A 108,858-nucleotide genomic window follows, 5' to 3' on the forward strand; every position below is an offset into this window, starting at 1 on the left:
CGAAGGGCTTATCCGGTATTAGTCCAAGTTTCCCTGAATTATTCCGAACCGAAAGGTACGTTCCCACGTGTTACTCACCCGTCTGCCACTAGCACCGAAGTGCCCGTTCGACTTGCATGTGTTAAGCCTGCCGCCAGCGTTCGCTCTGAGCCAGGATCAAACTCTCAGATTGTATCCTGAGTTTGTTCCGGCATCGCTGCGTATTGACGGAGTCATTGCTTGATTGCCGAAGCAATCAGCGATGGCTCTTGTAAACGCAGCACACCGAAGTCTCGTCTGACTTGCCCTTAGGCAAATCCGCAAGAACTTCGCCGTCCACGTTTCTCTTTCTGTCTTCAGTTTTCAAACAGCGTGGCCTCGACCAGAGACAGCAGTTTGAGCCGATTGTCTCGGCTACAAGGCCTGGCGTTTCTAGTGAAGCGCGATGGAGAGGGCGGCGCCAGCGGCGTCGCCGTCTCGATGGGCGGGTTATAGGCGGACGCCCCTTTCGGTGTCAACGCGTTTTTTGAAGTTTTTTCGACAAGGCCGCATTTTTCGCCGACGAACGGCATTTCGTGGCGATCCGGCTCTGTAAGTCGCGCGCGCATGTGATAGCGCCCGCAAACAGCCGCATTCGCCGGTCAAAGCGAGCCCGCCGGCGGAAGCCGCCTGATTGATTCCGGGCGGCGACGCGGGCATGGTCCCGTAGCCAAAGGGGGCTGCGCGGCATGGAGCGTCGGGAACGGCGCGCGCGTCGGCGCTTTGAGGACTGGCATACGGCGGACCCAAGACACACCAACGATGAACGCCCATCCCGAATTCGACATGCCGGCAGAACCGCTCGCCCCCGAGGCCGCGGCGCTGCTCGTCGACCTGGGCATCGAACCGCCTATCCAGCCCGAGGGCGCCTCGCCCCAGGCGCTCGACCGGCGCGGCGTCTCCCTGCGCTGGCTCGCCGCCTGCGCGCTGGTCGGCTCCTGCGGCGCGGCGCTTCTGGGCGCGGCGATCCTGGTCGCGATGCGCGGCGACACCAGCTTTCCCGAGCGGCCCGAAATGGCGACCGCGCGCTCCTCGGGCTCGGCCGGTGGCGGCGGGGCCCGCAAGGCCGACAAGCTCGTCGCCGACCAGCCCGTCTTTGCCGCCCGCCACGCGCTGCGCGCGCCGATGTCCCAGCGCGTCGGCGAGCGCGAGGTCATCCGCGTGCGCCCCTTCGTGCGGCTGGCCTCGAACCTGTCGCAGACGACCGGCGTCTATGCGACCGACATCCCGCCCTTCAATCCGCTGCGTCTGTTCGCCGAGGGCGGCCAGCCGAACGAGCGCTACGCCGAGCCGGTGCTCGACGTCCCCGATGCCGACGTCACCATCGTCAAGCGCGATCTGAGCGAGACCGCGATCCCCGTCGGCAGGGCGCAGCTCGGCGACGCCGAGGTGATCGCCCAGATCGAGGAGGAGCGCGCCAACGCCGCCGCCGCCGGCCGCCAGCGCCCCCTGCCGATCCCGCCGCAGCTGATGCTGAGCCGCACGCTGGGCGGCGCGGCCTCGACCGAGACGAGCATCCTCGCCTACGCCCCTCCGACCGGAACGCCGCGCTTCTCGGGCATCGAGGTCCGCGTCGTTCCCGAGAACGTCACCAACGCGCTGAAGACGCCGATCGCGGCCTCGCGCGAGCCATTGGTCGAGGACAAGCTGCTGATCGCGCGCCGCGGCGAGAATTTCGAGCAGGTGATGCGCGGCGCCGGCGCCGGCCCCGACATGATCCGCGCCATGATGCAGGCCTTCGGCGGCAAGGTCCGCACCGGCCCGCTGCCGGACGGGCAGGTTCTGCAGGCGCTCTATGCGCCGGGGCCGAGGCCGGGCGATCCGCGCCAGATCGTGCGCGTCTCGCTGCTGGCCGCCGGCCAGCCCGACGGCACCATCGCGATCAACGACAAGGGCGTCTTTGTCCCCGTGACGTTGCCGAAACAGGAGATCGTCGGCCCGCAGCGGCCGCAGCGCAAGAACGCCGACGACGAGGAGGAGCAGGCCGACGAAGGCGCGGGCGGCGCGCGTCTCTACGAGAGTCTTTACGAGACCGGCCTGCGCCACGAAATGCCGCGCCCGATGATAGACGAGCTCGTCCGGATCTTCTCCTACGATCTGGATTTCCAGCAGCGTGTCCGCCCCGGCGACAATCTCGAGGTGATCTTCACCGAGGATGACGAGGGCGAGCGCGGCGAGATCCTGTCCGCCTCGCTGACGATCGGCGGCGAGACGCGGCGCGTGTTCCGCTATCAGGCGCCCGAGGACGGGCTGATCGAGTATTTGGACGAAGACGGCAAGTCGCTGAAGAAGTTCCTGCTGCGCAAACCGATCGCCGATGGCGAGATGCGCTCGGGTTTCGGCATGCGAATCCACCCGATCATGCGCTATGCCAAGATGCATACGGGCATCGACTGGGCCAACCGCAGCGGAACGCCGATCTTCGCGGCAGGCAACGGCACGGTGATCAAGGCGAGATGGGATTCGGGCTACGGCAAGCGCACCGAGATCCAGCACGCCAACGGCTATGTCAGCGCCTATTCGCACCAGTCCGCCTTCGGCAATGGCATCGAGCCCGGCGCCAAGGTCCGGCAGGGCCAGGTCATCGGCTATGTCGGCAATACCGGCCTCTCGACCGGCGCCCATCTGCATTACGAGGTCCTGGTCAACGGCAATTTCGTCAATCCGATGAAGATCCGCGTGCCGCGCGGCCGCGAACTCGACGGCGCCGCGCTGGCCGAGTTCAGGCGTCAGCGCGATGAGATCCAGAGCCTGATCCAGCGCGCCGGCGGGACGGTTGCGCAGCTGCGTTGAGCGCATGGCCGATCTCGATCGGCCCATCGGCGCCGCGCCGGACGCTTGACTCGCGCACCGCTTGGGCAGGGGACAGGCCTGTCTCCGGCTCCGGCGTCCCCGCCCTGCTCTCCTCGCTTATCGTCGTGCTGCCCGTCTTCGGCCTGATCGCGCTCGGCTATGGCGCGCGCTGTCTTAAGGTGGCGCGCGAGACCAGCGGCGAAGGCCTGTCCGACTTCGTCTTCCGGATCGCGCCGGCATCGACAGGCCCGGCCGGAACGGCGAGCTCGATGTCGCGGCACTCGCCCTTGGCGCGGTGGCCATAGGCCATCGGTCCGAGCCGGTCGGCCGGCTTCCAGCGGGCGAGGATGGTGTCGACGGCCTTGCGGGCGCAGACGATCTTGGCCTCGCCTTCGACCTGCCCCCACATCGAGCCCGAGGCGTCGAGGATCAGGATGGCGTCGGCCGCGCGCGGTTGCGCGAGGGCGGGGGCGGCGAGCAATCCAACGGCGCAGGCGGCCGCGATCTCATCGATGCAGTCCCCACGGGTCGTCGCAAGGCAGCTGTGATGGAGGGGAAGTCCCGGCTCAAGCCGTTTCTACATGGATCAGAATGGCTCCGGCCATTGCCGGGATGTGTGGATGAGCGCGATGATCTCGATCGCGTCGTCATGGACGCGATAAGGCAGGATGTAGGAAGTGCCGGACACCGCCAGTTCCCCGGCGCCTTCAATCCGCCCTGGACGTCCGCACGCGGGATGCCGCAGGAGTTGCCTTGGCTCGCTCCGGATGTTTCTGACCGTCGAGGGCGCGGCCAGCGGATCGAATTGCGTCAGATAGCGTGCGGCGTCGCGCAAGTTGCGCCGGGCTCGCGGCGTCCAGACAATCTTCATTGACGATCGATCCTGGCCTGGATTTCGCCTCGATCTCATCGAGTTCGGCCTCGGCAACAAACTCGCCACGATCGGCTTCAGCAAGGCCAGCCTTGATCTGCTCGATCTGCCAATGCATTCAGCGCGACATAGTCTTCCATCGCCCGCGCCGCGATCCAGCTCCGCGAGCGATCGGTGTCGGCGGCCAGCGCGCGGCCGTCATGACGGTTCGCTCCGGTTCGGCGTGAACCTGGCAGAACCGCGCTGCGTTGTCGCCGCTAGCGATGCACGCCCATCTGCGCCGTCAGCCCGCCGTCGATCGGCAGCACGGCGCCGCTGATATAGGCCGCGGGCTCGCTCATCAGGAAGGCGGCGAGCCCCGCGACCTCCTCGGGCCTGGCGAAGCGCCCGGCCGGGATCTGCGCCTGCATCTTGTCGCGATGGGCGGCGTAGGGCGCCATCATGTCGGTGTCGACGAAGCCCGGCGCGATCACGTTGACGGTGACGCCGCGCTTGCCCGTCTCGACCGCGAGCGTCCTGGCATAGGAGATCAGCGCGCCCTTGGATGCGGCATAAGCGGCGTTGCCCGGGTTGCCGCGCAGCGCCGCGACCGAGCCGATCGCGACGATGCGGCCGGCGCGGCCGCGGATCATGGCGCGCATCAGGCTCTTGGCGAGGCGGGTGAAGGCCCAGAAATTGACCTGCATCGCGGCCTCGGCCTTGTCCTGCGCCATCATGGCGGCGAGCGAATCATAGGGCTGGCCGGCGTTGTGGACGAAGCCGAAATAGCTCTCGCTCTCGCGCTCCTCGCAGAAGGCTTCGAGCGCGGCCCTGTCGGAGAGATCGAGCGGCAGGGCCTTAACCTCCCGGCCGGGATGTGCCTTGGAGATCTCGGCCGCCAGCGCCAGCGCCTGCCCGGACGAGGAGCGATAGGTGAAATCGACGTCGTGGCCCGCCGCGACCAGCGCCCGGACGATCGCCGCGCCGACGCCCTTGGCGCCGCCGGTGACGAGAATGCGGGTCACGCGCCGACGCCCGGTGCTCGCGGCGCCGCCGTCAGGACGAGGCTGGTGTTCTGGCCGCCGAAGCCAAACGAGTTCGAGAGAACGGTGCGCACTTTTGCATCGCGGGCCGCATTCGGGACGACGTCGAGCGCGATCGCCGGATCGGGATTGGCGTGGTTGATCGTCGGCGGAATGCGGCCGTTCGCGATCGTCAGGAAGGAGATCACCGCCTCGACCGCGCCGGCCGCCGTCAGCGTATGGCCGATCATCGACTTGTTGGAGGAGATCGGCAGGCGGGCCATGCGCTCGCCGAAGACGGCGGCGCAGCTCATCGCCTCCATCTTGTCGTTCTCCGGCGTCGAGGTGCCGTGCGCGTTGATGTAGTCGACGTCGTCGGGCGTCAGGCCGGCATCTTCGAGCGCGTCCTGCATGGCGAGGATCGCCGGCTTGCCGTCCGGGCTGGAGCGGGTGCGGTGGAATCCGTCGCCGCGCTCGCCGCAGCCGGCGACGACGCCGAGGATGGCCGCGCCGCGCGCCAGAGCGTGGTCGTAGTCCTCGAGCACCAGCGCGCCCGCGCCCTCGCCCATGACGAAGCCGTCGCGGTCCTTCGAGAACGGCTTCGCGGCGGCTTCCGGCAGATCGTTGCGGGTCGACAGCGCCGAGAGCAGCGAGAAGCGGATCAGCGCCTCGGCATGGACCGAGCCGTCGGTGCCGATGCAGAGCGCAGCCTCGGTCTCGCCGCGCCGGATCGCCTCGACGCCCATCTGGATCGCGGTCGCGCCCGAGGAACAGGCGGTCGAGAGCGAGATCGGCGAGCCCTGCGTGCCGAACCTGTCGGCGATGCGGTCGGCGACCGCGCCGAACAGGAACATCTCGTGCATGGCCTTGTGCTTGAGCGTCGCGGCCTCGCGCAGCAGGCCGTCATAGTCGACTTCGCCGGCGATGGACTGAGCCAGTTTTTGCTTCTGCGGCCATTCCATCTCGACCGGCGGCACCGCCATGAAGAGTTCGCCGGGGAAGTCGCCCGCTTCACCAAGCCCGCTCTGACTGACGGCCTCCGTGGCTGCGAGCGTCGCCAGTTTCTCGGACAGCTCGGGCGCGCTGAAGGCGTCGTCGAACAGGAAATCGACCGTGCCGCCGATCGTGGTGCGCAGGCCTTCGGTCGGGAAGCGCTCGATCCGGTGGATGCCGGACTTGCCGGCCGTCAGCGCCTCCCAGTTCGCCTGCTTGCCCTGGCCGAGCGAGGTGACGATGCCGAGCCCCGTCACGGCGACGATCGGGCGGCCCTTGGAATCGCGGTGCTGCGTGCTCACGATTACGTCCCTCACGCCTTGACCAGTCTTGCCGCGCCTTCGCCACGCCAATGGCCTGCGCCGGTGACGACGGCCTCGCGCGCCTGCCCGGTCGAGAGAGCGGCGGCGGCGAGCGCGACCGAGACCGGGAAGGCGGCTTCAAGCGCATGGCCGACGAGATCGCCGGCGGCGACGCGTTTCGCGCCCGGCAGGGCAGCGATGGCGGCGGCCTCCTCACCCGTGACGCCTGCCGCGCCGGTCGCGGCCGAGATCGCCAATGCTCCGGGCCCGATCGGGCCGAGCCCGGCGATCAGCGTCCGCAGCGCGGCCGCGACCGAGCCGCCGGCGCGCCTGCTCCGGGCGGCGGCGACAAGGCCCAGCCGCGCATGGGCCTTCGCGCCGCGCGCGGCGGCGCGCTCGGCCGATTCGAGCACGAGGAAGGCGCCGGCGCTGCCGGTGATGACGCCGGGCGCGCCGTCGCGCGCGAAGACCGGGGCGAAATCGCCCTTGCGCAGATAGCCGCCGAGTTCGAGCAGCAGCAGCATGTCGCGGCGCTCGGCGTTGTAGGCGCCGCCGACCAGCATCACCTCGGCCTGACCTGCGGCGATGCGGGCCTGCGCGGTGCGGACGGCGTCGACGCCGGCCTGTTCCTCGCCCATGAAAGTCCGCGACGCGCCGGTGACGCCATGGACGATGGCGATGTTGCCGGCGAGCAGATTGGAGAGCTGGGCAAGAAACAAGGTCGGGCGCAGATCGCCCATCAGGCGCTCGTTCAGCATCGAACCCGGCGCGACGGCTCCGCGCAGATCGGTCAGGATGGCGGAATCGACGCCGTGGTCGCGCTCGCCGCCGCCGGCCGCGACGATGACCTGAAGCACGGCCTTGGCCTCGGCGTCCTGCTTCAGGCCGGCATCGTCGAGCGCCAGACCCGCCGCGTAGACTCCGATCCGTTGCCAGGGCTCCATCTGGCGCTGGTCGGATTTCTTCGGAATCTGGAGGTCGAGTTCGAGCGGTTTCAGCGGGTGGACCGGATAGGGCGCGAAGGCCGCCGCATCGACCACGGGAGGGCCTCCCGCCGCGAGCGCCCGCGCATGGGTCTCGATGCCCTCTCCGAGGCTGGAGACGATGCCGATGCCGGTGATGACGACGTCGCGCTTCATGCCGGAACCTGCAGGGGAACGAGGCCGATCGCGGCGAGGCGCGTCTCCATCAGCGTGCGCATGTCGGCGGGGAAGGGCATCAGCCGGAAGCGCAGCTCGGCGTCGCAGATCGGCTTGCCGGCGATCGTGATCCTGGCCTTGGTCGCGGCATAGCCCGAGCCCTCGATCGCCAGTTCGGCCGTGACGTCGAGCACCGCGTCGGGCTCGACGAAGGTGCGGAAGCGGGCCTTGTCGACCGTCATCAGGAACGGCATCTGGGCCAGGCCGTTGAGGCCGAGCAGCAGATAGCCGGAGGCCTGCGCCATCGTTTCGGTCAGGAGCACGCCCGGCACCAGCGGATGGCCGGGGAAATGCCCCTCGAAGACCGGGCTCGCGGTCGCGGCCGGCACCGTCGAGCGCGTCGCGATGCGCTTCCCGCCCGGCTCGAACGCGACGACCTCGTCGATCATGTCGAAATATTCGAGGCGCATGCGGATCCGATCGTCGATGAAGCGCGCCGCCGGGACAAACCCGTCGAAACGCCGGCTATGCTCTAGCGGCTGAGCCGGCCCGGCTCAAGTCGCGGCCGCCGAAACGAAGACAGCCCCCATGCCGGCTTCCGGCACGGGGGCTGTCGACGGATAAGACGATGTCAGGCCTTCTTGGCGGCGACCAGGTCGTCGATGCGCTTGCACAGGTTCTCGAGCACGAAATACTGCTCGGCCGGCGCCTTGCCCTCGTTCACTTCCTGCGTCCACTGCTCCAGCGGCAGCTTGATGCCGAAGGCCTTGTCGATGGCGAAGGCGATGTCGAGAAAGGCGAGCGAGTCGATGCCGAGATCGTCGATGGCGTGGCTCTGGGGCGTGATCTTCTCGCGCGGAATGTCGCAGGTTTCCGAAATGATGCCGGCGACCGTCTCGAACGTGGCGGACATGCGGGTGCTCCCGTCTTCATGATCAGGTGGAGGCGGATGGCATCCGGGCGCGGGATGATCCCTCGCGCCTGCCCCAAGCCCCCCGCCGAGGATGACCGAACCGCCCCCTTACACCGGGGGGCGGAGGAGGACAACCTCGTGCCGTCCCCGTCATGCCCGGGACAAGCCCGGCCATGACGGGGAGCGTTCCGCGCGGCGCCCGTCCTTACGCCGCGATGCCGCGCAGGACGTAGTGCAGGATTCCGGCGTTCCTGAAGTAGTCGATCTCGTCCAGCGTATCGATGCGGCACAGGATCGGCGCCTTCTTGACCGTGCCGTCGGCCGAGGTGATCTCGGCTTCCAGCATCTGGCGCGGCTTGACCGAGGCGAGGCCCCTGATCGTCACGGTCTCGTCGCCCTTCAGGTCGAGCGTGGCCCAGCTCGTGCCCTCGGCCAGCGTGAACGGCACCACGCCCATGCCGACAAGATTGGCGCGGTGGATGCGCTCGAAGCTCTGGGCGATCACGGCCTTGACGCCCAAGAGGTTGGTGCCCTTCGCGGCCCAGTCGCGCGAGGAGCCGTTGCCGTATTCGACGCCGGCGAAGATGACCAGCGGCACCTTCTCCTGCTGATAGCGCATCGAGGCGTCGTATATCGGCAGCTCTTCCTTGCTCGGATAGTGGATCGTGAAGCCGCCCTCGCGGCCGTTCGGACCCATCATGTGGTTGCGGATGCGGATATTGGCGAAGGTGCCGCGCATCATCACCTCATGGTTGCCGCGCCGCGTGCCGTACTGGTTGAAGTCGGCGACGGCGACGCCGTGATCCATCAGGTACTTGCCCGCGGGCGAGGCGGCCTTGATCGAGCCGGCCGGCGAGATGTGGTCGGTGGTGATCTTGTCTCCGAAGAGGCCGAGGATGCGCGCGCCGACGATCTCGGCGACCGGGGTCGGCGTCTTGCTGATGCCCTGGAAATAGGGGGGGTTCTGCACATAGGTCGAGGCGTCCTCCCAGGCATAGGTCTGCCCGGTCGGCGCCTTGACCTTGCGCCAGTTGGCGTCGCCCTTGAAGACGTCGGCGTATTTCGCCCTGAAGATCGCCTTGGTGACGTTCTTGGCGATGAAGGCCTGGATCTCCTTGTTGGAGGGCCAGATCTCCTTGAGGAAGACCGGCTTGCCGGCCTTGTCGACGCCGAGCGGCTGCGTCGTCAGATCGAGCTGCACCGAGCCCGCCAGCGCATAGGCCACGACCAGCGGCGGCGAGGCGAGGTAGTTGGCCTGAACGTCGGGCGAGACGCGGCCCTCGAAGTTGCGGTTGCCGGAGATCACGGCGGCCGCGATCAGGCCCTGCTCGTTGATCGCCTTCGAGATCTCGGCCGGCAGCGGCCCGGAGTTGCCGATGCAGGTGGTGCAGCCGAAGCCGACCAGGTTGAAGCCGAGCTTGTCGAGATCCTTCTGCAGGCCCGCCTTGGCGAGATACTCCGCCACGACCTGCGAGCCGGGCGCGAGCGAGGTCTTAACCCAGGGCTTGACCTTCAGGCCCCTGGCCACCGCGTTGCGGGCGAGCAGGCCCGCCGCCATCAGCACAGAGGGGTTGGAGGTGTTGGTGCAGGAGGTGATCGCGGCGATCACCACGTCGCCATGGCCAAGATCGAAGGGCCTGCCCTCGACCTTGACCCGGCGCGAGAGCTCGACGCCCTTCTTGTATTCGGCGTCCATCGCGGCGGCGAAGCCGGTCCTGATGGTCGACAGGTCTGCGCGGCCCTCGGGGCGCTTGGGACCGGCCATCGAGGCCTTCACGGTCGAGAGGTCCAGTTCGAGCGTGTCGGTGAAGACCGGATCGGGCGTGGCGCGGGTCGCGAACAGGCCCTGCGCCTTGGAATACTTCTCGACCAGCGCGACTCGGGCGGGCTTCCGGCTCGTCGTCTCGAGATAGTTCAGCGTCTCGGCATCGACCGGGAAGAAGCCGCAGGTCGCGCCGTATTCCGGGCCCATATTGGCGATGGTGGCGCGGTCGGCCAGCGTCAGCGCGAACAGGCCGGAACCGTGGAACTCGACGAACTTGCCGACGACGCCCTTCTTGCGCAGCATCTGCGTGACCGTCAGCACGAGGTCGGTCGCGGTGATGCCTTCCTTGAGCTTGCCGGTGAGCTTGAAGCCGATCACCTCCGGCAGCAGCATCGACTGCGGCTGGCCGAGCATGGCGGCCTCGGCCTCGATGCCGCCGACGCCCCAGCCGAGCACGCCGAGGCCGTTGACCATGGTGGTGTGCGAATCGGTGCCGACGACGGTGTCGGGATAGGCGACCTCGACGGTCGTCGTGGTCTTGCCCTTCTTGACCTTTTCCTTGGCGGTCCAGACGGTCTGGGCGAGATATTCGAGATTGACCTGATGGCAGATGCCGGTGCCGGGCGGGACGACGCGGAAATTGTCGAAGGCGAGCTGGCCCCATTTCAGGAAGCGGTAGCGCTCGCCGTTGCGCTGGTATTCGAGATCGACGTTCTGCTTCAGTGACTTGGACGAGCCGAACTCGTCGACGATGACGGAGTGGTCGATGACGAGATCGACCGGAACCAGCGGGTTGATCTTCTTGGGGTCGCCGCCGAGCGCCTTGACGCCGTCACGCATCGCCGCGAGGTCGACGACGGCGGGAACGCCGGTGAAGTCCTGCATCAGCACGCGCGCGGGGCGAAAGCCGATCTCCTTGCCGGCCTTGCCCTTGTCGGTCAGCCAGCCGACGAAGGCCTCGATATCGGCCTTCACCACCGAGCGGCCGTCCTCGAAGCGCAGCAGGTTCTCCAGCAGCACCTTCATCGAGAAGGGCAGGCGGGAAATGCCCGGCAGGCCGTTCTTCTCGGCCGCCTTGAGCGAGTAATAGACGTATTTTTTCGTGCCGACGGCGAGCGTCTTGCGGCACTTGAACGAGTCGAGCGAAGCCATGCGGGCGATCCTGATCAAGGGGTTGCGGTCGCGAGCCGGTAAACCCTTGCAAGGAGCCCCGGATCGAAGGCCTAATGCGCATGACGCGCGCGCCGCCCCGGGAGTGCCCGAGCCCCGCGCCGGATCGGCGTGCGGCGTAGCCAAGGGCTCTATAGATCAATTCCAAGAAGCCCGCTACAGGATCGACACGCTTGCTTGACGGAAGAATTGACGTTCGGGAAGACGCCGCGGCCGTGAGGCGGGATTCGTTCCCGGACCGCGCCCTGATCGCCGAGCGCCTGGCTTGCCGCCGGGGCGAGCGGCTGATCTTCGAGAACCTGAGCTTCACGCTGCGCAACGGCGAGGCGATCGCGCTGAGCGGGCGCAACGGCGCCGGCAAGTCGAGCCTGATCGCGATGCTGTGCGGGCGCCTGCGGCTCGCCGGCGGAACCCTGGCGATCACAGGCGGCGGCGATGCGGCGCTCGCCGAGCTCTGTCATCTCGTCGGGCATCGCGACGGGCTGAAGACGGCGCTGACGGCGGCCGAAAACCTCTTCTTCGCGCAGGCCTTGCTCGGCGACGACGCGCTCTCGCCGCAGGATGCCCTGGCGCTGATAGGCCTGCCGCATGTCGCGGCGCTACCGGTCGGCTATCTCTCGGCCGGACAGCGCCGCCGCGTCGCGCTGGCGCGGCTTCTGGTCTCGCGCCGGCCGTTCTGGCTGCTCGACGAGCCGATGGCCGCGCTCGACGTCGCGGCGCAGGCGATGCTCTCCGGGCTGATGCGCGAGCACCTGGCGCTGGGCGGCGCGATCCTGGCCGCGACGCACGGGCCGCTCGGGCTCGACGGCGCGCGCGAACTCAGGATCGGACCGTGACTCAAGACAGCTCCTGGAGTCGCGCCTTCCTCGCCATCGTCCGGCGCGACCTCGCGCTGGCGGCGCGGGCCGGCGGCGGCGGCGAGCTCGCGCTCGTCTTCTTCCTGACCATCGTCGTGCTGGTGCCGTTCGCGCTCGGCCCCGATCTCAACCTGCTCTCGAAGATCGGCCCGGCCATTCTCTGGCTCGGGGCGCTGCTCGCCATGCTGATCGGGCTCGACCGGCTGTTCCACTCCGACGAGGAGGACGGCTCGCTCGACCTGATCCGGGCTTCGACGCTGCCGCTGGAATTGGCGGTGCTGGCGAAGGGGCTGGCGCATTGGCTGACCACGGGGCTGCCGCTGGCGTTGGCCGCGCCGCTGCTCGGACTGCTGGTGGCTCTGCCGGGCCAGGCGATGCTGCCGCTGGCGGGAACGCTTCTGGTCGGGACGCCGGCGCTGAGCTTCATCGGCGCGGCGGGGGCCGCGCTGGCGGCGGGGCTGAGGCGCGGCGGGCTGATCGTGTCCGTGCTGGTCGCGCCGCTGACGGTTCCGGTGCTGATCTTCGGCGTCTCGGCCGCCAACAGCGCGATCGGCGGCACGATCCCGTTCCTGACGCCGTTCCTGATCCTGTGCGCGATCTCACTTGCCGCGATCGTGATCGGCACGGTCGCGGCGGCGGGGAGCCTGCGGCAGGCTGACTAGCGTTCGGCGAGGCCGCTGAGCTCGACCGCGATGCCGCATTGGCCGGCGAACAGGATCGCGGTCGCGGCGATGTCGGGGATGGCGACGTCCTCGGTCGGGAACCGCGCGCGGATCTCCGCCGCCATGGCGCGGATATCGACGACACACAGGGTTCCGCCGCTCGTTCTGACGCTGAGTTCGACCTGACGGCGGACGGATTCGGGCAGGATGGTAGGCATCGGCTCCTCCTCCTGATGACGACACGATCTTATGCGATCAACTCCGGATCGCCATATCAAAAGACATGAAATTAAATTTCTTCAAATACTTAGCCAGTTTCGACACAATTCTCCAAGGCAAGCGCTCGCCCGCAGCCTGCGGTATTGCCGTCGGGCCGCGCGGCTACGTCATGATCAGTTGGTCTCCGCCCGGCCTGAGAACTGCAGCGGGTAGCCGCAGGTCACGGCGAAGCGCGCCACGGAGGCGGCAATGTCCTCATGAGCCACGTTGTGATCGGCGAAGGCTCGGCGGATTTCCTCAGCCGTCTGGGCGATGTCGATGACGACGGTCTCGCTCATGCGCATCCGGACCTTGGCTTCCAGGGCCCGCTGCATGTCGTCGGACAGCTTGATCAGCATGGTGATTCTCCTTGCTGCGAGATGTAGTGCAAGCATCGCGTCTGCGCAAGAGAAAAGATAATAAAATCAATATATTAGCTAGTGATGCCAGAGCCTCATTGGGCGTTTCCGGCGATATTGGAGGCGCTGACGCCGCCGCTACCCCTTACACTGGAAGCGCATTTGCCGCCGAAGGGGGCCCTTGCGCAAACGGTTCCAGTGGGGCTCCCGCTTGAATTGGCGGAAAAACCCCCTATAACGTTACTTACTCATAAATCGGTTGGGTGGGAGAGATGGGTGAGGACGAGCGCGTCGAGCGCCTTCAGATCATGCTCAGCCAGGACGAGCTGCGGGCCGTAGAGAACTGGCGCTTCGAGAAGCGCATGCCGAGCCGCGCCGCCGCGGTTCGCGAGTTGCTGCGCCGCGGTCTGATGGCGGAAGGCTTTATCGAGGCCGGCGACGGCGTGCGCTCGAAGCAGTTCGGCGTCATCGATACGCGAGGCGCCAATGCATCGGGCGACGATCGCCAGTAAAGCCGCGATCTCGGGACGCATTGTGCAGGACAGGTTGCGGGTTTAGATCGAAAGCTGCGCGCTCCGCGCCGCCATTCGACCCCGAGCCATGCCGAGCCTGACCGACCTCGCCAATCCGACCCGCTTCATGCGGCTGTCGATGCTGCTCTTGCCCTGGATGGCCGGCGCGTCGGCGCTGCTGCTGGCGACCGGTCTCTATCTCGCGTGGTTCGTCGCCCCGGCCGACTACCAGCAGGGCGAGACCATCCGGATCATGTTCGTGCATGTCCCGGCGGCCTGGCTCGCGCTGATGTTCTACACGATGATGGCGCTGTCGGCGCTGGGCACGCTGGTCTGGCGGCATCCGCTGGCGGACGTGGCCCAGAAGGCGGCCGCGCCGATCGGGGCCTGCTTCGCGCTGCTCTGCCTGCTCACCGGCGCGTTCTGGGGCAAGCCGATGTGGGGCGCCTATTGGGTCTGGGACGCCAGGCTGACCTCGATGCTGGTCCTGCTCCTGATCTATCTCGGCATCATCGCGCTCTGGCGCACGCTGGACGATCCCGGCCGCGCCGGGCGCGCGGTCGCGATCCTGACGCTGGTCGGCTTCGTCAACGTGCCGATCATCAAGTTTTCGGTCGACTGGTGGAACACGCTTCACCAGCCGGCCTCGGTTTTCCGCGCCGGCGGCCCGACGATCCACCCCTCGATGCTGTGGCCCCTGCTGATCCTCGCCATCGGCTTCACGCTGCTGGCGCTCGGCTTGCATCTCGTGGCGATGCGGGCCGAGATCATGCGTCGGCGCGTCCGCACGCTGACGATCCTCGAAGCCGAGCGGCTCGACAGGCTGGCGCTGGCGGGCGTTGCCGCATGAACGCGCTCGGGCCGCATGCCGGCTTCATCCTGGCGTCCTATGGCGCGGTCGCGCTCATCCTCGGCGGGCTCGTGCTGGCGATCCTGCGCGACCATGCCGCGCAGAAGCGGGCGCTGGCGGCGCTGGAAGAGCGCGGCGCCGGCCGGCGTTCCATGAAGGAAGTCGCGCCATGAACCAGACCGACACCGCGCCGCGCCGGCGTGTTCCGTGGCTGTTCGCGATCCCGCTGCTGCTGTTCGGCGCGCTGGCGCTGGTCTTTCTGGCCGGACTGCTCAGCGGCGATGCCAGCAAGGTGCCGTCCGCGCTGATCGGCAAGCCCGCGCCCGCGATAGCGCTCGATGCGCTGGAGGGGCTGCAGCAGGGCGGCAAGCCCGTGCCGGCCTTCGCGATGGCGGATCTCGCCAAGGGCCGCGCCACCATCGTCAACGTCTTCGCGAGCTGGTGCCCGCCCTGCCGGATCGAGCATCCCTTCCTCCTCGCCATGTCCGAATCGCCGGCGGTGAAGCAGGGCCGGGTCGCGCTCGTCGGCATCAACTACAAGGACGAGGCCGAGAACGCCCGGCGCTTCCTCGGCGCGCTCGGCAACCCGTACTCGGCGGTCGGCGTCGACAGGGCCGGGCGCGCCGCGATCGAATGGGGCGTCTACGGCGTGCCCGAGACCTTCCTGATCGGCCCGGACGGGCGCATCCTCGCCAAGCATGTCGGGCCGCTCGACGCCGACAGCGCCGGAAGGATGCTGGCCAGGGCGATGGCGGGGAAGTGAGCGGCGACGGCGCGTTTTGGTAACCGGTGGCGTTGCTAGGCCGCCTTGCCCATCAGGCTCGCGAACATGCCGCGCCCGTCGGCGCCGCCGGTCAGCCCGTCGATCAGGTTCTCCGGATGCGGCATCAGCCCGAGCACGTTGAAGCCGGGCGAATAGATGCCCGCGATGCCGTTCTGCGAGCCGTTGGGGTTGGCGGCGGCCGTGACCTTTCCGTCCGCGTCGGCATAACGGAAGGCGACCAGCCCCTCGCCTTCGAGGCGGGCCAGCGTCTCGCTATCGGCGATGTAGTTGCCTTCGCCATGAGCGATGCACACGTCGATGACCTGGCCCCTGGCATAGCAGCGCGCATAGGGCGTGTCGTTGCGCTCGACAACGAGGCGCTGGCGGCGGCAGACGAATTTCAGGTCGGCGTTGCGCATCAGGATGCCGGGCAGGAGCCCGGCCTCGCAGGCGATCTGGAAGCCGTTGCAGATGCCGAGCACGAAGCCGCCGCGCGCCGCATGGGCCCGCGTCGCGTCCATGATGTTGGCCCTGCCGGCGATCGCGCCGGTGCGCAGATAATCGCCATAGGAGAAGCCGCCCGGCAGCACGACGAGGTCGGCGCCGGCCGGCAGCTCCGTGTCGGCGTGCCAGACCGGCGTCACGCTCGCGCCGGCCTGGCGCAGCGCCCTGGCGACGTCGCCCTCGCGATTGGAGCCGGGAAAGGTGATGACGGCGGCTTTCATGGCGTCAGCCCTCGATCTCGACCCGATAGTTCTCGATCACGGTGTTGGCGAGCAGCTTCTCGCAGGCCGTCTCGAGCGCGTTTTCGGCGGCCGCCTTGTCGGAGCCAGACAGCGCGATGTCGAAGACCTTCCCCTGACGCACCGAATCGACGCCGGCGATGCCGAGCGACTTCAGCGCGCCCTCGATCGCCTTGCCCTGCGGATCGAGCACGCCTGTCTTCAGGGTCACGGTGACGCGGGCTTTCATCGAGGCTCTCCGGGGGCTGTCGCGGCGTGGCTTAGCGAGGAATCGGCCTCGGCTCAACCTGTTGTCGCACCGGACTTGCCCGAATCAGCGGCCGCGCCAGGCCGCGGCCGCCTCGCCGCGCGCCCGGTTCGCTCCGGAACTCACGGCGAGCGCCAGCTTCAGGCGTCCGTCCTGGCGCGCGAACAGGATCGCGGCCGCGGCGCGCTTGCCGGTGTCGTCGGCGCTGATCTCGACCAGAAGGCCGCTGGCGCCGTCTTCCGTGAAACGCTCGATGGTCGTGGTGGTCTTCGGCCGCGGCGCGGGCTTCGTCTTCGCTTTCGCCGGCGCCGCGCGCTTGGCGAAATCCCGGGCGAGCCTGGCCGGGTTGCCGCCGAGCTGGCGCTCCAGCGCATCGGCCTCGCCGCCTTCCAGCGTCAGCAGGGCCGCGAAACCCTGCTGGGCGCAAGCCGCGCGCGGGCAGAACGACATCGCCTCGACGTTGAGCCCGTCGTTCAGCACCCACGAGCCGACGGGCAGGGGTTGCCAGCCATCGGCGAGGGCGAGCCCGGCGATGCTCGGGCCATAATGATTGATGCAGCCGGAGAGCAGGACGAGACCGCAGGCGAGCAGGCCGACGCGAAAACGGGAACGCAAGCGCTCCCGCATCGTCTCGCCTGGTCGCCGTGTCGTCCGGCTCATGGGACGAGGCCCGGGGCCTACTGCACCAGCCGGGGGCCGGTCGGGCCTGCCTTCTCGTTCTCGCCGAGGATGCCGAGGCGGCGCGCCACCTCGGTATAGGCCTCGATCAGGCCGCCCATGTCGCGGCGGAAGCGGTCCTTGTCCATCTTGTCCTTCGACTTGATGTCCCAGAGCCGGCAGGAATCGGGGCTGATCTCGTCGGCGACGACGATGCGCATCATCTCGCCTTCCCAGAGCCGGCCGCATTCGATCTTGAAATCGACCAGTCGGATGCCGGCGCCCAAGAACAGCCCGGAGAGGAAGTCGTTGACGCGGATCGCCAGCGCCATGATGTCGTCGATCTCCTGCGGCGTCGCCCAGCCGAAGGCGGTGATGTGCTCTTCCGAGACCATCGGGTCGTTGAGCGCGTCGTTCTTGTAGTAGAACTCGATGATCGAGCGCGGCAGCTGCGTGCCCTCCTCGAGCCCGAGGCGGGTCGCGAGCGAGCCGGCCGCGACGTTGCGGACCACGATCTCGAGCGGGATGATCTCGACCTCGCGGATGAGCTGCTCGCGCATGTTCAGCCGGCGGATGAAATGCGTCGGCACGCCGATGTCGTTCAAATTCGAGAAGATGTGCTCGGAGATGCGGTTGTTGAGAACGCCCTTGCCGTCGATCACCTCATGCTTCTTGGCGTTGAAGGCGGTGGCGTCGTCCTTGAAGTGCTGGATCAAAGTTCCGGGCTCGGGTCCTTCATAGAGGACCTTCGCCTTGCCTTCGTAGATGCGACGGCGGCGATTCATGGGGATGTACCGTGGCTTGAGGAAATCCAAGAGGTCGGCCTTTCTCTGGTCGCGGTCGCCCGCGGCGGGATCGGGGCCCCTGATCAGCCGGGTTGGTGCGGTTTTCTGGGCTCTAGTCCGGCGTCAACCGAATCAGCCTAGACCGCAGAGCCGGCCGGCTCAATGCGACGGCGGCCGGGAGGCCGCTTTCGCGCCCGCTATATGGCGCTTCTGCACTGCAAAGGCAACAAATCCGGATTTTCGGAGTGGGTATGGCGGGCGGTTGGGTAAATTGTTACAGGCCGGCAGGATGGCGTCGGCTCGCACAGCATCCTATATCGCGGATGCTGACGCCATTTTTGACGAGGAACCAGAATCGCATGTCGACCTTCGATCAGCGCAAGGATGCCTTCGAGAACAGGTTCGCCCATGACGAGGAGCTGCGCTTCAAGGCGACGGCGCGTCGCAACAAGCTGCTCGGGCTCTGGGCGGCGGAGAAGCTCGGCAAGACCGGGCCGGACGCCGAGGCCTATGCCAAGGCCGTGGTGATCGCCGATTTCGAGGAGGCCGGCGACGACGACGTGCTGCGCAAGGTCAGGGGTGATTTCGCCGGAGCGAATATCGCGATCGGTGACGACGAGATCCGCCGCGTGATGGGCGAGCTCCTGATCAAGACGGCCGAGGAAATCCAGGCCGGGCGCTGAGCGCATCGGCCTGACGCCACAACCCCCGTCGTCAGACGCAGGGCCTCTTTGTAACGGGCGCATGGGCGCCCGTTTGCATTTCCGGGCCGGCGCGGTCCAAGTTCGGAGCCACCAAGCCGAGAGAGCGGGCGGGCATGGCGCGGAAAAGTGGGAACCGATTTTTCGTCGAAGCCTCGCCCGACACAAGACCAACCGGAAGAACGCGCCATGGCCAAGCCGACGACCCTGTCCTCCCTCGCCGACCGTCTCGCCAAGGGTGACACGATCCTCTCCGCCTGGCTCGGCCTCGACGATCCGAGCATCGCCGGGCTCATCGCGCAGGAGGGGTTCGACGCCGTCACGCTCGACATGCAGCACGGGCCGATCACGCTCGGCTCGGCGATCCGGGCGATCCCGCTGATCAACGCCGCCGGCAAGCCGGCGCTGGCGCGCATCCCGGTCGGCGAATTCCAGAACGTCTCGCGGCTGTTCGACGCCGGCGCATCCGGCGTGATCGCGCCGATGATCAATACCATGGCCGACGCGAAAGCCTTCGCCGCCTATTCCAAATACCCGCCGATGGGCGAGCGCAGCTGGGGGTCCTATGGCGGCCTGGGCGCCTCGGGGCTCGATCCGAACGCCTATCTCAAGGAGGCCAACCGCTTCTCGATGAGCTTCGCGATGATCGAGACTCGCGAGGCGATGGCGATTCTCGACGACATCCTGGCGCTGGACGGCATCGACGCCGTTTTCGTCGGGCCGTCGGATCTCTCGATCGCGCTTTCGGGCGGCGCGCGGGTGGACGCGGCCTCGACAGAGGTCGACGAGGCGATCGCGCACATCATCGCGCGCGCCTCGGCCGCCAGGAAGCCGGTCGCGATCTATGCGCAATCGGCCGAGCGGGCCAAGGCGTTCGTGACGATGGGCGCGAAGCTCGTCACGGTGATGAGCGATACCGCCTTCCTGCGCACCGCCTCGCAGGCGGCGCTGAAGATCGTCAGGGGCTGACGCCCTCGCGCGCCTTGAGCTTCGCGTAATAGGCCCAGAGCAATCGTGCCGCGACGCCGCGCCAGGGCCGCCAGGATTCGGCCATCGCCGTGAGCTCGGCCGCCTTCGGCCGGGCCGTCAGCCCGAAGGCGACGCGGGCCGCCTCCTGGATGGCGAGGTCGCCGGCGGCGAAGCCGTCGCGATGGCCGAGGCAGAACAGCAGATAGATGTCGGCCGTCCAGGGGCCGATGCCGCTTACGGCGGTCATGCGCTCGTGCACGAATTCGGGCGGCGCCGCCTCCAGCGCGGCGAGGTCGAGCCGGCCGGCGGCGATCGCTGCCGCCACGGCCCGAAGCGTCCGCTGCTTGGGTCGCGACAGGCCGGACAGCCTCATCTCCTCGTCGGTCGCGGCGAGAACGCGCCCGGGCGTCAATGGCGCGAGCACGCTCTCGACGCGGGCCAGAACGGCGCGAGCGCTCGCGACGGAAAGCTGCTGCCCGACGACGATGCCGGCCAGCGCCGCGAAGCCCGAGGCGCGGCGGCGCAGCGGCGGCATGCCGGTCCGTTCGATGATGGCGCGCCATTCCGGCCGCAGGACGGCAAGCGCCGCCATGCCCTCCTCCAGATCGGCGTCGCAAGTGATGGTCTGGCGAATGGTCATGGCCATGATGTCGTGTCTATGGTCCGTCGTCGTGCCGGGGCATGGCAGGAAGACGGGCGCCCTCTTGCCACCGGCGGCGCAGACCATAGACAGGCGCGATGGCGAAATCCTCCCCCGCACAGGCGATGCCCGTGTTCCGCTTCGCGCCGAGCCCGAACGGCCGGCTGCATCTCGGCCACGCGCTTTCCGCGCTGACGAACGAGCATCTCGCGAAGCGGCTCGACGGCAGGCTGCTGCTGCGGATCGAGGACATCGACCAGACGCGCTGCCGGCCGGAGTTCGAGCAGGCGATCCATGGCGACCTCGCCTGGCTCGGCATCGCCTTCGACGGCGCGGCGCGGCGGCAATCCGAACATTTTTCGGACTATGCCTCGGCGCTCGGGCGACTGCAGGCGGGGGGGCTTGTCTATCCCTGCTTCTGCTCGCGCAGCGAGGCGAAGCGGGCCGTGGCGGCAAAGCGTGCGGAGGCCGGCGGGAGCTGGCCGGTCGATCCCGACAATGCGCCGCTCTACCCCGGCGCCTGCCGGGCGCTCGAGCCTGGCGAGGCGGAACGGCGCGCGGCGTCGGGCGCGCCGCATGTGCTGCGGCTGGCGATGGACCGGGCGATCGCTGCGGTCGGGGAGGCCTTGGGCTATCCGGCTTTCGATGCGGACGGGCGAGCCTCCCGCGTCATGGCCGATCCGGCCCGCTGGGGCGATGTCGTGCTGGCGCGCAGGGACACGCCGACGAGCTATCACCTCTCCGTCGTGGCCGACGACGCCCTGCAGGGCGTGACGCATGTCGTGCGCGGCCGCGACCTTGAAGCCGCGACCGACATCCATGTCGTGCTGCAGAAGCTGTTGGGCCTGCCGACGCCGCTCTATCATTTCCATCCGCTGCTGCTGGGCGACGGCGGCGACAAGCTCGCCAAGAGCCGGGGTTCCGAGAGCCTGGCCGATCTGCGCGCGAGCGGCGTGGCGGCCGGCGAGATCAGGGCGCGGTTCGGCTTCGGCTAGAGCCGGATGATCCACACGGAACCACCCCGTCATCCCGGCTTCCGCCGGGATCCGTCATGGAGCCTGTCGCGCCCAGGGATGGACCCCTGTGTGTTTGATTTGTGCGAGGTTGGTTGCGGGCGGGAAGCCGTTGGATCCGTGGTGGTGAACACCGTGCTCCGGCTCGGCTCCCGCCCGCTCTTGAGACCCATCCTGAACAGTTGGCCGAGTCCGCGCCAGCGGACCTCGTCGCACAGGGACAGGCAGCATGACCTTACATCCTTGCTTCATCGGTTGCGACATCTCCAAGCATCATCGACCTGTTCGAGGAGGCGGGCGGGCGGCATCTGCGCATCGCCAACACGGAAGACGCGATCACGGCCTTTGAGGCCGGCGACAGCATCGACCTCGCCGTCTCGCTCGCCGTCGGCCGGCTTGCGGTCGATGCGCTCTATGCCGCCGCCGGACCCAAGGTCGAGGAGGGGCTCTCGGTCGAGTTCCGTCATCCGCCAAAGGCGTTCGGCGAGGACGGCGAATGGGTCGCGACGGTCTACGACCCGCTCTCGATCGTCCATCTCGCGGCCGGCCCCTACGACATGATCGTCGGCGCGGGCAACGCCAGAAAGACGATCCGTGCCGAGATCGCCTCCGGTCGGGACAAACGCATGACGGTCGACCTGAACGCCGGCGTCGCCGCGCTGACCGCCGTCTCCGGCCAGCGCATCGAGATCGGCGAGACCCGCAAGTCGATCACGGGAACGCGAAAGATCTCGTCACCAACGATGACGGCGCCTTCCAGACGGCGCTGCCGGCGGGCGACTATCTCGCGATCCTGTCGCAGGACGGCAGGATCGTGAGCGAAACGCCGCTCAGGGTCGTGGCCGGCGGGCGCATAGAGCTGACGCCGAAACAGCGCGCGGCTTGTTTTCCGCGCCCCGTCTCGCTAGTCACGGCCCGCCCCACCCCACAACGACGCGTCGGCCGATCTCGACGCCGGAGAGACGATGCGCGCCCTGATGCTCCATGCCGACCGCGATCTTCGCCTGGAGGAGATCGAGCCGCCGCCGCCGCCGGCCGCCGGCGAGGTCCAGATCCGCATCCGCGCCGTCGCGCTGAACTATCTCGACCTCTGGGGCTTTCGCGGCATGGCTTTCGCCAGGCGCAAGATGCCGCAGGCGGCCGGCGTCGAGGCCTCGGGCGAGATCGTCCGCGTCGGCGAGGGCGTGACCGATCTTAAGGTCGGCGACACCGTCACGGCCTATGGCGCCGAGACCTGCGGCCGCTGCAAGGCCTGCCGGGAAGGCCGCGACAATCTCTGCGAGAACGTCGCCGGCATCATGGGCTTCCATATCGACGGCTTCGCCCGCGAGCTGATCAACAAGTCGGCGAGGCTCGTGATCAAGGCTCCGGCGGGCGTCTCCTTCGAGCACGCGGCCTGCGCGCCGATCGGCTTCGGCACCGTGCAGCACATGCTGTTCGACAATGCCGGGCTCGAACCCGGCGAATCGATCCTGATCCATGCCGGCGGCTCCGGCATCGGCACGGCCGCGATCCTGATGGCCAAGGCGATCGGCTGCACCGTCTACACCACCGTCGGCGACGACGAGAAGGGTCGCAAGGCCAAGGAGCTGGGGGCCGATTTCGTCGTCAACTACAAGACCGAGCGCTTCGAGGGCGAAGTCCGCCAGATGACCAAGCGCAAGGGCGTCGACGTCGTCTTCGAGCATGTCGGGGCCGATACCTGGAACGGCTCGCTGCTCTGCCTGAAGCGCGGCGGCCGTCTCGTCACCTGCGGCGCGACCTCGGGCGCCTCGACAACGATGAACCTGATGCAGCTTTTCCAGCAGCAATACCGCATCACCGGCTCGTTCGGCTGCCGGCTGGAGAACATCGCGCAGTCGCTGGAAAAGATGGCCGGCGGCATGACGCCGGTGATCGATTCGGTGTTTCCCCTGCGGGATTTCGAGAAGGGCCTCGGTCGGCTCGAAGGCCGGCAGGTCTTCGGCAAGGTCATCGTCGCCTTCTGAACCGACCGAGACGCTTGACGGGGCGGCTTTCCTGCCGCAAGTCGCCTTTTCTGCCCGATAAGGCTCAAGACAGCACGGGCGCGATGGGGCCGGGCCGACCTTGGGACGACTGACGACATTCGCCGCGCGCGCCGGCGCGGCGGTGATGATCGGGCTGATCCGCGCGCTGTTCGCGTTCCTGCGGCTGCTCGGACCCGAGCGTTCGAGCGATCTCGGCGGCTGGCTTCTGCGCAGCGTCAGCCCGCTGATTCCGGTGAACCGCGTCGCGCTCGCCAATATCCGCGCGGCCTTTCCCGACATGGCCGAAACCGAGGTCCGGCGCATCGCGCGCCGCGCCTGGGAGAATCTCGGCCGCACGGCGGCCGAATACGCCCATCTCAAGACCCTGTTCGACTATGATTACCTCAACCCCGATGCGCCTTCCCGCGTCGAGGTCTCGGGCATCGAGCATTTCATCGCGCTCAAGGACGACGACAGGCCCGGCCTGATTTTTTCCGCTCACCTCGCGAACTGGGAGCTGCCGGCCATCTGCGCCGCCGCCTATGATCTCGAAACCACCGCCGTCTTCCGCGCGCCCAACGATCCGGCGATCGCCGCGATCATCCACGAGATCCGCTCCGGCGCGATGGACGGGCTCGCCGCCGCGAAACAGGGCGCGGCCTTCGCCATGCAGGGCGTGCTGGAGCGCGGCGGCCATCTCGGCATGCTGATCGACCAGCATTTTACCCGCGGCGTGGTCGTGCCGTTCATGGGGCGGCCGGCGCTGACCAATCCGATTCTTGGGAAGTTCGCCCGCCGCTTCGACTGCCCCGTGCACGGCGTCCGCGTCATCCGACTGCCCAACCGTCGTTTCCGGCTCGAGCTGACGCCGCCGCTCGACCTGCCGCGCGACGAAGGCGGCGAGATCGACGTTGCGGGCGCGACGGCGATGATGACGGCCGTGGTCGAGGGCTGGGTCCGCGAGCATCCCGAGCAGTGGCTCTGGATGCACCGGCGCTGGCGTCCCGCCATGATCGCCGCCAGGGGCATGGCCGACGCGGCGCGAACGCCGGCCCCGAAGCCGGCTTTCAAGGCAACGTGATTTCCAAGTGAGGTATATTGGGCGCTTTGGTAGAGCCCGCATGCTCCAAGACTGTCAGAGTACGAGACATGACCCTCCGCCTGCGCCTTGTCCTGAGTTCGTTCGCTGCCCTGATGCTGGGCGGCGCGCATGCGCAGACGCCAGCGACAACGCCGACCATCCAGCCGCGCGCCGTGGTCGAGCTCTTCACCAGCCAGGGCTGCTCCTCCAGCCCGCCGGCGAACGCGCTCTTCGTCGAGCTCGCCAAGGATCCGGCTGTGATCACGCTGACAATGCCGGTGACCTATTGGGATTATCTCGGCTGGAAGGACACGCTCGGCCACGACGCCTTCACCAAGCGCCAGAAATTCTACGCCAAGGCGCGCGGCGACGGTCAGGTCTACACGCCCCAGGCCGTGATCAATGGCGGCCCGCACCTCGTCGGCTCCGACAAGGTCGAGCTTGAGCGGACGATCCGCCAGCAGGGGGGCTTTGCGGCGCGCGTTGCGCTCGGCGAGGATGGCGACGCGATCAGGATCGCGCTGTCGCCGGCCGATCCGGCAGGCGCACGCGCCTCCGGCGTCTGGCTTTTGCCGACGACGCGCATCGTCACCGTGACGATCACCCGTGGCGAGAATCAGGGCAAGACCATTTCCTACGCCAACGTCGTGCGTGGCCTGGTCAGGGTCGGCGACTGGGACGGCAAGGAGACGACGCTGACGACTCCGCTCGCCAGCGCCAGGATCGGCGATGCCGACGGCTATGTCGTGCTGGTGCAGGCCGAGCAGCCGGGCCGCTGGGGCATGATGCCCGGCGCCATCATCGGCGCGGCCAGATCCGTCGCCGCGGCGGGTCGATAGCGGCGAAGGCGGGGGACATCGCGCGAAAGCGGGTTTCCCCACTTGACCCCGCAGCGTAGCGTCTCGCCAGGGTCACAATGACTTGGCACTGAGTCGGATATGCCGAGGCTGTTCACCGCGCTTGAGATTCCCGCCGAGGTCGCGTCGGCGCTGACCCTGCACCGGGGCGGACTGGTCGGCGCGCGCTGGATCGAGCCGGCCGACTACCACGTCACCTTGCGCTTTCTCGGCGATGTCGACCGCCGCATGGCCCATGACGTGCACGAGTTCCTCGGCGACATCCGCGGCTATCCTTTCGAGATCGCGCTCGACCAGCTCGGCAGCTTCGGCGGCGACAAGCCGCGCGCCGTCTTCGCCCGGGTCCAGCCGAGCCAGAAGCTGACCGAGCTGCAGGCCGATATCGAGCGGCTGATGCGCCGGCTCGGCTTGCCGCGTGAGGCGCGCAAATTCGCGCCGCATGTCACGCTGGCGCGGCTGCGCGACGTCTCGCCGGTCGATGTCGCGCATTATCTCGGCCAGCATCCGATCGTCCGGCCGATCGTTTTCACGGCGCGCAGGATCGCGCTGATGTCGTCGCGCGATTCGATCGGCGGCGGGCCCTATGTGCTGGAGGCGGCCTATCCGCTCGGCCCCTCCCATCCAAACCGGATGGCGCGGAGCGAGGTGCAGAGGCGATGACGAGACCCAAACGCCTGAGCCCCGACGCACGCAACGAAGCGCTGACGACGCTGACCGGCTGGAAGCTCGCGGAGGGTCGCGAAGCCATCGCCAAGCGCTTCGTCTTTCGCGATTTCAGCGAGGCCTTCGGCTGGATGACGCGGGTTGCCTTGCTGGCCGAGACGATGGGTCATCACCCCGAATGGTCGAACGTCTACAAGACCGTCGAGGTGACGCTCGCGACCCATGACGCCGACGGCCTGACCGAACTCGACGTCAAGCTGGCGCGCGCGATGGACGCGATGGCCGGCTGAGCGTCAGCTTTTGCCGCTGTTGGACCATGCCGCGAGGCGGCGCGTCAGCGGCGGCGGCAGGCGACGCAGGGCTCGCTTCAGCAGCGGCCGCCAGTTCGCCAGGCCGGATTTCACGATGAGCCGGCCCTTCCAGGACAGCGGCAGCACCGAATCGGTCACGGCCGTCACGCCATCGGCATGCTCGTACTTATAGGCATCGGCCGGCGCGAGCAGGTCGAAGATCGCATTGCCGCGCGCTTTTGCGCAGGAGAAGCTGTGATGCACGAGCAGGCCGCCGACGCCGCCGCGCTCATGCTCCGGGTGGGTCGCGATGACGTGGCCGAAGCTCGCGCCCTTGCAATCGAGCGCAAGGTCGAGGCCGATCGGCGCGCCATCGCAGGAGATGATCGCGATCCGCAGCGGCGAATCTCCCTCGGCATCGCCCGCGAGATCGCGGAAGAACGCCGAGAAGCGCGGATCGGAAATCGTCGGCGCGAGCACGCCATGGCGCAGCAGCGCCGCCTGCTTCATCGCGATCGCGGCGACAGCGAGATCGGCGGCCTCCTGCCCCGGCCCGGCCATCGCGAAGCCGATCGTCCCGCGCTCGGAGAGCCGCCGCAAGCGCCTGCGATGATTCGAGCGCTCGCGCGCGGCATAGGCCTGGCTTGGGCCGCCGGCGCCGACGCGCGCATCGAGATCGGCGAAGGGCGCGTCAAGCCGCTCCCGCAATACGGCTCCGGCGACGAGACCCGATCTCGACAACACCGAATCGGCGCGCAGCTTGCGCAGTTCGAAGAGATCCGCGCCGAGTTGATGAAGCGCGGCCCAGCCTGCATGAAGCAGCGCGGCCTCATCGCCCGCTCGCTCGACCAGCACATCCCCGAACTGCGCCACCGGAACGCCCATGAAGCGCAGGCTGACCACGCCGAGGTGACGCCGGCGCGCCAGCGGCCAGACCATGACGAGACGCCCGCTCTGCCTTGCCGTGACGATGCACAGGCGCGTTCCGGCATCGAGATAATGCCGCGCCCAATGTCGCAACACGGCATGGCGCTGGAACACCTGATGCGGCAGGCCCGCACGGGCGAAAAGCGCATCCCATTCGTCCTGCAGGGCGAGGAACGCGTCTGGCGTGTCGACGACGGCGATCGCGATCTCGTCCTTGCGCGTCGTCGCCTGCGGCAGGTCGCCAGGCCTCGCCTCGACCAGGTCGCCGCGGAAGGAGGCGGTCAGCGTCATGGCTCAGACGCCGGCGCGGACATGGGCGAGGAGCCGCCTGGCGCCGGCCAGCGGAAACCGCGCCAGATAGGGCACGAGCAGCAGCGGATGACGCGCCGCGAACGGCGCGTCATGCTCGACCATATGGCGGATGGCGAGCACCGGCAGCGGCGCGCGCAGGGGCCGGAAATCGGGGTTCCACAGACCAGGCGCATCGGAATCGGCATGCATCAGGCCGATCATCCGGTTGCGCGACAGCGAATAGAATTTGTGGCGGTTCTGGATGCGCTTGAGCATTGCGACGCCGTCCTCGCCGCCGCAGTTCGGGAAGCCGACGATCACCGTGCGGAAATGCGCCATGGCGGGCTTGGCCGGGATCGCCTCCAGCGCCTGGAAGCTTTTGCGGATCAGCTTAAACGCCGCCTCTTCGTCGGCCGGCCCGGCCTCGCTGATGCCGAGCCGGACGGCGTCGATCCTGGCGGCCTGGCGCGTGAAGGGGCAGACCGCGCCGGTCCGGCCGAGATCGGCGTGGGAGGCCATCAGGTAGCCCTCGACCCAGCCGACGAGGCTCGACAAGGCGGCGGGAGCGGCGTCCGCGCAACGCGCCTTCGCATCGGCGAAGCTCGACAAAGCGCCGCTGGCCTCCAGCCCGGCCAGTGGTCCGACGCGATCCATCTCGATCTGGCTCATCGTGCCCGCCCCGCATCCGAAGCGCGAGCCATAGCAGCCCAAGATTAGGGAAACGTTTCGACCGCCGGGCCCGGCTCTTCTGGCGCGTTAGGATTCTGGTAAGCCTCCGACCAGCCGCAAAGCCTGAGCGCCGCGAGCATATGCGGCGGCGGGGCTGCGACGACTGCGACGGGCGGGCGCTTGCGGTAGAGCGGGATCGCGATGCCGCGCGCGTGCAGCTGCAGTCCGGGCCCGCCTTCGCGCGGGGCCGCGCCGTAGATCTCGTCGCCCAGCATCGGCCAGCCCGAGGCCGCGCAATGGACGCGCAGTTGATGCGTGCGCCCGGTCAGCGGCGACAGTTCGAGCCAGGCCAGCGGACCGCTGTCGCCCTCGCCGCGTCCGAGCACGCGAAACGCCGTCCGCGACGGCAATCCCTCGGGATCGACCTTCATCCACCAGCCGCGATCGGGCGCGCGCTTGCCCAGGGGCAAGTCGATCAGCCCTTCGTCCTGTGCCGGATGTCCCTCGACGACCGCCCAATAGGTCTTTCCGATCAGCCCGTCGCGGAACAGCCGGTTAAGATCGGCCATGGCGCGCGGATGGCGGCCGAGCACGAGGCAGCCGGAGGTGTCCTTGTCGAGCCGGTGCGCGGCCTCGGGCCGCCGCGGCAGGCCGAAGCGCAGGGCGTCGAGATGGTCGGTCAGCACGGGTATGATCCTGCGCTTCGCCTGCGGCCCGCGATGCGAGGGCAGGCCGGCCGGCTTGTCGATCACCAGCATCATCGCGTCGCGATAGAGCAGCGAAAACGGCGGCGCGGGATCGGCCCCGCCGCGCGAAATCTCTGGTCGGTCCGGCGCTGTCATGGCATTGCGCTAGCGAAGTGAGGCCACCGACGCAATATCGCGTGCGGCGTGGCTCGCCGACGGGACGCATGATGAGCGAACAGGATCCGAGCAAGCGCGGCTTCTTCTCCAGGATTTTCGGCATCGGGGAGGAGCCGGCGAAACCGGCCGCGCCGGAGACGCAGGCTGTTCCTCAGCCTGCGGCCGCGCCGCCGCCTGAACCCGAGCCCGACGCCATGATCGCGCCCGACGCGCTGCTGGGCGAAACCGCGCCTCTGCCCATCGCGATGCCGGAGCCGGCGCCGGTGCAGGCTCCGCCGGTGACGCCGCCGCCGGTAGTCGCGCCCGAGCCGAAACGCAGCTGGTGGCGCAGGCTGACCGAAGGCCTGTCGCGGACCTCCTCTGCCCTGACCACCGGCATCACCGAGCTTTTCACCAGGCGCAAGCTCGACGCCGGCACGCTGGAGGACCTCGAGGACATCCTGATCCAGGCCGATCTCGGCCTGCCGACCGCCGCCCGCGTCGCGAAGGCCGTCGGCGAGGGCCGCTACGACCGCCAGATCGAGCCGGCCGAGGTCAAGGCGATCCTGGCCCGCGAGGTCGAGGCGATCCTGACCCCGGTGGCGCTGCCGCTGGTCATCGACGCCACGAAAAAGCCGTTCGTGATCCTGATGGTCGGCGTCAATGGCTCGGGCAAGACCACCACGATCGGCAAGCTGGCGCAGAAATTCCGCAACGAGGGCAGGAGCGTGATGCTCGCCGCCGGCGACACCTTTCGCGCCGCCGCGATCGAACAGCTCAAGGTCTGGGGCGAGCGCACCAAAGCCGAGGTCGTCTCGGGCCGGCAGGGCGCCGACGCCTCGGGGCTGGCCTATGAGGCGCTCCAGAAGGCCAGGGCGGCAGGCGCCGACGTGCTGCTCGTCGACACCGCGGGCCGCCTCCAGAACAAGACCGGATTGATGGATGAACTCGCCAAGGTCGTCCGCGTTATCCGCAGGATCGACCCCGAAGCTCCCCATGCGGCGCTGCTGGTGCTCGACGCCACGGTCGGCCAGAACGCGCTCGGTCAGGTCGAGGCCTTCCGGCATACGGCCGGCATCACCGGGCTCGTCATGACCAAGCTCGACGGCACGGCGCGCGGCGGCATTCTGGTGGCGCTGGCGGCGAAGTTCGGCCTGCCGGTGCATTTCATTGGCGTCGGCGAGAGCGTCGAGGATCTGGAGCCGTTCTCGGCCCAGGAATTCGCCCGCGCCGTCGCGGGACTGGGAGAAGCCGCGTGACCAGCGACAACGGAGCCGAGACCGCCGAGGCGGTGACGGAACAGGCGACGAACCACCGCACCGTCAACCCGCTGCTCAAGCTCGCGCTCGAATTCGGGCCTCTCGCCCTGTTCTTCTTCGCCAACTCCTATGGCGACAGGCTGTTCGGCGTGGCGCAGGACCGGCGCATCTTCGTCGCCACCGGCGTGTTCATGGCCGCCTCGCTCGTGGCGCTCGCCCTGTCGCGCGCCCTGATCGGCTATCTGCCGCGCATGGCGATCGTCAACGCGGTCGTCGTCAGCGTCTTCGGCGGCCTCACCATCGCGCTCGACGACGCCTTCTTCATCAAGGTCAAGCCGACCATCGTGAACACGCTGTTCGGCTGCGTTCTGCTGGGAGGCCTGTATTTCGGCCGCTCGCTGCTGGCGCTGGTGCTGGAGACGGTGCTGCAACTCGACGAGGCGGGCTGGCGCAAGCTGACCCTGCGCTGGGGCCTGTTCTTCTTCGTGCTGGCGGGCCTGAACGAGCTCGTCTGGCGCACCCAGACCCAGGATTTCTGGGTCGCCTTCAAGGTCTGGGGCGTGATGCCGCTGACAATGGCCTTCGCGCTGGCCCAGACGCCGCTGATCCTGAAGCACGAGATCAAGCGGGCCGAGGCGGCGGAGTAGCGGCACTCACTGATATTGCCATTTGGCATTCTTTGCTTTGGGCAAATGGAGAGCGCCATGACGGCCTCGCTGCGCATCGAAACCGGCCAGCCCGACTTCCTTCCCGATCCGATCTCGGACGAGGAGGCGGCCGCCATGTTCCGCGCGGCGATCAATCTGTTCCGGCTCTGGCGCGTCACCGACGAGCAGGCGGCGACGCTGCTCGACCTGCCCGTGCGCAGCTACCGGCGCTGGAAGGCCGGCGAGATCGGCCGGATCTCGCGCGACGGCAGGGCGAGGCTGTCCAACCTGATGGGCATCCACAAGGCGCTGCTCCTGATCTTTCGCGAGCCGCAGCGCGGCTATGACTGGATCAGGGCCGGCAACGCCGTCTTCGACGGCCGCACGGCGCTGGAAGTCATGCTCGGCGACAGGCGAGCGCCCCGGCTGGACCTCGCAGTTCCGCGAGATCAGGCTCGATATCTCAGGCAGGCTGCATGATCTGCGCGGAGGCAGCCCAGCCTTCGCCCCAGTGCCGGCGGCTGACGATTCTGGTCCGTGTCAGGCGCTCGGCGCGCGTCTCCGCAGCACGGGCTCGGACGGCGTGGTCTATCCCGGCATCCGCCGGCCGGGCGGGCAATGCGTCGGGCTGTTCTATCCCGATCTGGCGAAAAGCCCCGTTCAGGGCCGGCGCCTCGACCATCACCGGGACGGCAAACGGGTCGATCTCTACCGCGACCTCAGCGCCGGCGCGGTTTATCGCATCCTGTGACTACTTCGCCGCCAGTCTGATCGCGCCGTCGAGCCGGATGCTCGTGCCGTTGAGCATGTCGTTCTCGACGATGCCTTGCACCAGCGCGGCGTATTCGCTCGCCTTGCCCAGCCGCGACGGGAACGGGATCGAGGCGCCGAGCGAGGCGCGCGATTCCTCCGGCAACCCGTCGAACATCGGCGTCTCGAACAGGCCGGGCAGGATCGTCATCACCCGGATGCCGTAGGCGGCGAGCTCGCGCGCGATCGGCAGCGTCATGCCGACGACGCCGGCTTTCGAGGCCGAATAGGAGGCCTGCCCGATCTGCCCGTCCTCGGCCGCGACCGAGGCCGTGTTGACGATGACGCCGCGCCCGCCGTCGGCGGTGACCGGCTCCAGCGCCGCGAGAGCGGCGGCCGATTTGGCGATGATCCGGAAGGTGCCGGTCAGGTTGATCGCGACGCCCTTCTCGAAGGTCGCCATGTCGTGCGCCATCAGCTCGCCGGTGTCGCGCTTCTTCGAGACGACGCGGCGGCCGGGCGCGACGCCGGCGCAGTTGACGACGATCCGCGCCACGCCATGAGCGGCGCGCGCCTTCGCCAGCGCCGCGTCGACCGAGGCGTCGCTGGTCACGTCGCAGGCGCAGAAGACGCCGCCGGTCTCGGCCGCGACGGCCTCGCCGCGCGCGGCGTTGAGATCGAGCAGCGCGACCTTGACGCCATGCGAGGCGAGCATCCGGGCCGTCGCCTCGCCGAGGCCCGACGCAGCCCCGGTGACGATGGCGGAGAGGGAGGAATCGAGCTTCATCGGCATGCCCCGTCGATCATCATGAGGTCGCGTTTCGTTTAGAGCCTTGGCCGGTGCGCTCCAAGCGGCATGTTTGGCCAGGCTCTTGTGCGGCTTCTCGGTAGGGGCCACATCTTTCGACATTGCGGACACGCCTGCGCGCCAGGATGATGCCGCCGAGATGGGAGACGGGAGAGACGGCATGAGCGAAGGGTTCACCTCGCGCTTCACGCAGGAAGAGATGGCGGCGATCCGCCGGAGTCTGCGCGACGAGGCGCGCTTCGGCGAGACGTTTCTCGCCCGCCTGAAGCGAGTGGCGAAGCGCATTCCCTTCACCGAGGACATGCTCGCCGCCTGGATCTGCACGCGCGATCCGGCGACGCCGCGCCGCGTCCGCCTGACGCTGCTGGCGGCGCTCGGCTATTTCGTGCTGCCGCTCGACGCGATCCCCGACATCATGCCAATCCTCGGCTTCACCGACGACGCGGCGGTGATCGCGGCGGCGCTGGCGGCCGTGGCGAGTTCAATCACGCCCGAGCATCGCGAGAAGGCGAAGCAGGCGATGGCAGAGCTTTAGGCGGTCACAGCGTCAGCACGATCTTGCCCTTGGCCTTGCGGTCGCCGATCAGCGCGTAGCCTTCGGTCCAGCGCTCCAGCGGGAAGGTCGCATGGACATGGGCGCGGATGTGTCCCGCCGCCGCCCATTCCAGCAGCCGCTCCATGTTGCGGCGGTGGCCGGCCTTGTCGCGCGTGACGAACTCGCCCCAGAACACGCCGCGCAAATCGCAGCTCTTGAGCAGCAGCAGGTTGAGCGGGATCTCCGGGATCGCGCCGCCGGCGAAGCCGACCACGAGATAGCGCCCCTCCCAGGCCATGGCGCGCAGGGCCGGCTCGGCGAGATCGCCGCCGACCGTGTCGTAGAGCACGTCGACGCCGCGCCCCTCGGTCAGCCGGCGCAGCCCGGCCTTCACATCCTCGCTGGTGTAGTCGAGTTCCTCCTGCGCGCCATGCTCACGTGCGAGCGCCAGCTTGTCGGCCGAGGAGGCGCAGGCGATGACATGGGCGCCGAGCAGCGCGCCGATCTCGACCGCGGCGAGTCCGGCCCCCCCGGCCGCGCCGAGGATGGCGAGGCTCTCGCCGGCTTTCAGTCCGGCGCGCTGGATCAGCCCGTGCATCGCCGTGCCATAGGTCACGAACAGGCCCGCCGCCTGCGCCTCGTCGAGCGCATCGGGCACCCTGACGATGGCGTCGGTCGGCACCACGACCTTCTCGCGCGCGGCGCCGTATCCGAGCCAGGCCGCGACGCGCTCGCCGATGCGCCAGCCGGTGACGCCCTCGCCCAGCGCCGCGATCGTGCCGGCGCATTCCGCCGAGGGCGAGAAGGGCAGCGCCGGCTTGGTCTGGTAGCGGTTCTGGATGATCAGCGTGTCGAAGAAATTCAGCGCCGCCGCCTTGACCGTGACGACGACCTCGCCCGGGGCGGGCCTCGGCTCGGGCACATCGCGGATGACGAGGTCCTCCGCCGGTCCATGCCGTTCGCAAAGCAGCGCCCTCATCGCATCCTCACCCCGCTTCGACCACGCCGTCGGCCTCCAGCACGCGCCGGAGCCGCGTGAAGGCGAGCCTGATCCGCGACTTCACCGTGCCGAGCGGCAGCCCGGTGCGCGCGGCGAGCTCGGCATGCGACAATCCCTCGAAGAAGGCGAGCCTGACCAGTCGCGACTGCTCCTCGGGTAGGCTCTGCAGGGCCTGCCTGAGCGCCTCCTCGCGCCGCTGGGCGTCGATCAGCCGGTCGGGCTCGACTTGGGGCACGGGATGCAGGATCGGGTCCTCGGGGTCGATCCGGCCCGAGCGGTCGCGCCGGGCGAGATCGATGCGGCGGTTGCGCGCGATTCGGTAGAGCCAGGTCGCGACCGAGGACTTCGCGGGGTCGAACAGATCGGCCTTGCGCCACAGCGTCGACAGCGTGTCCTGCACGACCTCCTCGGCCAGCGCGGCATCGCAGCCCTGCCGCAGCAGGAACCCGTTCAGGCGCGGCGCGAAATGGTCGAACAGCGCCGTGAAGGCGGCGCGGTCGCGCTGGTCCGCAACCGCGCGCAGAAGCGCGGCGAAGTCGGGCGGCGTCACGCCGTCCCTCCGGACGTGACCGGCCGGCGATCGCAAGCCGTGATCTCTTTCGCCCGCACCTGGTTTGCCATCCGTTCCGAAGCGCCGCGACGACCAGGTCCACGCCGGCCGGCCGCAGAGGCGCCGTTGTCGCATGCGGCGGCGGCGAACGGAACCGGCCCCGCGCGAGCCTATTCGCATTTTCGCCAGGATCGTGACATTCTATCCGACGTGTTAAGGTTCCTGTCGTTGTTCCGCGTGGCCAGATCGCCCCTCGGTCAAGGCGGCGTTAAGATTTCTGCTGATTGATGGCGGTCGATGATTCCACGTTTTGCCCCCACCGCCATCCGGCTCACCTCTCTCGCGTTCGCGCTCGCCGCCGGCCTCGCGGCCGGAAGCGCCAGCGCGCAGGCCCGGCGTGGAGCGCCTGCCGCCCCCGCGACGGCCGGCGCCACCCAGGCCCAGGCCCAGGCGATGCTGCTGGAGACCGCCGGCAAATGGCAGGCCTTCTCCTCGCAGCAGGGCCGCAACAAGATCTGCTATGCGCTCTCCAAGGCCGAGACGCGCTCGCCCGCGAACCTCAAGGATGTCGAGGGGCTGCTCTTCGTCTCCAGTCGACCCGGCGAGGGCGTGCGCAACGAGATCAGCCTGGTGATGAATTTCGACGTCAAGGAAGACGTCGAGCATCAGGCGGTGATCGGCGAAGAGCGCTTCGCGATGGTCGCCAAGGGCAAGTACATGTTCCTGAAGAATCCGGCCGAGGAGCCGCGCATGCTCGACACGCTGCGCAAGGGCGCCGCCCTCGAGGTGAAAGCCACCTCCAAGCGCGGCAACGCGACCAGTGACAGATACTCGCTCGCCGGTCTGACCCAGGTCGTCAAGCGGGCCGAGGACGCCTGCAAGTAGGGCTCGCCTTCAGGCCGGTTTCGCGGGCGGCGTCTCTCGTGCTATGAGCCGCGCCTGACCAGGGCGGCGCGACACGCCCGAGCCCAGCCAGAGTTCCGATGACCACGACCCTTCTCGCTCCCGCCGCACCGGCGGCCGAACCCGTTTTCCCGCGGCGGCTCTCGCTGGTCGGGCGCACGCGCGCCGGCCTGTCCGGAGCGCTGGCCGAGATCGGCGTGCCCGAGAAGGAGCGGCGCATGCGCGTCGGCCAGCTCTGGAACTGGATCTACCATTACGGCGTGCGCGACTTCGCCGCGATGACCACGATCGGCAAGGGCCTGCGCGGGGCGCTGGCCGAACGCTTCACGCTCGACCTGCCGGAGGTCACCGCCGAGCAGGTCTCGACCGACGGCACCCGCAAATGGCTGATCCGCATGGCCCCGACCGGCCCGCGCGACCGCGGCGCCGAGATCGAATGCGTCTACATCCCCGAGGTCGACCGCGGCACGCTGTGCGTCTCCAGCCAGGTCGGCTGCACGCTGACCTGCACCTTCTGCCATACCGGCACGCAGCGTCTCGTGCGCAACCTGACCGCCGAGGAGATCGTCGCGCAATTGATGGTGGCGCGCGACCGGCTCGGCGATTTCCCGAACCGCGGCGCGCCGGGCGGCGCCTTCGTGCCGAACGACGGCGGACGCTTCGTCTCCAACATCGTCTTCATGGGCATGGGCGAGCCGCTCTACAATTTCGACGGCGTGCGCGAAGCCATCGACGTGGTCTCCGACAATGAGGGCCTCTCGCTCGGCCGCCGCCGAATCACGGTCTCGACCTCCGGCGTCGTGCCGCGGATCGGCCCGCTCGGCGACGAGATGGGGACGATGCTGGCGATCTCGCTGCACGCCGTGCGCGACGATCTGCGCGACGAGCTCGTGCCGCTGAACAGGAAATATCCGATCCGGGACCTGCTCGAGGCCTGCCGGACCTATCCCGGCGTCTCGAACGCCAAGCGCATCACTTTCGAATACGTGATGCTCAAGGGCGTGAACGACTCCGACGCCGAGGCGCGCGACCTGGTGCGGCTGCTCAAGGGCATTCCCGCGAAGATCAACCTGATCCCGTTCAATCCCTGGCCCGGCACGAAATACGAATGCTCGGACTGGGACCGGATCGAGCGTTTCTCCGAGATCGTCTTCCGCGCCGGCTACGCCTCGCCGGTGCGCACGCCGCGCGGCCGCGACATCCTCGCCGCCTGCGGCCAGCTCAAGAGCGAGACCGAGAAGCTCTCGGCCCGCGCCCGGCTGATGCTGGACGAGGCCGACGCCGCGGCACAGGCCGGCTGACCGCGATGCTGCGCTGGCTTCTGCTGATCCCCTTCGCCCTGCTCGTCGCCATGGGCGCCGGCCTCTTCGCCATGATGGCCGCGAGCATCGCCTCGAGCGAGATCGCGCTCCTGATCGGCGGCGGCTTCGAGCGGCTGATGGACGCGCTGTTCGGCCTCGCCGAGAGCGGCGTCGATCCCGGTCCCGCGGCGGCGGCCGCCTTCAGCCTGATCGGCCGGCTCGGCCTCGCCATCATCGTCGCGCCGGTGGTGCTGGTCGCTATCTTCAGCGAGCTGTTCCGGCTGCGCGGGGGCCTGATCCAGAGCGGGCTGACCGGCCTCCTCGCCACGCTCCTGCCGCTCGCCATGCTGCGGCTCTCGCGCGCGCCGACCGAGGCCGAGACGCGAGTGATCGGCGCGCTGTTCCTGGTCGGAGCCGCTACGGGTTTTGTCTACTGGATCATCGCGGGGCGTGGGGCTGGCGGAGAACGGCGCAGCGAGATTTGAGTCAGCTCAATCCCCCACCGCCACGCCCTCGCGCCGCCCATCCGCCCCGCCCAAAAACCCTTCCGGCGTCTTGACGATCGCCTGGATGCCCGAGGTCATCTCGAGCAGGCGGACCTCGTGGCCCTTCGCTTCCAGCGCCGCCTTCCAGGCTTCGGCCTCGGTGCCATTCTCAAGTTCGGTCGGGCCGTTGCGGCTGCCGAAATTGCCGAGGTCGACCGCCTGTTGCGGGTCCATTTTCCAGTCCAGCAGCGCGACCAGCGTCTTGGCGACATAGCCGATGATCTGGCTGCCGCCGGGCGAGCCGACGACGGCATGGAGCCGTCCGAAGGCGTCGAAGACCAGCGTCGGCGCCATCGACGAGCGCGGCCGCTTGCCGCCCTCGACCCGGTTGGCGACGGGCTTTCCGTCCTCCTCCGGCGCGAAGGAGAAATCGGTCAGTTCGTTGTTGAGCAGGAAGCCCCCGGCGGTCATCAGCCGCGCGCCGAAGCCGTCCTCGATCGTGGTGGTCATCGAGACCGCGTTGCCGGCCTCGTCGATCACCGAGATATGGCTGGTGCCGTTCTCGACGCCGTCGGACGGCGCGAGAAGCTGGGCGCGCTTGTTGGGCGGTTCGCCGGCCCTGGCCCGGCCGATCGATGTCTCCGGGCCGACCAGCGAGGCCCGTCCGCGGACATAGTCGCGGTCGATCAGGCCTGCCAGCGGGATGCCGATGAAAGTCGGGTCGGCGAGGTAGAGCGCCCGGTCGGCGAAGGCGAGCCGCCCGGCCTCGCTGAACCAGTGGGCGGCTTCGGCGCCCGCGCCGAGACGCGCCATGTCGCGCGTCTCCAGGATGCCGAGCATCTGCTGGACCGCGACCGCGCCCGAACTCGGCGGGCCCATGCCGCAAATGCGCCAGACACGATAGGCGCCGCAGACCGGCTCGCGCTCGACGACGCGGTAGCCGGCGAGATCGGCCAGCGTCATGTCGCCGGGATTGCCGGCATGCCCGGTCACCGTCGCGACGATGTCCTGCGCGATCGGGCCTTCATAGAAAGCGGCAGCGCCACGCTCGGCGATGGCGCGCAGCGTCGCGGCGAAAGCGGGATTCTTGAGCACGGTTCCGACCGCCTTCGCCTTGCCGTCCGGCTCGTAGAAATAGGCCGCGGCGCGCGGATCGCTCTTCAGGGCCGCCTCGCCGGCGAGAAGCCCGTTCAGGCGCGGCGAGATCGCGAAGCCCTGCTCGGCCAGCGCGATGGCGGGCGCGATCACCCGCGGCCAGGGCAGATTGCCCCAGCGCCTGTGCGCCTCCTCCAGCAGTTTCATCGTGCCGGGCACGCCGACCGACAGCCCGCCGACCACGGCCTGCCGGAACGAAAGCGGCTTGCCGTCCGCGCCGAGGAAACGGCCGGGCCTGGCGGCGGCGGGCGCGGTCTCGCGCCCGTCCAGCGTGGTCACAGTGCGTTTCGCCTCGTCCCAATGGACGAAGAACGCCCCGCCGCCGATGCCGGAACTCTGCGGTTCGACCAGGTTGAGCACGAGCTGGATCGCGATCGCGGCGTCGGTGGCGCTGCCGCCCGCGCGCAGGATCTCCCGGCCGGCGTTCGCGGCGAGCGGGTTGGCGGCGGCGGCCATATGGCGCTGCGCGACGCCGGACACCTTGGCGATCCGCCCGGTGGCGGCCTCCGGCGCGGGCGCGGGCGTCTGGGCGCCTGCGCCGGTGGCGATGGCGACGCCCAGCAGCAACCCGACCGCGCGGCATGTCGAAATCCGGTCGCTCATGATCGATCTCCCTTGCCCGTGCTGCCGTGAGTCTAGCGCGTCGGCCTCGCCTTGCGCCATTCCGCCTTCATGTCTTGGAGACGCGGCGGGTCGGCGCTAAGGTCGGCCCGCATCCGGCTCCGGATGCGACGCTCCGAGAGGCCTGCCCGATGTCGATCTCCGTCCCGCTCCGCCGTCGCCGCCTCGGCGCGGTCATGCTCGCCGGTCTGCTCGGGCTCGCGCTCGCCGGCTGCGGCGTCAACAACGTCCCGACGCTGGAGGAGGCCGCCAAGGCGCGCTGGAGCGAGGTCCAGAACCAGTACCAGCGCCGCGCCGATCTGATCCCGAACCTCGTCGAGACGGTGAAGGGTTTCGCGGCCCAGGAGCGCGAGGTGCTGACCGCCGTGGTCGAGGCCCGCGCAAAGGCGAGCTCGGTCAAGGTCGACGCCTCGACCATCACCGATCCGGCCAGGTTCAAGGAGTACCAGGATGCGCAGAACCAGCTCTCGGGCGCGCTCGGGCGGCTGCTCGTCACGGTCGAGCGCTATCCCGAACTGAAGTCGAACCAGAATTTTCTCGCCTTGCAGTCTCAGCTGGAGGGCACCGAGAACCGCGTCGCCGTGGCGCGCCGCGACTACATCCAGGCGGTGCAGACGTTCAACACCGAGATCCGCACCTTTCCTGGCGTGATCTGGGCAAGGCTGTTCTGGGGCGCGAAGGCGATGGAGACCTTCGCGGCGACGGCCGGAGCCGAGCGCCCGCCGGCGGTGAAGTTCTGACGCGTGGCCGTCGCTGTCCGAACGAGGCGCCGGGAACCCCTCTCCCGGAGGGAGACGGGCGGGAGCGGTATACTCCCCTGCTTGAGCCTGCTTTTCCTTTGCTTTTTCAATACCTTTGGCTTGGCCCAACCAAGCTATCCGCCTCTGACCGGGCGCATCGCCGACGGCGCTAACCTGATCGCGCCGGCCCCCCGCCAGCGCATCGAGGCCAAGCTCAAGGCGCATGAGGACAAGACCACCGACCAGCTCGTGGTCGCGACCGTGCCGTCGCTCCAGGGCGTCAGTGTCGAGGACTTCGCCAACGGCCTGTTCCGCTTCTGGAAGCTCGGCGAGAAGGCAAAGAACAACGGCGTGCTGCTGCTGGTCGCCCCGAACGAGCGCAAGGTCCGGATCGAGGTCGGCTACGGTCTCGAGGGCGCGCTCACCGACGCGCTCTCCAAGATCATCGTCACCACGGCTATCGCGCCGAAGTTCAAGACCGGCGATTTCGCGGGCGGCATCGAGGCCGGCGTCGACGCGATCCTGACCATCCTGACCGGCGACGCCGAGGAATGGCAGCGCCGCGCCGTGGTCCGCGACGACGAAAGCTCGATGATCGAAGCCGTCGCCGTCATCATGGCGATGGTCTTCGTCTTCATCCTGATCTTCGCCTTTCTGCGGGGCTTGAACGGCGCGCAGGGAACGCGACGGCACCGCATGCGCGACGGCCGCTGGGTCGTTCTGCCCTCCGCGGGATCCTCCTCCGGCTGGAGCACGGGGTCGTCCGGCGGGAGCTGGAGTTCCGGGTCGAGTTCGGACAGTTTTTCCGGCGGCGGCGGCTCGTCGGGCGGCGGCGGCGCTTCGGGGGACTGGTGATGGCGCAAATCCTGAATCGGGGAGAGCCCTGATGAACGCCGAAGACAGGGATGCGGTCGCCGAGGCCGTGGCGCAGGCCGAGACGCTGACCTCGGGCGAGATCATGGTGGTGATCGACCGGGCGGCGGGCAGCTACCGCTCGACGCCGCTGATCATGGCGCTGACGCTCGCGCTGTTCACGCCCTGGCCGCTCCTGGCGCTGACCGCGACCAGCGCGCCGCGCATCTTCCTGATCCAGCTCGTCTGCGCCGTCCTGCTGATCGCGGCGCTGCTCTGGCACGGCCGCGGCGGGCGCTTCGTGCCGGGCTTCGTCAAGCGCCGGCGCGCCCATGACGTGGCCCTGCGCGAATTCACCGCGCGCGGCCTGACCCTGACGCGCGGGCGAACCGGCGTTTTGCTCTATGTCGCGCTGCAGGAGCGCTATGCCGAGATCATCGCCGATGTCGGCATCGACGGCCGGGTCGAGCCCGAGACCTGGCGGCGCATCATCGAGCCGCTGCTCGACGCGGCGCGGCAGGAGCGGCTGCGCGCCGGGCTGATCGAGGCGGTGGGCGCGATCGCCCGCGTGCTGGCGCCCCACGCTCCGCCGGCGCCCGACGATGTCGACGAGCTGCCCAACAAGGTCGTGCTGCTCTGACCCGGGCGCCCGCCCTCACGGACAGGGGTTGCCGACCTCCTGATGGATCGCGTCGATCTTCTCCTCGAGATCGGCCGGCAGCGTCACCCCGATCGAGGCGATGTCGGTCCTGAGCTGCTCCAGCGAAGTCGCGCCGATGATGTTCGCGGTCACGAAGGCGCGCGAGTTGACGAAGGCGAGCGCCATCTGCGCCGGATCGAGCCCCGCCTCCTTCGCCAGCGCGACATAGCGCTTGATCGCGGCCTCGGCGCCTGCGGTCTGGTAGCGCTGGCCCCGGTCGAACAGCGTCGTGCGTGCGCCGGCCGGCCGCGCCCCGTCGAGATACTTGCCCGTGAGAAAGCCCTGCGCCAGCGGCGAATAGGCGAGCAGGCCGACATCCTCGCGCAAGGCGATCTCGGCCAATGCGGTCTCGAAGGTGCGGTTCAGCAGGTTGTAGGCGTTCTGGATCGACTGGACGCGGGGCTTAGCCCGCGTCTCGGCGTCGGTGACGAAGCGCATCGTCCCCCAGCCGCTCTCGTTCGACAGGCCGAGATGGCGGATCTTGCCGGCCTTGACGACCTCGGCGAGCGCGTCGAGCTGTTCGGGGATCGCCGTCTCGTCGGCCGGCTTCTCGAAAGTCGCCTTGCTGAAGCGCGTCGGATTCGAGCCCCACGGCATCGGCCGCTCGGGGAAATGGATCTGGTAGAGGTCGATATGATCGGTCTGGAGCCGCTTCAGGCTCTTGTCGACCGCTTCCATGATCTGCTTGCGGTTGACCCGGGTCGGGCCCTTGTCGTCGCGGAACCAGGTGAAGCCGCCGCGCCCGCAGATCTTGGAGGCCAGGATCACCTTGTCGCGATTGCCCCGCGCCTTGAACCAGTTGCCGATGATCCGCTCGGTCGAGCCTTGCGTTTCGGCTTTGGGCGGGATCGAGTAGAGCTCGGCCGTATCGAAGAAATTGACGCCCTGTTCGAGGGCGTAGTCCATCTGCGCGAACCCTTCGGCTTCGGTGTTCTGCTGGCCCCAGGTCATGGTCCCGAGACAGATCACGGAGACGTTCAGGTCGGTGCGGCCGAGGCGGCGGTATTCCATGGGGGTCGACTCCGGAAGAAGGGCGCGTCGCAACGCGCCGAGACAGATATCTGAGGGGCAAGGATGATGCCGGCTGCCCGGAGGCTCGCGGCAGGGTCAGGGCTGGGCCGGCAGCCCCGCGATGAAGCGCTCGACGCTCGGCAGGATGCGCGCGACGATCGTGCGCACGCCCTCGGCGTTGGGGTGCAGCAGGTCGGGCTGGTTCAACGCCCGGTCTCCCGCGATCCCCTCCAGGAAGAACGGGTAGAGCATCACGCCGTGCTTTTGCGCGAGCCTGGGATAAAGCCCGTCGAAGCGCTGGGCGTAGTCCGGCCCGAGATTGCGCGGCGCATACATGCCGGCCAGCAGCACGGCGATGCCGCGCCCCCTCAGCCGCGCGATGATCTGGTCGAGGGCGTTCTCGGTGGTCGCCGGATCGAAACCGCGCAAGGCGTCGTTGGCGCCGAGTTCGAGGATGACGCCGTCCGTGCCGTCGGGCACGGACCAGTCGAGCCGGTCGAGGCCGCCCTGGGCGGTGTCGCCCGAGACGCCTGCATTGGCGACCGAGACGCGCAAGCCCTTCTGGCGCAGGGCTTGCTCGAGCACGGCCGGAAAGGCCGCGCTGGCCGGCAGGTTGTAGCCGGCGCTGAGGCTGTCGCCGAGCGCGACCAGCCTGATCTCGCGGGCGGCCGCGGGCGGCGTCTGGGCTTTGGTCATGGTCGCAACTGTGAGGACGAAGGTGAGCGTCAGCAGAAAAACCGCCACCCATGATTGGACAAGCGGAAACGAGAACCCATATCGCCGGACGGGGCGCGCCGCCGTTTCGCCGCGCTTGCGCCTTGGATGGCTGCGAGCGGAGCTGTCGGTCTCGGTTGAAGTCAGGATCATATCACGATGAGCGAAAACGCCGCTCCAGCCATCGAATTGCGGGATGTCCACCTTAGTCTGGGGCGCGCGGCCGCCCGCGTCCATATCCTCCAGGGCGTTTCTTTGTCGCTGGCCTCGGGCGAGGCGACCGGGCTCGTCGGCCCGTCCGGCTCCGGCAAGTCGACGCTGCTGATGACCATGGCCGGGCTGGAGCGTCCCGATTCCGGGCTCGTCCGCGTCGCCGGGCAGGATCTGGGCGGGCTCGACGAGGATGGACTCGCGGTGTTCCGCGGCCGGCGCATCGGCATCGTCTTCCAGTCCTTCCATCTCGTGCCGACGATGACGGCGCGCGAGAACGTCGCATTGCCGCTGGAGCTCGCCGGCGCGAGCGACGCCTTCACCCGCGCCGAGGCCGAACTGCGCAATGTCGGCCTGAGCGACCGCATGGACCATTACCCGGCCCAGCTCTCCGGCGGCGAGCAGCAGCGCGTCGCGATCGCGCGCGCCGTCGCGCCGGATCCGGCGATCCTCGTCGCCGACGAACCGACCGGCAATCTCGACGAGACGACCGGCCGCTCGATCGTCGACCTGATCTTCGCGCTGCGCCGCGAGCGTGCGGCGACCCTGGTGCTCGTCACCCACGACCTTTCGCTCGCCGCGCTCTGCGACCGCACCGTGCGCCTGCGCGCCGGGCGCATCGAAGCAGAGCCGGAAGTGGCGCCCGCCTGATGCACGCCCCCGTCAAGCCCGTCGCTCCCCCTGCGCGCACGCCCGGCTTCCCGCTGGCGCTGAAGCTCGCCTGGCGTGACCTGCGCGCCGGCTTGCGCGGCTTCGGCGTCTTCATCGCCTGCCTCGCGCTCGGCGTCATGGCGATCGCCGCCGTCGCCTCGGCCTCGCGCGGCCTGACCGAAGGCCTGTCGCGGGAAGGCCGGCGCATTCTCGGCGGCGACGCCGCCTTCGGCCTGATCCATCGCGAGGCGAGCCCGCGGGAGCGCGCTTTCCTCGCGGCGCGCGGACAGGTCTCGGCCATCGCGACGATGCGCGGCATGGCCAATGCCGGTGAGAAGGGCTCCGCGCTGGTCGAGATCAAGGCGGTCGATGCGAGCTATCCGAGCATCGGCTCCGTCTTCACCGATCCGGCCGGGCCGATCCAGGCGCTGCTCGCCGAACGCGACGGCGTCTTCGGCGCGGTCGCCGATCCCGTCCTGTTCGGACGCCTCGGCCTGAAGACGGGCGATATCGTCACGGTCGGCGCGGCAAAACTCCAGCTTCGGGCCAGCCTCGTCTCCGAGCCCGACAAGATCGCGTCCGGCGTCGGCTTCGGCCCGCGCCTGCTGATGCCGGAAGCGGCGCTGCGCGCCACCGGCCTGCTCCAGCCCGGCAGCCTGGTGCGCTGGACCTACCGCGTGCAGCTGCCGGCGGCGGCCTCCGACGACGCGGCGCTCGAGGCGCTGATCGCGGCCGCCGGGGCCGAGCAGCGCGACGCCGGCTGGGAGATCCGCTCCCGTTCCAACGCCGCTCCGAATTTTCAGCGCAATCTCGAACGCTTCACCCAGTTCCTGACGCTCGTCGGCCTGACCGCGCTGCTGGTCGGCGGGGTCGGCGTCGCCAATGCGGTGCGCCGCTTCGTCGAGGCCAAGACGCTCGATTTCGCCACGATGAAGGCGCTCGGCGCCAGCGGCGGCCGCGTCGTCGCGATCCACCTGACCGAGGTGATGATGGTGGCCGCGCTCGGCACGGGGATCGGTCTCCTGCTCGGGGCCGCCGCGCCCTATGCGATTGCCGCCATCTTCGGCGCGATCCTGCCCGTGCCGTTCGAGCCGACGATCGCGCCGGGCGAGCTCGGCATCGCCGCGCTCTACGGCCTGCTGACGGCGCTGGTCTTCGCCATCCTGCCTCTCGGGCGCGCTCATGACGTTCCGGTCTCGGCGCTGTTTCGCGACCAGATCTCGCCGGACGCCCGCCGCCCGCGCGCGATCTACCTCGTCATCGGCGCGCTGGCGCTGGCCGGACTCGTCGGGGTCGCGGTCGGCTTCGCCTATGAACGGCGCATCGCGCTGATCTATCTCGCGGTGATGAGCGGCGTCTTCCTGCTGCTGCGCGGCGTCTCCTGGGGCCTGATGGCGCTGGCGCGAACGCTGCCGCGCCCGCGCGGGCCGGCCTTGCGCATGGCGCTCGCCAACAGCCACAGGCCGGGTGCGCTGACGCCCTCGCTCGTGCTCTCGCTGGGCCTGGGCGTCGCGCTGCTCTCGGCGCTCGCCTTCATCGACGTCAGCATCACGAGGCAATTGACCCAGGCGCTGCCGCGGAAGGCCCCGGACTTCTTCTTCCTCGACATCCCCAACGCCGAATCGGCCCGCTTCGACGCCTTCCTGGCCGAGCAGCGGCCGGGCGCGGCGCTGGAGCGCGCGCCGATGATGCGCGGTCGCATCGTCGCGGTGAACGGCGTCCGGGCCGAGGAGATCAAGGCCTCCGAACAGGCCGCCTGGGTGCTGGAGGGCGACCGAGGCATCACCTACGCGGCGGATCTGCCGGAAGGCTCCAGCCTCGCCGAGGGGCAATGGTGGCCGGCCGATTATCGCGGCGAGCCGCTGGTCTCGTTCGATGCGCCGATCGCGGCCGGCCTCGGCCTCAAGCTCGGCGACACGCTGACGATCAACGTGCTCGGCCGCCAGATCACCGCCCGCGTCGCCAATCTGCGCAAGGTCGAATGGCGCTCGCTCGGCATCAATTTCGTGATGCTGTTCTCGCCCAACACATTCGCCGGCGCGCCGCATACCAATCTCGCCACGGTGACGCCGGCCGCCGGCGCCGCGCCGGCCGACGACGCCGCGCTGCTGCGCCGTCTCGCGGTCGAGTTTCCCTCGGTGACCGCGGTGCGGGTGCGCGACGCGCTGGAAGCGGTCAGCGTCGTGGTGCGCCAACTCGCCACCGCGATCCGCGGCGCATCGGGCCTCGCCATCGCCGCCAGCCTGCTGGTGCTGGGCGGGGCGCTCGCCGCCGGCCAGCGCGCGCGGCTTTATGACGCGATGATCCTGAAGACGCTCGGCGCGACGCGGCGCTTCATACTTTCGTCGTACGCCCTCGAATATGCAGCAATAGGATTTGTCGCGGCCCTGTTTGGCGTTGTCGCGGGCGCTCTGGCGGGGTGGGGCGTCGTCACGCAAGTGATGAAGCTGGAATTCGTCAGTGATCCGACCGGCGCCTTGCTGGCCGCGACTACGGCTATCGGCGTCACAGTTCTGTTCGGATTGACCGGGACGCTGAAAATACTGTCGAAAGCGCCGGCTTCTCACTTGCGGAATTTATGAGAGCGCCGCGCTTCCCTCAGGAACTAGACCTGACGCCCGGTCGACTTTGCATGGTTGGTCGGCGGCGTTTCTATGAAGCGCGCCGTCTTAACCATGCCCTCCCCTTGTAAGCGCCGGCGATCCCCCTCATATTCCCGACATCGCCACGATTGTGCGCGACGACAGGGCTTCGCGGAGGCGACGTCCGTCTTCGGATTCAACGTCAGGGGAACTCGCTCGATGAGCAACTTCGACCGCAATGCTCCAGCCTGGGGTGCCGGCAGGGTACAGCAGGCCAGCGCTGTCGAGATGGATCAGGGCCTGCGCTCGTTCATGCTCGGCGTCTACAACAACATGGTGATCGGCCTGGCGCTTTCGGCGCTGTTCGCGCTCGGCGTCAACCAGCTCGCCGTCACCGATCAGGCCAACGGCGTCGCCCGTCTCGGCGGCACCTATCTGACGGCGTTCGGCAAGCTGCTCTACACCACGCCGCTGATGTGGGTGTTCGCGCTCGCTCCGCTGGGCTTCGTGCTGTTCTTCTCGTTCAAGGCCGACAGCCTGCGCGCCTCGACCGCGCGGACGCTGTTCTTCGCCTTCGCGGCGGTGATGGGCGTGTCGCTCTCGACGCTTCTGATCCGCTATACCGGCGCGTCGGTGGTGCAGGTGTTCTTCATCACCGCGGCCACCTTCGGCGGCGTCAGCCTCTATGGCTACACCACGAAGAAGGCGCTGTCGGGCTTCGGCTCGTTCCTGATCATGGGCCTGATCGGCCTGATGATCGCCTCGCTGGTCAACCTCTTCCTGCAGTCGAGCGCGCTGCAGTTCGCCATCTCGGCGATCGGCGTGCTGGTGTTTGCCGGCTTGACCGCCTGGGATACCCAGCGCCTGAAGGAAATGTACCTCTACTCGGACATGAACCCCGAGGAGGCCGCGAAGCTCTCGGTGAACGGCGCGCTGTCGCTCTACCTGAACTTCGTCAACATGTTCCAGATGCTGCTCACCCTGTTCGGCAATAAGAGCGAATGATCTGACGAATACGCCGCGCAGGCGGAACGAGCCCCGGCCAAAGGCCGGGGCTTTTCTTTTGGGCGCGGGCTCGGGCATCATCCAGGCCATGAGCCTGACCATCCGCAGCCTGACCATCCGCCCCGCCGCGCCTGCCGACATGCCGGCCATCACCGCGATCTACCGGCACGCCGTCCTGCACGGCACCGCCTCCTGGGAGCTCGATCCGCCCGACGAGGCCGAGATGACGCGACGGCGCGAGACGATCCTCGCCGGAGGCTACCCCTATCTCGTCGCGGAGACCGGCGGATGCTTGCGCGGTTATGCCTATGCCGGCGCCTATCGGCCGCGCCCGGCCTATCGCGCCACGGTCGAGAACTCGATCTACATCGCGCCCGATGCGCAGCGGCAGGGCATCGGCTCAGGCCTGCTCGACGCGCTGATGGCGGAATGCGAGAAGCGCGGCTTCCGCCAGATGATCGCGGTGATCGGCGACGGCGCCGGCGCCTCGGTCGGCTCGCGGCGCCTGCATGAGCGGGCCGGTTTCCGTCTGATCGGCGTCGCCGAGAAGGTCGGCTTCAAGCACGGCCGCTGGCTCGACCAGATGCTGATGCAGAAGGAACTGGGCGAGGCCGACCGGGCGACGCCGGCGTGAACCTCAGCTCACCACGCTCAGCGTCCTGTCGAGCACGCGCAGCACGCGCCCGAGCTCGGGACCGCGCTTCAGCACCAGCCCCGTCGCCGCCACCACCGAATAGGCGCCCTGGCGCTTGGCCAGCGCCGGATCCTTGACGATCCGGTAGAGCGGCACCTCCGAGGAGCGGCGGTAGACCGAGAACTGCGCCTTGTCCTTGAGGAAATCGATGGCGTAGTCGCGCCACTCGCCGGCGGCGACCATGCGGCCATAGAGGTTCAGCAGGTCGGACAACTCGCGTCGGTCGAAGGTGACGGTCGCGGGGCGCGGCGCGGGGAAGGCGATCACGCCGCCGGATCCTTGCGCTTGCGGCGTTTCGCCTTCGCTCATCGCGCCTCCCATCGGCGGGCCTGCGGGCCGCGCCTGTTGCCGTCCTTTCGCGATGATGCCCGCCCGATCCTGTGCTGGCAAGGCATCGGCGGGCGATCACGGCTTCGTAGGCGCCGCCCCAATTTCGCCCCGAACGCGCCAAGCCTCGGCCAAGTTGGGCGGATCAACTGGCCTCTGTTGCCTCGACGGCCCGGCTTGTCCGCGTTCCGGATTTGTCAGCCCCCCAGCCCCCCGCAGCGTCGGTGGAGTCGGGCCAGCGATGTCGAGGCCAACTCAACGGCTGGCGTTTCGCGCTGGCCGTTTTTCTTTGGGCCAAGCCTTCATCGCTCCAAGCCTTCATCGCTCCGGGCCTTCATCTCGCTTGCCGATGGTATTCCGCGTTCGGCCGCATATCGACGGCCGAGGCCATCCGGTTCGACATGTTGAAGAAGGCCGCGACCGCTCCGACATCCCAGATGTCGCGCTCGCTGAACCCTGCCGCGCGCAAGCCCTCGCGGTCCGTTTCCCCGACGAGATGCGGAGTCTCGGTCAGCTTCACCGCGAAATCCAGCATCGTGAGATGGCGCCGCGAGAGCTCGGCGGCGCGATAGTTCATCACCATCAGCTCGCCCAGCACCGGATCGCCCGAGAGCTGGCGCACCGCCGCGCCATGGGCGGTCAGGCAGTAATAGCAGCGGTTCACCGACGAGACCGCGACCGCGATCATCTCGCGCTCCAGCTTCGACAGGCCAGACGGCGCCAGCATCAGGTCGTTGTAGAGCGCGGCGAACGCGCTGAGCTTGGCGTCGTCATGGGCGTAGGACAAAAGCACGTTCGGCACGAAGCCGAGCTTTTCCAGGCATTTGTCGAAATAGGCCCGGTTTTCCGCCGAGAGTTCGCCCTCGGCCAAGGCCAGCGCCGTCACCGACGGCGGCGCGTCCTGCGCTGCTGGAGCCTCGCCCGGCTTCGGTTTGTCATGCTTGATCGTCATGGTCCGTCCTGTCGCGACATCGATGCGGAATTTCGACAGATTCTGTCGGGTTCTCGCTCTATCGTGGCGGGCGCGTGCGCCAAACGCGCGACAAACGTTGAACCGGGCCGCAGCCTATGTCATCGCTGCGGCAAAATAACAGGGGGCAGGCATGGCCAAGCGGGTGACGAATGCGACGATCGCGGCGGTTGCCGCCATCGAGGCCAGCGCGGCGGCCCTGGGCGCGAAGCTGCCCGCCGATTTTCCCCGTCTGCTCTATGGCCGCGTCGCCGCCGAGGACCTTGCCGCGCTGCCGGCAGACATGCTGGCCCGCACCGCCGAGGCGGCGCATGACTACCTGACCGAGCCGCGGCGGCACGACGCCGTGCGCCTGCGTTTCCACGACGAGGCGTTCGTCAGCGAAGGTCGCGCCCGGCAGGTCACGATTCTCGACGTTCTCAACGATAACAAGCCCTTCCTGCTCGATTCGACGCTTGCCGAACTGACCGGGCAGGGCTTCGAGCCGCGCCTCGTCGCCCACCCCATCCTCGCCGTGGTGCGCGATGCCGAGGGGGCATTCCTTTCGCTTGCCGGCGAGGCGGCCGGCCGCGCTCCGGAAGGCGCGCGGCGCGAAAGCCTGATCCATATCCATCTCGACCGGATCGATACGCCCGAAGCGCGCGAGCGGCTCGAGGCCGGGCTGATGCGCGTCTATGCCGATGTCGCGCTCGCCGTCGACGACTGGGCCGCCATGCGCGGGCGAATCACAGAGGTGATCCAGGCCTACCGCACCAATCCGCCGCCGCTGCCCGAGGACGAGGTCGCGGAGGCGCTGCAGTTTCTCGAATGGATCGCCGGCGACAATTTCACCCTACTCGGCATCCGGGCCTATCGCTTCCCCGGCGGCGACGCGGCGGCCGACCCGATCGAAGGCTCGGGGCTCGGCATCCTGCGCGACCCGACCGTGCGGGTGCTGCGCAAGAACAAGGAGATGGTCGTCACCACGCCGGAGATCCGCGCCTTCCTGGCCAAGCCGCTGGCGCTGATCATCACCAAGGCCAACGTCAAGAGCCGGGTGCATCGCAGCGTCCATCTCGACTATGTCGGGGTCAAGCTGTTCACGCCCGACGGCCGGCTCGACGGCGAGCTGCGCATTCTCGGCCTGCTGACCTCCAACGCCTATACCGGCAGCGCCCGCTCGATCCCCTATCTGCGCCTCAAGGTCGCCCGCGTCGCGAGGAACGCCGGCTTCGACGCCGCGAGCTATTCCGGCCGCGCGCTGCTCGCCGTGCTCGACGCCTATCCCCGCGACGAGCTTTTCCAGATCGACGCCGAGACGCTGGAGCGCTTCGCGGTCGACATCCTGCGGCTGACGGAGCGGCCGCGCATCCGGGCGTTGGCGCGGGTGGACGAGTTCGATCGCTTCGTCTCGGTGCTCGTCTTCATCCCGAAGGACCGCTACGATACGCAGGTCCGCCGTCGCGTCGGCGAGTTCCTGACGCGTATCTATCAGGGCCGCCTGTCGGCCGCCTATCCGGCCTATCCCGACGGGCCGCTCGCCCGCACGCACTACATCATCGGCCGCGACGAGGGCAAAACGCCGCGGATCGAACAGGCCACGCTGGAAGCGGGCATAGCCGCGATCGTCCGGACCTGGAGCGACGGGCTCAAGGACGTGCTCGACGCGCAGAAGGCCGGCCCCGCCGCGCGCGCTCTGGCCGAGCGTTTTTCGGACGCCTTCGGGGCGGCCTATCGCGAGCGTTTCTCGGCTGCGGACGCGCTCGTCGACATCGACATGCTGCAGAAGCTCTCCGCCGAGCGGCCGCGCGCGGTCAATCTCTACCGGCGCGAGGGCGACGTCGCGACGCGCGCCAATCTCAAGGTGTTCTCGCGCGGCTCCGCGATCTCGCTCTCGGCCCGCGTGCCGGTGCTGGAGAACATGGGCTTCCGCGTCGTCAACGAGCGCACCTTCAACCTGACGCCGCAGCCGGCGCCCGGCTCGGCGGAAGCCCCCGATTCGACCCGCGTCTGGCTTCACGACATGACGCTGGAGCGCGCCGACGACGGCGAGATCGACGTCGCGCGCCTCGACCCGGTGATCGAGGCGGCGCTGATGGCGCAGTTCCGGGGGCTGGCCGAATCCGACCGCTTCGACCAGCTCGTGCTGGCGGCGGGCCTCGCCTGGCGCGAAGCCGCGCTTCTGCGCGCGCTCGGGCGCTATCTGAGGCAGGTCGGCGCGCCCTATGCGCAGGGCTACATCGCCGACGCGCTGACCCGCCATGCCGGCATCGCGGCCGGCATCGTCGCGCTCTTCCTCGCCAAGTTCGATCCGCGCCTCGTGGAGGCGGAGCGCGAGACGAGGATGGCGGCCGAGCGCGGGCGCATCGAGACCGCGCTCGACGCGGTCACCAGCCTCGACGAGGACCGCATCCTGCGCCGGCTGGTCAACCTGATCGACGCCGGCCTGCGCACCAACTTCTTCCAGATCGGCCCGGACGGCCATCCGCGCGGCACGATCTCGGTCAAATACGACTGCGCCAGGGTCGATTCGCTTCCGCTGCCGCGCCCGCTCTACGAGATCTTCGTCTATTCGCCCCGTGTCGAGGGCGTCCATCTGCGCTTCGGCAAGGTCGCGCGCGGCGGCCTGCGCTGGTCCGACCGGCCGCAGGATTTCCGCACCGAGGTGCTCGGCCTCGTCAAGGCGCAACAGGTCAAGAACGCCGTCATCGTGCCTGTCGGCGCCAAGGGCGGCTTCGTGCCGAAGCAGCTTCCGCCCGCGACCGACCGCGGCGCCTGGCTCGCGGAGGGCACCGAGAGCTACCGCATCTTCGTGCGGACCTTGCTCGAACTGACCGACAATCTCGACGGCGAGACGGTCGTCCCGCCGCCCGACACCGTGCGCCATGACGGCGACGACCCCTATCTGGTCGTCGCGGCCGACAAGGGCACCGCGACCTTCTCCGACACCGCCAACGCGCTATCGCTGGAGAAGGGCCACTGGCTCGGCGACGCCTTCGCCTCGGGCGGCAGCCAGGGTTACGATCACAAGGGCATGGGCATCACCGCGCGCGGCGCCTGGGAGGCCGTGAAGCGGCATTTCCGCGAGGTCGACATCGACATCCAGACGACGCCCTTCACCGTGGCGGGCGTCGGCGACATGTCGGGCGACGTCTTCGGCAACGGCATGCTGCTCTCGCCGGCGATCAGGCTGATCGCCGCCTTCGACCATCGCGACATCTTCCTCGACCCCGATCCGGACCCGGCGAAGACCCTGGCCGAGCGCCGGCGCCTCTTCGCGCTGCCGCGCTCCTCCTGGCAGGACTACGACAAGTCGCTGATCTCGGCTGGCGGCGGCGTGTTCTCGCGCCAGGCCAAGAGCATTCCGCTCTCGGCCCGGATGCAGGCCGCGCTCGACTTAGCCCAGGCCGAGGTCACCCCGCCCGAGCTGATGACCGCGATCCTTAAAAGCCGCGTCGATCTGCTCTGGTTCGGCGGCATCGGCACCTATATCCGCGCCACGGACGAGAGCGACGCGCAGGTCGGCGACCGCGCCAACGACGCGATCCGCGTCACCGGCAGCGAATTGCGCGCCCGCGTCATCGGCGAGGGCGCCAATCTGGGCGCGACCCAGCGCGGCCGCATCGAGGCGGCGCGCAAGGGCGTGCGCCTCAACACCGACGCGATCGACAATTCGGCCGGGGTCAACACCTCCGACGTCGAGGTCAACATCAAGATCGCGCTCGCCGGCCCGGTCAAGGACGGCCGGCTCGGCGAGGACGCCCGCAACGCGCTGCTCGCCGAAATGACCGACGAGGTCGGCCTGCTGGTGCTGCGCAACAACTATCTGCAGACGCTGGCGCTCTCGCTGACCGAGGCGCAGGGAGTGTCGGCGACGCCGGGCCTGCGCCGGCTGATGCAGACCCTCGAAGCGGCCGGCCGGCTCGACCGCACGGTCGAATACCTGCCGAGCGACGCCGTCATCGCCGAGCGCGAGAAGCGCGGCGAGGCCCTGACGCGGCCGGAGCTTTCGGTGCTGCTGGCCTATGCCAAGCTCGCTCTGCACGACGCGCTGCTCGATTCGCCCGTGCCGGACGATCTCTATCTCAACAGCGAACTCGTCCGCTACTTCCCCAAGGCCCTGCGCGACGGCTACGGCCCCGAGATCGCCGGCCACAAGCTGCGCCGCGAGATCGTCGCGACCCAGCTCGCCAACGCCATCGTCAATCGCGGCGGCCCGGCGATCGTCACCACGCTCGCCGACCAGACCCGCGCCGGGGCCCCGGCGATCGCCGCCGCCTATGCGATCGCGCGCGATTCCTTCGACCTGATCGCGCTCAACACGGCGATCGACGCGCTCGACGCAAAGGTCGCCGGCAAGACCCAGCTCGGGCTCTACGGCGCCGCCCAGACGCTCGTCACCGACCGGATGAGCTGGTTCCTGCGCCGCGGCGTCGCGACGCCCGGCGCGATCGAGGCGACGGTGGCGCATTACGCCCAGGGCGTCGCGGCGCTCTCGGCCGAACTCGATACGCTGCTGCCGGACGCCGCCGCCCAGGCGCGGCAGGCCCGGATCGCGGTGCTGACGGCCGAGAACGTGCCCGAGGCGCTGGCGGCGCGCGTCGCCAGCCTGCCGGCATTGGCGCAGGCCACCGACATCGTCGACATCGCCGGGCGCACCGGACGGCCCGTCGCCGAGGTGGCGCGGATTCATTTCGGAATCGATTCGGTCTTCGGGCTGTCGGCGCTGGCGATCTCGGCGGCCGCCGTCCCGGCCACCGACGACTACGAGCGGCTGGCGCGCGAGCGCGCCGTCGAGACGTTGGCCGACGCCCATGCCGGGCTGACGCAGGAGGTCACCGCGAACGGGCAAGGCCAAGGGACTGGCGCGACGGCGCTCGACGCCTGGCTCGCCCTGCGCGGCACGGAGGCGGAGCGCACCCGCTCGACCGTCTCGGCCATTGCCCTGTCGGGGCTTTCGCTGCCAAAGCTGATGGTCGCCGCCGGCATGCTGGCCGATCTGCCGCGCAAGACCGCCTGACAAAGAGCGCCTGACGAGAAGCTGTGAGGATGATCGAAACCCTGCCCGATTCCGCCGCCATCCGCATCGACCCGAAACTGCTCGAGATCCTGGTCTGCCCGGTGACCAAGAGCACGCTCGAATACGACGCCGCCAGGCACGAGCTGATCAGCCGCGCGGCCAGGCTCGTCTACCCGATCCGCGACGGCATCCCGATCATGCTGCCGGAAGAGGCGCGGGTGCTGGAGGGGTAGTCGTGATTGCTCGCAATGACGCAAGCTACAGCCAATGACGCAAGCTACAGCGCCTCGCCCCGGAGCAGGCGCGGCGGCTCGCCCGAAATCCCCGCCGCCTCGCGGATGAAGAAGCGCTTCAGCCCCGGCAGGCGGTCGACCAAACCGAGCCCCAGATCGCGCAGCAGCCGGACCGGCGTCGCGTCGTTCGAGAACAGCCGGTTCAGCCCGTCGGTGACCGCGCCCATCGCCACCGTGTCGAAGCGCCGGGCCCGCTCGTAACCGCCAAGGACATCGGCGGAGCCCGGATCGAGCCCGAGCCGGGCCGCATCGACGATCGCCTCGGCCAGCGCCGCGACGTCCTTAAGGCCGAGATTGAGCCCCTGCCCCGCGATCGGATGAATGACATGGGCCGCGTCGCCGAGCAGCGCAAGCCGCTCGGCGATAAAGCTCCGCGCCACGCCGAAGCCGAGCGGCAGCGCGTGCAGCTTGCTCTCCAGCGCGATCTCGCCGAGCTCGAGGCCGAAACGCCGCTCGATCTCGGCCTTGAGATCCTCGGCGTCGAGCGACATCAGCGCGGGCACGTTCTCCTTCGCCTCGGTCCAGACGATCGAGGAGCGGTGGCCGAGCGCGCCGCCATCGCTCAGCGGCAGGATTGCGAAAGGTCCCGACGGCAGGAAATGCTCGATGGCGCGCCCGCCATGCGGCCGTTCGTGACCGAGCGTCGCGACGAGCCCGGATTGCGGATAGTCCCAGCCGACCCAGCCTATGCCGGCCTGCTCGCGCAGCTTCGAGCGCGCCCCATCGGCCGCGACGAGCAGCGCGGCACGCAGGCGCTCGCCGCTGCTCGTCGTGACATCGACGCCGTCGTCATCGGCCGTGAAGCGCCGCACGCCCTCGGCTCTCGGCACGACGCCGGCCTCGCGGCAGGCCTCGAGCAGGGCCCGCATCAGCGCCGCGTTCTCGACCATATGGGCGAAAGGCTGGCCGGGCTCGACCTCGCCGTCGAAGGTCAGGAAGACCGGCCGGACCACGTCGTTGATGCGGCTGTCGGTGACCAGCATCCCGGTCATCGGCTGCGCGGTGGCGGAAATGGCGTTCCAGACGCCGAGCGCCTGCAGCATGCGCCGCGCGGCGGCCGCGACCGCATAGGCGCGGTCGTCCGCGCGTGGCGGCGACGCCAGCGCCGGATCGGCCAGCGTCACCGCAACGCCGTCGCCCAGCGCCTGTTTCAGCGCCAGCGCCAGCGACAGGCCGGCCACGCCGCCGCCCGCGATCACGATTGCGGCCCTCGCGCCGTCCCGATTCTGCGCCATCGCGCTGTCCGTCCCGCTACGCCGGCGCGGCTTGACGGCGCACGGCGGCCTGGTGCTGATGCGCGCTGGCGGCCCTGATCGCCGCAAGCCCGCCGGAAGCCTTGGAACGACATGTCCCAGATCAGCGACTCCCTGACGTCGATCCTCGACCTGGAACCGCTCGAACGCAATCTGTTCCGGGGTCGCAGCCCCAATATCGGCTGGCAGCGCGTCTTTGGCGGGCAGGTCATCGGCCAGGCGCTCTATGCCGCCTGCAAGACTGTGGAGGCGCGCCAGCCGCATTCGCTGCACGCCTATTTCCTGCTGCCCGGCGACCCATCGATCCCGATCCTCTACGAGGTCGACCGCCTGCGCGACGGCCGCTCCTTCACCACGCGGCGCGTGCTGGCGATCCAGAAAGGCGAGGCGATTTTCGCCATGTCGGCCTCCTTCCAGGCGCCGGAGGAGGGCTACGAGCACCAGATGCCGATGCCCGACGTGCCGATGCCGGAAGATCTGCCCGATCGCGAGGAGATGCGCGCCAGCGTGCTCCCGAACATGCCGCCGGTGGTGCGCGCCTATTACGAGCGCGAGCGGCCGATCGAGATCAGGCCGGTCGAGCTGAAGCGCTATGCCTCGGCGCGGAAGATGGAGCCGAAATTCAATGTCTGGATCAAGGCGATGCAGCCTTTGCCGGACGAGCCGGCGATCCATCAGGCCGTGCTGGCCTACGCCTCCGACCTGATGCTGCTCGATTCGAGCCTGATCGCCCATGGCCGCACGGTGTTCGACAAGAACATCCAGGGCGCCAGCCTCGACCACGCGCTCTGGTTCCACCGTCCGTTCCGCGCCGATGAGTGGCTGCTTTATGCGCAGGACAGTCCGTCGAGTTCGGGCGCGCGCGGGTTTTCGCGCGGGCTCGTTTTCGACAGGCAAGGCCGGCTCGTCGCCTCGGTGGCGCAGGAAGGGCTGATCCGGCCCCGGCCCGACAGGGGCTGAGCGACGCGGCGACACCTCCCGCATTCGCCTAATTTTTCATCAGATGCATAGTCGATGGGCGATCTCGCGCGCGCCGACCGCGGAGTCGCGCCCGATTCGGCGAATCGATCCTTTACGTTGCACCGCGGCAGTTGGCACGCGCCTTGAATTGCAGGCCCGACGCGCGCCGGGTTCTCGGGCACGCGAGGCGCAACGAGATCGCCGGGGCTGACTTCCGGGCGGCGTAAACGGGGAAACCCTGCAATGAAGATCGTGATGGCTATCATCAAGCCGTTCAAGCTGGAGGAGGTGCGCGACGGGCTCACCGCCATCGGCGTGCACGGCCTGACCGTGACCGAGGTGAAGGGCTACGGCCGCCAGAAGGGCCACACGGAGATCTACCGTGGCGCCGAATACGCCGTCAGCTTCCTCCCGAAGATCAAGATCGAGGTCGCCGTCTCCGACGAGCTCGTCGGCAAGGTGATCGAGGCGATCACGGCCGCGGCCCGCACCGGCCAGATCGGCGACGGCAAGATCTTCATTTCGTCGATCGAGAAGGCCGTGCGCATCCGCACCGGCGAAACCGACGGCGACGCCCTCTGACATCAGATCCTTCAGGCAGGAGTTTCCAGATATGAATTTCAAGACCCTCAGCCGGGCGGGACTGGCCGGACTGGCGCTTGCCGGCGTCGCCGGGGCCGCGCTCGCGCAGACCGCGGCCGCTCCGGCCACGCCGCCCGCCCCGGTGCCCAACAAGGGCGACGTCGCCTTCATGATGAGCTCGACCGTGCTCGTCCTGCTCATGATCATTCCGGGCCTGGCGCTGTTCTATGGCGGCCTCGTCCGCACCAAGAACATGCTCTCGGTGCTGACCCAGGTCTTCGCCATCGTCTGCGTCGTCTCGCTGATATGGGTGATTTTCGGCTATTCGCTCGCCTTTACCAACGGCGGCGGCCTCAACGATTTCGTCGGCGGGTTCTCCAAGGCCTTCCTGAAGGGCGTCGACGCCACCACCACGGTCGCGACCTTCTCCAACGGCGTCGTCATCCCGGAATATGTCTACATCGCCTTCCAGATGACCTTCGCCGCGATCACGCCGGCTCTGATCGTCGGAGCCTTCGCCGAACGCATGAAGTTCTCGGCGCTGCTGCTCTTCACCGTGCTCTGGGTCACCTTCATCTATTTCCCGATGGCCCACATGGTCTGGTACTGGGGTGGTCCCGATCTCGTCGGCAACGCCGCCAAGGCGCTGGCCGAAGCGCCTGCCGACGGCAAGGCGGCCGCCCAGGCCGCGCTCGACGCCGTCAATGCCGACGCGGGCATGCTCTTCAAATGGGGCGCGCTCGACTTCGCCGGCGGTACCGTGGTGCACATCAACGCGGGCATCGCCGGCCTCGTCGGCTGCATCCTGCTCGGCAAGCGCATCGGCTACGGCAAGGAGCTGATGGCTCCGCACTCGCTGACCATGACCCTGATCGGCGGCGCGCTGCTCTGGGTCGGCTGGTTCGGCTTCAACGCCGGCTCCAACCTCGAGGCCAACGGCACCGCGGCGCTCGCCATGATCAACACCTTCGTCGCCACGGCGGCGGCGGCGGTCGGCTGGCTGTTCATCGAATGGGCGGTCAAGGGCAAGCCCTCCATGCTCGGCATGATCTCGGGCGCGGTCGCGGGCCTCGTCGCGGTCACGCCCGCCGCCGGCTTCGCCGGCCCGATGGGCTGCATCGTGCTCGGCCTGATCGCCGGCGTCGTCTGCTTCGTCTTCTGCTCCAGCGTCAAGAATGCGCTCGGCTACGACGACTCGCTCGACGTCTTCGGCATCCACTGCATCGGCGGCATCATCGGCGCTCTGGCGACCGGCATCCTGGTCAACACCGCGCTCGGCGGCGCCGGCATCCCCGACTACTCGTCGAAGCCGGGAGAACTCACTGTGGGCGCCTACGAGTTCGGCACGGCCTTCTTCGCGCAAGCCAAGGCGGTGCTGTTCACGCTGGTCTTCGGCGGCCTCGGCTCGCTGATCCTCTTCAAGGTCGTCGATGTGATCGTCGGCCTGCGCGTCGCTCCCGATCAGGAGCGCGAGGGCCTCGACATCGCCGAGCATGGCGAGCGCGCCTACCACGCCTGAGCGCTTTCACGTGAAACGTCGAACCCCGGCGGGCGACCGCCGGGGTTTCCTTTCGCCCGGAATGCGTTGCGTTCGTCAGCCCGTCTTCGGCTGGTCCAGCACGATCTCGAGCACCTGCACGCTGTCGGGCAATTCGATCAGGAACTCCGGGTCGCGTTCGAGGTGATGGATCCTGCGCGGGTCCGGCCCGGCGAAACGCGACATCGCCTCGACGCTTTCCCAATAGGAGATTGTCACGAACTCGGTCTCGCCCTCGCGGTCCTCGCGGAACATCTGCGCGCCGAGCGCCTTTTCGAGCAGCGGCGCGACGCCGACCTCGCGCAGATAGATCGCGTAGTCGTCGGCCTTGTCGGTCGTGGTGCGCCCGCGCCAGATGCGGGCGATCGTCGCGATCTTGTTCCCATCGCCGCTCAGCATGGCGACATCTCCCCGATGGTTCGTCGATGACACAGGAATGCAACCGGGCCGGCTTCGTTCCGGTCGCCCGGAGGGCTCAAGGTTAAGCGGGTCTTAACCTGCCCTTCCTAACCTGCGCGATGAGATCGACCGCTCGGGGTCGACCTGTCCGAAGCACGGCCCCAATCCATGCGCACGATCCGCCGCTCATCCTCGCTGATGGACCGCCTGCCCGATCCGGTGCGGGAGTTCCTGTCGCGCCGCGCCGCCGAGCTGTGCGGACTGGTCCTGCTCGCCGTCACCGCCGCCGTGGCGGTCTCGCTTGCGACCTGGTCTGTCGACGATCCGAGCCTCAACAACGCCACCAACGGGGCGGTCAGCAACTGGCTCGACCGCCCCGGCGCGATGGTCGCCGACCTGACCATGCAGCTGCTGGGCCTCGGCGTCGTCGCCATGCTGTTTCCGCCGCTGACCTGGGCGCTGCGGCTGATGCGCGTGCATCTGTTCGACCGCGGCGCGCTCAAGCTCGGCCTCTGGATCGTCGGCTTCGCCGCCACCGCCGCCGTCGCCAGCGCCCTGCCCGCGACGCCGCGCTGGCCGCTGCCGACCGGAATGGGTGGCGTCATCGGCGACGGCCTGCTGTTCGGCACCCGCAATCTCGTCGGCATCGCCGGCAACGCGCTCGCCGGACTCGTCGGCTTCCTTTATGCCGGCATCGCGATCCTGGCGGTCACGGCCGCGGCCGGCTTCGGCTTCGTCAGCGACGAGGACCCGGTCGAGGAGGCGGAGGCCGCCGACGAATCCTGGTCAGACAACGAGGACCGCCGCGACGACGAGCCCGGCATCGCGGTGATCCTGATCGGCTGGCTCGCCCATGGCGCGATGGCGCTGAAGGGCATGATCATGCGCCGCCTGCCGCATCCGCCGGAGCCGATGGCCGGGACGGCCGGCGCTGCGCCGGTTGCCGCCGGGCGCGTCAGACGCGAACCGCGGTTCCACGAGCAGACAACGCGTGCGCCGATGCCGGATTTCGCCCCCGAGCCACTGCCGGCGTCCCGACCCGCCACGCGCCCTCCCGAACCTGTTTTCAAGGATGACGGCGAGCCGCGGGATCTGCGCGATCTCAACGCGCCGCGCGTCACCGCCCCGCCGGTCGCGCCAAAGCCCGGCAAGCGCCTCCAGCGCGAGGCGCAGCCCTCGCTGCTCGATCGCGAGAAGTTCGAGCTGCCGCCGCTGACCTATCTCTCCGAGCCGAAGAAGCTCCCGGTCAACACGATCTCGACCGATGCGCTCGAGCAGAACGCGACCCTTCTCGAAGGCGTGCTCGAGGATTTCGGCGTGCGCGGCGAGATCACCCAGGTTCGCCCCGGCCCGGTCGTGACGCTCTACGAGCTGGAACCCGCGCCGGGCACCAAATCCTCGCGCGTGATCTCGCTCGCCGACGACATCGCCCGCTCGATGAGCGCGGTCTCCGCCCGCGTCGCCGTGGTGCAGGGCAAGAACGCGATCGGCATCGAACTGCCCAACGCCAAGCGCGAGACCGTCTTCCTGCGCGAGCTTCTGGCGAGCCAGGATTTCGAGAGCTCCAAGCACAAGCTCGCGCTCGGCCTCGGCAAGACCATCGGCGGCGAGCCGGTCATCGTCGATCTCGCCAAGATGCCGCATCTGCTCGTCGCCGGCACCACCGGCTCGGGTAAGTCGGTCGCGATCAACACCATGATCCTGTCGCTGCTCTATCGGCTCAAGCCGGAGGAGTGCCGCCTGATCATGGTCGATCCGAAGATGCTCGAACTCTCCGTCTATGACGGCATTCCCCATCTGCTCACCCCCGTCGTCACCGACCCGAAGAAGGCGGTCGTCGCGTTGAAATGGGCGGTGCGCGAGATGGAGGAGCGCTACAAGAAGATGTCGAAGCTCTCGGTGCGCAACATCGAGGGCTTCAACAACCGCATCGGCGAGGCGAAGGCCGCCGGCGAGGTCGTCACCCGCACCGTGCAGACCGGCTTCGACAGGCATTCCGGCGAGGCGATCTACGAGGACGAGGTCATGGACCTCGAGCCGCTGCCCTTCATCGTCGTCATCGTCGACGAGATGGCCGATCTGATGATGGTCGCCGGCAAGGAGATCGAGGGCACGATCCAGCGCCTCGCCCAGATGGCCCGCGCCGCCGGCATCCATGTCGTGCTCGCGACGCAGCGTCCCTCGGTCGACGTCATCACCGGCACGATCAAGGCGAACTTTCCGACCCGCATCTCGTTCCAGGTCACTTCCAAGATCGATTCGCGCACGATTCTCGGCGAGCAGGGCGCCGAACAGCTGCTCGGCCAGGGCGACATGCTCTACATGGCCGGCGGCGGCCGCATCACCCGCGTCCACGGCCCCTTCGTCTCGGACGCCGAGGTCGAGAAGGTCGTCGCGCATCTGAAGACGCAGGGCCGCCCGCAATATCTCGAGGCCGTCACCTCGGAAGAGGAGCCGGCAGGCGAGGACGCCGAGGACGGCGCGGTCTTCGACAAGAGCGCGATGGCCCAGGCCGAGAGCGAGGATCCGTACGACCAGGCTGTCGCGGTCGTGCTGCGCGACAAGAAGGCCTCGACCTCCTATATCCAGCGCCGCCTCCAGATCGGCTACAACCGCGCCGCCTCGATCATGGAGCGGATGGAGAACGAGGGCATCGTCGGTCCGGCCAACCATGCCGGCAAGCGCGAGATCCTGGTCGAGACGGGCCGCGCCCGCGAGGACGAGGATTGAGCGGGCGGGGCTCGCGCCGCGTTCCGGCGCGCGCTCTGGCCGTCAAATTGCCATGACGCCGTGCAACCTTGCATCGATCCCCGGCGTTGACCAGTTCATCCGGCTTGGCAGCCGTCTGTTTCGGGAGCATTCTGGCTCATGACATCGTTACGGCCCCGCCTGCTCGCGTTCTCCGCCGCATCCGCGCTGGCGGCGGCCCTGCTCGCCGCGCCGGTTACGGCGCAGCCGCTGCAGTTGCAGTCCGCCAGGCCCGCCGGCGGTTCCCCGGCTGCGGCCGCGCCTGCGAACCGCCCGACGCCGCTGCCGCCGATCCGCCCCGAAGGGCTGGGGATCGCACGCGCCGCCGCCGGCGCGCCGGTCGTCACCGCCAATGCCGAGGCGGTCAAGCCGGCGCGCGCGCAGACGCGCGGCCCGGTCCCGGCATCTCAGGCGGAGGCCGTCGACAGGCTGAACGCCTATTTCAACGGATTCGCCAATCTGCAGGGCGATTTCATCCAGTTCGCCGCCGACGGCCGCCGCTTCGAGGGCAAGATCTACGTCCAGCGGCCGGGCAAGATGCGCTTCGACTATCGTCCGCCCGTGACCATGGAGGTCGTCGCCGACGGCACCTCGGTCGCGATCCGCGATTCCAAGCTCGCGACGCAAGATCTCTATTCGATCGGCCAGACGCCGCTGAAGTTCCTGCTCAAGGAGCGGATGGACCTCGCCAAGGACTCCATCGTCACCGGCTACGGCGTCAAGGGCGACATCCTCTCGGTGAAGCTCGAGGACCGCTCGACTCTGGGCGGCACCTCGAAGATCACCCTGAACTACGACCTCGCGGCGAATGTGCTGCGGCAATGGGTGGTGATCGATCCCCAAGGATACGAGACCTCCGTCTCGCTCTACAATCTCGACACCCAGCGCCAGCCGGATCCGAAGAATTTCGTGATCAACTACCAGCGCGTGCTCTGACAGTCCCCGTCATTGCGAGCAATGACGGATGAGCTTGCTTTTCCGCGCGCAGCGAACCAGTTTCCGGCCTCCTCCCGCCGGAATCCTCGCGTGCGACTCACCGTCACCAGCTGGAACATCAACTCGGTGCGCCTGCGCATCGGCATGGTCGGGCAGTTCCTGACCGAGCACGCGCCGGATATCCTGTGCCTTCAGGAGACCAAGACGCCCGACGAGCAGTTTCCGGCGAAGGCTTTCCACCAGCTCGGCTATGTCCATCAGGCCTTCATCGGCCAAAAGGGCTACAACGGCGTCGCGATCGTCTCGAAACTGCCGTTCAGCCAGCGGGACGCGATGGCGATGTGCGGCAAGAACGACGCCCGCCATATGAGCGTCGTGCTCGATTCGGGCGCCGGCGCCGCGGCCGGGATCGCGATCCACAACTTCTACATTCCGGCCGGCGGCGACATTCCCGACCCCGCGCTGAACGTGAAATTCGCCCACAAGCTCGCCTTTCTCGACGAGATCGGCGTCTGGGGCATGGCCAGGCGGCCGAGCGACCGTCCCGCGATCCTGCTCGGCGACCTCAACATCGCCCCCTACGAACACGACGTCTGGAGCCACAAGCAACTGCTCGACGTGGTCAGCCACACGCCGATCGAGACCGCGACGCTGGAGAAGCTGCGTTCGGAACTGGGCTGGACCGACGCGGCGCGGACGCTGCGGCCCGAGCCGGAGAAGCTCTACAGCTGGTGGAGCTACCGCGCCGCCGATTGGGAAGCCTCCAACCGCGGCCGCAGGCTCGACCATATCTGGCTCTCGGAGGGCCTGAAGCCGACGCTGCGCGATCTTGGTTTCCTGCGCGAGGCGCGCGGCTGGGAGCGTCCGTCCGACCATGTCCCGGTGACCGTGACGCTGGAGCTCTGAGGCTCGGACCTAGCCGCGCCCGATGTCGAGCAGCGCGGCCTGTACGCTCGCCAGTTCGCCGACGAAACCTTGCAGGCGGTCGCTGATCGCTTCGGCGATCGCCTGGGCCGAGGCCGGCGATTCGCCGAGCACCCGGCGCATCACGCTGCGCGAGAGCTTCATCACCTGCGTCGGCTCGCGCGCGATCGCCGTCACCGGCCGCTCGATCGCGGCGAACAGCGCCATCTCGCCGAGCAGGGCGCCTGCGCCCGCGATTTCGTCGGCCGGCTGCCCATCGTCGCCCCGCATCAGCGCCACGGCGCCGGAAATGACCAGGAAGGCGCTGTCGGAGGATTCGCCCGCGCGAAACAGCACGTCGCCTGCGCGCAGGATGCGGCTTTCCGCCGCGAACGCCACCAGCCGCAGCGCGTCGCGCTCCATCAGGCCCAGCAGCTTCTGGCGGGCCAGCAGGGCGATGTCGTCGTCGAGCGCCATTCGGACTTAAGGATTCAGGCGGTAGCCGCCCGCATCCGTCACGAGCAGTCGGGCATGGCCGGGATCGGGCTCGATCTTCTGGCGCAGCCGATAGATATGCGTCTCCAGCGTATGCGTGGTGACCTGCGAATTGTAGCCCCAGACCTCCTGCAGCAGGATATCGCGGGCGATCGGCCTGCGGCCGGCGCGATAGAGGAAGCGCAGGATCGCGGTTTCCTTCTCGGTCAGCTTAGTCTTGGAGCCCTTCTCGCTGACCAGCAGCTTCGAGCCGGGATGGAACGTATAGGGCCCGACCTGGAAGACCGCGTCCTCGCTCGCTTCGTACTGGCGCAGATGCGCCCGGATGCGGGCGAGCAGCACGGCGAACTTGAAAGGCTTGACGACATAGTCGTTGGCGCCGGCTTCCAGACCCAGAACGGTGTCGGCGTCCGAGCCCTGCCCGGTCAGCATGATCACCGGGCTCTTGAAACCGTTCTTGCGCATCAGCTTGACCGCCTCGCGGCCATCCATGTCGGGCAGTCCGACATCCATCACCGCGAGGTCGAAGCGCTCCGCCTGCACCGCCTTGACGGCCGCCGTCGCGGCGCCGGCGGCCGAGATCTTGAACTCGTCATAGAGGGCAAGCTGTTCGGCCAGGGCGTCACGCAACGTCTGGTCGTCGTCGACCAGAAGGATATGATGGACGGCTGCCATGTGGATTCGTTCGTCTGGTTGCGATTCCGGCACCATGAGCCCGCTGATTCGCGACCGCAAGTCAGGCACGGTCGAAAACGGGTCAAGCAGGATGGAAACGCCGTGAGAAAATGTGACAAGCCGCGGGCCGGCTCGCCGGGGAAACGGAGCAGACAGCTGACCAGCTTGCGCGTGTTCGCCTCGGTCCGCGACCGCCGCACCGGCTTCCTGGTCGCCGGAAACGCCGTCTTTCCCTGCGCGCTCGGCCGCTCCGGCATCGGCAGGCTCAAGCGCGAGGGCGACGGCTTCACGCCCCGCGCGGCCCTGCCGCTGCGGCGTGTCTTCTGGCGCGCCGACCGTTTGCCGAGGCCGCGCACGCTGCTGGCGGCGCGGGCGATCCGGCCCCGCGACGCCTGGTGCGACGATGCGGGCGACCGCCGCTACAACCGCCTGATCGACCGCCCGCCGGGCGAGGCGGAGGAGCGGCTGACCCGCGCCGACCATCTCTACGACGTCGTCGTCGAACTCGGCTGGAACGACGCCCCGGTCAGGCGCGGGCGCGGCAGCGCGATCTTCTGGCACCTGGCGAGGCCGGGCTTCACGCCGACGGCTGGCTGTGTCGCGGTGCGGGGCGAGGTGTTCGCGAAGGTTCTGCCAAGGCTGGCCTGTAGATGCATGATGGTCGTGGAGTAAGCGTTCTTCCCTCATGCCCGGCGTTGCGCCGACCATGACGGGCGTCGCGGCTCACCCCGCGCGCCGAAGATCGCGCTGCCGACCCGCACATGCGTCGCGCCGAGCTGGATCGCGGCCTCGTAATCGGCGCTCATGCCCATCGACAGGCCGGGCAGGCCGTTGCGCGCGGCGATCTTGGCGAGCAGCGCGAAATGCGGCGAGGGCTGGTCCTCGGCCGGCGGGATGCACATCAGCCCCTCGATGACGAGGCCATGATGGACCCGGCAGAGATCGAGGAAGGCGTCGATCCCCGATGGGCTCACGCCGCCCTTCTGCGGCTCGTCGCCGGTGTTGACCTGCACGAACAGGCGCGGCGCCCGGCCCGAGCGGGCGATCTCGCGGGCCAGCTCCTTGGCCAGGCTTTCGCGGTCGAGCGACTGGATCACGTCGAACAGCTCGACCGCCTCGCGCGCCTTGTTGGATTGCAGCGGCCCGATCATGTGCAGCTCGACATCGGGGCAGCGTGCGCGCAGCGCCGGCCATTTTGCTTTGGCCTCCTGCACGTAGTTCTCGCCGAAGACGCGCTGGTCCGCCTCCAGCGCGGCCAGGATCGCCTCCTCCGGCATCGTCTTGGAGACCGCGACCAGCGTCACCGAATCGGGCTCGCGCCCGACGTCGCGGGCCGACCGCGCCACGGCGCTTCGCGTTTCCAGAAGCCGCGTCCGGACGTCGCTCATCGCAAAAACCCTTCCATTCCGAGGGCTTCCGCCCCTTGCGCGCCGTTGACCCGGTCCGCGCAATCGTGTCCTAGTCCGGCTCGCTTCGCTCACGCAACAATCGCATGCTCTCATGGCCGTCGAACGCTACAATCCCAAGGAATCCGAGCCGAAATGGCGTCAGGTCTGGAACGAGCGAAAGCTCTTCGAGACCCGTAACGATGACAGCCGGCCGAGCTATTACGTGCTCGAGATGTTTCCCTATCCGTCCGGGCGCATCCATATGGGCCATGTCCGCAACTATGCGATGGGCGATGTCGTCGCGCGTTACAAGCGCGCCAAGGGCTTTGCCGTGCTGCACCCGATGGGCTGGGACGCCTTCGGTCTGCCGGCCGAGAACGCCGCCAAGGCCAACAAAATCCATCCGCGCGACTGGACCTACGCCAATATCGCGACGATGCGGACGCAATTGCAGTCGATGGGACTGTCGCTCGACTGGAGCCGCGAGCTCGCGACCTGCGATCCGAGCTACTACAAGCACCAGCAGAAGCTCTTCCTGGATTTCCTGAAGGCCGGGCTGGTCGACCGCAAGACCGCCAAGGTCAACTGGGACCCGGTCGACGAGACGGTTCTGGCCAACGAGCAGGTCATCGACGGCCGCGGCTGGCGCTCCGGCGCGGTCGTCGAGTTGCGCGAGCTGACGCAATGGTTCTTCAGGATCACCGATTACGGCCAGGAACTGCACGACGCGCTGGAAGGCCTGAACCGCTGGCCCGACAAGGTCCGGCTGATGCAGAGGAACTGGATCGGCCGTTCGGAAGGCCTGCTGATTCGTTTCGGCCTCGAATCGAGCGCGACGGCGTTGAACGAACTCGAGGTCTACACGACGCGGCCCGACACGCTGTTCGGCGCGAAGTTCCTCGCCGTGGCGCCCGATCACCCGCTGGCCAGGGCCGCCGCCGTCGAAAGCCCGGCGCTGCGGGGCTTCATCGAGGACTGCAAACGCATCGGGACGGCGCAGGAGGCGATCGACAAGGCGGAGAAGCTCGGCTTCGACACCGGGTTGCGCGCCGTCCATCCCTTTGATTCGTCATGGACATTGCCGGTTTATGTCGCGAACTTCATCCTGATGGAGTACGGTGCCGGCGCGATCTTCGGCTGTCCGGCGCACGACCAGCGCGACCTCGACTTCGTCAACAGATACGGGCTCGGCAACACCCCGGTCGTCTGCCCCGAGGGCGTCGATCCGGCGAGCTTCGTCGTGACCGACACGGCCTATGTCGATGACGGCCGCATGATCAATTCGCGCTTCCTCGACGGCATGACCATTCCGGAGGCGAAAGAAGAGGTCGCCCGCCGCCTGGAAGCGGCGACGCGCGGCGGCGCGCCGGTGGCGGCGCGCAAGGTCAATTTCCGCCTGCGCGACTGGGGCGTCTCGCGCCAGCGCTATTGGGGCTGCCCGATTCCGGTGATCCATTGCGCCGATTGCGGCGTCGTGCCGGTGCCCGACGTCGACTTGCCGGTGACCCTGCCAGACGATGTCTCCTTCGAGAAGCCCGGCAACCCGCTCGACCATCATCCGACGTGGAAGCATGTCGCCTGTCCGCAATGCGGCAGACCGGCGCGGCGCGAAACCGACACGATGGACACTTTCGTCGATTCGTCCTGGTATTTCGCGCGCTTCACCGATCCGTGGCGGACCGATACGCCGACCGACCGCGCCGTGGTCGACCGCTTCCTGCCGGTCGACCAGTATATCGGCGGCGTCGAGCATGCGATCCTGCACCTGCTCTATTCGCGCTTCTTCACCCGGGCCATGAAGGCGACCGGCCACGCCGGGCTGGACGAGCCTTTCGACGGCATGTTCACGCAGGGCATGGTCGTGCACGAGACCTATCGCGCGCAGGACGGCGCCTGGATCGAGCCCGGCGACGTCCGGATCGAGGCCGATGGCTCGCAGCGGCGCGGCTTCCATGTCGAGAGCGGCGCCCCGATCGAGATCGGCGCGATCGAGAAGATGTCGAAGTCGAAGAAGAATGTCGTCGACCCCGACGACATCATCGCCTCCTACGGGGCCGACACGGCGCGCTGGTTCATGCTCTCGGATTCGCCGCCGGACCGCGACGTGATCTGGACCGACGAGGGCGTGCAGGGCGCGGCCCGCTTCGTGCAGCGGCTCTGGCGGCTGGTCGGCGAGATCGCCGTGCGGACAGCCAACGAGGCCGCCATGCCGGCCTCGTTCGGCGATCCGGCGACCACGCTGCGCAAGGCGAGCCACCGGGCGCTGCATGCTGTCGGGGCCGATATCGAACGGCTCGGCTTCAACCGCTGCGTCGCCCACATCTACACCCTGACCAACGCCATCGGCAAAGCGCTGGACGCGGCGGCCGAGAACGCCGACCTCGCTCCGGACACGGCCTTCGCCCTGCACGAATCCGCCATCATCGCGACGCAACTTGTCGCGCCGATGATGCCGCATCTCGCCGAGGAATGCTGGCAGGCGCTCGCTCGGCCCGGCCTTGTCGGCGAGGCCGCCTGGCCGGTCGCCGACGAGGCGCTGCTGAAGGACGACAGCGTCACGCTGCCGGTCCAGATCAACGGCAGGAAGCGGGCGGAGGTGACGGTGCCGGCCGATGCCGATAGCATGGCGGTCGAAGCGATAGTGCGCGCGACCGACGCCGTGATGAAGGCGCTCGAAGGCCGGGCTGTCCGGAAGATCATCGTCGTGCCTGGGAGAATCGTGAATGTCGTTGCCTGAGGCCGATCCGTCGACGCCGGCTCCGTCGCGCCGCCTGATGCTGGCGGCAGCCCTGGCCGCCGCCGCGCTGACCGGCGGCTGCCTGCAGCCGCTCTATGCCGAGAGCACGGCCAGCAGCGTCGGCGGCAGCGTCAGGAACGCGCTGAGAGATGTCGAGATCGCCGAGATCAAGGGGCTGACCGGGCATTACCTGCGCAACGAACTCGTCTTCGAGCTCGACGGCGGAGGAGACAACCCGGCGCCGAAGCGACTGAAGCTGACGGCCTCCGTGACCGACGCGCTCGAGGTCATCACGGTCGATTTCGCCAATGGCCGGGCCGATTCGGCGATCCTCGTCGCGCGCGCCACCTGGAGCGTCGCCAACATCGCCAACGGCCAGGTCGTGTCGCAAGGCACCAACATGGTCCGCGCCCCCTATGAACGTTCGGTCCAGCGCTTCGCGACCGTTCGCGCCGCGCGCGATGCCCAGATCCGGGCCGCGAAATCGCTCGCGACCCTGATACGCGGCCAGCTCTCCGCCGATCTGGTCTCGAAATAGGCGGACGTTCACGCCATGGTCGCCGTCAAGGCGCATGAGGCCGACAGGGTCTTGGCCCGCCCCGATCCGGCCTGGCGGCTGGTGCTGTTCCACGGTCCCGACGCCGGGCTCGTCGCGGAACGCGCCGCCCGCCTCGCCCGCGCCAGCGTCGACGATCCTCACGACGCCTTCCAGCTCGTGCGCATGGACGGCGACGACATCGCCGCGGACCCGCTCAAGCTGGTCGACGAGGCCAACACGATCGGCCTGTTCGGCGGGCGGCGCGCGATCCGCGTCTCCGTCACGAGCAAGCCGCTGCTGTCCGCCGTGGAGCCGCTGCTGGCGACGCCGTCGCAGGACGCCATCGTCATCGTGGAGGCCGGCGATCTCCAGCGGGGCAATCCGTTGCGGCTCGCCTGCGAGAGGGCCCGCACCGCCCTCGCCGTGCCCTGCTATGGCGATGCGGCCCGCGATCTCGGCGCGATCATCGACGAGATGGTCAAAGCCGAGGGCAAGACCATCGACCGGGTCGGCCGCGACCGCATCGCCGGCCTCCTCGGCGGCGACCGCCAGACCTCGCGCCGCGAGATCGAGAAGCTGCTGCTCTATGCCGGCGCCGACCGGGTGATCGATGACAGCCATATCGACGCGGTCGTCGGCGACACCGCCCAGCGCGAGCTCGGGATGCTGGTCGATGCGGTCTTCGCTGGCCGGGTCGCGGCGCTCGACCTCGCACAGGCCAAGCTCAGCCGCGAGGGCCTCGACGCCGGCGTCATGCTCGGCGGCGTGCTGCGCCATGCGCTTGGGCTGCTCAAGGCGCGCCAGAGTGTCGATGCCGGACGCAGCGCCAGGGACGCGGTCGCGGCGATGCGCCTGCCATATCCGCGCATCGCGGCGACCGAGGCGGCGCTCAACAGCTGGACGACGCCGAAGCTCGTCGAGGCGGTGTCCCTGCTCGGAACCGCGACGCTGGCGGTCCGGCGCGACGCCGACACCGGCAAATCGGCGGCCGTTCGCGCGCTCTGGACGATAGCGCGGCAGGCGCGCAGCGGCTCCCGCGCCGACTGAATAGGCCGGTTCGTCAGGTCTTCAGCCGCCGGCAGAGCGACTCGAGCTGCTCCAGGGTCTTGTAGCCGATCTTCATCTCGCCGCCGCCGCTGGCGCGATGCTGGATCGAGACCGACAGGCCCAGAGCCTCCTCCAGCGCCTTCTCGACGGCCCGCGTATCCGGATCCTTGTCGCGCCGGGTCGGACCGGGCACGCTCTTGCTTTCGCCGCGGCTCTCGTCCTGCACGATACGTTCGATATCGCGCACGCTGAGCCCGTCATCGACGATCTTGCGCGCCATCAATTCCGGGTCCGAAACAGAAAGGAGCGCGCGGGCATGCCCGGCCGAAAGCGAGCCCTCGCCGACCATGCGGCGCACGGGCTCGGGCAGCCTGGACAGTCGCAGCGTGTTGGCGACGTGGCTGCGGCTTTTGCCGATGACACGCGCCAGATCGTTCTGGGTGTAGCCGAATTCGGCGATCAGGCGCTCGTAGCCCGCCGCCTCCTCGATCGCGTTGAGATCCGTGCGCTGGACGTTCTCGACGATGGCGATTTCCAGCGCCTCGCGATCGTCCGCCTCGACCAGAAGAACCGGAATCTCATGCAGGCCGGCGCGCTGCGCCGCGCGCCAGCGCCGTTCGCCGGCGATGATCTCATAGGCGTCGGCGACCCCGCCGATCGGCCGCACGATGATCGGCTGCAGGATGCCGCGCTCGCGGATCGAGGCCGTCAGCTCCTCGAGATCCTCCTCGCCGAAGCTGCGGCGCGGATTGCGCGCGCCGGGCCGCAGGAACTCGACCGGGACGCGGCGCTGGCCGCGCGCCCGCTCAAGCGCGCCGATCTCGTCGCCGACATCGCCGATCAGGGCCGCGAGGCCCCGGCCCAGGCGGGAACGCCCCTGTTCTTCGGCCATCGCAATCCTCTTGACTCACATGCAAATCGGGTTCAGGCGGCCGCGCGCAGCGCCCGTTCGCGCTTGATCACCTCCGAGGCGAGCCGCAGATAGGCCTGCGATCCGGAGCAGCGCAGATCGTAGAGCAGGGCCGGCTTGCCGTAGGAGGGCGCTTCCGATACGCGGACATTGCGCGGGATCACCGTCTCGTAGACCTTGTCGCCGAGGAAATCGCGGACATCGGCCATGACCTGCCCGGACAGGTTGTTGCGCGGGTCGTACATGGTCAGCACGACGCCCTGGATGATCAGGCGCGGGTTGAGCCCGGCACGGACCTGCTCCACCGTCTTGAGCAACTGGCTAAGGCCCTCCAGCGCGAAGAACTCGCATTGCAGGGGGACCAGCACGGCGTCGGCCGCGGTCATGGCGTTGATCGTGATCAGGCTGAGCGAAGGCGGGCAGTCGATCAGGATATAGGTCAGATCGTTGCAGCGCTGGTCGTAGACCAGTTCGTCGATCGCCTTCTTGAGCTTCAGCGCGCGGTCCTTGTCGCCGGCGATCTCCAGCTCGACGCCGAGCAGGTCGAGCGTCGAAGGCGCCAGGAACAGGCCCGGCACGGCCGTCTCCTGCAAGGCCTGACCGAGGCCGATATCGCCGCAGAGCACGTCATAGGTCGAGGATTTGCGGCTCCTGCGATCGACGCCGAGCCCGGTCGAGGCATTGCCCTGCGGATCGAGATCGACGATCAGCACCCTTTCGCCGATCGCGGCCAGCGCCGTGCCGAGATTGATCGCCGTCGTCGTCTTGCCGACGCCGCCTTTCTGATTCGCGAGCGCCAGCACGCGCGGGCGGCGGGGCGGCGGAATGGGCGTCATACCGGTCATGGATCGGCTCGTTTCTCGGCCGCGCGGACCATCAGGATCCGGGCGGCCTCATCCGTCACGGACAAGATCGTCGATGCCTGAATCTTCCAATATTTAGAGGCCTCGGTCAATTCCTGCTCTAGATGTTGTCCTTTGGGAAAAAACCCGACGGCCCCGCTTGTCAACAGCTCATTGCACCAGCCCAGCAGAAGCGGCAAGGGCGCCAGAGCGCGGGCCGTGACGACGTCGATTCTGCCGGCGAAATCGGCCACGACCGCCTCGATTCGCGCGGCATGGACGGTCACCGGCGCTCCCGTGACACGGGCCGCGTGACGCAGGAAGGCGCATTTGCGGGCATTGCTCTCGACCAGATCGATCCGGCCGATGCCGGCCTCCGCCAGGCAGATTCCAATGACAAGGCCGGGAAAGCCGCCGCCGGAACCGAGATCCAGCCACCGCTCGGCCTGAGGCGCCAGGTTGAAAATCTGCAGCGAGTCGGAAATATGACGCGTCCAGACATCGCCGAGCGTTGCCGAGGAGACGAGATTCTTTGCGGCCTGCCAGCGCCGCAGCTCCGCGACCAGCAGCGCCAGACGCTCCTCTGTTTCACGTGAAACAGGCGTCAAGCGCAAAGCGCGGTCACGATCACTCTCGTCCACAGCCGGAATCAGGCCTCGATGCCGACAGGCGCGGGCCGCCGTCGTCGTGCATGCGCCGCAAGCAGGGCCAGTGCCGCTGGCGTCATCCCCTCGATCCTTGCCGCCTGGGCCAGATCGGCGGGACACTGGTTCGCGAGCTTCAGCTTCAACTCGTTGGACAGGCCCGAAATGCCCTCAAGATCGAGATCATCGGGCACCTTGAGCGACTGGTCGCGCCGATAGGATTGAATTTCGGCGCCCTGTCGATCGAGATAGACCGCATAGACCGCATCGGCGGCCACGCGGGTCGAAACCGCGGGCGCGACAGATTTCAGCTCCGGCCAGATCTCCGCCAGCCGCTCGAAACCGATATCGGGATGGGACAACAGTTGAAAGGCGCTACGCTTCAGCCCGTCATGATTGAGCTGAAGACCAAAGCCCGAAGCCTGCCGCGGAGTCAGCGACAGATTCGTCAATCTGCCTCTGAGTGACGCGATCGCGCCGGAGCGCGCGGCAAAAGCCGAGCCGCGCGCGCTCCCGACCAGCCCTTCGGAAAGTCCAAGCGGCGTCAGGCGCTCGTCGGCATTGTCGACCCGCAGCGAGAGCCGGAATTCGGCCCGCGACGTGAACATTCGATACGGTTCCGTAACGCCGCGGGTCACGAGATCGTCGACCAGCACGCCGATATAGGAGGAAGTTCGCTCCAGCACGATCGGCGCGGCGCCGCCGGCCTGCCGGGCCGCATTCCATCCGGCGAGAAGGCCCTGCGCGGCCGCCTCCTCATAGCCGGTCGTTCCGTTGATCTGCCCGGCCAGGAACAGGCCGTTGATGGCGCGGGTTTCCAGCGTGTTCTTCAGGGCGCGCGGGTCGACGTAATCGTATTCGATCGCATAGCCCGGACGCAGCATGATTGTGCGCTCCAGCCCCGGTATCGTCGCAAGCAGCGCAAGCTGGACATCCTCCGGCAGCGATGTCGAGATGCCGTTCGGATAGACCGTGGGATCGTCGAGTCCTTCCGGCTCCAGGAAGATCTGGTGGCCGTCCCTGTCGCCGAAGCGGCCGACCTTGTCCTCGATCGACGGGCAGTAGCGCGGGCCGCGACCCTCGATCTGCCCGGAGAACATCGGCGCGCGATGCAGGTTCGCGCGGATCAGATCATGGCTTGCGAGCGTGGTCCGCGTGATGCCGCAGGCGATCTGCGGCGTCGTGATTGCGTCGGTCAGGGCCGAGAAGGGCTCGGGCGGATCGTCGCCGGCCTGCATCTCCAGCGCCGTCCAATCGATGGTGCGCCCGTCGAGGCGCGGCGGCGTGCCCGTCTTGAGCCGGCCGAGCGCGAAGCCATGCCGCTCCAGCGTCGCCGAAAGACCCAGCGAAGGCGCCTCGTCGACGCGGCCGGCCGGGATCTTTTTCTCGCCGATGTGGATCAGGCCGCGCAGAAATGTGCCGGTCGTCAACACGACCGTTCCGGTGGCGAATCGACGGCCATCGGCGAGAATGACGGCGGCGACGCGTCCGTCCCGCACATCGAGATCGAAGGCCTCGCCCGCAATGATCTCGAGGCCGGGCTGTTCGGCCAGAAGATCGCCGACAGCCTTGCGATAGAGCGCCCGGTCGGCCTGGGCGCGCGGACCGCGCACGGCTGGTCCCTTGCGGCGGTTGAGCATGCGGAACTGGATGCCGGCCCGGTCGGCCGCCAAGGCCATGATGCCGTCGAGCGCATCGATCTCGCGGACGAGATGACCCTTGCCGAGACCGCCGATCGCGGGATTGCACGACATCACGCCGACCGTTTCGACCTTATGCGTCAGCAGCACCGTGCGGGCGCCCTGGCGCGCCGCCGCCGCGGCCGCCTCGACACCGGCATGGCCGCCGCCGACGACGATGACGTCGTATCGCGCGCGAGGATCGAGTTGGGACATGGCGGATTGGCTAGCGAAGCAAGTGGTCCCGGTCAATCATTCTCGACTGGTCGCACCGTTTCACGTGAATCGGCAGACCGGGCTATTTGCCGATGCAAAAGCCGGCGAAGAGCTTGTCGAGCACGTCCTCGACGTCGACGCGGCCGACAAGTCGCTCCAGCGCGGCAACGGCCAGCCTGACGTCTTCGGCCAGCAACTCGACCTCGCCGTGGTGGGCTCCGGTCATCCGCTCCAGCGCGGCGACGGCGTCGGACACGGCTGCGCGATGGCGCGCGCGCGTCAGAAGCGCCGGCTCGGTGCCGATCTCCCCGGAGAGCCGCGAGGCAATGGCGTCGAGCAAGGCGGGCAGGCCATCCCCGGTCAAAGCAGAGACGCCGATCTCGTCCGGCTGGAGAAGGCCTGGCAGGTCGATCTTGGTCGCAACGGCCAGGCTTCGCCCGGACGGGATTGTTCGGTTCGGACGCGAATCGATCGCGCGCAAGGCAAGGACGAGATCGGCGCGCTCGGCCAGGGCTTGCGCGCGCCTGACGCCTTCGACCTCGATGGCGTCGGTGCTGTCGCGAAGCCCCGCCGTATCGATCAGGATGACCGGCAGGCCGGCGAGATCCATCCTGACCTCGATCGCGTCGCGGGTCGTGCCCGGCATGGCCGAGACGATCGCGACGTCGCGGCGCGCCATGGCGTTGAGCAGACTTGACTTGCCGGCATTGGGCGGCCCCGACAGCACGACCACGAACCCATCGCGAACGCGCTCGCCGCGCTCGAAAGACCCCAGCGCCACGCGCAGATCGCCCAGCACCACGGCCGCCAGCTCGCCTGCCTGCGCAACGAGCGGTCCTCCGACATCGCCTTCATCGGAAAAGTCGAGTTCGGCGGCGAGCAGCGCCATCGCTTCGATCAGCCGGGAACGCCAGCGGGCGCATTGCTCGCCAAGCGCACCTTCCATCTGGCGCAGCGCCTGCCGCCGCTGCCATTCCGTCTCCGAATCGATCAGGTCGGCCAGGCCCTCGACCTCCGCGAGGTCGAGCTTTCCGGCCTCGAACGCGCGCCGCGTGAATTCGCCAGGCTCGGCCAGCCGCGCATGGGGCAAGGCTGTGAGTTCGCCCAGCAGACGGCCGAGGACCGCGCTGGAACCATGAACCTGGAATTCGGCCACGTCTTCGCCGGTGAAGCTCGCCGGTCCAGGGAAGAACAGCACGAGCGCGCTGTCGATGGTCTCCCCGGCGCGATCGCGAAGCTGACGCAGGCTGGCCCGGCGTGGGGCGGGTATGGCGCCACAGATCGTTTCGAGAGCGAATCGAACTCCCGGGCCTGAAATCCGGACGACCGCGACTCCGGCTCGTCCCGCGCCGGACGAGAGCGCCACGATCGTCGCGTTGGATCCGGTGTCGATCATGAGCTGGCTGCCGGCGCGCCGATCGTCCTACCCGGTGTGACCCGGCCTGATATCAAGGCGTTGCATGGTCATACCGCATTCATGACAAGAGAGTTACGGTACCGAATCGGTCGCCTCGCGCCCACGGGCGGCGGCCGCTCAGGTGTTCATCGAGTCGAAGAAGTCCGAGTTCTGTTTGGTCTGGCGCAGCTTGTCCATCAGGAACTCGATCGCATCCTGCGGGCCCATCGGGTTCAGGATGCGGCGCAGCACATAGGTCTTCTGCAGATCCGACTTCGGCGTGATGAGCTCTTCCTTGCGGGTGCCCGACTTGATGATGTCGATCGCCGGGAAGATGCGCTTGTCGGCGACCTTGCGGTCGAGGATGACCTCGGAATTGCCGGTGCCCTTGAACTCCTCGAAGATGACCTCGTCCATGCGCGAGCCGGTATCGATCAGCGCGGTCGCGACGATGGTCAGCGAGCCGCCCTCCTCGATGTTGCGGGCCGCGCCGAAGAAGCGCTTGGGCCGCTGCAGGGCGTTGGCGTCGACGCCGCCGGTCAGCACCTTGCCGGAGGACGGCACCACGGTGTTGTAGGCGCGGCCGAGGCGGGTGATCGAATCGAGCAGGATCACGACGTCGCGGCCATGCTCGACCAGGCGCTTGGCCTTCTCGATCACCATCTCGGCGACCTGGACGTGGCGCGAGGCCGGCTCGTCGAAGGTCGAGGACACGACCTCGCCCTTCACCGAGCGCTGCATGTCGGTGACCTCTTCGGGCCGCTCGTCGATCAGCAGCACGATCAGGTAGCACTCCGGGTGATTGGTGGTGATCGACTGCGCGATGTTCTGCAGCAGCACGGTCTTGCCGGTGCGCGGCGGCGCGACGATCAGCGCGCGCTGGCCCTTGCCGATCGGCGAGACGATGTCGATGACGCGGGCCGAGAAATCCTTCTTGGTCGGGTCCTGCACTTCCATGCGCAGGCGCTCGTCGGGATAGAGCGGCGTCAGATTGTCGAAATTGATCTTGTGCTTGATCCGCTCGGGATCCTCGAAATTGATCGTGTTCACCTTGAGCAGGGCGAAATAGCGTTCGCCGTCCTTGGGGCCGCGGATCGGGCCCTCGACGGTGTCGCCGGTGCGCAGGCCGAATTTCCGGATCTGCGTCGGCGAGACGTAGATGTCGTCGGGGCCGGGCAGATAGTTCGAATCCGACGACCGCAGGAAGCCGAACCCGTCGGGCAGGACCTCGACCACGCCCTCGCCGAGGATTTCGGTCTCGCGGGCGGCGAGTTGTTTCAGGATGGCGAACATCAGCTCCTGCTTGCGCATCGTGCTGGCGTTCTCGACCTCGAGCCCTTCGGAAAAGGCGAGGAGTTCGGTCGGAGATTTGACCTTGAGTTCGTGGAGTTTGATTTCCCGCATGGGACACCTGGACGGTAACGGCGCCTGCGGAGAGGCAGGCGCGGAAGACTTCTAAGGAGAGGTCGACAATCCGGAAACGGACCGGCGCGGGGCTTGCGCGGCGCGAGCGTCTGCAAGGGCAGTCGGCTCAGGAACCATCGACGACAGGGAGAACGCTGGAGAAGCGCGATTCCTGATAGCCCGAATCGCAGGCGCGCTCAAGCCGTAAACGACAGGAACCGCTTCAGAACGGCTTGACCACGACGAGGATGACGATTCCCGCCATCAGCAGCGCCGGAACCTCGTTGATCACGCGGTAGAACCGCTCCGATTTGTCGTTGCGGTCCTCGGCGAAGGCGCGCACGCGGCCGACGAGGTAGCCATGGATGCCTGACATGGCGAAGACGAGCGCGATCTTGCCGTGCAGCCAGCCGCCCTTGAAGCCGAAGCCGGCCCAGGCGAGGTAGAGCCCGAGCGCCCATGTCGCGATCATCGAGGGGGTCATGATGCCGCGCAGCAGCCGGCGCTCCATGATCTTGAAGGTCTCGGACCGCTGGGAGCCGACAGGCGCCGCGGCATGGTAGACCATCAGCCGCGGCAGATACAGCATCGCCGCCATCCAGGCGATCACCGTCATGACATGGAAGGCCTTGGCCCATTCATACATGGCGAGACCTCAGGAGCGCACGGCGGCGAGAAGCCGCTCGACATGGGCGATCGGCGTATCGGGCAGGATGCCGTGGCCGAGGTTGAAGATGTATGGCCTGCCGCCGAAGGCCGTCTTGATGGCGGCGACCTCCTGCTCCAGTTCCGGCCCCCCGGCCCGCAGCACGAGCGGATCGAGATTGCCCTGCACCGGAACCAGGGTCTGGATCTCGTCCCGGGCGAAGTCCCGGTCGATCTCGGATTCGAGGCCGGCGGCGTCGACGCCCGTCGCCTCGACATAGCACGGGATCAGCCGGCCGGCGCCCCGCGCGAAGCCGATGATGCGGGCATGCGGATGCACGGCGCGCACGCCGTCGACGATCCGCCTGGTCGGCGCGACGCACCAGCGTTGGAAATCCTCGGGGCCGAGCGATCCGGCCCAGCTGTCGAAGATCTGCACGGCATCGACGCCGGCGTTGAGCTGAGCGTTGAGATAGTCGATCGAGGCCAGGATGATCCGGTCGATGATCGCCTGGAACAGATCGGGGTCGCGGGCGAACAGCGCCTTGGCCGGCTCCTGGCCGGGCGAGCCCCGTCCCGCGACCATGTAGGTCGCCACGGTCCAGGGCGCGCCGCAGAAGCCGATGAAGGCCGTCTCCGGTGGCAGGGCCGCCTTGACCCGCCGCACGGTCTCGATAACCGGCGCCAGCACCGCCTCATTGGCCTGCTCACGGATCTCGGCAAGTCTCTCCTGATCCGCGACGGGCTCAAGCCGCGGACCCTCGCCCTCGACGAACCAGAGTTTCTGGCCGAGCGCGTGCGGCACGACGAGGATGTCGGAAAACAGGATCGCGGCGTCGAAGCCGAACCGCCTGATCGGCTGCAAGGTCACTTCGGCCGCGAGTCCGGGATTGTAGCAAAGCTCGAGGAAGCTGCCGGCCTTGGCCCTGAGCTCGCGGTATTCGGGCAGATAGCGGCCTGCCTGACGCATCATCCAGATCGGTGGAACGGGAAGCGTCTCGCCGGAGAGCGTGCGCAGGAGGACAGGTTCGTCGCGTCTCGCCATGTCCATCCCGACCATCCAGCCCAGACTCTAAAGATTAAGTCTTCTAGAGTGAATCTTATTTTTTGACTCTTGGAGCGGGGCAAATAGCGCGCCGCAAGATGCTCCACAACCCGTCCACAGGCGCGGAGTCCAAAGAACCGCGATCGGACGCATCGTCCTCGAGCGGTTAACGGTTTCTTAACCAACCGGAATCCGGGCTGGCAGGGCGGGAGCCGAAAATGATTCACGTGAAACATTGCCGCTCGGCCGTCCTCGGAGTGGCGTGTGGGCGAATCGACGGGGTTATACAGAGCCGGCCCGCGGAACGTCGGGACGGTGCGGTTGTCCACACCTGTCCCGGGCCCGCCCCGACGATTGCCGGCCGGAACCGGAAGCGCCATCGCCGCAAGGGCTTGCAGTAGGGTTGCCGCGCAAATCCGGTTTCCTCCCGCGCCGGGGATGGTCTAGAGCTTGCGGCCGAGCCTGAACCCGGGAGCCGCCGTGGCCCGCAATTACTTCCACCTCCATCTCGTCTCGGACGCGACCGGCGAGACGCTGATCGCGGTCAGCCGGGCGGCCGCGGCGCAATACGAGACCGTCTCGGCGATCGAGCATGTCTATCCGCTGGTGCGCTCGGAGGCGCAGCTCGCCCGCGTGCTCGCCGAGATCGAGGCCTCGCCCGGCGTCGTGCTCTACACGCTGGTCGAGCCGGAATGGTCGCAGCGGCTGGAGAACTTCTGCAAGGAGCTCGGCTGCCCGTGCCTGTCGGTGCTGCAGCCGGTGCTCTCGCTGTTCCAGTCCTATCTCGGCCAGGCCTCGGCGCCGAAGCCAGGCGCGCAGCACGTCCTCAACGCCGACTATTTCCGCCGCATCGACGCGATGAACTACACGCTGCTGCATGACGACGGGCAGCTCGGCGGCGATCTGGAGAACGCCGACATCATCCTGGTCGGCATCAGCCGGACCTCGAAGACGCCGACCTCGATCTATCTCGCCAATCGCGGCATCAGGACGGCCAACGTGCCGCTGGTGCCTAACGTGCCGCTGCCGCCCGAGCTGGAACGTGTGAAGAAGCCGCTGATCGTCGGCCTCGTCGCCAGCGCCGACCGCATCGTCCAGATCCGCCAGAACCGGCTGCTCTCGCTCAAGGCCGACGACGAGACGCCCTATGTCGACCCCGAACTGGTCGCCAACGAGATCGCCCAGTCGCGAAAACTCTGCGCCCGCAAGGGCTGGCCGGTGATCGACGTCACGCGGCGCTCGATCGAGGAGACGGCGGCGGCGATCCTCGACCTGCTGCGCGACCACCGGATGAAGTTCATCGCGACATGAGCGCGGCCAACGGCCTCTGGCTCTGCGACCAGCCGCTGCTGCTGGCCTCGGGCAGCGCGACGCGGCGCGGCATGCTGCTCGCGGCCGGTATCCCGGTCGAGACGGAAAGGCCCGATGTCGACGAGCGCGCGATCGAGCGCGAGCTGCTGTCGAAAGCGGCAACGCCTCGGGCAGTCGCGGAAACGCTCGCCCGGGCCAAGGCCCTGGCCGTCTCGACCAGGCGGCCCGGCCGCCTGGTGCTGGGCGCCGACCAGACGCTGAACCTCGAAGGCACGCTCTTTCACAAGCCGGGCGACGCGATCGAAGCAAGACGTCAACTGGCGCGCCTGTCGGGCTCCGCCCATCAGCTCTGGTCGTGCTGCGTGCTCGCGCGCGATGGCGAGGTCGTGGCGACCGGCGGGCAGGCGGCGCGCATGACGATGCGGGTGCTGAACGCCGAATCCATCGATCGCTATGTCGCGGCGGCAGGGCCGACTGTCACGACGAGCGTCGGCGGCTATCAGATCGAGGGTCTCGGCGCGCAGCTCTTCGATGGGGTCGACGGCGACCATTTCACCATACTCGGTTTACCGCTATTGCCGGTGCTCGCCGCGCTGCGCGCGCTGAAAGTCCTCGCCAGCTAGTCTCGGTCGCCCGCCATGCCCGCCTCTCCCCGCTGCTTCGTCATCGGCCATCCCATCGCGCATTCGCGCTCGCCTCTGATCCATGGCGGCTGGATCGCCGAGCATGGCCTCGACGGCTCCTATGAGCGCATCGACGTCGCTCCAGCCGCCCTGCCGGATTTCATCGCGAAGGTCCGCTCCGGTGAATTCGCGGGAGGCAATGTCACCGTGCCGCACAAGGAGGCCGTGATGCCGCTGCTCGACCATGTCGGCGATGCGGCCCGCGCCATCGGCGCGGTCAACACGCTCTGGCGCGAGAATGGCCGGCTGTGCGGGGACAACACCGATGCGGCCGGCTTCCTCGCCCATCTCGACGCCTGCGTTCCGGGCTGGAGCGAGCGCACCGATACGGCCCTGATCATCGGGGCCGGCGGCGCGGCCCGCGCCATCTGCTTCGGACTGAAAGCGCGCGGGCTTGCCCGCATCGTCGTGGTCAATCGCAGCCCCGCGCGCGCCGGGGATCTCGCGCGCGCCTTCGGCGCGCCGATCGAGGCGCGGGGCTGGGCGGAACGGCCGGCGCTCGTCGGCGAGGCCGGGCTGATCGTCAACACGACCTCGCTCGGCATGAAGGGCCAGCCGCCACTCGATCTCGATCTTGCCGCCTTGCGTCCCGGCGCGGTCGTCGACGACATCGTCTACGTGCCGCTGAGGACGCCGCTGCTCGACGCGGCCGAGCGGCGCGGGGGCGTCCCGGTCGACGGGCTCGGCATGCTGCTGCACCAGGCCGCGCCCGGCTTCGCGCGCTGGTTCGGCCTGACCCCGTCGGTCACGCCCGCGCTGCGCGCAAGGCTCGAAGCCGATATCGTCGGACACTGATTCGCGGGAGCTGGATTCGGCCGGTGCGGCTCGGGAGCCCATGACCTTCATCCTCGGACTGACCGGCTCGATCGGCATGGGCAAGTCGACCACCTCGGACCTGTTCCGGGAGATGGGCGTGCCGGTGCATGACGCCGACGCGGCGGTGCATCGGCTCTATCGCGGCCGTGCCGTCGCGCCGATGGGCGAGGCTTTCCCTGGCGTGGTCCGCGAGGGCGGGGTCGATCGCGCCCTGCTCTCGGCAGCCGTCCTGGGCAGGCCCGAGGCGCTGGCGCGGCTCGAGGCGATCATCCATCCGCTGGTGCGCGAGGAGGAACTGGCATTTCTCGCTCGCTGCCGGCAGGCGGGCGCGGGCGTCGCGGTGCTGGACGTGCCGCTGCTGCTGGAGACGGGCGGCGAGGGCCGCTGCGACGCCGTCCTCGTCGTCACGGCCTCGGTCGAAATCCAGAAGGCCCGCGTGCTGGGGCGGCCGGAGATGACGGCAGACAAGTTCGCCGCGATCCTCGCCCGCCAGATGCCGGATGTCGAAAAGCGCCGCAGGGCCCATTTCCTTGTGGACTCAGGGCATGGGCCGATGGCGGCGCGCCGGCAGGTCGGCTCTATCCTGAGACTGCTCGCCGGCCGGCCCGGACGGACCCATCGGGCAGCAACCGGCCAAGGGGCGCAAGCAAACGATGCGTGAGATCGTCCTCGATACCGAGACCACCGGCGTCGAGGCCAATGCCGGCGACCGCGTCGTCGAGATCGGCTGCGTCGAACTGGTCAATCATTGCCCGAGCGGCCGCAGCTTTCATTGCTATCTCAATCCGCAGCGGCCGATGCCGGAGGGCGCGTTCAGGGTCCACGGCCTGTCCGACGCCTTCCTTGCCGACAAGCCGCTCTTCGCCGCCGTCGCCGACGAATTCGAGGGCTTCATCGCGGACGCCAGGCTCGTCATCCATAACGCCGCCTTCGATATCGGCTTCCTCAACATGGAGCTGAAGCGGCTTGGCCGCGGCCCGATCGAGCAGGCCCGCGTCGTCGACACGCTGGCCATGGCGCGGCGCAAGCATCCCGGCGCCGGCAACAGCCTCGACGCGCTCTGCAGCCGCTACGGCATCGACAACACCCGCCGCACCAGGCACGGCGCCCTGCTCGACGCCGAGATCCTGGCCGAGGTCTATATCGAGCTGATCGGCGGCAAGCAGACCTCGCTGGGCCTGGGCGCGATCAGTGGCGGCCGTGCCGATAACGGCTTGGCCGGCATTCCCGTCGAGCGGCCGCGGCGCCTGCGCCCGCTCGCGCCGAGGCTCGACCCCGCGGCGATCGCGGCGCACGAGGCTTTCGTGCGCACGCTCGGCAAGACCCCGCTCTGGGCCGGCTATCTCGGCCTGGCCGAGGAAGCCTGACTTCAATCGTCATTGCGAGCGCGGCGAGGCAATCCAGTGGCCTCGCGCAATCCCCATGGATCGCCTCGTCGGCTTCGCCTTCTCGCGAGACGCCGTCCGGCGCTCAGAGCTTCTTGCGTCGGGTCAGCATGTTGAGGCCCTCGATCGCCGCCGAGAACGCCATCGCGGCGTAGATGTAGCCCTTCGGCACATGCGCGCCGAACCCTTCCGCGATCAGCGTGCCGCCGATCATCAGCAGGAAGCCGAGCGCCAGCATCACGATGGTCGGGTTCCTCTCGATGAAGCGCGCCAGCGGGTTGGCGGCGAGCAGCATCACCAGAACCGCGACGATCACGGCGATGACCATCACCGGGATGTGCTCGGTCATGCCGACGGCGGTGATGATCGAGTCGATCGAGAAGACCAGGTCGAGCAGCAGGATCTGGACGATCACGCCGCCGAAGTTCACGGTCGTCGCCCGGCCGCCGTCGAAGATGTTGGGGCCATGGTCGGGATCGACCTTGTGGTGGATCTCTTTGGTCGCCTTCCAGACCAGGAACAGGCCGCCGGCGATCAGGATCAGGTCGCGCCAGGAGAAGGCCTTTCCGAAGACCGAGAAGACCGGCGTGGTCAGCGAGACGATGATCGCGACGGTCGAGAGCAGGCCCAGCCGCAGCACCAGCGCCAGACCGATGCCGATGCGGCGACCGCGCTCGCGCTGGTGCTCGGGCAGCTTGTTGGTCAGGATCGAGATGAAGATCAGGTTGTCGATGCCAAGAACCACCTCCATGGCGATCAGTGCCCCGAGCGCCGCCCAGACGGCGGGATCGGCGGCAAGCGTCATCAGATAGTCCATGGGGTCTCCGGTCACGAAAAAGCGGGCGCCCGGGATGGGCGTCCGCCGTCGACTGATCCGGGACATGGATGTTCGTCCGTCATGTCGCAAGAGTGACGGAACAGCGCCAGACGCGAAAGGGGCCGCGAGGCCCCTGTCGTGATCGTCCCGCGACGGTCTATGTCAGGCGTTGGGCGCGCCGCCCTGGCCCTGGAGTTCCTGCACGCGCTGCTGGAAGAGCTGCGCGAAATCGATCGGCGGCACGTAGAAGGGCGGGAAGCCGCCGTTCTGCACGGCCTCGGCGATGATCTGCCGGGCGAACGGAAAGAGCAGCCGGGCGCAGTCGATCACCAGCACGGGGTGGATGTGCTCGTCCGGCACGTTGAGCAGCCGGAACACGCCGCCATAGCTCAGGTCGAAGGCGAACAGCGTCTCGCCGGCGAGTTCCGCCTTGCCCTCGAGCCGCAGCACGGTCTCGTAGTCGTTCTCGCCGAGTCCGTTGCTCGAGACATTGACCTGCAGCGACATCTGCGGGCCCTGCTGGGCTTCCTGCTGGCCGAGCGCGCGCGGCGCCTTGGGGTTCTCGAAAGAGAAATCCTTGGTGTACTGGATCAGCGCGCTCATGCTCGGCGCGGCCTCGGCTGTGGCGGCGCCATTGCCGTTCGGGGTGTCATTGGCCATCGGTGCCACCATGGTCTGCAAGCTGTGTTGGGAAACTCCGCGCCGCCTCGGGGGCCATCGGAATTGCGCACCGCGTGCCGGTGCAAGGCGGGCGTCGGCTATCATGGACGCCGTCCCGGCACAAGAAGTCTGCTTCACAAGGGCGGGGGTGGATGTTACGAGCCTTGATCACCATATGAAGCGCAGCCAAGACGAGATGCCCTTTCGGAACGTTTCCCGCGAGGAGCCGTTGCTGAAGCGGTCTCTGGAGCTCCGGATCAGGTTTCGATGCAAGATTTCGACATAAAGACCCTGTTTTTCCTGGCGCTGGCCGTCTTTGTCGCCTGGAAGCTCCGTTCGGTGCTCGGTCAGAAGACCGGCAGCGAGCAGCCGCCTGTCGATCCCTTCGCGCGCCGCGAAACCCCGCCGATGCGTCCGGACCAGGCTTCGCCGGCCGACGGCCGCCGCGACAACGTCATTCGTCTGCCTGGCGCGGCAGCCGAGCCGGTTGCGCCGACCGTGCCGGCGGCCGAACGCTGGAAGGGCATCGCGCCGGCGGATTCACCCGTGATCGCCGGCATCGAGGCGGTGGTCCAGCAGGAGCCCTCCTTCGATCCGCACGAGTTTCTCGGCGGAGCCAGGGCGGCCTATGAGTCGATCGTCACCGCATTCGCGCGCGGCGACCGCAAGACGCTGAAGGGCCTGCTCGCCAAGGAGGTCTATGACGGCTTCGAGATGGCGATAAGCGAGCGCGAGAAGCGGGGCGAGAAGGCCGACACCTCCTTCGTCTCGATCGACAGGGCCGAGATGACCGCCGTGGACGTCAAGGGCAAGACCGCGCAGGTCACGATCGCCTTCGTCTCCCAGCTGATCAACGTCGTGCGCGACGCTCAGGGGGCGGTGGTCGACGGCAGCGCCGAGGCGGTGTCCGAGGTCAACGACATCTGGACCTTCTCGCGCCAGCTCGGCAGCCGCGATCCGAACTGGCTCCTGGTCGCAACCGAATCCGCTGCGTGATCCGTGGCGTCGGCTCCGCGCTGGCGCTGGTTTTCGCGCTCTGGCTCGCGGCCGTGACAGAGGCTCTTGCCCAACAACCGCCCTTGCCGCCCGGCGCCCGCGCCGAGCGGCTTTCTTTTGAGGCCATGCCCGGCTGGCAGACCGACGATCACCGCGCGGCGTTCAGCATCTTCGCGCGCGGTTGCGCCGCCGGGCCGCCCTTGCGCGGCGGCGTGGCGATCCCCGCCGATCTGACGAGGATCTGCGGTCTCGCTGCCGGAGTGGATCGCGCCGCGCAGGGCGATCGGGTTCTGGCGCGGCGCTTCTTCGAGACGCATTTCGCGGCCTGGCGCATCCGCCCGGGCGAGGGTGCGTCGGGCTTCATGACCGGCTATTTCGAGCCGGAGTTCGAGGGTTCTCTCGCGCGCTCGGACACTTTCCCGACGCCGCTCTACGGTCGCCCGCCCGATCTGGTGACGCGCATGCCGGGCGACGACTGGCCCGGACTCGATGAGGCCCTGACCTCGGCGCGTCGGACCCCGCGCGGGCTCGAACCTTTTCCCGACCGCGCCGCGATAGAGACCGGCGCTCTCGACGGCCAGAACCTCGAAATCCTCTGGATGCGCGATCCCGTCGATCGCTTCGTGCTGCAGGTGCAGGGCTCGGGCCGCATCCGCTTAGCCGACGGCGCGGTGACGCGGCTGGTCTATGCCGGACGCAACGGCCACGCCTATACCTCGCTCGGGCGCGTGCTGAGCCAGCGCGAAGCGATTCCGCCCGAACAGATGACGATGGACCGGCTGATCGCGCGGCTGAAGACCGATGCCGGCTTCGCCCAGGAGCTGATCCGGCAGAACCGCTCCTTCGTCTTCTTCGCGCGGCGCGACGACCTTCCGGCCGAGTCCGGGCCGATCGGCGGGGCCGGGCTGCCGCTGACGCCGCTGCGTTCGATCGCGATCGACCGGGCGATCTGGCCCTATGGCCTGCCGGTCTGGATCGACGCGACGATTCCAGGCGATGGCGGCGGCATGGAGCGCCTCTCCCGGCTGACGATCGCGCAGGACACCGGCTCGGCCATTCTCGGCCCGGCCCGGATGGACCTCTTCGTCGGCTCCGGCGCGCGGGCCGGCCACCGCGCCGGGCTCGTGCGGCATCCGGTCGATTTCATCGTGCTCTGGCCGCGCGAGGCCAGGCCGTGACCGTGCGGCGCAGGGGCAGGGCGCTGACGGCGGCCGATATCGCGCTCTGGCGCGAGGTGGCGCGCTCGGTCAAGCCGCTGCCGGGCCGGGCTCTGCCGCCGGAGGAGCTTGCCCCCGCGTCGACCGCAGCCGCGCAAGCCCGGCCGGCGCTGCCGGCGCCGCAGCCGCGGCAAGTCCCATCCAAACCCGCTCCGCCGCCGCTCGCGCCGCTGGAGCGCCGCCTGCGCACGCGGCTCAGGCGCGGCCAGCAATCGGTCGAGGCGGTGATCGACCTGCACGGCATGCGCCAGGACGAGGCGCATCACGCGCTGCGCGCCTTTCTCAGGCGCGAGCAGGCGCGCGGCTGCAAGCTCGCGCTCGTCGTCACCGGCAAAGGCGCGGCAGGGATGGGCGCGGCCGGCGACGCGCATTCCGGAGAGGAGCGCGGCGTGCTGAAGCGCAGCGTGCCGCACTGGCTGCGCCTGCCCGATCTCAGGCCGCTCGTCGTCGGCTTCGAGGAGGCCGAGCAGCGCCATGGCGGCGCGGGCGCGCTCTATATCCGCCTGCGCCGCAGCCGCGAGCTCTAGCGCATGACGCCCTTCGGTCGGCGTGTCAGGCAGTTGCGGGCCGCCCGCGGCGTCACATTGGCCCGGATGGCCGCGGCGCTCGGCGTCACGCCCGCCTATCTCTCGGCGCTCGAGCACGGCAAGCGCGGTCGCCCGACCTTCACGCTGATCCAGGGCGTGATCCATGTTCTCGGCGTGATCTGGGACGAGGCCGACGAGCTCGTCCGCCTCGCCGATCTCTCGCATCCCCGCGTCGTCGTCGACACGGCCGGGCTGGAGCCCGAGGCGACGCTGCTCGCCAACCGCCTCGCCCGCGAGATCGGCGCGCTGGAGCCCGATGCGCTGCGGCGGCTGTCGGCCGTGCTCGACGAGGCCGTGGCCGGCCGGATCGGGGCCGACAGGCCGGCTTGACCCGGTGCCGGGTGGATGCGACACGCCGCCCAGCCTTTTTGTCGCATCAGCATCCGGACCGCCCATGACCAACTCGCGCACCGACGTTCTCGCCCTCGGCAACGCCATCGTCGATGTCATCGCCTCGGCGGAAGAGGATTTCCTCAGCCAGCATGGCCTGACCAAGGGCGCGATGGCGCTGATCGACGAGGCCCGCGCCGAGGCGCTCTACGCCTCCATGGGCCCCGGCAAGGTCGTCTCGGGCGGCTCGGCCGCCAACACGATCGCCGGCCTCGCCTCCTTCGGCGGCAAGGGCGCGTTCATCGGCAAGGTCAGGAACGACGAGCTCGGCAAGCTCTACCGCCACGACCTGACCTCGCTCGGGGTCGCCTTCGACACCGCCTTCGCGACCGAGGGTCCGGCGACGGCGCGCTCCTTCATCATCGTCACGCCCGACGGCGAGCGCACGATGAACACCTATCTCGGCGCCTGCCAGGGGCTCTCCGTCGCCGATGTCGACGTAAAAGCCGTCGAGAACGCCGACATCATCTATCTCGAAGGCTATCTCTGGGATCCGCCGGCGGCCAAGGACGCCTTCCGCAAGGCCTCCGAGATCGCCCACAAGGCCGGCGGCAAGGTCGCGATCACCCTGTCGGATTCCTTCTGCGTCGACCGCTACCGCGACGAGTTCCTGGGTCTCGTGCGCAACCGCATGGTCGACATCGTCTTCGCCAACGAGCACGAGCTGAAGAGCCTCTACCAGGCGCCGGCTTTTGAGGACGCGCTCGCCGCGCTGCGCGCCGAGAATATCCTGGCCGTGGTGACGCGCTCGGAGAAGGGCGCGCTCGCGGTGACGCCGGACGGCATCGTCGAGGAGCCGGTCTTTCCGGTGACGCGCGTCGTCGACGCGACCGGGGCGGGCGACCTCTTCGCGGCCGGCTTCCTGTTCGGCCTGACCTCGGGCCGCGAGGCGCGCGATTCGCTGCGGCTGGGCGCGCTGGCGGCGGCCGAGATCATCGGCCATGTCGGCGCGAGGCCGGACATGAACCTGAAGGTGCTGGCGGGGAACGAAGGGCTGCTGTGAAAGCGCTGCCGCTTGTCATTCCGGGGCGGCTCTTCGGGCCGAACCCGGAACCCATGACTGGGTGAGATTGCGATCAGAGTTTTTGCGGTCTTGGGTTCCGGGTTCTTCGCTGTGCGAAGCCCCGGAACGACAAGGTCGTCGTTCGTCCGGCCCTCTCTCAATAAAGCGTCGCCCTGACCCGCTCCGGCAAAGCCTTGTCGTAAGCCTCGCCGTCGAACGGCTCGACCGCCGCGTTCTTCGCCGTGATGTCGCGCAGGATCGCGCCGGCGCTCGGCAGCGCCCGCTTGTCGACATGCGCCGCCGGGTTCCAGAGGTCGGCCCGCACCACCGCGCGCGAGCACTGGAAGTAGACCCGCTCCACCGTCACCACGATGACGCAGGCCGGCGGCTTTCCGGCCATAGCGAAGGACGCGCACAACCCCGGGTCGTCCGACAGCGTCGCCGTTCCGTTGACGCGCAGGGTCTCGCCATGGCCGGGGATCAGGAAGAGCATTCCGACTCTCTGGTCGGACAGGATATTCCTCAACGAATCCAGACGGTTGTTGCCTCTTCTGTCCGGAATCAGCAGCGTTTTGGCGTCCCGGACGGTGACGAAGCCCGGCTGATCCCCGCGCGGCGAGCAATCCAGGCCCTCCGGACCGTTGGTGGCGAGCAGCATGAAGGGCGAGGCCGCGATCAGCGCGCCGTAGTTCGCGTCGATGTGGTCGATTTCCTTCGCGATCGAGGCGCCGACCGGCGGGTTGGGATAGAGGCGGCTTAGGGCATCCAGAGAGGTGATGGTGCGGTCCGTCATGGTTACAACCTCTCCCGGCATGGTCGGCCTTGTGCCGACCATCCGCGTCTTCGCTGATTTGAGAAGAGCACCGAGAATCCGTCTGGCTCCCTCTTGCTGTAATGGCAGCATAGCCGCGGCTGTCGCAAGACGTGGATGGTCGGCACAAGGCCGACCATGACGAGCCGGGTTGCGCTGGACACTGAAAAGAAAGACGCCCCGCATCCTGCGATGCGGGGCGTCGTGATTCACGTGAAACGCAAGCGCTTCACATCTGGCGCGGGTCTCACTCGGCCGCGCGCTCGCGGCTCTTCTCGGCCTCGCGGGCGGCTTTCAGCTTCTCGGTCAGGTCCTCGCCGGTCGCCTGGTCGACGACCTTCATCGAGAGGCGGATTTTTCCGCGCTCGTCCTGGCCGAGGAACTTGACCTTGACCTTGTCGCCTTCCTTGACGACGTCCGAGACCTTCTGGACGCGCTGGGCGGCGAGTTCGGAGATATGGACGAGGCCGTCCTTGGCGCCGAAGAAGTTCACGAAGGCGCCGAACTCCATGATCTTCACCACGGTGCCGTCATAGATCATGCCCGGCTCGGCTTCCGAGACGATCGACTTGATCCACTTGATCGCCGCTTCGATCGACTTGCCGTCGGCCGAGGCGATCTTGATCGTGCCGTCATCCTCGATGTTGACCTTCGCGCCGGTCTTCTCGACGATCTCGCGGATGACCTTGCCGCCGGAGCCGATGACCTCGCGGATCTTGTCGACCGGGATCTTCATCGTCTCGATGCGCGGGGCGTATTCGCCGAGCTGGCCGCGCGAGGCCGAGAGCGCCTTGTTCATCTCGGTCAGGATGTGGTCGCGGCCGCCCTTGGCCTGGTCGAGGGCGACCTTCATGATCTCCTCGGTGATGCCGGCGATCTTGATGTCCATCTGCAGCGAGGTGATGCCCTCGGCCGTGCCGGCGACCTTGAAGTCCATGTCGCCGAGATGGTCCTCGTCGCCGAGGATGTCGGAGAGCACGGCGAAGCGCTCGCCTTCCAGGATCAGTCCCATGGCGATGCCCGCGACCGGCGCCTTGAGCGGCACGCCTGCGTCCATCAGCGCCAGCGAGGTTCCGCAGACGGTCGCCATCGAGGAGGAGCCGTTCGACTCGGTGATCTCCGAGACGACGCGGATCGTGTAGGGGAACTCCGACTTCGCCGGCAGCATCGGCCGGATCGCGCGCCAGGCGAGCTTGCCATGGCCGATCTCGCGGCGGCCGGGCGAGCCCATGCGGCCGGCTTCACCCACCGAATAGGGAGGGAAATTGTAGTGCAGCAGGAAGGTCTCCTTGTAAGTGCCTTCCAGCGAGTCGATGTACTGCTCGTCGTCGCCGGTGCCGAGCGTGGTCACGACCAGCGCCTGCGTCTCGCCGCGGGTGAACAGCGCCGAGCCGTGGGTACGCGGCAGGATGCCGGCTTCCGAGACGATCTTGCGCACCGTCTTCAGGTCGCGGCCGTCGATGCGGACGCCGTCGTCGAGGATGGTCCAGCGCACGACCTTGGCCTGCGCCTCCTTGAACTGGCCGCCGACCTGCTCCTTGGTGAAGCTGGTCACGCCGTCCGGCGTCTCGGAGATCAGCGCGGCGACTTTCGCCTTGGCGGCGTCCAGGGCCTTGTAGCGCTCGGCCTTGGTGGTGATCTTGTAGGCGGCGCGCAGATCCGCGTCGACCAGCTTGAGGACGGCGTCGAGCACCACCGAATTATCGGCCGGCTCGTAGTCGCGCGGCTCCTTGGCGGCCTTCTCGGCCAGGCGGATGATCGCGTCGATCACCGGCTGGAAATGCTTGTGGCCGAACATCACCGCGCCGAGCATGATCTCCTCGGAGAGCTGCCTGGCCTCGGACTCGACCATCAGCACGGCGTCCGGGGTGCCGGCGACGACGAGGTCGAGCTGCGAATCCTTGATCTCGTCGATCAGCGGGTTGAGCTTGTAGGCGCCGTCGACATAGCCGACGCGGGCCGCGCCGACCGGACCGGTGAACGGCACGCCGGAAAGCGTGAGCGCGGCGGAGGCGCCGACCATCGCGACGATGTCGGGATCGTTCTCGAGGTCGTGTTGCAGCACGGTGCAGACGACCTGCGTCTCGTTGCGGTAGCCCTCGACGAAGAGCGGGCGGATCGGCCGGTCGATCAGGCGCGAGACCAGCGTCTCCTTCTCGGTCGGGCGTCCTTCCCGCTTGAAATAGCCGCCGGGAATGCGGCCGGCGGCGAAGGTCTTCTCCTGGTAGTTCACGGTCAGCGGGAAGAAGTCGATTCCCGGCTTCGGCGACTTGGCGGAGACGACGGTCGCGAGCACGACGGTCTCGCCATAGGTCGCGAGCACGGCGGCATCCGCCTGGCGGGCGATCTTGCCGGTCTCGAGCACGAGCTTGCGCCCGCCCCACATCAGTTCTTCGGTCTGTACATCGAACATGGATTTTGTCTTTCGGATCGGATTTCGACCCGTCAGGTGTCTTCCTGGCCCATGGGCAAGACGGCGAAGCGCTCGGATATGTGCTGGTCTGGCGCCCGAGCGCTCGGCAATCCTGCCATGGGCGTGAAGGACGCCCGGCGGGTCATGCGGGGAGGCCGCCCCATGCGGGCCCCGCGCTGACATCGGGAGACGTCGCCCCATTGCGGCCGGCTTCCGAATTCGTCCTTGGTTAGGTTCTTGAGCTTGGTTCTTGCAAAACCGCCCGGAACGGGGTCGCACCGGGCGCGGAAACGGCGTCGATCAGCGGCGGATGCCGAGCTTCTCGATCAGGGTCTTGTAGCGCGGCTCGCTGTTGCTCTTCAGGTAGTCGAGCAGCGAACGGCGCTGCGAGACCATCTTTAGCAGGCCGCGACGCGAGTGGTTGTCCTTGACATGCGACTTGAAGTGTCCGGTCAGGTTGTTGATGCGCTCCGTCAGGATCGCGACCTGGACTTCCGGCGAGCCGGTGTCGTTCGGCTTGGTGGCATGCTCTTTCATGAGCGCGGTCTTGCGCTCGGCCGTAATCGACATCGTGAGATCCTTCGGTTGGGCGTTGATCTGGCGGGCCGCGGCCGGGATGTCGTCCAGCAGGGTCCGAAGTCCGCGGCGTTCTCATCGGGGAGAGGCCGCGCGGCCGGCGTCAAGGCCGGTTGGCTGGGGCATATACACGAATGCGGGGGAAAGGCCAGCCTTTCGGCGCAGGCTGGAACATCGCCGCCGAGCCGGTGTTGAGTCGGCGACCCGGTTCCGGAGTATCGCCATGCCGCATTCGTCCAAGGACAGGCTCATCCTCGCATTGTCGGCTCAGCTCCGGGCCGAGCGCGAAACGCGCGAGGCGCTGGCCGCCGCGATCGCCAACGGACCGATCGACCGCGAGGTCGTGCTGGCGATGCTGGGCGATCCCGTGCCGGTCATGACCGCGGAGGATCTCTCTCGCGCGGATCGTCACGTCGTCCGCCTGCATCTGCGCGAGGCCGCGTGATGGCGCCGCGTCCCGCCTGGAAGGGCTATCTCAAGCTCTCGCTGGTCTCCTGCGCCGTCGAGCTCACGAACGCGACAGACCATAGCGAGAAGGTCTCGTTCCGCGTCATCAACCGCAAGACCGGCAACACCGTGAAGCGGCAATATGTCGACGGCGTCACGGCCAAGCCGGTGGCCGACGACGACGAGGTCAAGGGTTACGAGATCGGCGACGACGAATACCTGCTGGTCGAGGAGGACGAGATCGACGCCGTCCAGATCGAATCCTCGCATACTCTGGCGATCGAGCATTTCGTCGACCGGGCCGACATCCCGCAGATCTATTTCGACACGCCCTATTACGTCACGCCCTCCGACGACGTCTCGGAGGAGGCCTTCGCCGTGATCCGCGAGGCGATGGCGCGCCAGAAGAAGGCCGGCATCGCCCGCATCGTGCTGTATCGCCGCGAGCGGCCGGTGATGATCGAGCCCTTCGACAAGGGCCTGCTGCTGACGACGCTGCGCTACGACAAGACCGTGCGGAAACCCGGCGAGATTTTCGACGGCCTCGGCAAGCCGAAGCTCGACAGCGAGCTGATCGATCTGGCGACCCATATCATCGACAAGAAGCAGGCCGCCTTCGATCCCTCGGGCTTCGAGGATCGCTACGAGCAGGCGCTGCTCGAGCTGATTCGGGCCAAGCAGAAGGGCAGGAAGCCGCCGGTGGTGCAGGCGGCCGAGCGCCCGGCCAACGTGGTCAACCTGTTCGACGCGCTGAAGAAGAGCCTCGCGGGCGAGGATGGCGGGGACGAGCCGGCCGCCAAGGCGGCCAAGACGTCCGCCCCGCGGAAGCCGGCGGCCAAGGCCCGCAAGAGCGCCTGATCGGCTGTCGCCATGGCCGCTCTCGACCTCTACCGGGCCAAGCGCGATTTCACCCGCACGAAGGAGCCCAAGGGGACCAGCAAGGGCGCCAAGGCCGGCCGGGCCAAGGCGGTCGGGGGCGCTTTCGTCATCCACAAGCACGCGGCCCGCCGGCTGCATTACGATCTGCGGCTGGAGCATGACGGCGTGCTCTGGTCCTGGGCGGTGACGCGCGGCCCGAGCCTCGACCCGGACGAGAAGCGACTCGCCGTCCATGTCGAGGATCACCCGCTCGAATACGGCGGCTTCGAGGGCACGATCCCCGAGGGGCAATACGGCGCCGGCGCGGTCATCGTCTGGGACGAGGGAATCTGGGCCCCGGAGGGCGACCCTGCCTTCGGCTTGGCCAAGGGCCATCTCTCCTTCATGCTGAAGGGCCACAAGCTTGCGGGTCAATGGCATCTCGTCAGGCTGAAGCCGCGCAAGGGCGAGAAGCGCGACAACTGGCTCCTGATCAAGGTCGACGATGCGGCCGCCCGCGGCGACAAGGACATTCTCGAAACCGCGCCGGATTCGGTGAAATCAGGCCTGAGCGTCGAGGCGGTCGGGCGTGGCGAAACGCCTGCGGCAAAGGTCTGGGCCAGGACGAAACGGCCGGGAACGGCCGAGAAATCGTCGGCATCCGCCGAGCCCGAGGCCAGGTCGCCGGCGAAGAAGGCCCGCAAGACCGTCAAGGGTGAAAAGAACGCCCCCGACATGTTGCCTCCTTTCGTCGAGCCGTGCCTCGCGACGTTGCAGGACAAACCTCCGGCGGGCGAAAACTGGCTGCACGAGGTCAAGTTCGACGGCTACCGGCTGCAGGCGCGGATCGAAAACGGCAAGGCCACGCTGCTGACGCGGTCGGGCCTCGACTGGACGGATCGGTTCGGCGCGACCCTCGCCAGGGCGCTGGGCGCGCTGCCTTGCGACACGGCGCTGGTCGACGGCGAGGCCGTGGCCATGGGCGAGACCGGCGTCTCGTCGTTTTCGGCGCTGCAGGACGCGTTGTCGGAGGGCAAGACCGGCGAGCTCGTCTTCTTCGGCTTCGACCTGCTGCACCTCGACGGCGAGGACCTGCGCTCCGAGCCGCTGCTCGCCCGCAAGGAGCGGCTGGAGCATCTGTTGCAGGCCGCCGGCTCCGAGGGTCCGCTGCGCTACAGCGAGCATTTCGTCGAGCCGGGCCAGACCATGCTGCGGCATGCCTGCCGGATGGGACTGGAAGGCGTCATCTCGAAACGGGCCGACGCTCCCTATCGCGGCGGCCGCGGGCGCGACTGGGTCAAGTCGAAATGCACCCAGCGTCAGGAATTCGTCATCGCCGGCTATGTCCCCTCGCAAGGCTCGGGCCGCGAGCTGGGCTCGATCGTCGCCGGCTACCATGAAGACGGAAAACTCAGGCCAGCCGGCCGCGTCGGCACCGGCTTCACCCGCAAGAGCGCCGCCGCGCTGAAGACGAGGCTCGATCGCATCAGGGCCGATCGCTCGCCTTTCGAGGGCGCGGCCGGGCGCGAGCGCGGCATCGTCTGGGTCAGGCCGGAGCTGGTCGCCGAGGTCGAGTTCAGGGCCTGGACGGCCTCTAGGACGCTGCGCCACGCCTCCTGGCTCGGCCTGCGCGAGGACAAGCCGGCCGACGAGGTCGTGGCGGAGGAGCCTGTCAAGGCTGCGCGCGAGCCCGAGGCCAAGGCTGGGCCGACGAAAGCTGGCCCCGCGACGGCCAAGGCCGGAAAACCCGCCGGCAAGGCCGGGCCCGCCGAGCCGCCGACCACGACGATCAAGCTCAGCAGCCCCGCAAAGCCGCTCTGGCCCGATGTCGGGCTGACCAAGCAGGGCCTGCTCGATTACTACGCCACCGTCTGGCCTCTGATGCGGCCCTTCGTCGTCGACCGGCCGCTCAGCCTGCTGCGCGCGCCCAACGGCATCGAGGGCCATTCCTTCTTCCAGAAGCATGCCGGGCCGGGCATGAGCGAGGCCGTGCATCGCCGCAAGGATGTCGACGGCGAGGAGCTGCTCTTCATCCGCGATTTCGACGGTCTCGCCGCGCTGGTCCAGCTCGGCACGGTCGAGATCCATGTCTGGGCCGCGACGATGGACGCGATCGAGACCCCGGACCAGCTTATCTTCGATCTCGATCCGGACAAGGGCGTGTCGATCGAGGCGGTTCGCGAGGGGGCCCGGACCGTGCGCGACCGCCTCGCCGAACTCGGCTTCGAGAGCCGGCTCAAGACGTCGGGCGGCAAGGGCTTCCATGTCTGCGCGCCGCTGAAGCCGAAGGCCGGGTGGGCTCGGGCCAAGACCTTCGCCCGCGACTTCGCCAGGGCGCTGGAGCAGAGCGAGCCGAAGCGCTACACCGCGACCCTGTCGAAAAAGGCCCGTCGCGGCCGCATCTTCGTCGATTATCTCCGCAACGGCAGGGGCTCGACCGCGATCGCGCCCTATTCGACCCGCGCCCGGCCGGGCGCCGTGATCGCGACGCCTATCGAATGGGCCGAGCTCGACGAGGCCCTGCCGAACGCGCTGACCGCGCAGGCCGTCATCGAGAACGGGCCTCCCGATGCAGTCTGGACCGACTTCCGGAAAGGCGCCCGTGCGCTGGCCGGATAGCGCGTGATTTTTCACCCGGACCACGACCGTCATCCCGGGTCCGCGCTTCGCTTGCCCGGGATGACTCGGCGTTTCCGCGCGCGACCGACGACGCCAGGTGCGTCGGCTCAGTGCAGCACCTTCCTCACATAGGGCGAATCGAGCGGGAACAGCGGCACGGCGACGTCGAACACCGTGCCGTCCTCGTCCATCATCGCGTAGAAGCCGCGCATGGAACCGTCCGGCGTCATCAGCGGGCAGCCCGAGGTGTAGCTGAAGCTCTCGCCCGGCCGCAGCACCGGCTGCTGGCCGATCACGCCCTCGCCGCGCACCTCGTGGACCTCGCCGCGCCCGTCGGTGATGAACCAGTGCCGCGTCATCAGCCGCACCGTCCGCTCCGACATGTTCACGATCTCGATCGTGTAGGCCCAGAAATAGCGGCCCTGCGCGGGCGAGGATTCGCCGTCCATGAAGCTCGGCGAGGCGGTCACGCGCACGCCATGCGTCTCCTCCTGATACATGCCGGGTCTCCTTGGCGCCGCCCGCGCCCGCCGCGCCTGGCCGGGCCGGCGCGCGAGCGATCTGTTATGGTCGTCCCGGACGCCGCGTTCAATCCTGCCGGGCGGGCACTGCATGAGGAAACGCATGTTCGACGGCCGCCTGCGCGCCATCATCGATCCGCCGCTCGACACGGCAGGCCGAGCGCTCGCACGGCGCGGCATCGCGGCTGATCACGTCACGCTGGCCGGGCTCGCGCTCGGTCTCGGCTGCGCGCTGGCCGTCGCTCGTGGCCATGACGGGGTGGCGCTCGCGCTGCTCGCCGCCTCCCGCCTCTGCGACGGCCTCGACGGCGCGGTCGCGCGGGCGACGAAGCCCAGCGATCGCGGCGGCTTTCTCGACATCGTGTGCGACTTCGCCTTCTACGGCGCGGCGCCGCTGGCCTTCGCCCTGCGCGATCCCGCCGCCAACGCCCTGCCGGCGGCGATCCTGCTCTTCTGCTTCTACGTCAACGGCGCGAGCTTTCTCGCCTTCGCCGTGATGGCGGCCAAGCGCGGACTGGAGACGAAGGCGCGCGGCCTCAAATCGCTCTATTTCACCGCCGGCCTGGCCGAAGGGACGGAGACCATCGCCTGCTTCGCGGCGATGATGCTGTGGCCCGGCTGGTTTCCCGCGCTGGCGCTCGCCTTCGCCGCCCTGACGCTGGTCACGGCGCTGGGCCGGGCGATTCTCGCGTGGACAACTTTTCGCTGACGCCGCCCGTTGCGGCGTTTCCCGCCGCGACGCGATAGAATGCCCGATCACGACGATGAAACGGGCTGACATGGTGGCGATGCCGGATATCCGGGCGGACAGGACGGAGGCGGGAGCCTCGCTCAGCGGCCCGTCGGGCGTCTTGCCGCGCCAGGACATCCGCAAGCTGGTCCAGCGCAACATGGTGCGCTCCGCGTCCGGCGAGTTCGTCGAGAGCCAGTTCCAGCCCGCCAGTCTCGACCTGCGGCTGGGAGCCAAGGCCTATCGCGTCCGCGCCAGCTTCCTGCCTGGTCCGGATCGCGCCGTGGAGCAGGTTCTGGCGGAGCTGACGCAGGACGAGGTTTCGCTGGCCGAGGGCGCGATCCTCGAACGCAACTGCGTCTATGTCGTCGAACTGATGGAGTCGCTGTCAGGCCTCCCGGCGACGATCTCGGCCTTCGCCAATCCCAAGAGCTCGACCGGCCGCATCGACGTCTTCACGCGCCTGATCGCCGACCGGGCCGACGCTTTCGACACGGTCGCCGGCGGCTATACCGGCAAGCTCTACGCCGAGATCTCGCCGTCGAGCTTCTCGATCAGGGTGCGGCGGGGCAGCCGTCTGAACCAGCTCCGCTTCCGGCGGCGCGGCGGCGGCCAGGACGAGGCCGCCGGCTTCAGGCTCGGCGACAGGGAGTTGCGCGAGGTCCATGAGCGCACCCCGCTCGTCGATGGGCAGGCCGCGATCCGCAACGGCCTCCTGTTCAGCATCCATCTGGCGGGCGAAGCCGAAGGCGAGATCATCGGCTTCCAGGCCCAGCGCTTCGCCGATGTCATCGACGTCGATCGCGTCGGCGGCTACGCGACCGAGGATTTCTGGACGCCGATCCGGGCGAGGCGCGACCGGCGGCTGATTCTCGATCCGCACCAGTTCTACATCCTGGCCTCGAAGGAAAAGCTCCACATCCCGCCGGGTTTCGCGGCCGAGATGGCGCCGATCGACCCGACAATGGGCGAGTTCCGCGTCCATTACGCCGGCTTCTTCGATCCCGGTTTTGGCGTCGGGGCTGACGGCGCGCCCGGAAGCCGCGGCGTGCTCGAGGTCCGCAGCCACGAGGTGCCGTTCCTGCTCGAGGACGGGCAGGTCGTCGGCCGGCTCGCCTTCGAGCGCATGGCGGCGGAGCCCGACGCGCTCTACGGCGAGATCGGCACCTCGAACTATCAGGGCCAGGCGCTCAAGCTCTCGAAGCATTTTCGCGCGCCCTGATTTCGACCCCGTCTGGCGATCACGCGATCACGCGATCTTGCGCCGCGGCGTCATTATTGCACTGCAATCGACGCGTATGGTGCGGCGCATGACGATCTATCATCTCGCCGGCCTCGTGGCCGTCCCCGCGCTCGTCGTGGTCTACCTCGCCGCCATCCGCTGGGCCACTCGCACGGACAGTCGCTGAACCGGCGCGATTGCCGGATGACACCCGCAATCCGAGCCGCTATGAACGTCCCCGCACCGGCGCGCCTGACCAGGACAGGATTTGGCGCGAGACGGCCGGATGCGGGCGTAGTTCAGTGGTAGAACGTCAGCTTCCCAAGCTGAATGTCGTCGGTTCGATCCCGATCGCCCGCTCCAACATCATTCTGGCCGTGTCGCCGGGCGGCGCGGACCTCTTCCCCGTTCCGGTGTCCACGCCTATCTACGGCGGATGACGTCGCCGTCCTTCGACAACTCCTATGCCCGCCTGCCCGCGCGGTTCTTCGCCCGGGTCGACCCCGGCCCGGTCCGGGCTCCGCGCCTTGTCAAGGTCAACGAGGCGCTGGCGCGCGAGCTCGGCTTCGATCCCGGTTGGCTGGCCTCCTCCCGGGGCGTCGCCATGCTAGCGGGGAACGCGGCTTTCGACGGCGCCGAGCCGATCGCCCTGGCCTATGCCGGCCATCAGTTCGGCGGCTTCAGTCCGCAACTGGGCGACGGCCGCGCGCTGCTGCTCGGCGAGGTGGTCGACCGCGACGGCCGTCGTCGCGACATCCAGCTCAAGGGCTCGGGGCCGACGCCGTTCTCGCGCCGGGGCGATGGCCGCGCCGCGCTCGGGCCGGTCCTGCGCGAATACCTCGTCAGCGAGGCGTTCGCCGCGCTCGGCGTGCCGACGACGCGCGCGCTCGCGGCCGTCGCCACCGGCGAGCCCGTCCGGCGCGAAAAGCTGTTGCCGGGCGCGGTTCTGACGCGTGTCGCCGCGAGCCATATCAGGATCGGCACCTTCCAGTTCTTCGCGGCGCGCGGCGACGTCGCGGCCCTGCGCCTGCTCGCCGACCATGTCGTGACGCGGCACTATCCCGCGATCGCAGGCGGCGATGCCCCTTATCTTGCCTTGCTCGGCGCCGTCGTCGCGGCTCAGGCGTCTCTCGTGGCGCGCTGGATGCAGATCGGCTTCATCCACGGCGTCATGAACACCGACAACGTCTCGGTCGCCGGCGAGACGCTCGATTACGGCCCCTGCGCCTTCATGGACGCCTACGATCCGGCGACCGTGTTCAGCGCCATCGACGAGCGCGGCCGCTACGCCTACGCCAACCAGCCGCCGATCGCGCGCTGGAACCTGACCCGTTTCGCCGAGGCGCTGCTGCCGCTGCTGGCGGATGATCCGGACAGGGCGGTGAGCCTGGCCGAGGGCGCGCTCGGCGCCTTCGACGGACTGTTCCAGGCCGCATTGCTTGGCGGCTTCCGCCGCAAGCTCGGTCTTTCCGCCGAGGAGGCCGAGGACGCGGCGCTGATCGGCGGCCTGCTCGACATCATGAAGCGCGGCCGGGCCGACTTCACCCTGGTCTTCCGGAGGCTGGGGGAGGACGACATGTCCGCCTGCCGGGCGTTGTTCGGCGACCCGACGGAATTCGACGGCTGGGAAGGCCGATGGCGTGAGCGTCTCGTGCGCGAAGCGGCCTCCCCGGCCGAGCGGCAAGCCGCCATGCGGCGCGTCAACCCGCTCTTCATCCCGCGCAACCACTGCATCGAGGCGCTGATCGAGGCCGCCGTCGAACGGCAGGATTTCGCCCCGTTCGAGGATTTGCTGGCGGTTCTGGCGCGTCCCTACGAGGAGCAGCCCGGGCGCGAGGATTATGCCCTGCCGCCGGCTCCCCATGAGCGCGTGCTGGCGACCTTCTGCGGCACCTGACGCCAGCGCTGGCCTGCGGCAAGGCCGGCGCTTCCGGCGCGGGCGCTTGCCCGCTATGCTCCCCGTCATGACGCAGCGCGATAACCTGACGCTTCGTGACGATCCGAGCGCCGTGGCGGAACAGCCGGCCTCGCGGCTCGGGCTGGCCTTGCTCGGCGGCGGCGCTTTTTTGCTTCTGGCGTCCGGCCTGCTGCTCTGGTGGCGCGAGGGCGACAAGCTCTTCACAGACGGCCTCATCGCCGCCATCGTCGCCTGCTTCTGAACTCCTGCCCCCCGCCCATCCCAGCCGGAACAAGCCCTGTGAACCGCCGTCTCGTCCTGCCTCTCGTCGTCTTCCTGATCGGCGCCGTCGCGCTTGCCGCCGCGGCCTTCATCACCTTCCAGCCGCAGCGTTCGGGCCAGAGCGGCGCGGCGAGCGTCGGCGGGCCGTTCTCCTTGACGACGCAGGAAGGCAAGACGCTGACCGACGCCGACCTGCGCGGCGCGCCCTTCCTGGTCTTTTTCGGCTTCACCTATTGCCCCGACATCTGCCCGACGAAACTGTTCGGGATTTCGGAGGCGCTGCGCGCCGCCGGTCCGAAAGGCGAGAAGCTCAAGGCGCTGTTCGTCAGCGTCGATCCGGCGCGCGACACCCCCGAGGTGCTGAAGAGCTATCTCGGTTCCTTCGATCCGCGCATCGTCGGCCTCACCGGCGACCAGGCGGCGGTCGACGGCGTGCTCAGGGCCTATCGCGCCTATGCCAGGAAGGTGCCGCTCAAGGATGGCGACTACACGATGGACCACACCGCGCTGGTCTATCTGATGGACAGGCGCGGCGGGTTCGTCGGGGCCTTCAATATGGAGCGGCCGCCGGCGGAAGCGGCGGCCGAATGGCTGCGGCATCTGTGAGGGCCATCCGCGTCGAGGACCGCGCCAGGCCATGCGCCGTCTTGTTCCAGCTATGGCGGCGCGTGGTGTATTCGATCAGCGCCAGCCATGCCGCGAGCGAGACCAGGCCGTAATAGAGCGGCAGCAGCGGCAGCAAGGCGAGCAGGCGATGTTCGCCGCGCCGCCAGGCTCCGAGCGCCGGCGGGACCAGGATCGCGACCGCTCCCGCGAGCATGACGATCACGGCGATCGCGGTCGCCCACTCGACGCCCGGCATCAGCAGCGCGCCATTGCTCCAGGCGACGAGCGCCGCCAGCGCGAAGACGGGATAGCCCAGCGCCGAAACCACGCTGCCCAGAGCCAGCGCCAGAAAGGTCGCGCTCGCCGCGGGCCCGGCCTCGCGCAACAGCAGCCAGGGATCGCGCAGATGGCAGATCAGCGTCTGGACATGCCCCTTGATCCAGCGCGAGCGCTGCTTCAGCCAGGCCGGCAGGGTTAGCGGCGCCTCCTCCCAGGTCAGCGAGGGCAGATCGGCGATGCGATGGCCCCTGCGCACCAGCCTGACGCCGATATCGGCATCCTCGGTGACGTTCCAGGCGTCCCAGCCGCCGACCGCGCGCAGGGCCTCGGTGCGGAAATGGTTCGAGGTGCCTCCGAGCAGGATCGGCAGGTGGAAACGCAGCAGCCCCGGATTCAGCACCTCGAACAGCCCGGCATATTCGAGCGCGAACAGGGCCGGCAGCAACCCGTCGCCGGCATTGTCGATCGCGAGGCGCGCCTGCAGGCAGGCGATCGAGGCGGGGGCGCGCAGGAAGCGCGCCGCCGCCTGCCGGAGCTGCTGCGGATCGGGATGGTCCTCGGCGTCGTAGACCGCGAACAGCGCGCCGCGCGCCTCCGCCAGAGCCAGGTTCAGGGCGCGGGGCTTGGTGCGCGGCCCGCCCGGCGGCACCACCAGCACGGAGAAGCAGGGCGGCAGCGTCAGGGCGGAAAGCGCCGCGCGCATGCCGCGATCGCCGGCTTCGACCAGCAGCAGGATGTCCAGCTTGGCGGCGGGATAGTCGAGCGCCGACAGCGCCGCGATCAACTGCGGCAGCACCGCCTCCTCGCGCAGCAGCGGCACGGCGACCGTGTAGCGCGGCAGCCGGCCGTCATCGACGCGCCAGCGGTAGCGGCCCCAGAGATCGGTCGCCGGCGGCTCCAGCGCGGCCGCCAGCCGCAGTGCCGCGACGGCCAGGAAGACCGGCCCCGCCAGAAGCGCCAGCATGGCGAAGGTCTCGACAGGCGCCAGCGTGCCGGCATAGGCCGCCGGGCCGATGCAGAGGCCCGCCACCAGCTTCTGGCCCCGGCTCGATCCGGTGCGCGCGCTCGTCCGGGCGAGGCCCGGCTGGTCGAGGCCCGCGATCCGACGGGCAAGCCTCGGCCCGTTCGCCTCGCGCAGGCTGGCGGCGAAGCGCTTCGGGGTCGTCACCGCGATGTCGTCGCGCCGGCGCGGGCCCGATTCCAGCAGATTGCGCAGCGCCGCCCCCGCCGGCGCGAGCGCGAAACGCAAGCAGCTCCCCGGTGCGGCGACGACCGGCGCCACGCCGGCGCGCAGGATCGCGTCATGCTCGCCGCCGGGCATCAGCGGGGGCGGCAAGTCGTGAAAGGGCAGGCCGAGTTCGGCCGCGAGAGCGCGGTAGAAGGCTCCTTCATCGACGAGGCCCGACGCGATCGCCTCGCGCGCCGCCTCGACCCCGAGCCGCCCGGCGCGTTCGGCGACCGCCATCAGGTCGGCGGCCGCGACGCCGTGGCGGGTCAGGAAGGCGATGTCGATCGGCAGGCGCGCTGAAGCATCGGAGACTTGCCCGGCTTCGCCCGCTTCCACCATCGCCGCCGTCCCGCATTCTCCGGAGATCGCCTCCGTCACGCCGGTGGCAACTCATGGTTGCCGATCTTGCGCGCGGAGTCGAATCGACTGCGCGTCGAGGCAGGCGGCGACGCGCGCGAGGGCTGGCGGCAGGCCGGCCGGGTCCGGCAGCCACAGATCTCGATCCCAAACGGGCCGAGGCGACCGAGGCGCCCGTCAGCGAAGGACGTTCGGCGGCAGCGGCGGTTCCGCGTTGAGCAGCGTGATCGTCACCCGTCGGTTCGGCGCGAGGTAGGGATCGTCGGGGAAGACCGGCTCGGTGTCGGCGCGTCCCACCACGGCGAAGAAGTTGTCGTTGGGGAGCCCGGCGCCCGACAGGATCTCGCGCACGGCGAGCGCGCGCCCGGCGGTGAGGCTCCAGGGATCGACGCCCCCCACCGAGCCCGGGCGCGCGGCGGCCGTGTGGCCGGTGACAGACAGGCGGTTGGGCAGCCGGCGCAGGGTGGGCGCGAGCGCCTCAAGCACGAGACGGGTGCGCTCGTAGGGTTGGACCGAGCCCTCGCGGAACATGGAGCGGCCGTCCTCGTCCACGAGTGAAACGTCCAACCCATCCTTGGTCGGCTCGATCACGATGTTGCGCGACAGCTCGGCGATTTCCGGCAATTTCTGGAGCGCCTGCCGGATGCTGGCGATGGCGCTGCGGTCGGCCTGCGCGTTGGCGGCCGTGCGGCCGACCTCGCGTTCGCTGGCGCGGCCCGAGCTGGTCGGGCGCGCTACGTCCTCCTGCCCGGGGGCGCGCTTCGCCGCGTCGCGGGACGCCGACGACCTGTTGCCTGACGTGTCCAGGGCGGCGCCCCACAGCATGCCGCCAGCGCCGCTGGTGCTGGGACTCACAGCCGCCGGCGCGAAGTATTCCGCCAGGCCGATCTTCTGCTCCTGCGTCGTCATGCTGATCAGCCACATCAGCAGAAAGAACGCCATCATGGCGGTCACGAAGTCCGCATAGGCGATCTTCCAGGCCCCGCCGTGGTGCGCATGAGCGGCCTTCTTGACCTTCTTGATGATGATCGGCTGGATGGGCTTGGTCATCGCGTCCCCACTGGAGATTAGGTCGGATCTAGGCGGGCAGGGCGGCGGTTGCCGCTTCCACTTCGTTGAAGGTCGGGCGGACGTCGCTCATCAGGGCCTTGCGGGCGAATTCCACCGCCATCACCGGCGGCTGGCCGCTGATATGGGCGAGGAGACCCGCCTTGAGTGAAAGGTAGTATTTGGATTCCGTCTCGAAGATGCTCTTGAGCGACTGCGCCATGGGCCCGAAGAAGCCGTAGGCGACGAAGACGCCGAAAAACGTGCCTACGAGCGCGCCGCCGATCAGATTTCCCAGCACCTCGGGCGGCTCTGTGATCGCCCCCATCGTCTTGATCACGCCGAGCACGGCGGCGACGATGCCGAGCGCCGGTGTTCCGTCGGCGATCGACTGCATGGCCGCGACGATACGTTCCTGCTCCTGGTGGTGAGTCTCCAGTTCCTCGTCCATGAGAGCGTCGATCTCGTGGACGTTGTTGGCGCCCAGCGTCAACATGCGCATGTAGTCGCAGACGAACTCGACCGCATGATGGTTCGCTGCGAAAGTCGGGAAGGCGTTGAACAGCGTCGACGCGCTCGGATTTTCAATGTGCTCCTCGACCGCGAGCATGCCTTTCTGCTTCACCAGCTTGTACAAGGAATACTGCATCCCCAGCAGTTCGACATAGCATTCCTGCTTGTACTTGGGGCCCTTGACGAGCGTGCCGAGCATGGCGGGCACGGCCTTGAGCACCGGCGCGGTGTTGCCGATGATGAAGGCGCCGATCGCCGCGCCGAGGATGATGACAAACTCGAACGGCTGCCAAAGGACGAGGAGGTGGCCGCCCATGGCCGCGTAGCCGCCGAAGACGCAGGCGAAGACGATGATTGTGCCGACGATCAGCCGCATGCTTTGCCACCCTTGCGCCGCAGCAGGTACAGCCCGCTCGAAGCCACTACTGGTCCAACAAGTTACCGATCGAGGTTAAGGGCGAGTTTAGAACCTTGGAGCCGCAGGCTTGTAAGCGTCGTCCTCCGGCTACGGCCTTGAGGCTCGGGGCGGCAGTCCGCGCTGCGCTGCTGTTCGTGCCGACGAGGCGGAGAGGCTTGCCGCCTCGCATGGCTTTCCGACCAAGGCGAGCGACTTGGACAGGCCGGTCAAGGAGGCGCGGCTTGCTGGGGCTCGCCAACGTCGTCGACCGCCTGGCCTCGACGAACCAGCCCGACGACTGGGAGAAGCCTCGGGACTTGTCCAAGGGCGTCCGCGGCGATCGGCGCCAATCCGTCCCAATCCAGAGCGCGAAGCAGGGCCGGGACTAGGTCCGGGAAAACGGCCTCGCCAATTTCTTCGTGTCTGACAGGAACTTAGGGAGAGGAGATGGTGGAGCCAGGCGGAATCGAACCGCCGACCTCTTGAATGCCATTCAAGCGCTCTCCCAACTGAGCTATGGCCCCACTGAAGGACTGATTTGGGGGTCAGTCCGGGTCGTTCTCGTCGTGCGGGCCCTGGCGCGCGGAGCGGCAGGGCGTTGGCGGACGGCCGCCGAAGCAGCGGCGCAGCGCTCTATAGGCGGGCAGGCGTCAAGACTCAAGCGCCTATTGTCGTCTCGCCGTCATTCGTTTCGGCAACACCATTTTCGGCAAGACGCATCCGGGGCAGGTCAGACGTCCTCGTCGCCCTCGATGTCGCCGTCGATCAGGTCGGCCACGTCGTCGTCGCCTTCCTCGTCCTCCTCCAGGAAGGTGTCGTCGTCGGTCGCGCTGTCGTCCTCGACCTCGATGTCGTCCTCGCTGGTGACGACGGCTTCCTTCTCGGTCGCCTCGGCATCGGCCTCGTCGAGAGAGACGAGCTCGACCGGAGCGTCGGCGGTGTCGGCCTCTTCCTCTTCGTCGGCTTCCGGCTTCGCGGCGGCGGCGGCCTTCGCCTGCGGCTCGAACACCGAACGCGGATAGGATTGTCCCGTATAGGGCGAGACGATCGGATCCTTGTTGAGATCGTAGAATTTGCGCCCCGTCGTCGGGCAGACACGCTTGGTGCCGAGTTCCGGTTTCGCCACTGCGTCGGACCTTCAATCCATCATGTTCTGAAAAGCAGGCGCGTCCGTTAGTCGGGGCAGGGCGTGCTGTCAAATGCTGATTTCGCGCGGGGCGCGGGTGACGACCGGCAAAGCCCCGTGCTAGGCAACCCGGCCCGCCATCGCAGCAGCCGACAGGGACGAAAAGTGGCCCACGCACAGCATCCCGTTCCCGTCAGCGCCCGCGCGGCGGGCCCGCTCATGGGCAGCGTCCGCGTTCCCGGCGACAAGTCGATCTCGCATCGCGCCATGATCTTCGGACTGCTGGCGATCGGCGAGACGAAGGTCTCGGGCCTGCTCGAGGGCGAGGACGTGCTGCGCACGGCGGATGCGGCGCGCGCGCTCGGCGCTCAGGTGCATCATGACGGTCCCGGCCTCTGGCGGGTCCGGGGCGTCGGGGTCGGCGGTCTGCGCGAGCCGGCGGGCCTGCTCGATTTCGGCAATGCCGGCACCGGCTCGCGGCTGATGATGGGCGTCTGCGGCGCGCACCCGATCACCACGACCTTCGATGGCGACGCCTCTTTGCGCAAGCGTCCGATGCGCCGCATCCTCGATCCGCTCGAGCTGATGGGGACGGTGATCGTTTCGCAGGAAGAGGGCGGGCGCGTGCCGCTGACGTTGCGCGGGCCGCGCGAGGCCGTGCCGATCGTCTATCGCACGCCGGTCGCCTCGGCGCAGATCAAGTCGGCCGTGCTGCTCGCCGGCCTCGCGGCCCCGGGCGAGACGACCGTGATCGAGACCGAGGCGACGCGCGACCACACCGAGAAGATGCTCAGGCATTTCGGCGCGGAGGTTTCGGTTTCGCCCGAGGGCGAGCATGGCCGCCGTATCGTGCTGAAGGGCCAGCCCGAGCTGACGGCCGCGCCGATCGTGGTGCCGGCCGATCCGTCCTCGGCCGCCTTCCCGCTGGTGGCGGCGCTGATCGTGCCGGGCTCCGACATCCTGATCGAGAGCGTGATGACGAACCCGCTGCGCTCGGGCCTGCTCACCACCTTGCGCGAGATGGGGGCCGACATCACGGTCGAAAGCGAGGCGAACGAGGGCGGCGAGGCCGTCGCGACCCTGCGCGTGAAGGCCTCCAGCCTGCGCGGCGTCACCGTGCCGCCCGAGCGCGCGCCGTCGATGATCGACGAATATCCGGTGCTGGCGGTCGCGGCCTCCTTCGCCACCGGCACGACGCGGATGCGCGGCCTGCAGGAGCTGCGCGTCAAGGAATCCGACCGGCTCGCCGCCGTCGAGGCAGGGCTGAAGGCCGCCGGCGTCACCTGCGCCATCGCGGGCGACGACCTCGTCGTCGAAGGCTCGGGCGGACGCCCCGTCGCGGGCGGCGGCGTGGTCGCGACCCATCTCGACCACCGCATCGCCATGAGTTTCCTGGTGATGGGGCTGGCGACGGACAAGCCGATGCAGGTCGATGACGGCGCGATGATCGCGACCAGTTTTCCGAGCTTCATAGCGCTGATGAACGGCCTGGGCGCCGAGATCGGATGAGCCTCTCCGGCCAGCAGAAGCCGTTGGTCATCGCCGTCGACGGCCCGGCCGCCTCGGGCAAGGGCACGCTGGCGCGCCGGCTCTCCCGGCATTACGGCCTGCCCGCGCTCGACACCGGCCTGCTCTACCGCATGGTGGCGCGCGCCATGCTCGATGGCGGGCATGATCTGCGCGACGTCGCGGCGGCTGAGGCCGTGATCGCGGGCTTCGCTCAGGCCGCCTATC

At 68.5% G+C, this 108,858-nt stretch carries 113 protein-coding genes, 2 tRNA genes, 1 rRNA gene and 1 pseudogene (2 of these 117 cut by a window edge); 64 read left to right on the forward strand and 53 right to left on the reverse strand.

Going from position 1 to position 108,858, the window contains the following annotated elements; translation table 11 throughout:
• Together AC1RRW_RS13010 and AC1RRW_RS13015 are read right to left on the reverse strand one after the other, a co-directional pair.
• Positions 1-172: ribosomal RNA gene (locus tag AC1RRW_RS13010) — 16S ribosomal RNA — on the reverse strand; it reaches 1,315 nt to the left of the window's first position.
• A 163-nt stretch (positions 173-335) separates the two neighbouring features.
• Entirely contained in the window at positions 336-551 is a 216-nt protein-coding gene (locus AC1RRW_RS13015; protein ID WP_492901188.1) for a hypothetical protein, read from the reverse strand.
• A 229-nt stretch (positions 552-780) separates the two neighbouring features.
• Here AC1RRW_RS13015 and AC1RRW_RS13020 point away from each other — a divergent pair, with 229 nt between their 5' ends.
• Complete coding sequence (locus AC1RRW_RS13020; protein ID WP_492901189.1) at positions 781-2,811, forward strand: M23 family metallopeptidase; 2,031 nt, start codon at positions 781-783, stop codon at positions 2,809-2,811.
• Between the two features lie 157 nt (positions 2,812-2,968).
• Here AC1RRW_RS13020 and AC1RRW_RS13025 read toward each other — a convergent pair whose 3' ends face one another.
• The 8 genes from AC1RRW_RS13025 to acnA form a co-directional block, all read right to left on the reverse strand.
• Entirely contained in the window at positions 2,969-3,292 is a 324-nt protein-coding gene (locus AC1RRW_RS13025) for a hypothetical protein (protein WP_492901190.1), read from the reverse strand.
• 105 nt (positions 3,293-3,397) lie between these two features.
• Positions 3,398-3,682, reverse strand: a complete 285-nt coding sequence (locus tag AC1RRW_RS13030) for a type II toxin-antitoxin system RelE/ParE family toxin (RefSeq protein WP_492901191.1) — start codon at positions 3,680-3,682, stop codon at positions 3,398-3,400.
• A gap of 257 nt (positions 3,683-3,939) precedes the next feature.
• Positions 3,940-4,686: an SDR family NAD(P)-dependent oxidoreductase gene (locus AC1RRW_RS13035; protein WP_492901192.1), complete on the reverse strand. Its 747-nt coding sequence runs from the start codon at positions 4,684-4,686 to the stop codon at positions 3,940-3,942.
• The gene (locus tag AC1RRW_RS13040; RefSeq protein WP_492901354.1) at positions 4,683-5,981 is read right to left on the reverse strand and encodes a beta-ketoacyl-ACP synthase; all 1,299 of its coding nucleotides are present in this window, start codon (positions 5,979-5,981) and stop codon (positions 4,683-4,685) included. Before AC1RRW_RS13040 ends, AC1RRW_RS13035 begins: the two co-directional genes overlap by 4 nt.
• Positions 5,982-5,989: 8 nt before the next feature.
• Positions 5,990-7,117 carry a beta-ketoacyl-ACP synthase gene (locus AC1RRW_RS13045; protein ID WP_492901193.1) on the reverse strand — a complete coding sequence of 376 codons (1,128 nt, stop codon included), beginning with the start codon at positions 7,115-7,117 and terminating at the stop codon, positions 5,990-5,992.
• On the reverse strand, positions 7,114-7,587 hold the full coding sequence (locus tag AC1RRW_RS13050; RefSeq protein WP_492901194.1) for a 3-hydroxyacyl-ACP dehydratase FabZ family protein: 474 nt from the start codon (positions 7,585-7,587) through the stop codon (positions 7,114-7,116). The genes AC1RRW_RS13045 and AC1RRW_RS13050 overlap by 4 nt, the downstream gene beginning before the upstream one ends.
• 161 nt (positions 7,588-7,748) lie before the next feature.
• Positions 7,749-8,030: an acyl carrier protein gene (locus tag AC1RRW_RS13055; RefSeq protein ID WP_038358122.1), complete on the reverse strand. Its 282-nt coding sequence runs from the start codon at positions 8,028-8,030 to the stop codon at positions 7,749-7,751.
• Positions 8,031-8,235: 205 nt separating this feature from the next.
• Positions 8,236-10,947 carry an aconitate hydratase AcnA gene (gene acnA / locus AC1RRW_RS13060; protein WP_492901195.1) on the reverse strand — a complete coding sequence of 904 codons (2,712 nt, stop codon included), beginning with the start codon at positions 10,945-10,947 and terminating at the stop codon, positions 8,236-8,238.
• Positions 10,948-11,180: 233 nt separating this feature from the next.
• On the opposite strand from acnA, the gene ccmA reads away from it, so the two are divergent.
• Positions 11,181-11,801 carry a heme ABC exporter ATP-binding protein CcmA gene (gene ccmA, locus AC1RRW_RS13065; protein ID WP_492901196.1) on the forward strand — a complete coding sequence of 207 codons (621 nt, stop codon included), beginning with the start codon at positions 11,181-11,183 and terminating at the stop codon, positions 11,799-11,801.
• Positions 11,798-12,484 carry a heme exporter protein CcmB gene (gene ccmB, locus AC1RRW_RS13070; RefSeq protein ID WP_492901197.1) on the forward strand — a complete coding sequence of 229 codons (687 nt, stop codon included), beginning with the start codon at positions 11,798-11,800 and terminating at the stop codon, positions 12,482-12,484. The genes ccmA and ccmB overlap by 4 nt, the downstream gene beginning before the upstream one ends.
• Here the strand turns inward: ccmB and AC1RRW_RS13075 are convergent.
• Together AC1RRW_RS13075 and AC1RRW_RS13080 are read right to left on the reverse strand one after the other, a co-directional pair.
• The gene (locus AC1RRW_RS13075; protein ID WP_492901198.1) at positions 12,481-12,702 is read right to left on the reverse strand and encodes a hypothetical protein; all 222 of its coding nucleotides are present in this window, start codon (positions 12,700-12,702) and stop codon (positions 12,481-12,483) included. The genes ccmB and AC1RRW_RS13075 overlap by 4 nt on opposite strands.
• Positions 12,703-12,876: 174 nt before the next feature.
• Entirely contained in the window at positions 12,877-13,101 is a 225-nt protein-coding gene (locus AC1RRW_RS13080) for a hypothetical protein (RefSeq protein ID WP_492901199.1), read from the reverse strand.
• Positions 13,102-13,373: 272 nt separating this feature from the next.
• On the opposite strand from AC1RRW_RS13080, the gene AC1RRW_RS13085 reads away from it, so the two are divergent.
• From AC1RRW_RS13085 to AC1RRW_RS13100, 4 genes are all read left to right on the forward strand, one after another.
• Complete coding sequence (locus AC1RRW_RS13085; protein WP_492901200.1) at positions 13,374-13,613, forward strand: hypothetical protein; 240 nt, start codon at positions 13,374-13,376, stop codon at positions 13,611-13,613.
• 88 nt (positions 13,614-13,701) lie between these two features.
• Complete coding sequence (locus tag AC1RRW_RS13090; protein ID WP_492901201.1) at positions 13,702-14,463, forward strand: heme ABC transporter permease; 762 nt, start codon at positions 13,702-13,704, stop codon at positions 14,461-14,463.
• On the forward strand, positions 14,460-14,636 hold the full coding sequence (gene ccmD / locus AC1RRW_RS13095) for a heme exporter protein CcmD (RefSeq protein ID WP_492901202.1): 177 nt from the start codon (positions 14,460-14,462) through the stop codon (positions 14,634-14,636). The genes AC1RRW_RS13090 and ccmD overlap by 4 nt, the downstream gene beginning before the upstream one ends.
• Positions 14,633-15,226, forward strand: coding sequence for a DsbE family thiol:disulfide interchange protein (locus AC1RRW_RS13100; protein WP_492901203.1), 594 nt, complete (start codon positions 14,633-14,635; stop codon positions 15,224-15,226). Before ccmD ends, AC1RRW_RS13100 begins: the two co-directional genes overlap by 4 nt.
• 35 nt (positions 15,227-15,261) lie before the next feature.
• On the opposite strand, the gene purQ is transcribed toward AC1RRW_RS13100, so the two are convergent.
• From purQ to purC, 4 genes are all read right to left on the reverse strand, one after another.
• A complete protein-coding gene (purQ, locus tag AC1RRW_RS13105; protein WP_492901204.1) occupies positions 15,262-15,951 on the reverse strand; it encodes a phosphoribosylformylglycinamidine synthase subunit PurQ in 690 nt (229 codons plus the stop codon).
• A gap of 4 nt (positions 15,952-15,955) precedes the next feature.
• Positions 15,956-16,198 carry a phosphoribosylformylglycinamidine synthase subunit PurS gene (gene purS / locus AC1RRW_RS13110; protein WP_492901205.1) on the reverse strand — a complete coding sequence of 81 codons (243 nt, stop codon included), beginning with the start codon at positions 16,196-16,198 and terminating at the stop codon, positions 15,956-15,958.
• Between the two features lie 84 nt (positions 16,199-16,282).
• The gene (locus AC1RRW_RS13115) at positions 16,283-16,831 is read right to left on the reverse strand and encodes a hypothetical protein (protein WP_492901206.1); all 549 of its coding nucleotides are present in this window, start codon (positions 16,829-16,831) and stop codon (positions 16,283-16,285) included.
• Positions 16,832-16,893: 62 nt separating this feature from the next.
• Positions 16,894-17,688 (reverse strand): phosphoribosylaminoimidazolesuccinocarboxamide synthase, encoded by a 795-nt coding sequence (purC, locus tag AC1RRW_RS13120; protein WP_492901207.1) that lies wholly within the window; start codon positions 17,686-17,688, stop codon positions 16,894-16,896.
• A 329-nt stretch (positions 17,689-18,017) separates the two neighbouring features.
• Between purC and AC1RRW_RS13125 the strand changes: the two genes are divergently transcribed.
• Both AC1RRW_RS13125 and AC1RRW_RS13130 read left to right on the forward strand, forming a co-directional pair.
• The gene (locus tag AC1RRW_RS13125; protein ID WP_492901208.1) at positions 18,018-18,341 is read left to right on the forward strand and encodes a DUF1476 domain-containing protein; all 324 of its coding nucleotides are present in this window, start codon (positions 18,018-18,020) and stop codon (positions 18,339-18,341) included.
• 207 nt (positions 18,342-18,548) lie between these two features.
• Positions 18,549-19,328, forward strand: coding sequence for an HpcH/HpaI aldolase family protein (locus AC1RRW_RS13130; protein WP_492901209.1), 780 nt, complete (start codon positions 18,549-18,551; stop codon positions 19,326-19,328).
• Here the strand turns inward: AC1RRW_RS13130 and AC1RRW_RS13135 are convergent.
• On the reverse strand, positions 19,318-19,968 hold the full coding sequence (locus AC1RRW_RS13135; RefSeq protein WP_492901355.1) for a DNA-3-methyladenine glycosylase family protein: 651 nt from the start codon (positions 19,966-19,968) through the stop codon (positions 19,318-19,320). The genes AC1RRW_RS13130 and AC1RRW_RS13135 overlap by 11 nt on opposite strands.
• A gap of 98 nt (positions 19,969-20,066) precedes the next feature.
• On the opposite strand from AC1RRW_RS13135, the gene gluQRS reads away from it, so the two are divergent.
• Positions 20,067-20,963: a tRNA glutamyl-Q(34) synthetase GluQRS gene (gene gluQRS / locus AC1RRW_RS13140; RefSeq protein WP_492901210.1), complete on the forward strand. Its 897-nt coding sequence runs from the start codon at positions 20,067-20,069 to the stop codon at positions 20,961-20,963.
• 266 nt (positions 20,964-21,229) lie between these two features.
• Here gluQRS and AC1RRW_RS13145 read toward each other — a convergent pair whose 3' ends face one another.
• Entirely contained in the window at positions 21,230-21,448 is a 219-nt protein-coding gene (locus AC1RRW_RS13145) for a hypothetical protein (RefSeq protein WP_492901211.1), read from the reverse strand.
• A 159-nt stretch (positions 21,449-21,607) separates the two neighbouring features.
• On the opposite strand from AC1RRW_RS13145, the gene AC1RRW_RS13150 reads away from it, so the two are divergent.
• From AC1RRW_RS13150 to AC1RRW_RS13175, 6 genes are all read left to right on the forward strand, one after another.
• On the forward strand, positions 21,608-21,799 hold the full coding sequence (locus AC1RRW_RS13150; protein ID WP_492901212.1) for a hypothetical protein: 192 nt from the start codon (positions 21,608-21,610) through the stop codon (positions 21,797-21,799).
• Between the two features lie 147 nt (positions 21,800-21,946).
• Positions 21,947-22,969 carry a zinc-binding dehydrogenase gene (locus tag AC1RRW_RS13155; RefSeq protein WP_492901213.1) on the forward strand — a complete coding sequence of 341 codons (1,023 nt, stop codon included), beginning with the start codon at positions 21,947-21,949 and terminating at the stop codon, positions 22,967-22,969.
• A 145-nt stretch (positions 22,970-23,114) separates the two neighbouring features.
• Positions 23,115-24,050: a lipid A biosynthesis lauroyl acyltransferase gene (locus AC1RRW_RS13160; RefSeq protein ID WP_492901356.1), complete on the forward strand. Its 936-nt coding sequence runs from the start codon at positions 23,115-23,117 to the stop codon at positions 24,048-24,050.
• 68 nt (positions 24,051-24,118) lie between these two features.
• Positions 24,119-24,889: a DUF1223 domain-containing protein gene (locus AC1RRW_RS13165; RefSeq protein ID WP_492901214.1), complete on the forward strand. Its 771-nt coding sequence runs from the start codon at positions 24,119-24,121 to the stop codon at positions 24,887-24,889.
• Positions 24,890-24,988: 99 nt separating this feature from the next.
• Positions 24,989-25,567, forward strand: coding sequence for an RNA 2',3'-cyclic phosphodiesterase (gene thpR, locus AC1RRW_RS13170; RefSeq protein WP_492901215.1), 579 nt, complete (start codon positions 24,989-24,991; stop codon positions 25,565-25,567).
• Positions 25,564-25,860, forward strand: a complete 297-nt coding sequence (locus AC1RRW_RS13175; RefSeq protein WP_492901216.1) for a 4a-hydroxytetrahydrobiopterin dehydratase — start codon at positions 25,564-25,566, stop codon at positions 25,858-25,860. Before thpR ends, AC1RRW_RS13175 begins: the two co-directional genes overlap by 4 nt.
• A gap of 3 nt (positions 25,861-25,863) precedes the next feature.
• Here the strand turns inward: AC1RRW_RS13175 and AC1RRW_RS13180 are convergent, their stop codons facing one another.
• Genes AC1RRW_RS13180 through AC1RRW_RS13190 form a run of 3 tightly spaced genes read right to left on the reverse strand, consistent with a single transcriptional unit; the run spans position 25,864 to position 28,508 of the window.
• On the reverse strand, positions 25,864-27,078 hold the full coding sequence (locus tag AC1RRW_RS13180; protein WP_492901217.1) for a GNAT family N-acetyltransferase: 1,215 nt from the start codon (positions 27,076-27,078) through the stop codon (positions 25,864-25,866).
• Between the two features lie 3 nt (positions 27,079-27,081).
• Entirely contained in the window at positions 27,082-27,747 is a 666-nt protein-coding gene (locus AC1RRW_RS13185) for a DUF6875 domain-containing protein (RefSeq protein ID WP_492901218.1), read from the reverse strand.
• A 44-nt stretch (positions 27,748-27,791) separates the two neighbouring features.
• Positions 27,792-28,508, reverse strand: a complete 717-nt coding sequence (locus AC1RRW_RS13190) for an RluA family pseudouridine synthase (protein ID WP_492901357.1) — start codon at positions 28,506-28,508, stop codon at positions 27,792-27,794.
• 152 nt (positions 28,509-28,660) lie between these two features.
• Between AC1RRW_RS13190 and ftsY the strand changes: the two genes are divergently transcribed.
• The 4 genes and pseudogenes from ftsY to AC1RRW_RS13210 all read left to right on the forward strand — a co-directional run.
• Positions 28,661-29,848 (forward strand): signal recognition particle-docking protein FtsY, encoded by a 1,188-nt coding sequence (gene ftsY, locus AC1RRW_RS13195; protein WP_492901219.1) that lies wholly within the window; start codon positions 28,661-28,663, stop codon positions 29,846-29,848.
• Positions 29,845-30,495 carry a septation protein A gene (locus tag AC1RRW_RS13200; protein WP_492901220.1) on the forward strand — a complete coding sequence of 217 codons (651 nt, stop codon included), beginning with the start codon at positions 29,845-29,847 and terminating at the stop codon, positions 30,493-30,495. Before ftsY ends, AC1RRW_RS13200 begins: the two co-directional genes overlap by 4 nt.
• A gap of 57 nt (positions 30,496-30,552) precedes the next feature.
• A complete protein-coding gene (locus tag AC1RRW_RS13205) occupies positions 30,553-30,975 on the forward strand; it encodes an antitoxin Xre-like helix-turn-helix domain-containing protein (RefSeq protein ID WP_492901221.1) in 423 nt (140 codons plus the stop codon).
• A pseudogene (locus AC1RRW_RS13210) lies at positions 30,938-31,246 on the forward strand (RES family NAD+ phosphorylase); the annotation flags it as partial. The gene AC1RRW_RS13205 and the pseudogene AC1RRW_RS13210, both read left to right, overlap by 38 nt.
• On the opposite strand, the gene AC1RRW_RS13215 reads toward AC1RRW_RS13210, so the two are convergent.
• The gene (locus AC1RRW_RS13215; protein WP_492901358.1) at positions 31,247-32,032 is read right to left on the reverse strand and encodes an SDR family NAD(P)-dependent oxidoreductase; all 786 of its coding nucleotides are present in this window, start codon (positions 32,030-32,032) and stop codon (positions 31,247-31,249) included.
• A 181-nt stretch (positions 32,033-32,213) separates the two neighbouring features.
• Here AC1RRW_RS13215 and AC1RRW_RS13220 point away from each other — a divergent pair, with 181 nt between their 5' ends.
• Positions 32,214-32,588 carry a YkvA family protein gene (locus AC1RRW_RS13220; protein WP_492901222.1) on the forward strand — a complete coding sequence of 125 codons (375 nt, stop codon included), beginning with the start codon at positions 32,214-32,216 and terminating at the stop codon, positions 32,586-32,588.
• A gap of 4 nt (positions 32,589-32,592) precedes the next feature.
• Here the strand turns inward: AC1RRW_RS13220 and AC1RRW_RS13225 are convergent, their stop codons facing one another.
• A complete protein-coding gene (locus AC1RRW_RS13225) occupies positions 32,593-33,567 on the reverse strand; it encodes an NADPH:quinone oxidoreductase family protein (protein ID WP_492901223.1) in 975 nt (324 codons plus the stop codon).
• A gap of 7 nt (positions 33,568-33,574) precedes the next feature.
• Positions 33,575-34,138: a sigma-70 family RNA polymerase sigma factor gene (locus AC1RRW_RS13230; RefSeq protein ID WP_492901224.1), complete on the reverse strand. Its 564-nt coding sequence runs from the start codon at positions 34,136-34,138 to the stop codon at positions 33,575-33,577.
• A gap of 297 nt (positions 34,139-34,435) precedes the next feature.
• Here AC1RRW_RS13230 and AC1RRW_RS13235 point away from each other — a divergent pair, with 297 nt between their 5' ends.
• From AC1RRW_RS13235 to AC1RRW_RS13245, 3 genes are all read left to right on the forward strand, one after another.
• A complete protein-coding gene (locus tag AC1RRW_RS13235; protein ID WP_492901225.1) occupies positions 34,436-35,023 on the forward strand; it encodes an invasion associated locus B family protein in 588 nt (195 codons plus the stop codon).
• A 98-nt stretch (positions 35,024-35,121) separates the two neighbouring features.
• Positions 35,122-36,342 (forward strand): dual-specificity RNA methyltransferase RlmN, encoded by a 1,221-nt coding sequence (gene rlmN, locus AC1RRW_RS13240; RefSeq protein WP_492901226.1) that lies wholly within the window; start codon positions 35,122-35,124, stop codon positions 36,340-36,342.
• Between the two features lie 5 nt (positions 36,343-36,347).
• A complete protein-coding gene (locus tag AC1RRW_RS13245) occupies positions 36,348-36,827 on the forward strand; it encodes a hypothetical protein (protein WP_492901227.1) in 480 nt (159 codons plus the stop codon).
• 6 nt (positions 36,828-36,833) lie between these two features.
• On the opposite strand, the gene ggt is transcribed toward AC1RRW_RS13245, so the two are convergent.
• Positions 36,834-38,585: a gamma-glutamyltransferase gene (gene ggt, locus AC1RRW_RS13250; protein WP_492901228.1), complete on the reverse strand. Its 1,752-nt coding sequence runs from the start codon at positions 38,583-38,585 to the stop codon at positions 36,834-36,836.
• Positions 38,586-38,779: 194 nt separating this feature from the next.
• On the opposite strand from ggt, the gene AC1RRW_RS13255 reads away from it, so the two are divergent.
• From AC1RRW_RS13255 to AC1RRW_RS13265, 3 genes are all read left to right on the forward strand, one after another.
• Positions 38,780-39,343 (forward strand): LemA family protein, encoded by a 564-nt coding sequence (locus AC1RRW_RS13255; protein ID WP_492901359.1) that lies wholly within the window; start codon positions 38,780-38,782, stop codon positions 39,341-39,343.
• A 120-nt stretch (positions 39,344-39,463) separates the two neighbouring features.
• Positions 39,464-40,198 carry a TPM domain-containing protein gene (locus AC1RRW_RS13260; protein ID WP_492901229.1) on the forward strand — a complete coding sequence of 245 codons (735 nt, stop codon included), beginning with the start codon at positions 39,464-39,466 and terminating at the stop codon, positions 40,196-40,198.
• A gap of 31 nt (positions 40,199-40,229) precedes the next feature.
• The gene (locus AC1RRW_RS13265) at positions 40,230-40,835 is read left to right on the forward strand and encodes a TPM domain-containing protein (RefSeq protein WP_492901230.1); all 606 of its coding nucleotides are present in this window, start codon (positions 40,230-40,232) and stop codon (positions 40,833-40,835) included.
• A 15-nt stretch (positions 40,836-40,850) separates the two neighbouring features.
• Here AC1RRW_RS13265 and AC1RRW_RS13270 read toward each other — a convergent pair whose 3' ends face one another.
• Together AC1RRW_RS13270 and AC1RRW_RS13275 are read right to left on the reverse strand one after the other, a co-directional pair.
• The gene (locus AC1RRW_RS13270; RefSeq protein ID WP_492901231.1) at positions 40,851-41,906 is read right to left on the reverse strand and encodes an aldo/keto reductase; all 1,056 of its coding nucleotides are present in this window, start codon (positions 41,904-41,906) and stop codon (positions 40,851-40,853) included.
• 96 nt (positions 41,907-42,002) lie between these two features.
• Positions 42,003-42,602 carry an arylesterase gene (locus AC1RRW_RS13275; RefSeq protein ID WP_492901232.1) on the reverse strand — a complete coding sequence of 200 codons (600 nt, stop codon included), beginning with the start codon at positions 42,600-42,602 and terminating at the stop codon, positions 42,003-42,005.
• A 177-nt stretch (positions 42,603-42,779) separates the two neighbouring features.
• On the opposite strand from AC1RRW_RS13275, the gene AC1RRW_RS13280 reads away from it, so the two are divergent.
• From AC1RRW_RS13280 to AC1RRW_RS13295, 4 genes are all read left to right on the forward strand, one after another.
• A complete protein-coding gene (locus tag AC1RRW_RS13280; RefSeq protein ID WP_492901233.1) occupies positions 42,780-43,481 on the forward strand; it encodes an ABC transporter ATP-binding protein in 702 nt (233 codons plus the stop codon).
• A complete protein-coding gene (locus AC1RRW_RS13285) occupies positions 43,481-46,063 on the forward strand; it encodes an ABC transporter permease (protein WP_492901234.1) in 2,583 nt (860 codons plus the stop codon). Before AC1RRW_RS13280 ends, AC1RRW_RS13285 begins: the two co-directional genes overlap by 1 nt.
• 219 nt (positions 46,064-46,282) lie before the next feature.
• The gene (locus AC1RRW_RS13290; protein ID WP_492901235.1) at positions 46,283-47,068 is read left to right on the forward strand and encodes a Bax inhibitor-1/YccA family protein; all 786 of its coding nucleotides are present in this window, start codon (positions 46,283-46,285) and stop codon (positions 47,066-47,068) included.
• Positions 47,069-47,168: 100 nt separating this feature from the next.
• Positions 47,169-47,702 carry a GNAT family N-acetyltransferase gene (locus tag AC1RRW_RS13295; RefSeq protein ID WP_492901360.1) on the forward strand — a complete coding sequence of 178 codons (534 nt, stop codon included), beginning with the start codon at positions 47,169-47,171 and terminating at the stop codon, positions 47,700-47,702.
• A gap of 3 nt (positions 47,703-47,705) precedes the next feature.
• Here the strand turns inward: AC1RRW_RS13295 and AC1RRW_RS13300 are convergent, their stop codons facing one another.
• Together AC1RRW_RS13300 and AC1RRW_RS13305 are read right to left on the reverse strand one after the other, a co-directional pair.
• A complete protein-coding gene (locus AC1RRW_RS13300) occupies positions 47,706-48,071 on the reverse strand; it encodes a DUF2794 domain-containing protein (protein ID WP_492901236.1) in 366 nt (121 codons plus the stop codon).
• Positions 48,072-48,423: 352 nt separating this feature from the next.
• Positions 48,424-49,041, reverse strand: coding sequence for a peroxidase-related enzyme (locus AC1RRW_RS13305; protein WP_492901237.1), 618 nt, complete (start codon positions 49,039-49,041; stop codon positions 48,424-48,426).
• Positions 49,042-49,192: 151 nt separating this feature from the next.
• Here AC1RRW_RS13305 and AC1RRW_RS13310 point away from each other — a divergent pair, with 151 nt between their 5' ends.
• Both AC1RRW_RS13310 and AC1RRW_RS13315 read left to right on the forward strand, forming a co-directional pair.
• A complete protein-coding gene (locus AC1RRW_RS13310) occupies positions 49,193-54,058 on the forward strand; it encodes an NAD-glutamate dehydrogenase (RefSeq protein WP_492901238.1) in 4,866 nt (1,621 codons plus the stop codon).
• Positions 54,059-54,087: 29 nt separating this feature from the next.
• Positions 54,088-54,291 (forward strand): Trm112 family protein, encoded by a 204-nt coding sequence (locus AC1RRW_RS13315; RefSeq protein ID WP_492901239.1) that lies wholly within the window; start codon positions 54,088-54,090, stop codon positions 54,289-54,291.
• A 44-nt stretch (positions 54,292-54,335) separates the two neighbouring features.
• On the opposite strand, the gene AC1RRW_RS13320 is transcribed toward AC1RRW_RS13315, so the two are convergent.
• Positions 54,336-55,586, reverse strand: a complete 1,251-nt coding sequence (locus AC1RRW_RS13320) for a ubiquinone biosynthesis hydroxylase (protein WP_492901240.1) — start codon at positions 55,584-55,586, stop codon at positions 54,336-54,338.
• 111 nt (positions 55,587-55,697) lie between these two features.
• Here AC1RRW_RS13320 and tesB point away from each other — a divergent pair, with 111 nt between their 5' ends.
• The 3 genes from tesB to AC1RRW_RS13335 all read left to right on the forward strand — a co-directional run bounded on the left by tesB (position 55,698) and on the right by AC1RRW_RS13335 (position 58,665).
• On the forward strand, positions 55,698-56,564 hold the full coding sequence (tesB, locus tag AC1RRW_RS13325; RefSeq protein WP_492901241.1) for an acyl-CoA thioesterase II: 867 nt from the start codon (positions 55,698-55,700) through the stop codon (positions 56,562-56,564).
• Positions 56,565-56,807: 243 nt separating this feature from the next.
• Positions 56,808-57,146 (forward strand): P-II family nitrogen regulator, encoded by a 339-nt coding sequence (locus AC1RRW_RS13330; protein WP_492901242.1) that lies wholly within the window; start codon positions 56,808-56,810, stop codon positions 57,144-57,146.
• Positions 57,147-57,177: 31 nt separating this feature from the next.
• Positions 57,178-58,665 (forward strand): ammonium transporter, encoded by a 1,488-nt coding sequence (locus tag AC1RRW_RS13335; protein WP_492901243.1) that lies wholly within the window; start codon positions 57,178-57,180, stop codon positions 58,663-58,665.
• Between the two features lie 75 nt (positions 58,666-58,740).
• On the opposite strand, the gene AC1RRW_RS13340 is transcribed toward AC1RRW_RS13335, so the two are convergent.
• A complete protein-coding gene (locus AC1RRW_RS13340) occupies positions 58,741-59,082 on the reverse strand; it encodes an antibiotic biosynthesis monooxygenase family protein (RefSeq protein ID WP_492901244.1) in 342 nt (113 codons plus the stop codon).
• Positions 59,083-59,250: 168 nt separating this feature from the next.
• Here AC1RRW_RS13340 and AC1RRW_RS13345 point away from each other — a divergent pair, with 168 nt between their 5' ends.
• From AC1RRW_RS13345 to xth, 3 genes are all read left to right on the forward strand, one after another.
• A complete protein-coding gene (locus tag AC1RRW_RS13345; protein ID WP_492901245.1) occupies positions 59,251-61,812 on the forward strand; it encodes a DNA translocase FtsK in 2,562 nt (853 codons plus the stop codon).
• 138 nt (positions 61,813-61,950) lie between these two features.
• Positions 61,951-62,766 (forward strand): LolA family protein, encoded by an 816-nt coding sequence (locus AC1RRW_RS13350; RefSeq protein ID WP_492901246.1) that lies wholly within the window; start codon positions 61,951-61,953, stop codon positions 62,764-62,766.
• 90 nt (positions 62,767-62,856) lie between these two features.
• Positions 62,857-63,672: an exodeoxyribonuclease III gene (gene xth, locus AC1RRW_RS13355; RefSeq protein WP_492901247.1), complete on the forward strand. Its 816-nt coding sequence runs from the start codon at positions 62,857-62,859 to the stop codon at positions 63,670-63,672.
• A gap of 9 nt (positions 63,673-63,681) precedes the next feature.
• On the opposite strand, the gene AC1RRW_RS13360 is transcribed toward xth, so the two are convergent.
• Both AC1RRW_RS13360 and AC1RRW_RS13365 read right to left on the reverse strand, forming a co-directional pair.
• Complete coding sequence (locus AC1RRW_RS13360) at positions 63,682-64,146, reverse strand: cyclic nucleotide-binding domain-containing protein (protein ID WP_492901248.1); 465 nt, start codon at positions 64,144-64,146, stop codon at positions 63,682-63,684.
• Positions 64,147-64,152: 6 nt separating this feature from the next.
• The gene (locus AC1RRW_RS13365) at positions 64,153-64,839 is read right to left on the reverse strand and encodes a response regulator transcription factor (RefSeq protein WP_492901249.1); all 687 of its coding nucleotides are present in this window, start codon (positions 64,837-64,839) and stop codon (positions 64,153-64,155) included.
• 171 nt (positions 64,840-65,010) lie between these two features.
• Between AC1RRW_RS13365 and AC1RRW_RS13370 the strand changes: the two genes are divergently transcribed.
• Positions 65,011-65,511, forward strand: a complete 501-nt coding sequence (locus AC1RRW_RS13370) for a L,D-transpeptidase family protein (protein WP_492901250.1) — start codon at positions 65,011-65,013, stop codon at positions 65,509-65,511.
• A gap of 11 nt (positions 65,512-65,522) precedes the next feature.
• On the opposite strand, the gene AC1RRW_RS13375 is transcribed toward AC1RRW_RS13370, so the two are convergent.
• A complete protein-coding gene (locus tag AC1RRW_RS13375; RefSeq protein WP_492901251.1) occupies positions 65,523-66,227 on the reverse strand; it encodes a YggS family pyridoxal phosphate-dependent enzyme in 705 nt (234 codons plus the stop codon).
• Between the two features lie 112 nt (positions 66,228-66,339).
• Between AC1RRW_RS13375 and leuS the strand changes: the two genes are divergently transcribed.
• Genes leuS through holA form a run of 3 tightly spaced genes read left to right on the forward strand, consistent with a single transcriptional unit; the run spans position 66,340 to position 70,549 of the window.
• Entirely contained in the window at positions 66,340-68,964 is a 2,625-nt protein-coding gene (leuS, locus tag AC1RRW_RS13380) for a leucine--tRNA ligase (protein WP_492901252.1), read from the forward strand.
• Complete coding sequence (locus tag AC1RRW_RS13385; RefSeq protein ID WP_492901253.1) at positions 68,951-69,502, forward strand: hypothetical protein; 552 nt, start codon at positions 68,951-68,953, stop codon at positions 69,500-69,502. Before leuS ends, AC1RRW_RS13385 begins: the two co-directional genes overlap by 14 nt.
• Before the next feature lie 15 nt (positions 69,503-69,517).
• Positions 69,518-70,549: a DNA polymerase III subunit delta gene (gene holA, locus AC1RRW_RS13390; RefSeq protein ID WP_492901254.1), complete on the forward strand. Its 1,032-nt coding sequence runs from the start codon at positions 69,518-69,520 to the stop codon at positions 70,547-70,549.
• A 13-nt stretch (positions 70,550-70,562) separates the two neighbouring features.
• Here holA and AC1RRW_RS13395 read toward each other — a convergent pair whose 3' ends face one another.
• The 8 genes from AC1RRW_RS13395 to hemE all read right to left on the reverse strand — a co-directional run bounded on the left by AC1RRW_RS13395 (position 70,563) and on the right by hemE (position 79,330).
• Positions 70,563-71,441, reverse strand: a complete 879-nt coding sequence (locus AC1RRW_RS13395) for a ParB/RepB/Spo0J family partition protein (protein ID WP_492901255.1) — start codon at positions 71,439-71,441, stop codon at positions 70,563-70,565.
• Between the two features lie 32 nt (positions 71,442-71,473).
• Complete coding sequence (locus AC1RRW_RS13400; RefSeq protein WP_492901361.1) at positions 71,474-72,295, reverse strand: ParA family protein; 822 nt, start codon at positions 72,293-72,295, stop codon at positions 71,474-71,476.
• Between the two features lie 5 nt (positions 72,296-72,300).
• Positions 72,301-72,942 carry a 16S rRNA (guanine(527)-N(7))-methyltransferase RsmG gene (gene rsmG / locus AC1RRW_RS13405; protein WP_492901256.1) on the reverse strand — a complete coding sequence of 214 codons (642 nt, stop codon included), beginning with the start codon at positions 72,940-72,942 and terminating at the stop codon, positions 72,301-72,303.
• Positions 72,943-72,950: 8 nt separating this feature from the next.
• On the reverse strand, positions 72,951-74,840 hold the full coding sequence (gene mnmG / locus AC1RRW_RS13410) for a tRNA uridine-5-carboxymethylaminomethyl(34) synthesis enzyme MnmG (RefSeq protein ID WP_492901257.1): 1,890 nt from the start codon (positions 74,838-74,840) through the stop codon (positions 72,951-72,953).
• 82 nt (positions 74,841-74,922) lie between these two features.
• Positions 74,923-76,236 (reverse strand): tRNA uridine-5-carboxymethylaminomethyl(34) synthesis GTPase MnmE, encoded by a 1,314-nt coding sequence (gene mnmE, locus AC1RRW_RS13415; RefSeq protein ID WP_492901258.1) that lies wholly within the window; start codon positions 76,234-76,236, stop codon positions 74,923-74,925.
• 138 nt (positions 76,237-76,374) lie between these two features.
• The gene (gene rho, locus AC1RRW_RS13420; RefSeq protein ID WP_492901259.1) at positions 76,375-77,640 is read right to left on the reverse strand and encodes a transcription termination factor Rho; all 1,266 of its coding nucleotides are present in this window, start codon (positions 77,638-77,640) and stop codon (positions 76,375-76,377) included.
• A 223-nt stretch (positions 77,641-77,863) separates the two neighbouring features.
• Positions 77,864-78,286, reverse strand: coding sequence for a protoporphyrinogen oxidase HemJ (hemJ, locus tag AC1RRW_RS13425; RefSeq protein WP_492901260.1), 423 nt, complete (start codon positions 78,284-78,286; stop codon positions 77,864-77,866).
• A gap of 9 nt (positions 78,287-78,295) precedes the next feature.
• Positions 78,296-79,330, reverse strand: a complete 1,035-nt coding sequence (gene hemE / locus AC1RRW_RS13430) for a uroporphyrinogen decarboxylase (protein ID WP_492901261.1) — start codon at positions 79,328-79,330, stop codon at positions 78,296-78,298.
• Positions 79,331-79,810: 480 nt separating this feature from the next.
• Between hemE and AC1RRW_RS13435 the strand changes: the two genes are divergently transcribed.
• Genes AC1RRW_RS13435 through dnaQ form a run of 5 tightly spaced genes read left to right on the forward strand, consistent with a single transcriptional unit; the run spans position 79,811 to position 83,507 of the window.
• The gene (locus AC1RRW_RS13435; RefSeq protein ID WP_492901262.1) at positions 79,811-80,641 is read left to right on the forward strand and encodes a pyruvate, water dikinase regulatory protein; all 831 of its coding nucleotides are present in this window, start codon (positions 79,811-79,813) and stop codon (positions 80,639-80,641) included.
• A complete protein-coding gene (locus AC1RRW_RS13440) occupies positions 80,638-81,264 on the forward strand; it encodes a Maf family protein (protein ID WP_492901263.1) in 627 nt (208 codons plus the stop codon). Before AC1RRW_RS13435 ends, AC1RRW_RS13440 begins: the two co-directional genes overlap by 4 nt.
• 15 nt (positions 81,265-81,279) lie before the next feature.
• The gene (locus AC1RRW_RS13445; protein WP_492901264.1) at positions 81,280-82,119 is read left to right on the forward strand and encodes a shikimate dehydrogenase; all 840 of its coding nucleotides are present in this window, start codon (positions 81,280-81,282) and stop codon (positions 82,117-82,119) included.
• Positions 82,120-82,159: 40 nt separating this feature from the next.
• Positions 82,160-82,801 (forward strand): dephospho-CoA kinase, encoded by a 642-nt coding sequence (coaE, locus tag AC1RRW_RS13450; protein WP_492901265.1) that lies wholly within the window; start codon positions 82,160-82,162, stop codon positions 82,799-82,801.
• Positions 82,794-83,507: a DNA polymerase III subunit epsilon gene (gene dnaQ / locus AC1RRW_RS13455; protein WP_492901266.1), complete on the forward strand. Its 714-nt coding sequence runs from the start codon at positions 82,794-82,796 to the stop codon at positions 83,505-83,507. The genes coaE and dnaQ overlap by 8 nt, the downstream gene beginning before the upstream one ends.
• A 103-nt stretch (positions 83,508-83,610) precedes the next feature.
• Here dnaQ and AC1RRW_RS13460 read toward each other — a convergent pair whose 3' ends face one another.
• Together AC1RRW_RS13460 and secB are read right to left on the reverse strand one after the other, a co-directional pair.
• Positions 83,611-84,342: a TerC family protein gene (locus tag AC1RRW_RS13460; protein ID WP_492901267.1), complete on the reverse strand. Its 732-nt coding sequence runs from the start codon at positions 84,340-84,342 to the stop codon at positions 83,611-83,613.
• 162 nt (positions 84,343-84,504) lie between these two features.
• The gene (gene secB, locus AC1RRW_RS13465; RefSeq protein WP_492901268.1) at positions 84,505-85,002 is read right to left on the reverse strand and encodes a protein-export chaperone SecB; all 498 of its coding nucleotides are present in this window, start codon (positions 85,000-85,002) and stop codon (positions 84,505-84,507) included.
• 267 nt (positions 85,003-85,269) lie between these two features.
• Between secB and AC1RRW_RS13470 the strand changes: the two genes are divergently transcribed.
• The 5 genes from AC1RRW_RS13470 (at position 85,270) to AC1RRW_RS13490 (ending at position 89,195) form a co-directional block, all read left to right on the forward strand.
• Positions 85,270-85,998 (forward strand): Tim44/TimA family putative adaptor protein, encoded by a 729-nt coding sequence (locus AC1RRW_RS13470; protein WP_492901269.1) that lies wholly within the window; start codon positions 85,270-85,272, stop codon positions 85,996-85,998.
• Entirely contained in the window at positions 85,995-87,176 is a 1,182-nt protein-coding gene (gene mltA / locus AC1RRW_RS13475) for a murein transglycosylase A (RefSeq protein ID WP_492901270.1), read from the forward strand. The genes AC1RRW_RS13470 and mltA overlap by 4 nt, the downstream gene beginning before the upstream one ends.
• Complete coding sequence (locus tag AC1RRW_RS13480; RefSeq protein ID WP_492901271.1) at positions 87,173-87,742, forward strand: Smr/MutS family protein; 570 nt, start codon at positions 87,173-87,175, stop codon at positions 87,740-87,742. Before mltA ends, AC1RRW_RS13480 begins: the two co-directional genes overlap by 4 nt.
• Before the next feature lie 3 nt (positions 87,743-87,745).
• Positions 87,746-88,132, forward strand: a complete 387-nt coding sequence (locus tag AC1RRW_RS13485; protein ID WP_492901272.1) for a helix-turn-helix domain-containing protein — start codon at positions 87,746-87,748, stop codon at positions 88,130-88,132.
• A 64-nt stretch (positions 88,133-88,196) separates the two neighbouring features.
• Positions 88,197-89,195 (forward strand): adenosine kinase, encoded by a 999-nt coding sequence (locus AC1RRW_RS13490; RefSeq protein ID WP_492901273.1) that lies wholly within the window; start codon positions 88,197-88,199, stop codon positions 89,193-89,195.
• Positions 89,196-89,352: 157 nt separating this feature from the next.
• On the opposite strand, the gene AC1RRW_RS13495 is transcribed toward AC1RRW_RS13490, so the two are convergent.
• The 3 genes from AC1RRW_RS13495 to rpsO all read right to left on the reverse strand — a co-directional run bounded on the left by AC1RRW_RS13495 (position 89,353) and on the right by rpsO (position 92,989).
• Complete coding sequence (locus AC1RRW_RS13495; RefSeq protein WP_492901362.1) at positions 89,353-89,988, reverse strand: pyridoxamine 5'-phosphate oxidase family protein; 636 nt, start codon at positions 89,986-89,988, stop codon at positions 89,353-89,355.
• 265 nt (positions 89,989-90,253) lie between these two features.
• Positions 90,254-92,419 (reverse strand): polyribonucleotide nucleotidyltransferase, encoded by a 2,166-nt coding sequence (pnp, locus tag AC1RRW_RS13500; protein ID WP_492901274.1) that lies wholly within the window; start codon positions 92,417-92,419, stop codon positions 90,254-90,256.
• A 300-nt stretch (positions 92,420-92,719) separates the two neighbouring features.
• Entirely contained in the window at positions 92,720-92,989 is a 270-nt protein-coding gene (gene rpsO / locus AC1RRW_RS13505) for a 30S ribosomal protein S15 (RefSeq protein ID WP_492901275.1), read from the reverse strand.
• A 229-nt stretch (positions 92,990-93,218) separates the two neighbouring features.
• On the opposite strand from rpsO, the gene AC1RRW_RS13510 reads away from it, so the two are divergent.
• Genes AC1RRW_RS13510 through ligD form a run of 3 tightly spaced genes read left to right on the forward strand, consistent with a single transcriptional unit; the run spans position 93,219 to position 96,919 of the window.
• Positions 93,219-93,440: a hypothetical protein gene (locus AC1RRW_RS13510; RefSeq protein ID WP_492901276.1), complete on the forward strand. Its 222-nt coding sequence runs from the start codon at positions 93,219-93,221 to the stop codon at positions 93,438-93,440.
• Positions 93,440-94,300 carry a non-homologous end joining protein Ku gene (ku, locus tag AC1RRW_RS13515; protein WP_492901277.1) on the forward strand — a complete coding sequence of 287 codons (861 nt, stop codon included), beginning with the start codon at positions 93,440-93,442 and terminating at the stop codon, positions 94,298-94,300. The genes AC1RRW_RS13510 and ku overlap by 1 nt, the downstream gene beginning before the upstream one ends.
• 12 nt (positions 94,301-94,312) lie before the next feature.
• Positions 94,313-96,919, forward strand: coding sequence for a DNA ligase D (gene ligD, locus AC1RRW_RS13520; RefSeq protein WP_492901278.1), 2,607 nt, complete (start codon positions 94,313-94,315; stop codon positions 96,917-96,919).
• Between the two features lie 107 nt (positions 96,920-97,026).
• On the opposite strand, the gene apaG is transcribed toward ligD, so the two are convergent.
• Complete coding sequence (gene apaG / locus AC1RRW_RS13525; RefSeq protein ID WP_492901279.1) at positions 97,027-97,419, reverse strand: Co2+/Mg2+ efflux protein ApaG; 393 nt, start codon at positions 97,417-97,419, stop codon at positions 97,027-97,029.
• 124 nt (positions 97,420-97,543) lie between these two features.
• Here apaG and AC1RRW_RS13530 point away from each other — a divergent pair, with 124 nt between their 5' ends.
• The 6 genes from AC1RRW_RS13530 (at position 97,544) to AC1RRW_RS13555 (ending at position 102,177) form a co-directional block, all read left to right on the forward strand.
• Positions 97,544-98,149 carry a CDP-alcohol phosphatidyltransferase family protein gene (locus tag AC1RRW_RS13530; protein ID WP_492901280.1) on the forward strand — a complete coding sequence of 202 codons (606 nt, stop codon included), beginning with the start codon at positions 97,544-97,546 and terminating at the stop codon, positions 98,147-98,149.
• Positions 98,150-98,228: 79 nt separating this feature from the next.
• On the forward strand, positions 98,229-99,392 hold the full coding sequence (locus tag AC1RRW_RS13535) for a 2'-deoxycytidine 5'-triphosphate deaminase (RefSeq protein WP_492901363.1): 1,164 nt from the start codon (positions 98,229-98,231) through the stop codon (positions 99,390-99,392).
• Positions 99,393-99,680: 288 nt separating this feature from the next.
• Positions 99,681-99,755, forward strand: a tRNA-Gly gene (locus AC1RRW_RS13540).
• A gap of 73 nt (positions 99,756-99,828) precedes the next feature.
• Entirely contained in the window at positions 99,829-101,289 is a 1,461-nt protein-coding gene (locus tag AC1RRW_RS13545) for a protein adenylyltransferase SelO (RefSeq protein WP_492901281.1), read from the forward strand.
• A gap of 67 nt (positions 101,290-101,356) precedes the next feature.
• A complete protein-coding gene (locus AC1RRW_RS13550; RefSeq protein ID WP_492901282.1) occupies positions 101,357-101,551 on the forward strand; it encodes a hypothetical protein in 195 nt (64 codons plus the stop codon).
• A gap of 38 nt (positions 101,552-101,589) precedes the next feature.
• Positions 101,590-102,177 carry an SCO family protein gene (locus AC1RRW_RS13555; protein ID WP_492901283.1) on the forward strand — a complete coding sequence of 196 codons (588 nt, stop codon included), beginning with the start codon at positions 101,590-101,592 and terminating at the stop codon, positions 102,175-102,177.
• Here the strand turns inward: AC1RRW_RS13555 and AC1RRW_RS13560 are convergent.
• From AC1RRW_RS13560 to AC1RRW_RS13580, 5 genes are all read right to left on the reverse strand, one after another.
• Positions 102,122-104,062, reverse strand: coding sequence for a glycosyltransferase (locus AC1RRW_RS13560; protein ID WP_492901284.1), 1,941 nt, complete (start codon positions 104,060-104,062; stop codon positions 102,122-102,124). The two genes, AC1RRW_RS13555 and AC1RRW_RS13560, sit on opposite strands and share 56 nt — an antisense overlap.
• Before the next feature lie 156 nt (positions 104,063-104,218).
• The gene (locus AC1RRW_RS13565; protein ID WP_492901285.1) at positions 104,219-105,091 is read right to left on the reverse strand and encodes a flagellar motor protein MotB; all 873 of its coding nucleotides are present in this window, start codon (positions 105,089-105,091) and stop codon (positions 104,219-104,221) included.
• Positions 105,092-105,119: 28 nt separating this feature from the next.
• Positions 105,120-105,977 carry a flagellar motor stator protein MotA gene (gene motA, locus AC1RRW_RS13570; RefSeq protein ID WP_492901286.1) on the reverse strand — a complete coding sequence of 286 codons (858 nt, stop codon included), beginning with the start codon at positions 105,975-105,977 and terminating at the stop codon, positions 105,120-105,122.
• 469 nt (positions 105,978-106,446) lie between these two features.
• Positions 106,447-106,522 (reverse strand) — tRNA-Ala (locus AC1RRW_RS13575).
• A 206-nt stretch (positions 106,523-106,728) separates the two neighbouring features.
• Positions 106,729-107,124 carry a TIGR02300 family protein gene (locus AC1RRW_RS13580; protein ID WP_492901287.1) on the reverse strand — a complete coding sequence of 132 codons (396 nt, stop codon included), beginning with the start codon at positions 107,122-107,124 and terminating at the stop codon, positions 106,729-106,731.
• 219 nt (positions 107,125-107,343) lie between these two features.
• On the opposite strand from AC1RRW_RS13580, the gene aroA reads away from it, so the two are divergent.
• Entirely contained in the window at positions 107,344-108,633 is a 1,290-nt protein-coding gene (gene aroA / locus AC1RRW_RS13585) for a 3-phosphoshikimate 1-carboxyvinyltransferase (protein WP_492901364.1), read from the forward strand.
• Between the two features lie 23 nt (positions 108,634-108,656).
• Positions 108,657-108,858, forward strand: partial view of a (d)CMP kinase gene (cmk, locus tag AC1RRW_RS13590; RefSeq protein ID WP_492901365.1) — the beginning only. 425 nt of this gene lie beyond the right edge of the window; only the first 202 of its 627 coding nucleotides appear in the window; it begins with the start codon at positions 108,657-108,659; its stop codon lies beyond the right edge, outside the window.

The organism is Allobosea sp. GW821-FHT12C12, assembly GCF_058807355.1.

Bases quoted from the DNA above. Each gene is read 5' to 3' on its own strand.
- AC1RRW_RS13015 (WP_492901188.1), bottom strand. From the start codon at position 551: ATGCCGTTCGTCGGCGAAAAATGCGGCCTTGTCGAAAAAACTTCAAAA.
- AC1RRW_RS13020 (WP_492901189.1), top strand. From the start codon at position 781: ATGAACGCCCATCCCGAATTCGACATGCCGGCAGAACCGCTCGCCCCC.
- AC1RRW_RS13030 (WP_492901191.1), bottom strand. From the start codon at position 3,682: ATGAAGATTGTCTGGACGCCGCGAGCCCGGCGCAACTTGCGCGACGCC.
- AC1RRW_RS13045 (WP_492901193.1), bottom strand. From the start codon at position 7,117: ATGAAGCGCGACGTCGTCATCACCGGCATCGGCATCGTCTCCAGCCTC.
- AC1RRW_RS13050 (WP_492901194.1), bottom strand. From the start codon at position 7,587: ATGCGCCTCGAATATTTCGACATGATCGACGAGGTCGTCGCGTTCGAG.
- AC1RRW_RS13055 (WP_038358122.1), bottom strand. From the start codon at position 8,030: ATGTCCGCCACGTTCGAGACGGTCGCCGGCATCATTTCGGAAACCTGC.
- acnA (WP_492901195.1), bottom strand. From the start codon at position 10,947: ATGGCTTCGCTCGACTCGTTCAAGTGCCGCAAGACGCTCGCCGTCGGC.
- AC1RRW_RS13075 (WP_492901198.1), bottom strand. From the start codon at position 12,702: ATGCCTACCATCCTGCCCGAATCCGTCCGCCGTCAGGTCGAACTCAGC.
- AC1RRW_RS13080 (WP_492901199.1), bottom strand. From the start codon at position 13,101: ATGCTGATCAAGCTGTCCGACGACATGCAGCGGGCCCTGGAAGCCAAG.
- AC1RRW_RS13085 (WP_492901200.1), top strand. From the start codon at position 13,374: ATGGGTGAGGACGAGCGCGTCGAGCGCCTTCAGATCATGCTCAGCCAG.
- AC1RRW_RS13090 (WP_492901201.1), top strand. From the start codon at position 13,702: ATGCCGAGCCTGACCGACCTCGCCAATCCGACCCGCTTCATGCGGCTG.
- ccmD (WP_492901202.1), top strand. From the start codon at position 14,460: ATGAACGCGCTCGGGCCGCATGCCGGCTTCATCCTGGCGTCCTATGGC.
- AC1RRW_RS13100 (WP_492901203.1), top strand. From the start codon at position 14,633: ATGAACCAGACCGACACCGCGCCGCGCCGGCGTGTTCCGTGGCTGTTC.
- purQ (WP_492901204.1), bottom strand. From the start codon at position 15,951: ATGAAAGCCGCCGTCATCACCTTTCCCGGCTCCAATCGCGAGGGCGAC.
- purS (WP_492901205.1), bottom strand. From the start codon at position 16,198: ATGAAAGCCCGCGTCACCGTGACCCTGAAGACAGGCGTGCTCGATCCG.
- AC1RRW_RS13125 (WP_492901208.1), top strand. From the start codon at position 18,018: ATGTCGACCTTCGATCAGCGCAAGGATGCCTTCGAGAACAGGTTCGCC.
- AC1RRW_RS13130 (WP_492901209.1), top strand. From the start codon at position 18,549: ATGGCCAAGCCGACGACCCTGTCCTCCCTCGCCGACCGTCTCGCCAAG.
- AC1RRW_RS13135 (WP_492901355.1), bottom strand. From the start codon at position 19,968: ATGACCATTCGCCAGACCATCACTTGCGACGCCGATCTGGAGGAGGGC.
- gluQRS (WP_492901210.1), top strand. From the start codon at position 20,067: ATGGCGAAATCCTCCCCCGCACAGGCGATGCCCGTGTTCCGCTTCGCG.
- AC1RRW_RS13145 (WP_492901211.1), bottom strand. From the start codon at position 21,448: ATGACGGAACTCGACCGAGAGCCCCTCCTCGACCTTGGGTCCGGCGGC.
- AC1RRW_RS13150 (WP_492901212.1), top strand. From the start codon at position 21,608: ATGACGGTCGACCTGAACGCCGGCGTCGCCGCGCTGACCGCCGTCTCC.
- AC1RRW_RS13155 (WP_492901213.1), top strand. From the start codon at position 21,947: ATGCGCGCCCTGATGCTCCATGCCGACCGCGATCTTCGCCTGGAGGAG.
- AC1RRW_RS13160 (WP_492901356.1), top strand. From the start codon at position 23,115: ATGATCGGGCTGATCCGCGCGCTGTTCGCGTTCCTGCGGCTGCTCGGA.
- AC1RRW_RS13165 (WP_492901214.1), top strand. From the start codon at position 24,119: ATGACCCTCCGCCTGCGCCTTGTCCTGAGTTCGTTCGCTGCCCTGATG.
- thpR (WP_492901215.1), top strand. From the start codon at position 24,989: ATGCCGAGGCTGTTCACCGCGCTTGAGATTCCCGCCGAGGTCGCGTCG.
- AC1RRW_RS13175 (WP_492901216.1), top strand. From the start codon at position 25,564: ATGACGAGACCCAAACGCCTGAGCCCCGACGCACGCAACGAAGCGCTG.
- AC1RRW_RS13180 (WP_492901217.1), bottom strand. From the start codon at position 27,078: ATGACGCTGACCGCCTCCTTCCGCGGCGACCTGGTCGAGGCGAGGCCT.
- AC1RRW_RS13185 (WP_492901218.1), bottom strand. From the start codon at position 27,747: ATGAGCCAGATCGAGATGGATCGCGTCGGACCACTGGCCGGGCTGGAG.
- AC1RRW_RS13190 (WP_492901357.1), bottom strand. From the start codon at position 28,508: ATGATGCTGGTGATCGACAAGCCGGCCGGCCTGCCCTCGCATCGCGGG.
- ftsY (WP_492901219.1), top strand. From the start codon at position 28,661: ATGAGCGAACAGGATCCGAGCAAGCGCGGCTTCTTCTCCAGGATTTTC.
- AC1RRW_RS13205 (WP_492901221.1), top strand. From the start codon at position 30,553: ATGACGGCCTCGCTGCGCATCGAAACCGGCCAGCCCGACTTCCTTCCC.
- AC1RRW_RS13215 (WP_492901358.1), bottom strand. From the start codon at position 32,032: ATGAAGCTCGATTCCTCCCTCTCCGCCATCGTCACCGGGGCTGCGTCG.
- AC1RRW_RS13220 (WP_492901222.1), top strand. From the start codon at position 32,214: ATGAGCGAAGGGTTCACCTCGCGCTTCACGCAGGAAGAGATGGCGGCG.
- AC1RRW_RS13225 (WP_492901223.1), bottom strand. From the start codon at position 33,567: ATGAGGGCGCTGCTTTGCGAACGGCATGGACCGGCGGAGGACCTCGTC.
- AC1RRW_RS13235 (WP_492901225.1), top strand. From the start codon at position 34,436: ATGATTCCACGTTTTGCCCCCACCGCCATCCGGCTCACCTCTCTCGCG.
- rlmN (WP_492901226.1), top strand. From the start codon at position 35,122: ATGACCACGACCCTTCTCGCTCCCGCCGCACCGGCGGCCGAACCCGTT.
- AC1RRW_RS13245 (WP_492901227.1), top strand. From the start codon at position 36,348: ATGCTGCGCTGGCTTCTGCTGATCCCCTTCGCCCTGCTCGTCGCCATG.
- ggt (WP_492901228.1), bottom strand. From the start codon at position 38,585: ATGAGCGACCGGATTTCGACATGCCGCGCGGTCGGGTTGCTGCTGGGC.
- AC1RRW_RS13255 (WP_492901359.1), top strand. From the start codon at position 38,780: ATGCTCGCCGGTCTGCTCGGGCTCGCGCTCGCCGGCTGCGGCGTCAAC.
- AC1RRW_RS13265 (WP_492901230.1), top strand. From the start codon at position 40,230: ATGAACGCCGAAGACAGGGATGCGGTCGCCGAGGCCGTGGCGCAGGCC.
- AC1RRW_RS13270 (WP_492901231.1), bottom strand. From the start codon at position 41,906: ATGGAATACCGCCGCCTCGGCCGCACCGACCTGAACGTCTCCGTGATC.
- AC1RRW_RS13275 (WP_492901232.1), bottom strand. From the start codon at position 42,602: ATGACCAAAGCCCAGACGCCGCCCGCGGCCGCCCGCGAGATCAGGCTG.
- AC1RRW_RS13280 (WP_492901233.1), top strand. From the start codon at position 42,780: ATGAGCGAAAACGCCGCTCCAGCCATCGAATTGCGGGATGTCCACCTT.
- AC1RRW_RS13285 (WP_492901234.1), top strand. From the start codon at position 43,481: ATGCACGCCCCCGTCAAGCCCGTCGCTCCCCCTGCGCGCACGCCCGGC.
- AC1RRW_RS13290 (WP_492901235.1), top strand. From the start codon at position 46,283: ATGAGCAACTTCGACCGCAATGCTCCAGCCTGGGGTGCCGGCAGGGTA.
- AC1RRW_RS13300 (WP_492901236.1), bottom strand. From the start codon at position 48,071: ATGAGCGAAGGCGAAACGCCGCAAGCGCAAGGATCCGGCGGCGTGATC.
- AC1RRW_RS13305 (WP_492901237.1), bottom strand. From the start codon at position 49,041: ATGACGATCAAGCATGACAAACCGAAGCCGGGCGAGGCTCCAGCAGCG.
- AC1RRW_RS13310 (WP_492901238.1), top strand. From the start codon at position 49,193: ATGGCCAAGCGGGTGACGAATGCGACGATCGCGGCGGTTGCCGCCATC.
- AC1RRW_RS13315 (WP_492901239.1), top strand. From the start codon at position 54,088: ATGATCGAAACCCTGCCCGATTCCGCCGCCATCCGCATCGACCCGAAA.
- AC1RRW_RS13320 (WP_492901240.1), bottom strand. From the start codon at position 55,586: ATGGCGCAGAATCGGGACGGCGCGAGGGCCGCAATCGTGATCGCGGGC.
- tesB (WP_492901241.1), top strand. From the start codon at position 55,698: ATGTCCCAGATCAGCGACTCCCTGACGTCGATCCTCGACCTGGAACCG.
- AC1RRW_RS13330 (WP_492901242.1), top strand. From the start codon at position 56,808: ATGAAGATCGTGATGGCTATCATCAAGCCGTTCAAGCTGGAGGAGGTG.
- AC1RRW_RS13335 (WP_492901243.1), top strand. From the start codon at position 57,178: ATGAATTTCAAGACCCTCAGCCGGGCGGGACTGGCCGGACTGGCGCTT.
- AC1RRW_RS13340 (WP_492901244.1), bottom strand. From the start codon at position 59,082: ATGCTGAGCGGCGATGGGAACAAGATCGCGACGATCGCCCGCATCTGG.
- AC1RRW_RS13345 (WP_492901245.1), top strand. From the start codon at position 59,251: ATGCGCACGATCCGCCGCTCATCCTCGCTGATGGACCGCCTGCCCGAT.
- AC1RRW_RS13350 (WP_492901246.1), top strand. From the start codon at position 61,951: ATGACATCGTTACGGCCCCGCCTGCTCGCGTTCTCCGCCGCATCCGCG.
- AC1RRW_RS13360 (WP_492901248.1), bottom strand. From the start codon at position 64,146: ATGGCGCTCGACGACGACATCGCCCTGCTGGCCCGCCAGAAGCTGCTG.
- AC1RRW_RS13365 (WP_492901249.1), bottom strand. From the start codon at position 64,839: ATGGCAGCCGTCCATCATATCCTTCTGGTCGACGACGACCAGACGTTG.
- AC1RRW_RS13375 (WP_492901251.1), bottom strand. From the start codon at position 66,227: ATGAGCGACGTCCGGACGCGGCTTCTGGAAACGCGAAGCGCCGTGGCG.
- leuS (WP_492901252.1), top strand. From the start codon at position 66,340: ATGGCCGTCGAACGCTACAATCCCAAGGAATCCGAGCCGAAATGGCGT.
- AC1RRW_RS13385 (WP_492901253.1), top strand. From the start codon at position 68,951: ATGTCGTTGCCTGAGGCCGATCCGTCGACGCCGGCTCCGTCGCGCCGC.
- holA (WP_492901254.1), top strand. From the start codon at position 69,518: ATGGTCGCCGTCAAGGCGCATGAGGCCGACAGGGTCTTGGCCCGCCCC.
- AC1RRW_RS13395 (WP_492901255.1), bottom strand. From the start codon at position 71,441: ATGGCCGAAGAACAGGGGCGTTCCCGCCTGGGCCGGGGCCTCGCGGCC.
- AC1RRW_RS13400 (WP_492901361.1), bottom strand. From the start codon at position 72,295: ATGACGCCCATTCCGCCGCCCCGCCGCCCGCGCGTGCTGGCGCTCGCG.
- mnmG (WP_492901257.1), bottom strand. From the start codon at position 74,840: ATGTCCCAACTCGATCCTCGCGCGCGATACGACGTCATCGTCGTCGGC.
- mnmE (WP_492901258.1), bottom strand. From the start codon at position 76,236: ATGATCGACACCGGATCCAACGCGACGATCGTGGCGCTCTCGTCCGGC.
- rho (WP_492901259.1), bottom strand. From the start codon at position 77,640: ATGCGGGAAATCAAACTCCACGAACTCAAGGTCAAATCTCCGACCGAA.
- hemJ (WP_492901260.1), bottom strand. From the start codon at position 78,286: ATGTATGAATGGGCCAAGGCCTTCCATGTCATGACGGTGATCGCCTGG.
- hemE (WP_492901261.1), bottom strand. From the start codon at position 79,330: ATGGCGAGACGCGACGAACCTGTCCTCCTGCGCACGCTCTCCGGCGAG.
- AC1RRW_RS13440 (WP_492901263.1), top strand. From the start codon at position 80,638: ATGAGCGCGGCCAACGGCCTCTGGCTCTGCGACCAGCCGCTGCTGCTG.
- AC1RRW_RS13445 (WP_492901264.1), top strand. From the start codon at position 81,280: ATGCCCGCCTCTCCCCGCTGCTTCGTCATCGGCCATCCCATCGCGCAT.
- coaE (WP_492901265.1), top strand. From the start codon at position 82,160: ATGACCTTCATCCTCGGACTGACCGGCTCGATCGGCATGGGCAAGTCG.
- dnaQ (WP_492901266.1), top strand. From the start codon at position 82,794: ATGCGTGAGATCGTCCTCGATACCGAGACCACCGGCGTCGAGGCCAAT.
- AC1RRW_RS13460 (WP_492901267.1), bottom strand. From the start codon at position 84,342: ATGGACTATCTGATGACGCTTGCCGCCGATCCCGCCGTCTGGGCGGCG.
- secB (WP_492901268.1), bottom strand. From the start codon at position 85,002: ATGGCCAATGACACCCCGAACGGCAATGGCGCCGCCACAGCCGAGGCC.
- AC1RRW_RS13470 (WP_492901269.1), top strand. From the start codon at position 85,270: ATGCAAGATTTCGACATAAAGACCCTGTTTTTCCTGGCGCTGGCCGTC.
- AC1RRW_RS13485 (WP_492901272.1), top strand. From the start codon at position 87,746: ATGACGCCCTTCGGTCGGCGTGTCAGGCAGTTGCGGGCCGCCCGCGGC.
- AC1RRW_RS13490 (WP_492901273.1), top strand. From the start codon at position 88,197: ATGACCAACTCGCGCACCGACGTTCTCGCCCTCGGCAACGCCATCGTC.
- AC1RRW_RS13495 (WP_492901362.1), bottom strand. From the start codon at position 89,988: ATGACGGACCGCACCATCACCTCTCTGGATGCCCTAAGCCGCCTCTAT.
- pnp (WP_492901274.1), bottom strand. From the start codon at position 92,419: ATGTTCGATGTACAGACCGAAGAACTGATGTGGGGCGGGCGCAAGCTC.
- rpsO (WP_492901275.1), bottom strand. From the start codon at position 92,989: ATGTCGATTACGGCCGAGCGCAAGACCGCGCTCATGAAAGAGCATGCC.
- AC1RRW_RS13510 (WP_492901276.1), top strand. From the start codon at position 93,219: ATGCCGCATTCGTCCAAGGACAGGCTCATCCTCGCATTGTCGGCTCAG.
- ku (WP_492901277.1), top strand. From the start codon at position 93,440: ATGGCGCCGCGTCCCGCCTGGAAGGGCTATCTCAAGCTCTCGCTGGTC.
- ligD (WP_492901278.1), top strand. From the start codon at position 94,313: ATGGCCGCTCTCGACCTCTACCGGGCCAAGCGCGATTTCACCCGCACG.
- apaG (WP_492901279.1), bottom strand. From the start codon at position 97,419: ATGTATCAGGAGGAGACGCATGGCGTGCGCGTGACCGCCTCGCCGAGC.
- AC1RRW_RS13530 (WP_492901280.1), top strand. From the start codon at position 97,544: ATGTTCGACGGCCGCCTGCGCGCCATCATCGATCCGCCGCTCGACACG.
- AC1RRW_RS13535 (WP_492901363.1), top strand. From the start codon at position 98,229: ATGCCGGATATCCGGGCGGACAGGACGGAGGCGGGAGCCTCGCTCAGC.
- AC1RRW_RS13545 (WP_492901281.1), top strand. From the start codon at position 99,829: ATGACGTCGCCGTCCTTCGACAACTCCTATGCCCGCCTGCCCGCGCGG.
- AC1RRW_RS13550 (WP_492901282.1), top strand. From the start codon at position 101,357: ATGACGCAGCGCGATAACCTGACGCTTCGTGACGATCCGAGCGCCGTG.
- AC1RRW_RS13565 (WP_492901285.1), bottom strand. From the start codon at position 105,091: ATGACCAAGCCCATCCAGCCGATCATCATCAAGAAGGTCAAGAAGGCC.
- motA (WP_492901286.1), bottom strand. From the start codon at position 105,977: ATGCGGCTGATCGTCGGCACAATCATCGTCTTCGCCTGCGTCTTCGGC.
- aroA (WP_492901364.1), top strand. From the start codon at position 107,344: ATGGGCAGCGTCCGCGTTCCCGGCGACAAGTCGATCTCGCATCGCGCC.